A 115,343-nucleotide genomic window follows, 5' to 3' on the forward strand; every position below is an offset into this window, starting at 1 on the left:
TTGCCCGACCCGATTACAGGTACTGTTCACCATACCAATTTAGTATGCAAGGGCGATTCAGATGCATCGGTTTCCATAAGTTTGTCCCCCCGTAATTTAAGCGCCGCCTATCGCTATATATTGAACACGTACAATGATGCAGCGGGTAGTGTTCTGTTAGCGTCATCGACCTCACAAACAAGTGCCACATTCGATAATCTGGGCGCTGGTTTCTATACTATCGCTGCTCTTGATGATATGGGCTGTTCTTTTGAAACCCCAGTGGTCGAAATTGTAGAGCCGACAGAGGTTACCGCCCAACTTCTTACCCAACAGGTACTGAGCTGTCAACGGGGCGCAGAGTTGTTATTGCAAGCTTCTGGGGGTACCGCTCCCTACAGTTGGAGTGTGGATGGAACCACTTTCACCCCCATGAACGAGGTAAATGGAGCCAATACCCATCTCTTTACAAATGTAGCTGCGGATGCCTATCAATATTATGTGAGGGACAGTTTCAACTGTGTATCCATTCTTTCAAATGAAATTCAGGTCAATACGGTCCAAGATTTGACCCTTACGGTAGATCAATCTGCGGCATTTGTAAATTGTAGTGGCGATAGCACTGCCATAATCGAATCCTCGGCCACGGGAGGATTGGGAGATTATCAATACGCATTGTTTGGCGATCCGGCCCTGACTGATGAAATAGTGCCGAATCAGCCCAATGGCCTGTTCACAGATTTGCCACAGGGCAGTTATTATGTTCGGGTACAAAGTGATGATTGTGAAACCATTTCCGAAGAGATCATCATTCAAGAGCCTACACCTTTAGTGGTCGATACGAACATCTCAAATATCAGTTGCAATGGGGCTGAAGACGGTAGTATCGTACTGAACGTACAAGGTGGTGTCGGACCCTATCAGTTTGCCATTTCGCCCAACCTGAACCAATTTGTCGATGAAAACAGTTTCAATGGACTTGCACCGGGCGATTACACAGTTATTGCACAAGATGCCAATGGTTGCTTTGAGGTGGTAAGCTTCAGCTTGGCAGAACCCAACGAACTGTCTTTGACAACCACGGTTTTGGATGAAATCTGTTTTGAAAGTAGTGATGGTGCCATTACTTTACAAATCAATGGCGGTACCGCACCCTACTTCACAAGCTTGAACAGCAACAACGATGCAGATTTTGCTGAGGGCGTACTGGAATATAACAACCTGCCAAGCGGTACCCATGTAGTTTTTGTAAGGGATGCCAATGGCTGTGAACTGTCAGAGGTATTCGAAGTTGCCAGTGGGGCCAATCTTGCAGGTGAAGCGGTGGTCAGTTACCCCTGTGATTCGGGCGTGGCCACCAACTCGGTCAGTATAGCCTTCGAAGATGATACCGTAAGTGGTGAAGTTTTGTATGGATTGGATACCACAGACCCTGCTGAAATGGTCTTGGATGGCACTTTTGAAAATTTGGCCGGCGGTGACCATTTTATCACTGTGGTTCATAGCAACGGCTGCACCAATACTTTTGAATTCACCATTACAGAATTTGAGCCGTTGGAGTTACAATTGACAGAGGGTGACATTAATACCATCGAAGCATTGGCGTTTGGTGGGTCGGGCAACTACACCTTCAATTTCGATGGGGGTGATTTTTCTGAAGATCCTAGCCATTACATCACCGAGACCGCTACCTATTCGGTCACCGTAACCGATGAAAATGGGTGCAGTGTCACCGAAGAAATATTTATGGAGTTCATCGACATCGAGATTCCCAATTTCTTTACCCCCGACGGCGACGGCAACAATGATGTCTGGAGACCCAGAAACATTGAGCAATACCCCAACATCTTCATAAAAATATACGATCGGTATGGTCGAACGCTCTACCATTTTGAGGGCAACCATGATGGATGGAATGGCCAGTACCAGCTGACCGACCTACCATCTGGTGATTACTGGTACATCATTAAACTCAACGGTGTACAAGACACGAGAGAGTTCATAGGCCATTTTACCCTGTACAGGTAGATCAATCAAAAATTATTGGAATGCCTGCTGAGGTTACATCAACATTGGCAGGCATTATTTTTTAAGCACAAACAACAAAATACGTTCATTTTGCAACAAAGTGTTGCGAACTGCCATACAGTCTCAATAAATTGGCAATAGAACCATAGCCAACATAACCTACTTATTTCTAAATGAGACAATTTACTCTTTTTTGCTTATTGTTCACCGGTTTCTTAGGTCAAGCGCAATTAAGTGATCTACATTATTTGCCACCATTACGACAAGGACAGAACAATGCAGCGATTCAACAGCAGGCAGTATATTTGTCCACTCCCGAAACCACGCCCTTCACCGTAAATGTCTACCAAGGTACGAACCCGACACCGATTACCTCGTTCACCATTTCGAATACCAGTCCCGCGGTCTACACATTGGGCAACGGCAACAACAATGTAACATTGGTAGACGATGCCAATACTGGCGTGGTACTGACCAATAGTGGTCTTCGATTTGAATCTCCAAGTGGAGAAAACTTTTATGTAAACTACAGGGGGCGCTCTGGTTCACAAGCAGCATCATTGACTTCAAAGGGTCGTGTTGCCATGGGCACCCGGTTCAAATGGGGCGGGGTTCCCAACTTGGGCAGCCATGTTTCAAAATCGAATACCTTGGGTATTATGGCAACTGAAGACAATACCACCATTACGCTTTCGGGTTATGACCCGGACTGTGAATTTCGGGTGGGCAGCAATAGAGCCGGTATTACCGATGATTCGTACACCATTACATTGGATGCAAATGAGTCCTTTGTTTTTGAAACTTATATCGGCAACTCTCCGACCATGGCCCATGAAAGGGGTTGGATAGGCGCTTCCATCGTTTCTGATAGGGACATTGTTATCAGCAATGGATCATTGAACTATGGTCGCCAGGTCGGTGCAAGCAATAGGGATGCTGGAATTGACCAACCGGTACCCGAAAACAGGTTGGGAAAGGAATATGTTTTTGTGCGGGGAAATGGAAACGCCAATGGGTGGACAGAATTTCCATTGATAATCGCTACTGAAAACAATACACAAATTTTTGTGAATGGTTCTGCCACTCCAATAGCCACAATAAATGACGGCGAATTCTTTGAAATTCCAAGTACTTACTATTCTTCGAACTCGGTTGGGGCCAATATGTATGTAGAAACCTCAAAAGATGTGTATGCCTACCAATGTATGGGTGGGTCAACTGCTGCATATACACAAGGATTGAACTTTGTAGCCCCTGTCAATTGTTTGCTGCCAGATACCATGGACAATATTCCCAACATTACCGATGCCGCTGGGGTAAACATTACGGGAGGTGTAACCATAATTGCCGCCACCTCAACACCGGATAGCAGCATAACCGTAACGGATGGAAGTGGTACTGTTACCCTACCTCCTTCATCTCCGGTTATCGGCACTCCTGATTGGAAAACATTTTATCTTCCCAGCCTTACCGGAAACGTAAGCGTGCAGTCTACGGGACCCATTGCGGTTGGCTTTTTTGGTTTTAATGGGGCAAGAGGTATTGCAGGCTATTACTCTGGGTTTGATACGGTGCCGAACATCAATCTTCAAATAACCGGCAGTAATTGTTTGCCCGGAGCCGTCTTGGAAATTGCCAGCGGGGAAACCTTCGATGCCTATCAATGGTATGGTGACGGGGTACTGATTCCCGGGGCCACATCGGCCTCTTATACCGCCACAACTGCCGGCGATTACTTTTTAAGGGTGACTCGGGGGCCGTGCAGCTACGATTCCAATTCCATTGCTGTTTATTATTGTGACCCTGACATTGTATTGAACAAAACCGTAGATCAGAACAATGTTACCGATGGTACCGATGTAACTTTCACCATTACGGTGGAAAATTTTTGGAATGATCCCGTGACCAACTTAGTCTTGACCGACATACTTCCCAATGGTTTGGAGTTTGTTTCTGCTTCAACAACAACTGGTTCTTTCAATTATCCTGATTGGACCTTGGGCACGTTGAACCCTGGGCAATTGGAGACCCTGACACTGACTGCCAAAACTAAAATGACCAACATTTATCAAAGTTCCCAAACTTATACCAACACGGTAACAAATGCCCAAGACCAAACAGATTTGAATATTACCACTGACAATCCGAGGGTGAATGTTACTGTGAACATAATTCCGCCCACAACGGTAATCACAAACAGACGAATTACGATAAGGGTCAATAAAAACTAGGTCATGGGGTGTGGTTTTTTTTGGAATAACCCCAATTTAGAATGTAACAAAAACGGTTATCCATCGTCAATTAAGTATCAAGCAAAAAAAGATACTTCCTTTGGAAACCATCCTCACAGTAAAAAACCTGACCAAAAAGTTTGGGTACCTTACCGCAGTCAAAGACCTGTCTTTTACCATTGAAAAAGGCAATGTCTATGGCATTCTTGGGCCCAATGGCAGCGGCAAATCGACCACTTTAGGCATTATCTTGAACGTGGTCAACAAAACGGCCGGTGAATTCAGCTGGTTCGACGGCAACACCTCAACGCACGACGCACTAAAAAAGGTGGGCGCCATTATCGAGAGGCCCAATTTTTATCCCTATATGTCGGCCGTTAAAAACCTTAAGCTTGTCTGTAAGATCAAGGAAGTACCCGAGGACAAAATTCAAGAAAAACTGGAGCTGGTGGGGCTTTGGGAACGGCGTGACAGCAAATTCAAGACCTATTCGTTGGGCATGAAACAACGCTTGGCCATCGCCTCTGCCCTATTGAACGACCCTGAGATATTGATACTCGATGAGCCCACCAATGGGCTCGATCCAGCGGGCATCCACCAGATTCGTGAGATTATCAAGAAAATTGCGTCCCAGGGCACCACTATTTTGCTGGCTTCGCACTTACTTGACGAGGTTGAAAAAGTCTGTAGCCATGTCGTCATACTGCGAAAGGGCGAGAAACTTTATTCCGGTCCGGTTGACAGCATGCTGGCCAGTCACGGCTTCTTTGAGCTAAAGACGGCCGAAATGGAAAAGCTGCAACAGTTGCTTGAAAATCATGCCAGTTTTGGCAAGATTTCGGCAGAGAACGGCACACTGACCGCCTATTTGAAGGAGGAAATGAATGCCGATGAGCTCAACAAGTTGCTGTTTGAAAAGGGCATTGTGCTGTCGCATTTGGTGAAACGGAGGGAAAGTCTGGAAGAACAATTCTTGGCACTGACAAAAAACAACTAGACCATGGTACGACTTTTACAGATAGAATTCATAAAGCTTTGGAACAACAGGGCCAGCAAGATATTGATCGTTTCTTACTTTCTTATCCTGACCTCAATTGCCCTGATCGCAGCCATCAAGTTCGATATTGGCCCCGTTAAATTCCATTTGGCAGATATAGGCATCTTCAATTTTCCGTATATCTGGCACTTCAACACCTATGTGACCGCTTTTTTTAAGCTGTTTTTGGCAATTGTCATTGTTTCGATGATGGCCAATGAATACAGCAACAAGACCATCAAGCAAAACCTGATTGATGGACTTTCAAAAAAGGAATTCATTTTATCGAAGTTTCTCACCGTTATTTCGTTTGCGTTCATTTCAACGGTGTTCGTTTTTGTGGTTTCATTGATTTTGGGGTTGGTTTATTCCGATTACAATGAAATCTCGATCATATTCTCTGACTTGGAGTTTGTAGCGGCCTTCTTTTTTAAACTGGTAGGTTTTTTCTCATTTTGCCTATTCTTGGGGATTTTGGTAAAACGATCGGCCTTTGCCCTTGGTTTTTTGATTCTTTGGCAAATATTGGAGGGGATCATACGGGGTCTTTTGCGTTGGAAGGTCTTCGATGGCCCCACTACCGAGACCGTGATGGGTTTCTTTCCGTTACAGTCAATGTACAACCTTATAAAGGAGCCCGCAACCAGGCTCGAAGCCGTCCAGACCGTTGCGGATCAAGTCGGTGAGAGCATAGCGCTCAACTATCGTGTGCATTGGTACGAAATACTGATCGTGCTCGGCTGGACGGCCATTTTTATCTATTTATCCTATGCATTATTAAAAAAGCGTGATTTATAGTATCTTACGGTGTTGACAGATGCCGTATGATGAAAAAATTGCTGTACATCCTTTTTTTGGGAATTGGTTTTGCGTCTTATTCCCAAGAATGTCCAGATTTGCTGAGTCCGGTCGACGGCGCCACCAACGTTCCGGTCGATGCCACCATTACTTGGGAAGCGATACCTGGCATTCCTGGATACCAGATTAGATTGGGCACAACCCCGGGTGGCGGTGAGCTGGGCGTTACCTCAGTGGGGAGCGCCACTTCGTATACACCCCCACAGGGCCTTCCCGACAACACACAGATATATGTGACCATCATTCTTGATTTTCTTTTTCAAGGAGGCTCAGACATTGTATGTGAAAGCCAATCGTTTACCACGGAAGACGTGACCACGCCCCCAGCCTGTACCTCTATTCGCACTCCACAAGATGGTGCGGTAGATGTTAGCGTGTTTACCAATATCTCTTGGAACTATGCCCCAACCGCCACAGGGTACCGGGTAACGGTGGGCACCACCCCTGGTGGCAACGACGTTGTGAATGATTTTGATGTTGGCAACGTGCTGACATACAACCCGCCTGGTGAGTTTGACCCCAATACCACCTTTTATGTTCGCATTGTGCCCTATAACGAAAACGGGGCGGCCCCCAATTGCCAAGAATCAACCTTTATAACGGGTGATGTTGCCCCACTTCCAGGCTGTACAAGCCTTATAACTCCAGTAAACGGGGCCATCAACGTGCCGTTGACCCCCTTTCTGGAATGGGTGCCCGTGCCGGGCGCTACGGGGTATAGGGTCACTATTGGCACTACCCCTACCAATGCAAACATACTGGACAGTGCCGTATTTACGACCAATTCCACCTTTGTGATCGATTTTGAACCGAACCTGACCTTTTTTGTGCGCATCGTTCCGTTCAACGATTCGGGCGAGGCCATCGGTTGCGGACAGGAATCGTTCTCGACCCTCTTGGGCTGTGGACCCTTCTTGGATTTGACCACTGGCGAGTTCGTTAGTTTTAATCCAGAAGTTGTTTTCCCGCCCGTGTTCTCATTTTGTGAAAACGATGATCCACTGGTGCTTACCGCCCCCATTATTGCCGACGGATACCGATGGTATAGCGTGGACCCTTTTGATAATGTATCGTTGATCTCTGAAAACAGGGAGCTGACGGTAGACCAGGTTGGCGACTACCAATTGGAGGTCTATGACATTATATCACAGCCCGGCGGGGTCATAGAATGTGGTACAACCGTCGATTTTGAAGTGGTATCCTCTGAAATAGCGACCCTTGAACGATTGGATATTTCTGAAATGGCGCTGGGCCTTCGTATCGAGGTAGTGGCCAGCGGCAATGGCGATTATGAATATGCCATTGACGATGTCAATGGACCTTACCAAGACAGCAACGTTTTCAACGGTGTGCAGCCCGGCAACCATACGCTGTATGTAAGGGACAAGAACGGTTGCGGTGTTGTGGAGGAAAGCTTCGAGCAAGACCTTACAGTTGAAGGGTTTCCCAAGTTTTTTACCCCCAATGGAGACAACATCAACGATTTTTGGCAGTTCATTCAGCCCGAGGGCCAGAACATTGTGCTGACAAGTATTCGCATCTTTGACCGCTACGGAAAACTTTTGACGGAAATCAGACAAGACTCCCAAGGCTGGGACGGCACCTTCAATGGGAGGCAGCTACCGGCAGACGATTATTGGTATTTGGCCATTGATGACAGCAACCGGGAGGTTCGGGGGCACTTCTCTCTAAAACGCTGACCCCGCGCCAGGGATTGCAGCGGCACCCCGCACCGAGCAGGGCGAGTGCGGCGTAAAGCGGAAAGCCCGGTGCCGTTTTCAAAGGAAAGTCGCCGCTACATTGGACAGGGTCGGGATGTCTTTGGCAAGCAAATAAACATATCGTTCTCGACTGCGCTCGAACAGACAAATTAGTTTCCTTTGAAAACGGCAGGCGCCAAAATCATTTTTTGAACGCACCGAAGTAACGGCTATTCAGTATTTTTACATCATGAAATTCAAGGTAGTCGCAGAGTTCAGCCCAACCGGTGATCAGCCCCAGGCTATAAAACAATTGGTAGAGGGCATCGAATCGGGGGTCGAACACCAAACGTTGTTGGGGGTTACGGGATCGGGCAAGACCTTTACGGTTGCCAATGTGATTGAAAAGGTACAGCGGCCTACCCTTGTACTGGCCCACAACAAGACACTAGCCGCCCAGCTATATTCAGAGTTCAAACAGTTTTTTCCTGATAATGCCATCGAGTATTTTGTCTCGTATTACGATTATTACCAACCCGAGGCTTATATACCCACGAGCGGCACCTATATCGAGAAAGACCTTTCTATCAACGAGGATATAGAAAAAATGCGTTTGAGCACCACCTCGTCGCTACTTTCAGGAAGAAGGGACGTGTTGGTCGTGGCATCGGTCTCGTGCCTATATGGCATTGGAAACCCGGTGGAGTTTCAAAAGAACGTCATTTCCATCCACCGAGATCAGGTGATTCCGCGCACCAAGTTCTTAAAACTCTTGGTACAGAGCCTATATTCGCGTACCACGGCAGATTTTAAAAACGGGAACTTTAGGGTAAAGGGCGATGTGGTGGATGTGTTTCCGGGGTATGCCGATCATGCCTTCCGCATTCATTTTTTTGGGGATGAGATTGAGGAAATAGAAGCGTTGGACCCGTTCAACAACAATGTCATCGAGGTCTACGACCACCTCAACATTTACCCCGCCAATATGTTCGTGACCTCGCCAGATGTGCTACAAAATGCCATACACCAAATTCAGGATGATTTGGTAAAACAGGTCAACTATTTCAAGGAAATCGGTAGGCCTTTGGAAGCCAAACGGCTCGAAGAGCGTACCAACTTTGATTTGGAAATGATCCGTGAGCTCGGCTATTGTTCGGGCATCGAAAACTATTCGAGATATCTGGATGGCCGTGAACCGGGCACACGGCCTTTCTGCCTTCTGGATTACTTTCCGAAGGACTATCTCATGGTGATCGACGAGAGCCACGTGACCATTCCGCAGGTACATGCCATGTACGGGGGCGACCGTTCGAGAAAGGAGAATTTGGTCGATTACGGATTTCGACTGCCCGCTGCCCTCGACAACCGCCCGTTGAAGTTCGAGGAATTCGAGGCGCTACAGAACCAAGTCATCTATGTTAGTGCCACACCCGCTGATTATGAATTGCAGCTCAGCCAAGGCATCTACGTTGAGCAGGTAATACGCCCCACTGGGTTATTGGACCCCGAAATTGAGGTTCGGCCCAGCCAAAACCAAATCGATGACCTGGTCGAAGAGATACAAAAGCGGGTAGAGCTCGATGAACGTGTATTGGTAACCACTCTAACCAAGAGAATGGCCGAGGAACTGACCAAATACCTCACACGCATAGATGTTCGGTGCAGGTATATACACAGCGATGTCGATACCCTTGAACGGGTAGAGATCATGCAAGACCTGCGCAAAGGACTTTTTGATGTGCTCATCGGGGTCAACCTGTTGCGCGAGGGACTCGATTTGCCAGAAGTTTCACTGGTGGCCATTCTCGATGCCGACAAAGAGGGGTTTTTACGGAGCAACCGTTCGTTGATCCAGACGGTGGGGCGGGCCGCAAGGCACCTGAACGGGAAGGCCATCATGTACGCCGATACCATTACCGAGAGCATGCAAAAGACCATTGATGAGACCAACTACCGTCGTGAAAAGCAGATGGCCTACAATACCGAGCACGGCATTACGCCCACCGCACTCAACAAAAGCTTGGACAATGCCCTGGCAAAAAATTCGGTCTCTACCTACCACTTTGAAAAAGAGGAACTACGGGCCGCAGAACCCGATTTGGCGTATCTGACCCCGACACAGCGTGAAAAATTGATCCGCGATAAGCGCAGGGCCATGGAAAAAGCCGCGAAGGAACTCAACTTTATGGAAGCGGCAAAGCTGCGCGATGAAATCAAAATGCTGCAAGAACAGGAGTAGAAAACAAGAAAGCACCGCCCAAAAGGGCGGTGCTTTCATCAACTAACCAACTAAACAAACCAACCATCATGAAATGGACCGCGTGGGCCCAAACACAATACTGTTTCTTTTCTTAGGCAATATCAATCATTCGTTTTGGCTTTGGCAAGGCTTCTTCCTTCTTTGGAAGGGTCAACCTTAAAATACCATCAACGTAAGTGGCATTGATATTGTCTTCATTAACACTTTCTGGTAGAGTGAAAGAACGCCTAAACGAAGAATAAGAAAATTCCTTTCTGGTATAATTTTCTTCTTTTGTCTCATCTTCTCTGTTCACCTCTGACGAAATGGTCAACACACCATCTTCTACCTCAATGTTAAAGTCGTCTTTTTTCATACCTGGCATGGCCAGTTCAAGTTCAAAATCTTTTTCGTTCTCCTTAATGTTCACAGCAGGAAGATCTGTGTTTACGTTTTCCACGCCTCCCAACCAATCGGGTTTGAAAAATTCGTTCATAAAGGCAGGGAAAAGAACTCTATTGGTTTTTACTAGGCTCATGATGTTCTATTTTTTATGTTTTAGACTTCAGTTAAACATTCACCTCATCAATGGCAAAAGGTGTACCAACCCCAGCTCAATGCCTTTTTGTCATAAAAATTCAATAAGTAAATGCCAGAATGACATTAATTGTTTTGTGCGGTAAAAATGCGGAGCAATACGTTTGGAGGTACAATTTTATCGGGATATTCGTGCATGACCTCCAATACTTGGTCAATGGCAGCGGGTGGAAGCCCCATGGCCAAACCAATTTCATGAAGCTTTTGGATTTCTTGTTTGTGCTGTTCTTGGTCAATGTTCATAAGCAAAACCAACCGGTGAAACTGAACTATTCTATCGGCTTGGGACCCTAAGATTTTTTTCTTTGCTTTTTGCCTCAATAATTTTTCAAAAACCGATCTTTCGACTCCAAGGCTCAAAGCTACTTGTATGAGAAAAGCATATTCAGAAGATTTCATTTTGTCATCGACCCTGGCAAAAGCGATCAATTCAGATAATATGCTCAATTTTTCTTCGTACGTGCTCATTGGTGTTCGGTTGGCCTACTACAATAACTAAAAAATAAAGGGATTAGTGTATAAAAAAATCCTGGGTTGCCCCGGGATTTTTCTAACTAATTCAAATAATCACTGTTTTCTATGCGGTGATCCGCACTGCAACGGTGTACATTTTGCCCTCTTCTGTGTTTTGGGCATCTACCTTTTTGTAGTTCAAACGGCCTTTCACAAATCCTTCAAGGGCATTGTCTTCTGTCTCAACCGACAATACGACAATTTCCCCCTCGTTGTTGAACGTAAAACGCACTTGTGCATACAACTCTCCCTCTTCAATATCGAAAGAATTGTTCTGCAGCATTTTTTGAATTTGGGTAGAAATACTTTTACTTGGTTTGTTGGCGTCAAGGTCTGCTGCCAATACGTTTCCTGATAGTAGTAGCATTGCTGCCACTAAAACTAGACTGATTTTTTTCATGATGATTTCGTTTTAAGATTGATGATAAATTGATGAATATATTGAAAAGACGCCCCAAAAATTAAAATGTTACAACCAATTGTGGTTTTAACAGAATTTTAAACAACTTCATTCTAAAATACTTTGAAATTTCGGGTAACGGGATAACCCCGATATGATTTAACCGAAACATCGGGTTTCGCTAAGACCATGATAGATCATCCATCGCCAGTGTTAGGTATGGAACGGCAAAACAAATTCTTACCACCTTCATGACCTTTTGCTGAAAGCGGTCTAAATTTCTGGGGTTATCTTGATATCGATAACAAAGGCATCGCTCTTCTTTTCGGTAGCGGTAAGGATGACCTTTCTCCCGTTCAAATTCCTTTTTAAGAACCATTTTAAATCCGCTCTTTTCGAATCCACCTCCACAAGTTCTATACGGTTGTCCCCGTCTACTTTGAAAAGTACCCTTGCCGTAATGGCGCCTTTTTCAACATCAAAAGTGCTGCCCTGCAATAGTTGATGGATCTGCCCAGACAAATTTTGTGGGGGATGGTCTGCCGCTGTAACGTTCGCTATGGCCACCCCATAGAATACTAGTGCGATCGGCGCCGATAATAACTTCAATTTTTTTCATGACTCTGGTTTTATGATTAATAATTGATGACGCCCAAATAGACGACGAAAACACCATTTATTTACCAATTATTTTCCATTTAACCCCATTTTTTGAAAATATTATAATTATTTAACAATGTTGATGCAATTATTGTTAATATGGCCAAAAAAAAAAAAAAAAAGAGGCCTGGAACGGCCTCTTTTTTACACTGTATTTTAACGTGTCTACGACAGTAGTTCTTTGACTTTATCGGCAGCCTCTTGAAACTGCACAGCTGAGTGTACCGCCAGACCAGAATTGTCGATTATCTCCTTGGCCAATTCGGCATTGGTTCCTTGAAGTCTTACGATAATAGGCACCTGAATGGCGTCTCCCATATTTTTGTATGCATCTACAATACCTTGTGCAACACGGTCACAACGTACGATTCCACCAAAAATATTGATTAAAATCGCCTTGACATTGGGGTCCTTTAGAATGATCCGGAACGCTTCCTCTACCCTCTTTGCATCAGCCGTACCGCCGACATCCAAAAAGTTGGCGGGTTCGCCACCGGCCATTTTTATAAGGTCCATGGTGGCCATGGCAAGCCCCGCGCCATTGACCATACAGCCCACGTTTCCGTCTAGATCCACATAGTTAAGGCCTACGGCACGTGCCTCTACCTCAATGGGGTTTTCTTCACGAAGGTCGCGCATTTCGGCATATTGCTTTCTTCTGAACAGGGCATTGTCATCGATGGAAACCTTTGCATCGACCGCCATGATCTTATCGTCAGAGGTCTTCAGCACCGGGTTTATCTCGAAAAGACTCGCATCGCTCTGCTCGTATGCCTTGTAAAGGGCCGTGACAAACTTGACCATTTCTTTGAAGGCCGTACCTGAAAGTCCCAGGTTGAAGGCTATCTTTCTGGCCTGAAATGGCAAAAGGCCCGTCGCTGGGTCGATTTCCTCCGTAAAAATCAAATGGGGGGTCTTTTCAGCCACTTCTTCAATGTCCATTCCTCCTTCGGTCGAGTACATGATCATGTTGCGCCCCTTTGAACGGTTCAACAAGACCGACATATAAAACTCACTGGTCTCACTGGGGCCAGGATAGTATACATCTTCAGCAACCAAGACCTGGTGCACCTTTTTACCCTCTGGCGGGGTCTGTGGCGTCACCAAGTTCATACCAATGATGTTTCCTGCTATTTCTTCTACTTCCTTGAGATTTTTTGCCAATTTAACACCGCCGCCCTTGCCGCGCCCTCCGGCATGTACCTGTGCCTTGATAACGTGCCAGCCGGTACCGGTCTCTTGTGTCAACTGCTTTGCGGCGTCAACCGCCTCTTTGGCGTTGTGCGCAACAATGCCCCTTTGAACACGTACGCCAAAACTGGCCAAAATCTCTTTTCCTTGATATTCGTGAAGATTCATAAATATGCCTTGTTTGTTTGCGCCACAAAAATAGCAAACCACGAATAGAATTAATAATTTAAAGTGATGATTTGACGATGGGGTATTCGATGTTTGCGAAGACATCGTTGTTAAAAGCCCCCTTACGCCCCAAAATCTTTAAAATCCAACGGGTCAAAGTTTCTAAAATGGCCGTTCATGTCGATGATTTCCTTAGTGCGGTTTATTTGGTCAAGTACCTTGATGGTACCATCGAGATGACGTTGTATATACGACAAGCGCTCAGATTCTCGATTGAGCTTCAAAAGTTGATACTCTTGCTCAAATGAAAGGCCCATTTTATGGGCAAATGCATAGCTATTGAATTTTTCTAAGGGAATATTGGGAAACTCGACCCCCATCAGATCATACAACTCTTTCAACAACTGCAGCACCTCTGCACGCTGCGACTCGGGCGCATCGTATACCGACTCAAGCAGTTGCACTTCGCCCCCGGCATACAGTTTTCCGTTCATTTCATGTTGAAAAGACAATACCTTGAACACCTGTCGGGCAACGCAGACAACATCCATCTCGCCACCCTCATAGGTAGTAACCACTTCGACCAACTGTACCTCTGTACCGTAGGCTATGGTATCATCTATATACACCGGAATACCAAACGTAACGGCCTCTTGTCTGCAATCGTTTATCAACTGCTTGTACCGCTCTTCAAAGATGTGCAGGGGGACGGTCTCCCCAGGAAAAAAGACAGATTGTAAAGGGAAAAATGGCAGTTGCATCGTCAATTTTTTCTAAAAATACACAGCCCATGGAGAAATGACAACTTTAGTTCTGTTTATCATTTGTTATTTTTATAACATTTTGTTGCATTTATTTTTTGTTGTGAAAAATTTTTGTCTTACTACCCAACAAAAGGTAGTTTTGTGTAAAATCGACAACATATGAAGTCCACTGATCTGTTGAAAGTTGCCCGTGATTTTGGTGCACCCGTGTACGTATACGATTCTGAGAAAATTGCTTCACAGTTCAATCGTTTGTCGAATGCTTTCAAAGGTGTTGAAAACCTACGATTGAACTATGCGGCCAAGGCACTTTCGAACATCACGATCTTACGTTTGATGAACAGTTTGGGCAGTGGCCTTGATACCGTATCCATCCAAGAGGTGAAACTTGGCCTATTGGCAGGTTTTAAGCCTGAGGCCATTATTTATACCCCGAACGGCGTGTCGTTGGAAGAAATTGAGGAAGCCGCCGCTTTGGGGGTTCAGATCAATATCGACAACCTTTCGATATTGGAACAGTTTGGAAGCAAGCATCCCGACATACCTGTTTGCATACGAATAAATCCGCATGTCATGGCCGGGGGCAATTCGAACATATCGGTTGGGCATATCGACTCTAAGTTTGGTATCAGTATCCATCAGATACCACATCTTCTTCGTATCGTTGAGCTGACCAAAATGAACATCAACGGCATTCACATGCATACTGGCAGTGATATTCTTGACATCGATGTGTTTCTCTATGCCTCTGAAATACTTTTTGAGACAGCTAGAAATTTTAAGGACCTTGAGTTCATCGATTTCGGCAGTGGTTTTAAGGTGCCTTACAAAGAGGGGGATATTCAGACCAATGTAGAGGAATTGGGCAAAAAATTGACGACGCGCTTCAACGAATTCTGCGATGAGTATGGCAAACAACTTACACTCGCTTTTGAGCCCGGTAAGTTCTTGGTGAGCGAAGCTGGTTATTTCTTGGCCAAGGTAAACGTTGTAAAACAGACGACTTCGACCGTTTTTGCCAGTGTGGATTCTGGTTTCAACCACCTGATACGGCCAATGTTGTACGGGGCCTCCCACGAAATAGTCAATATTTCAAATCCCAAGGGGCGCGAGCGTTATTACTCGGTGGTAGGGTATATCTGCGAAACCGATACATTTGGCAGCAATCGCAGGATCAACGAAATCACCGAAGGTGACATTCTCTGTTTCAAAAATGCGGGTGCCTATTGTTTTACCATGGCCAGCAACTACAACTCACGTTACCGTCCGGCAGAGGTGCTTTGGCACCAGAACAAGGCATATTTGATTCGTGAACGTGAAGATTTCGACGACATCTTGAACAATCAAATAGATGTGAAAGAACTTTTCTCGACTCGAAAAGAACGGGTTTCGGCAAAATAGTATGGAAAATGCCTTCACCCTGATCATTGGCATCATCCTACTATCGCTGGGTTTTCTGCATATGTATTGGGGCTTTTTTGGCATCAAACACCCCGAAAAGGTGCTGCCACGGCCAAAAGACCAAGAACAGGTGGCCCTGCCGGGTAAAACTGCCACTTTTTTGGTGGGTTCCGTTTTGCTGTTGTTTGCCCTACTCTTTATTGCAAAACTGTTCAACCTTATTGTGGCCGATTGGTTGGTGTATGCACACATTTTCATTGGCCTGCTCTTTCTTGCAAGGGCCGTGGGCGATTTTAGACATATAGGCTTTTTTAAAACTATTAAAGACACCCCGTTTGCCAAGATGGACAATCGCTACTACAGCCCTCTATGTCTTCTGGTGGCCATCCTCATTGCAATTTCACTACAATGATGGTAAATACTTTTTTGGCACAATTTTCGTTAGTTTTGATATAGTCGATAGACTAAAACCTCAAATTTATGACGATGCGGACGATAACTTTTGTATTGACCTTACTTTTTGCGACCACTATAAGCGCCCAAGAGATCAACTGGTTGACATGGAAAGAGGCCGTGGCCCTAACCAAAAATGAAGGAAACACCAAAAAGGTGTTTGTTGATGTGTACACCGATTGGTGCGGTTGGTGCAAAAAAATGGACAAAGACACCTTTCAAAATCCAGAAGTGGCAGCCTATATGCAAGCCAACTTTCATATGGTAAAAATGGATGCCGAGGGCAAAGAACCCATAGAATACAACGGCAAAACCTTTAAATATGTGCCCTCGGGCAGGCGGGGCTACCATGAACTGGCAGCGGCTTTATTGCAGGGCCGTTTAAGCTACCCGACTGTGGTATTCTTAGATGAAAACCTGAACATGCTCTCCCCCGTTCCCGGTTACCAAAAGGTTGAGCCCTTTCTACAGATTGCCCGTTATTTTGGCGATGACATCTACAAGACCCAAGACTGGAAAAGTTATTCAGGGGTGGGGAAATAAGAATTGACACGCTAAACTTTATCTGACCAAATGGCAAGCTCATTTCCAGAAGGGTCAAGGAAGTGAAATCTCCTTCCACCCGGAAAAGAAAAAATGTCTTTTGATATTTGACCACCTGCCATAGCAATAACCTTTTTGATCTCTTCAAGGTTCTCGCTGTATAAAACCACAAGAACGCCATTGGTTATCATTTCTTGCGTCTTTTCAAATCCGCCTTCAAGACCGCTATTTGAAAAAGCAGTATAGGTAGGCCCATAGTCTGTAAAGCTCCAGCCAAAACATTCGGTGTAGAACCTTTTAATTTCTTCAAGGTCAATAGCCTTGAATTCCACATAATTTATTTGGTTGTTCACCATATCGCCTCTACAATCCTACCTGCTATAGTTCGGACTCTCTTTGGTGATGGTCACATCATGCGGGTGGCTTTCGTTGATACCACTGGAAGTTATCTTTACAAAACGGCCATTCTCTTTAAGGGCGGCAATATCTTTGGCGCCACAGTAGCCCATACCGGCCCTGAGTCCGCCGATAAACTGGTGCATGCTTTCGTACAGATCGCCCTTGTAGGGCACACGCCCCACAATGCCCTCGGGCACCAATTTTTTAATGTCGTCTTCCACATCTTGGAAATAGCGGTCTTTGCTACCCTCTTTCATGGCCTCGACCGAGCCCATGCCCCGGTAGCTTTTAAACTTACGGCCTTCATAGATAATGGTCTCGCCCGGTGACTCTTTGGTACCGGCCAACAATGAGCCGAGCATCACACTATCGGCGCCTGCCGCAATGGCCTTGGGTATATCACCGGTATACCGTATGCCTCCATCGGCAATCACGGGAACACCACTGCCCTTTATGGCCGCAGCCACTTCTAGCACGGCCGAAAACTGGGGAAAACCGACACCTGCCACCACACGGGTAGTGCAGATGGATCCCGGACCAATACCCACCTTAACAGCGTCTGCACCGGCCTTGACCAAATATTTGGCCGCCTCTCCGGTAGCAATGTTGCCCACCACCACTTCCAAATTAGGATAGGCTTTTTTGACTTCCTTTAAAATGGTGACCACCCCTTTGGTATGCCCATGGGCCGTATCGATTACCACGGCGTCAACACCTGCTTTGACCAAGGCCCCCGCCCTATCGACGGCATCGGATGTAACGCCAATGGCAGCAGCGACCCGCAACCGCCCATACTGGTCTTTGTTGGCTATGGGCTTTTGGGTAAGCTTCGTTATATCGCGAAACGTAATCAGGCCAACCAATTTATAATCGTCATCGACCACAGGTAGTTTTTCGATTTTATTCTCTTGAAGAATATCTTCGGCCTCGGTAAGCGTAGTGCCCTTTTTGGCAGTGACCAAATTCTCTGAGGTCATCACCTCTGTAATGGGCCGGTCGTTGTTTTTTTCAAAACGGAGGTCGCGATTGGTGACTATACCGAGCAATTTTTGATCTTTATCCACGATGGGGATTCCCCCGATACTGTGCTCTTTCATACTGGCCTTCGCATCGCGCACCACGGCATCTATCGGCAGGGTTACAGGATCCAAGATCATGCCGCTTTCAGCACGTTTTACCTTTCGAACCTTCATGGCCTGCTGCTCGATGGTCATATTTTTATGCAGCACCCCAATACCACCTTCACGTGCCATGGCAATAGCCATTTTTGACTCGGTAACGGTATCCATAGCGGCTGAAACTATGGGCACGTTGATGGTTATGTTACCGGTGAATTTTGTTTGAATATTTACCTCGCGGGGAAGTACTTGGGAATAAGCCGGCACTAAAAGAACATCATCGTAAGTGAGACCTTCGCCGACAATTTTTTGGAGGTGGGCTTCCATGGCAATTACAGATTAATTGCGTGCAAAGATACTACATATAATTCAACCCTAGAGCAGCGTATTCCGATAGACAGGTATTATCTTGGCGCCAATCCATATTTCAGAGCACCCATGCCCCAAATTGGAAAAAAGAGATAGGCTATTCTATTCCTTCCGGAAAAATTTTAACATCTGCTAATTTATTGGTTCTGAACCATTAATAATTCTTTGTTTTTATTTATTCTAAATAAGCATTGTTAACTCAATTTTATGATTTAGTTTTGCGGCAGTTTATTTTTAAATAGTCTAAATAAAATGAACAAGACGGTAACGCTCTTCGCATTATTTGCTTTCGTGGGTGTTTGGGCACAGCAAACTCCCCAAGCTATGGATTCAGTTAGGTTAAATGAAGTGGTGATCTCGGCCAAGAAAATTTTTGGCAGCAAGTTCGAGGCCCGAAACAGAACAGGGTCTTCCTACTATATTTCACCAGAGGAAATCAAAAAGTTCAATTATACCGATGTCAACCGCACCTTGAGAAGCGTACCAGGGGTCAACGTGTATGAGGAGGATGGTTTCGGACTTCGTCCCAATATCAGCCTCCGCGGTACTTCGCCAGAAAGGAGTGCAAAAATCACCTTGATGGAAGATGGCGTATTGATAGCCCCCGCCCCTTATAGTGCCCCTTCGGCCTATTACTTTCCTACGATAGCACGCATGCAGGCGGTTGAAATCTTAAAAGGGAGTAGCCAAATCCAGTATGGCCCCTACACCACTGGGGGTGCCATCAATATGCTTTCAACAGAAGTGCCCGACACCTTTAGCGCCGTGTTGAACTCGAGCTATGGCAGCTTTCAAAGTGGAAGGGTTCACGCCTTGCTGGGCGATAGCAAGAAAAACTTTGGTTATGCCATCGAATACCTAAACTATAATTCCAACGGCTTTAAAGAGCTTGACAATGGTGCCGATACCGGTTTTGACAAAAACGATTTGATGGCCAAATTCAGGGTCAACACCAATCCCGAGGCAAAGGTGGGACACGAATTCGAACTGAAGTTCCAGTATTCGGATGAAACCTCGAACGAAACGTATTTGGGATTGGCCCAACAAGATTTCGAAGACACTCCCTTTAGGCGATATGCCGGATCCCAAATTGATGAAATGAATACCGAGCATATGCAGTTTATGGGTACGCACACCTTAAAGTTCAGTGACTATTTTGTAATAACCACCACGGGGTACTACAACGATTTTAGTCGCAACTGGTATAAACTTGACTATGTGACCATTGATGGTGAACGCGAGGGCATCTCCAATATTTTGGAAGCCCCCAATACCCTTGTTGCCCATTACGACCTTGTGAGGGGCGCGATCAATAGCGATGCGGACGATCTGTTGGCGGTCAAGGCCAATAACCGCGATTATCTATCGACCGGTGTACAGACAAAACTCGATTATCATTGGACCGGCGAGAAAACCTTTCATGATATAGAAGTGGGGCTTCGCTACCACTATGACGAAGAAGACCGCTTTCAATGGGTTGATGACTATGCTATGAACAACGGTAATATGACTTTGGTCAACGCTGGGGTACCCGGCACCAATGCAAATCGCATCAGCGATGCCCGTGCCTTTGCCGCATATGCCCAGTATAAGCTCAAATACAACGACCTTACATTAACGCCCGGGCTTCGGTATGAAAACATTACGCTTTCACGGGCCAACTATGGAAGCAATGATGTGGCGCGTACGGGGGTCGATCTTTCCGAAAGGGAGAACAAAGTGGATGTCTTCATTCCCGGAATCGGTTTCAACTATAACTTTGACAACATCTCAGTTTTCGGTGGTGTCCACAAAGGATTCTCACCACCTAGCAACCAACCTGGCGAGAAACCCGAGGAAAGCATCAATTATGAATTGGGAAGCCGTTTCTCTTACGCCGGATTTACAGGTGAAGTGGTCGGTTTCTATAACGACTACAGCAACCTATTGGGCAGCGACCTTGCAGCCACGGGCGGCACAGGAAGTCTAGACCAGTTCAATGCAGGTGAGGTAAAAGTACAGGGTGTGGAAGTGCTGCTGAACTACAACCTATTGCCCAATGCCAAGAATTTTATTCTGCCCGTTACTTTTGGCTATACGTTTACGGATACAGAATTTTTGAACAGTTTTGGAAGTGAAAACGATATCTGGGGCGAGGTCAATGTGGGCGATGAGTTGCCCTATATTGCAAAGCACCAATTCAACACCACACTTTCACTGGAACATTCAAAATACGAGGTCAACCTAAGCGTCCGTTATAACGGTGAGTTTAGAACTCAGGCCGGTTCTGGGCCTATTCCGGCCAGTGAAAGGGTTGATTCCAACTTTATTTTTGACTTGGCAGGTAAATACCGATTGGGCAACCATTTGGCACTTACGGCCAACGTTATCAACCTATTTGACGAAACCTATGCCGTGGCCAGGGTACCGGCCGGACTGCGCCCTGGACATCCTTTTGGAATCTATGCCGGTTTTGAACTTCGGTATTAGCAATTTCCAGTTTAGTAAATCTAACGCCCGAAAAATTTCGGGCGTTTTTTTATTTGTAGGCAGAAAATAGTTCGGTAGCCTTATTGTAGGCAGCCTCGAAGACCATCCAGTTGACATTGGTTTCGGCCTTGGCTGCCGTAAAGTAAGAAAGCATCTTTTCGGTGGGCATATTGCCGGTAAGTTCGTCTTTTGCCATGGGGCAGCCCCCAAAACCCTGCACGGCCCCATCAAACCGGCGACAACCGGCCTTGTAGGCGGCATCGACCTTCTCGTGCCATTTACTGGGGGTCGTATGTAAATGGGCACCAAACTCAATGTGTGGATATTTGGGTATGAGGTTCGAGAACAGGTAATCTATAACTTCGGGCGTTGAGCTGCCAATAGTATCTGAAAGCGACAAGATCTTTACGCCCATACCCGCAAGCTTCTCTGTCCACTCCCCCACTATTTCCACATTCCAGGGGTCACCATACGGATTGCCAAACCCCATTGAAATATAGGTAACCACCTCTTTTTCTGCCCTGTTGGCAATCTCCAATATTTCTTTAAGGGTATCTACCGACTGGGCAATGGTCTTGTGCGTGTTCCGCATTTGAAAATTCTCGGAAATCGAGAAGGGGTACCCCAAATAATCAATGGGCTGGTGCTGGCAGGCATCGTTTGCACCACGTACATTGGCCACGATGGCCAGCAATTTGCTCCGCGTCTTGGAAAGATCAAGCTGCACTAATACCTCTGCGGTATCGGCCATTTGCGGTATGGCCTTGGGGGATACAAAACTGCCAAAATCAATGGTATCGAATCCACACCCTAAAAGCGACTGTATGTAGCGTACTTTTTCTTTGGTGGGAATAAAGGTCTTGATGCCTTGCATGGCATCTCGCGGGCATTCGATAATCTTTACCTGTTCGGGCATGTAGCCTTGTTGTTTATAGGTTTTTTGGTCAGTAAGCCACCGATATAAATCGTGGTCGCCTATTCCCATCAATAATAACCGATGTTCTCGGTCACCGTTCAAGAACCACCCAAAATTACCACTATTTATCAGATAGCAGCAGGTAGGCGGCTATGCCCACAAAGACCACTATCTGCAACCATTTTAGAAAAGTTCCGGTGTTGGGGTGTTTTTTAAGATATTCGGCTATGCTTCCCGCCAAAACGGCAATTCCCCCAAAAATAAAAAAGGTAACCGCCATAAACAACAAGCCCAAAATGTAAAATTGCCAAACGGTGCCCAAGGTCTCGCTGAAAAGGAATCCCGGAAAAAAAGCCAAAAAGAAAATCGTTACTTTCGGATTCAACACGTTCATGGTGAACCCGGTCACAAACAAATCTTTCAATCCTTTTGGGGAGACACTGCTTTCAGCCACATCAATGGAACCACCTGACTTGAACACCTTATAGGCCAAGTAAAGTAGATAGGCGGCCCCGAACAGTTTTATGATCCAAAAAAGCATATCGCTCTTGTTGATAATGGCCGACACCCCAAAGGCCAGCAGAGTGGTATGCACCAAACAACCGCTTACAAGCCCCACAACTGTGGCCAGACCGTATTTTCTACCATATGAAACGCTCTGGGCCAGTACAAATATATTATCGGGCCCCGGCGATATGGCCAAAGCGGCAGAAGCCATTACAAAAGCTACAAGTATTTCGAGGTTCAAACCCGTTCGATTTTGAGGGGTGAAAATACAAATTACAATGTTCGTGCCCCATAAAATCGTACCTTGAATTAAAAATGGAACGAGCTCTCGTAATTGTATTTATAATTGTCTTTCAAGGTTTGGCACTTGCCAATCCTAAAACAAACAACCATTTGCCCGTGAAACAACTTACCGATAGCGTGTTACGTCATGTAGTATTGTTCAAGTTCAAGGAGGGAACACCCGCAGAAACGGTCAAAAAAAATAGAAACGGCTTTTTCTGAACTGCCAACAAAGATTGCCGAAATAAAAGCCTATGAATGGGGACCCAACAATAGTCCTGAAGGATTGGACAAGGGTTTTACCCATTGTTTTTTCGTGACTTTCGAAAACGAGGCCGGCCGTGATGTATATCTACCACACCCTGACCACCAAAAGTTTGTCGCCCTGGCCTCACCACACATTGAGGATGTTTTGGTAGTGGACTATTGGACTCTTTCAGATTAGGCCCTTTCAAGAATGGACTTGTTTATTTTTTTTACCAAGGAAGGCCCCTCATAGATAAATCCGGTGTAGAGCTGCACCAAGTCTGCCCCGGCATCAAGCTTTTCAAGGGCATCTTCTGGCGAATGAATGCCCCCAACCCCGATGATCGGAAATGCCTTGTTGCTTTTTTCGGCCAAAAACCGAATGACCTCAGTACTTCTTTGGGCCAAGGGCTTGCCGCTAAGGCCGCCTTTTTCCTCGGCCAAGGTAAGGTGCGACTTTAGGCCTTTACGCTCAATAGTGGTATTGGTGGCTATGACACCGTCTAATTGGGTCGCCTTCACGATATATATGATATCCATCAACTGTTCTTCGGAGAGGTCTGGTGCAATTTTCAAGAGAATCGGCTTTTCGGCGGTCTTGAACTTGGCGGCATATTTCTTATTCTCGCGCTTCATGATTTTTAAAAGCTCCATCAAAGGCTCTTTCTCCTGTAATTCGCGCAGACCGGGTGTATTGGGAGAACTGACGTTGACCACAAAATAATCGACATGTTCAAAAAGGGCATCGAAACAAATGAGATAGTCTTTGGCCGCCTCTTCATTGGGCGTTACTTTGTTTTTGCCAATATTGCCCCCGATCAACACCCTATGCTCTTTTTTGAGCCTTTCTACCGCATCAAACACCCCAGAATTGTTGAAGCCCATACGGTTGATGATAGCCTTGTCTTCCTTTAGGCGGAACAGTCTTTTCTTCGGGTTGCCCGGTTGGGGCTTTGGCGTAAGGGTTCCTATTTCCACAAAACCAAAACCAAAATCCGAAAGTTCGTTGTAGAGCTTTGCATCCTTATCAAAACCGGCCGCCAAACCCACGGGATTCTTGAACCGTAGGCCAAATACCTCCCTTTCAAGACGAGGGTCTTCAACCACGCATATCTTCCGAAATAAGGATGTGATGCCCAACTTTGACAACAGCCTAATCGCAAAAAAGGTAACATGATGGGCGGTTTCAGCATCCAACAAAAACAACAATGGACGCAAGAAAAACTTGTACATTAAGAAGATTTTTGGCAAAAATATAAACTCTGCCAACCAATGGGTAACATTGACGCTATTTTTCGTTGACCTGCGGCTCGGCGAAAATGGGGGTACGTGAAACTTGGTTACAAAGTTTGATATACAGATTGTATTGGTCTTTACTAAACTGTGATAGCATTCGTTGATCGATCATGTGCATATTCTTCTGTATACTGTCAAGCAATACCTTGTACTTGTGCGACATTTTAAGGAGCTGTTCAGGTGGGCTTTCTGAATGCTGCTTCAGTAAGTTTTTTGCCTGTTCTTCCAAGAAACTGTTTCGGTATTTCAACTCCGCGCCCCAATTCTTCATCTTTTCGATCTGGGCATCGGTAAGCTTAAAGACCTCAATAATCTTTTCGTCGGAACCACTGCCCACGCCCAAATAACAAACTTCTTGGGCAAAGACCGAACCAGTGGCCAGTAGCATGTAAAGTAGCAGTCTATTTTTCATGATTTCCTTACAATAATAACGAATAGGTTCAAGTATTGTCCACTGATTTTCCAAATTTTCCGTCTGAATAAATCCTATTTTTGGGCAAAAACATTTTCCATGGACAAATTATTGCCGCGATTTCTTGAATACGTGGCCATTGATACCCAGAGCGATCCCCGCGCAGATACGGTTCCCAGCACCAAAAAACAATGGGACCTCGCCAAAAAATTGGTTATGGAACTTCAGCATATAGGCATGCAAGAGGTTTCCATAGATGAAAATGCATACATCATGGCAACCCTGCCGTCAAACACCGACAAGAAGGTTCCGACCATCGGATTTATTGCCCATTTCGATACCTCCCCTGATTTTTCGGGAAAGAACGTAAAACCACGGGTCATTGAAAATTATGATGGCGGCGATATTGTGCTGAACAAGAAAAAAAATATCGTGTTGTCTCCCGACTACTTCGCAGACCTCACACAATATGTTGGGCAAACTTTGATAACCACAGACGGTACTACTTTATTGGGAGCCGATGACAAGGCCGGGGTTGCAGAGATCATTACTGCAATGGAATACTTGATACAACACCCAGAAATCAAGCATGGCAAAATTAGGATCGGCTTTACCCCGGATGAAGAAATAGGTAAGGGGGCACATCATTTTGATGTGGAAAAATTTGGGGCCGCATGGGCCTATACCATAGACGGAAGCCAAGTGGGCGAGTTGGAATATGAAAACTTCAACGCTGCAAGGGCCACCGTGACCTTTTCAGGAAAAAGTGTGCACCCAGGCTACGCCAAGAACAAAATGGTCAATGCCATTGCACTAGCAAACGAATTTTTAAGCCTTTTGCCAAAAAAGGAAGTGCCTGAAATGACTACTGGTCGTGAAGGTTTTTTTCATGTGCACGAAATCAAGGGGACAATCGAGAAAGCCAGCGTAGACCTGATTATCCGAGACCATGACCCTGAACACTTTGAGGCCAGAAAAGAATTGTTATACGATATTCAGGACAAAATTAATTCACGGATAGAGAATGTCGTATCGGTGGTGATTGAAGATCAATACAAAAATATGCGCGAAAAGATAGAACCTGTCTTCCATATTGTGGAAATCGCCGAGGAAGCCATGCACCAACTTGGCATTGAGCCCATAATAAAGCCCATTAGGGGCGGCACCGATGGCTCTCAGCTAAGTTTTATGGGGTTGCCCTGCCCCAATATTTTTGCCGGCGGCCATAATTTTCATGGCAAGTATGAGTACATACCTCTTGAGAGCATGCAAAAAGCGGTCGAGGTTATAGTGAAAATTTGCGAACTTACAGCGGAAAGGTTTAGGGATTGATAGGTTTTGGGTTTGGGATTGTTTGAAATGGGAGTGGCAAAAATGTGATTCGGTGATAATCTGATAAGGACATTTCAAATTTCAAGCACCAAATTCCGAAAAAGGTACAATGAAAAAGTATTCGTGAACAATTTGTGAAATTCGCTTCCTGTTCAATCGTAAAAAAAAGTGGATGATGGAAAAATTGGAAAAAATTGAAGCCTATTACGAAAAGGAACACCCTTTTCGTGAGGGTATCAACCGGTTGCGTGAGCTGGCCCTCAAGACAGTGGCCGAAGAAACCTATAAATGGAGCATACCCGTGTACACCATAGACAACAAAAATGTTTTTGGCATCTGCCGTTTCAAAGACTTTTTTGGGGTCTGGTTCTTTAATGGAGCTTTGTTGAGCGACCCAAAAAAAGTCTTGCGAAATGCCCAAGAGGGCAAAACAAAAGCCATGCGCCATTGGAACTTTACCGCTTTGGAAGAAATTGATGAAAAAGGGGTTTTGGCCTACATGAAAGAGGCCATTGCAAATCAGAAACAGGGAAAAGTGCTGGCACCCAAAAAAAACAGTTCAAAGAAAGAAGTGGCAATCCCTGAACAACTGGCCGCGATTTTGAATGGCAATGAGGCACTCAAAAAAGCCTTCAATGGCCTTGCGCCCTACAAGCAGCGGGAATTCTGCGAGTACATTGGGGAAGCCAAACAAGAAGCTACCAAAAACAGGCGCCTTCAAAAAATCATCCCTATCATAGAAAAGGGAATGGGGCTAAACGATAAGTACCGATAACAAAAAAGCACCTTTCAACAAGGTGCTTCTTTTATCATTTTTATTTATAGCTACTTTTTTGCAGGGGGCGATGCGAGCTTTTTGCTCATTTCCATTGAAATGGCCGAACGGTCAAATTTTAAACGACCGGCCATCGTCTCGATGACACATGAATTGTCTTTGTCGTTCAAATCGACCACCTTTCCGTAAAGTCCGCTCTTGGTGATGATTCTATCCCCTTTCTTCAATGCCGCCGCAAATTTTTTCTCATCTTTTTGGCGTTTGATCTGTGGGCGTATCATAAAGAAGTACGCCACCGCAAAAATGAGAATAAGCGGTAAAAATTGTTCCAATCCTCCTCCCATTAGGCTATCCTTTTTTCATTGGAACAGCCAATTCTTGGCCATTCTTTGGGTTCACATATGCTTTGATACGAATTATTTCAGAGCCTTTGTCGGTATTGGCGACCACAGTTACGGTCTTGGTAACGGCACCGTTGCCCGAACCATTGAACTTAACCAACAACTCACCGCCCTCACCTGGCGCAATAGGAGTATTCTTGGGGTACTCAGGTACCGTGCAGCCACAGGTGCTTCTTGCATCGGTGATCACCAATGGGGCATCGCCCGTATTGGTAAACTTAAAAATGGTCTCTTGCGGGGTACCTTGAACAATGGTTCCGAAATCATGTTCCTTTTTGTCAAAGGTCATGACCGGAAGCTTTTTTTGCGCCTCATCCCTATTGGCGGCAACCTCAACATTGTCGGCATTGATCTTGCTGGTGGCCTTTTTATCCTTGCAGGAAAAAGAAACCAACAAAATGGCGGCCATTCCAAAGGTGCTCAATACTTTTTTCATAGTATATTATCGTTTTTGATTTCAGCAAAAATAACCAATTCTGTCGTTATAGAAGTCCGCGCCCCACTTTTTGTAATTTGCCGCTGGCCTTGTATTCTTTTACGAGCTTGTCTAACACCCCATTGATGAATATGCTGCTCTTGGGGGTCGAATACTCTTTGGCAATCTCGAGATATTCGTTGAGCGTCACCTTTTCTGGAATGGATGGAAAGTTCAACAGCTCACAGATGGCCATCTTGAGCAAGATACTGTCGATCTCTGCAATCCGGTCATTGTCCCAATTAGGGGTCTTTCCCTCAATTTCCTTTTCCCATTCGGCATCGTTCAATAGGGTTTTGGTCAACAATTCGTCGGCAAACACCATATCGTCATCATCTTTTAACAATCTGGGCAAAAAATATTTGTCGCCCACCCCAGGCTTTGCCTTGCCCATACGTTTGACCAAAAAAGTATTTACAATGGGGAAATCATCGACCCAAGTAAGTTTGTAATCCTCAAAAAACTCATAGATTTTTTCGTTGGGCGCAATAATGGTCTTGTAGAGTGAAATCAAGAATTCTTTGTCTTTTTCATAGCCATCGCCCTCATCGTTCATGTAATCGATGTACAACTGACTGCCCACAACCTCTTTGTAAATGATTTTCACATATTCATCATTAAGGTCCCATGCCTTCAACTTGCGTTTTGACAGCTCTTGTCTCAGCGCCTGGTTGTCCACTATCTGCCGAAGCAAATGATTATTGATGAATTTCTCTTTGTTGGGGTAGTTGTCCTCTTCGGTGGCCAAGTATTTTTTTGAAGCGTGCTGCACGTGCTTTTCCGCCATTTTGTGCACTTCAGACATAAGATCGAGTAGTAGCAGGTAAAGTACATACATGCTATCGATGCTATATTTCAGAAACTTCTTCTGCTTGTCCAAAGATTCATCTTGCGACTGGATAAGTGCATAAATGCACTGCATTACCTTTACCCTGATATGCCGTCTTGTGAGCATTTTTAAAGAACTTTTGAATCGATGTTGTGTGCTGACGGCGCAAAAGTACGCTATATTTTGTTTTGGCCTAGCGAATCATGGTTTGTTATCAGTTTTATAACATTTCTTTTCTGGTCGATCATATATCTTTGTCGAATTGCCAGCTAACATAGAACCGACCCTGTGGTCAAGAAACCTTCATGAAAGAACTTCGCTACTTAAATAAATATTTCAAAAAATACTGGTTCAAATTACTTGTCGGCATCATCATTACCATTATTGCCCGGGTATTTTCGTTGGTAATGCCGTCTTACGTCAACAAGTCGATACAGGCCGTGGAGGCCTTTATTGCCGGCACCGTTTCAAGAACCGAGACCAAAGAGGTACTGCTGCAATACATACTCATTATAGTGGGTGCTGCCCTGCTCTCGGGGCTCTTCACTTTTTTGATGCGGCAGACGATCATCAACGTATCGCGATACATCGAGTATGACCTCAAGAACGAAGTTTTTGACCATTATCTTTCATTGAACCTAAACTTCTACAAGCGCAACCGAATAGGCGATCTTATGAACCGCATCAGCGAAGATGTGGGGCAGGTACGCATGTATGCAGGCCCCGCCATTATGTACGGTATTCAAACATTGACCCTGTTTGCCTGCCTTATTCCGTTGATGTTCATCAAGGCGCCTACCATAGCCCTTTATACGTTGACACCGCTGCCGATACTCTCTATCTTGATTTATCAGATAAGCCGTATCATCCATAAAAGGAGCACCAAGGTGCAAGAGTTCTTGTCATCGCTCTCAACCTTTACCCAAGAATCTTTCTCTGGTATTTCGGTGATCAAGGCCTATAACCTAGAGCCCAAGGTGAATGCTGAATTAAAAGAGTTGGCCATTGAGGGAAAAAATACCAGTATGGATCTTGCAAAGGTGAACGCTTGGTTTTTTCCGTTGATGATACTGCTCATCGGCATCAGCAACATCTTCGTCATTTATATTGGGGGGAAACAGTATATCGATGGTGAAATTGAATCAATCGGAATTATCGCCGAATTCATACTCTACGTCAATATGCTCACCTGGCCCGTAGCAGTGGTAGGATGGTTGACTTCCATTGTGCAACGTGCCGAGGCATCACAAAAAAGGATCAATGAGTTCTTGAACGAGCAGCCGACCATTAAAAACGAGGTGGCCGAGCCCACACCGATCAGGGGCAAAATCGAATTCAAAGATGTCACCTTCACTTATGAAGACACCAACATCACGGCCTTAAAAAATGTATCCTTCACCGTTAAAGAGGGGCAGACGGTCGCCATTCTTGGCAAGACAGGGTCAGGCAAATCGACCATTTTAGACCTTATTGCGCGTTTGTACGATGTGCAATCGGGTGAGATCTTGATCGACGGACGGCCCATTAAGAGCTTGAACCTTAATTCGCTGCGGAACGCCATCGGGGCGGTGCCACAAGATGCCTTTTTGTTCTCCGACTCCATCGCCAACAATATTCGCTTCGGAAAAGAGGACGCCACACAAGAAGAAATTGAAGAGGTGGCCAAGAAGGCGGCCGTGCACAAAAATATAATGGGGTTTGCCAAAAAGTACGATACCGTGCTCGGCGAACGTGGCATTACCCTAAGCGGGGGGCAAAAGCAGCGGGTCTCCATTGCAAGGGCCCTGTTGAAAGACCCTGCCATATATCTTTTCGATGACTGCCTATCGGCCGTGGATACCGAAACAGAAGAAGAAATTTTGAACAATCTCAAAAAAGCTTCCCAAAACAAGACCACTTTGATTGTGAGCCACAGGGTCTCTTCTGCCAAGAGTGCCGATAAGATAATCATACTCGAAGACGGCAAAATAATTCAGGAAGGAACGCACGATGAACTCAACATGGTAGATGGCTATTATAAAGAGCTCTATCTTGAACAACTCACTGAGAAAGAATAATCAAAAGTTGCTCGGTTAGGTTTTTTTTTACATTTTTGGTAGAATAATTTAACAAACAGAACACTAAACCATTATTATGAGCGATAAAGATTTGATGGATCAAGAAGAGATCTATTCCAAAGTACTTAGAGCCGGCAGACGAACCTATTTTTTTGATGTGCGAAGCACCAAGGCAGGTGATTATTACCTGACCGTTACAGAGAGCAAAAAGTTCACCCATGATGATGGTTCTTTCCATTACAAAAAGCACAAGATCTACCTATACAAAGAAGACTTTGATGCCTTTAGGGAAAATATAATCGAGATGATGGATTACATTATCAAGGAAAAAGGGACAGAGGTCATTTCAGAACGCCATCAAAAAGACTTTAAAAAAGAGGAAGAGGAGAACAAGGCAAGTGAAAATGGTTCTCCCACCGAGAATTTCACCGATGTCGACTTCGATGATATTTGAGGCCCTCAAAAAAACTACAAAAACGGTCTGTTTTCGCAGACCGTTTTTTTATTTTTAATGCGGACTAATTCAACCCATGGTGCATTTTGATGAAAATTCGTCATTTCGAGTGTCCCGACTGTAAATGTTGGGGTATATCGAGAATAGAAATTTCAGTGCCAAAAACCTTGCCCGCCAGCGCCGTTCGAACGGGTTTTCAATACTTTTTCCTCCCGACAGCTGTCGGGAGGAAAAAACTCGAACTGACGTTGTTTGGATATGAAGCCATCAAAAAGCTCCACGGATTAATTCAATAAACACCTATGAAGAAAAAAGTACTGTTTTTACTGATTTTTGCAAGCCTTGTCGTCACCGCCCAGAACGATGTTACATTAAACTACTATCTACCCGATAATGTATCATATGATCCGAGCGTTCCAACCCCGAAAGAAATTATCGGGCACGAAGTGGGCGAATGGCACGTGACCCATGACAAACTGGCCATGTACATGCAGATATTGGCCGAAAAAAGCGACCGCATCACCATTGAAAACCGTGGTAGTACCTTTGAGGGCAGACCCATATTGTTGCTCACGGTAACTTCTCCTGAAAACCACCAGAACATCGAAAAAATCAGGCAAGACCATATTGCCCTGACCGAAAATGGGGGCACAGCGCTCGACATCTCACAAATGCCCATTGTGGTCTATCAAGGTTTCTCCATTCACGGCAACGAACCCAGTGGGTCGAACGCCGCCCTGGCCTATGCGTATCATTTGGCCGCGGCCCAAGGCCCTGAAATCGAAGAAACGTTGAACAATATGGTCATTCTATTAGACCCTAGCTTTAACCCTGACGGGCTGCAGCGTTTTGCCTATTGGGCCAATGTACACCGTAGCCAAAATTTGAATCCCGATCCCAACGAAAGGGAGTACCACGAAGTCTGGCCCGGTGGCCGTACCAACCACTATTGGTTTGATATGAACCGTGATTGGTTACCGGTACAGTTGCCCGAAAGCAGGGCCCGAATCGAAACCTTTCACAAGTGGCTGCCCAATATCTTGACCGACCACCACGAAATGGGCACGAATTCGACTTTTTTCTTTCAGCCGGGCGAACCCTCAAGGGTGCACCCGTTGACACCCAAGATCAACCAAGAACTGACCGCAGAAATTGGCACATACCATGCCAAGGCCTTAGATCGTATCGGGTCGCTTTACTATTCTGAAGAAAATTATGATGACTATTACTACGGAAAAGGTTCCACCTTTCCCGATGTGAACGGTAGCATCGGCATCCTCTTTGAGCAGGGAAGTTCTCGGGGCCATATTCAGGAAAGTGAAAACGGAATTCTCACCTTTCCATTTACGGTGCGAAACCAATTTACCACGGCCCTATCAACAATTGAAGCGGCTAAGAATATGCGCGCCAAAATACTTGATTACCAGCGAAAGTTCTATGCCGATGTCAAGAACGAAGGGGCCAGAAGCAAGGTCAAGGGATACATTTTTGGAGACACCAAAGATCGTGCAAGGGCATGGCACTTGGCAGAAATCTTGAACCGTCACAAATTAAGGTTTCATGAGTTGGCCGGCGATGTCACTGTAGCAGGTAAACGGTTCAAAAAAGGAGCCGCCTATGTGGTTCCCATGAACCAAAAGAACCCACGCCTCTTAAAGGCGATGTTCGAAAAGCGAACCGCCTTTACAGATAGTCTCTTTTACGATGTTTCGGCATGGACCTTCCCCTTGGCATTCAACCTAGATTACACCGAAGTTTCATCTTTGGCCAACGCCGGTGACGAAATCACCGATTTCAAACCGCTCTCAGGAAGCGTTTTTGGTAAGAGCAATTATGCCTATTTGTTTGAATGGCAAGGGTATTACACGCCTAAGGCGCTCAATATGATCTTACAAAAGGGGCTCAGGGCCAAGGTGGCCAAATCGCCCTTTACATTGGAAGGCACCAACTACGATTATGGCACCATCATGGTGCCCGTTCAAAATCAAAAAATGGACGTAGATGCCCTCCATGATTTTCTTCAAAAGGTAGCGAAGCAAGCCAAAATCGAGATAAATGCCGTTACTACCGGACTCACCCAAGGCATCGATCTGGGCAGTAATGACTTTGATCCGGTAAAGAAACAGAATGTGGCCATTTTGGTGGGCGATGGTGTTCGCTCGTACGATGCCGGTGAAATATGGCACCTGTTTGACACCCGCTACGACATGAAAATCACCAAAATAGACACCCGCTATTTCAATAGTGTCGATTTGAGCAAGTACACCGACCTTATCTTGCCAAGTGGTTGGGGCAGTCAAATTTTGGATAAGGAAGGTGCCGAAAAAATAAAGCAATGGGTAAGGTCGGGCGGTACGGTCATCGGATACCGAAACGTGGCCCAGTGGTTCAAGAAGAATGAATTCATGAAACTAGAGATGAAAGAGGACACCCTTGTGGCCAAAGACATCTCTTACGACCAAAAGCAAGATTATCTGGGGGCCCAGGTCACCGGTGGTGCCATTTTTGAGGCCAAATTGGACCGTTCGCATCCCATAGGGTATGGGTACACCAATGACAAAATTTCCCTGTTCAGAAATACCAACATCTATCTGAAGCCAGAGAAAAACAGCTATGACAATCCCATTCAATACACCAACGACCCGTTGCAAAGCGGGTATATCTCAGAAGAGAACGAGGAGCTGATCAAAAATAGTGTTCCGTTCAAGGTACGGAGATTGGGCAGGGGCCGCGTTATACTGTTTACCGACAACACCAATTTCAGGGCCTTTTGGTATGGAACCAACAAATTGCTGATGAACGCTATTTTCTTCGGACAGATGATGTGATTCCAATCACTTTTACCAAAAACAGATTTAGAACGGCATGCCCCAATACAAAAAGGCATGCCGTTTTCCATTCATAAACTCCTGTTAGGATTAATAATGCCAGCATATAAAAGATAGGATAGGCCAACATGGCAAAGCCAAAACGGAAAGTGGACATGAACTCGGGTTCGGGCACTTTAGGTTTGACCAATACCCTCCATAAAAAAACCAAGGGCAGATTGAGCATATAGAATAAAAATCTGCTTGCCGGTTTTAAGAAATGGGTGGTCCGTTTGTTCGATGGCAATTTGAAAGATGGTGCTTTGGCCAGCAGTGCATTGACTTTCTGGGGATTTGTAAAATCAGTACAGGCCATTTCAAGCCTTTCATCCCAAAGCCCGTATTCTTCTTCCGCTGCAATGTGGGTGGTCAATTGTTTCAACTGTTGAAAAACCGCTTCTTTCAAGGTATTGACACGGTCTTGCGAACTATGTTCTTGTACCCGAATGGGGGAGCCGTACCATACCGCTGTACTATCACCCATACTGGGGGCAGATTGATAGTTTTGGCCTACGGGTACCAAATGGATGTCCAACTTTCCATTATTGTCAAGTGCCGCATCGATCAATCGCGTGAACCCCTTGCTCAAAGGGCGTACACGCCTTCTGAGATTGTGGTTGGCTTCGGGAAAAAGAAGTATCGCCCCATTTTCTGCCAATATGTCCGCACATGCCTCGAAAATGGCTTGGTTCTTTGCCAGTGTATCTTTACCGTCGCGCATGCGATAAATGGGAAGCATCTGCAGAAATCGGAACAGCGGTCTGAAAATCGGGTTCTTGAACACATCTGAACGGGTCAAGAACCAAGGTTTCCTTTTGCAATGGGTGGCAATGAGCAGCACATCCATCAGGGCATTCTGGTGGTTCGAAAGAAAGAGCACCGGTTTGTCTTCGGGTACATTTTCAAGGCCAACGATATCTATCTTTCTGTAGTAGAAAAAAAGTCCTGCTGAAATCCAATACTTGAAGAAATAATAGCCGAACTTTTTCAAACCACTTCTTCTTTTTCAATGGCCCAGTGGCCCCAAAAACTGCCCAAGACCAATCCGGAGACGAGATGCCAAATACCCCAAAAAGCGGTTAAGAGGGCCATTCCGCCGAGCCCATCAAAAAAGGTAAAGATGAGCAAGAGGCCAAGGCCCGAATTCTGTATGCCCGTTTCAATCGTAATGCTTCGAACATTTTCCTTTGAAAAGCCCAAGAACTTTGCCAGTGAAAAACCGGTCAGGAATGCCACCAAATTATGCATGACCACCAACCAGAATACATAGATTACATACTCGACAAAAATGTCTACATTCTTAGCCAGTGCCAAAAAAATCAACAATACAAAAAAGGCCAACGATCCAAGTTTAAATCCTTTGGCCAAGCGTTTTGCCAATTGTGGCCGCAGATGGTTCACCCACATTCCCAAAACCAAGGGCACACCCAGTAATAGCGCCACCAATTTTACCATCTCGAGGGGCGATATGGCCACCTCGCGTAAAATATAGGCGGTCGGTTCGTACATTGAACCCCAAAATTGTAGGTTCAAAGGAGTCATGACAATGGCCAACAAGGTGGCAATGGCCGTAAGGGTGACCGATAGGGCCGAATTGCCTTTTGCCAAATGGGTTATAAAATTGGAGATGTTACCCCCTGGGCAAGCCGCAACCATAAACATGCCAAGGGCCATACTGGGCAGTGGTTGTGCCATCAACACCAATAAAAAGGTTATGGTGGGCAGCAGTACAAATTGACTGAACACACCAGCTATGACCAACTTTGGCCGGTTCAGCAATTGTTTAAAGTCTTCTAGGGAAATTTCCAAGGCCACGCCGAACATGACCAAGGCAAGGGCCATGTTCAGCACCCATAACGATTTACTGTCAAAATTGATATGGACATTGTCTATGAGCTGCTCCAATACATCACGAAATTTTGAGTCCGTTGGGAACCTTGACATCGGGTCGCAAGAGCACCACGTCATCTCCCTCAACAGCACCCAAGATAAGGCATTCGCTCATAAAATCGGCAATCTGTTTTTTTGGAAAGTTTATTACGGCCACAACCTGCTTGCCCAACAGGTCTTCTTTTTGGTACCGCTTGGTCAACTGGGCAGATGATTTTTTGACCCCTATTTCGGTGCCAAAGTCAATCTTAATTTTATAGGCCGGTTTCCGGGCCTTTTCAAAATCGCTCACCTCAACAACGGTCCCAACCCGCATATCGACCTTGGCAAAATCGGGCCACTCGATTGTTTTACCCATGTTTTATCTTCAATTTATCCAACATTTCCCTAGAGACATTGCCAGAATAGGTGCCGTAAGCATCGACCAACAAACCTTTTTCACCTGTTGAAGTCTCTATAACATACAGAATTGAATTGTCATCGGGGTTCGTCTCACCTTCAAAACGATAGTATTTGACCACGTTGAGGTTTGCGGCTTCATGTATTTTCTTCTTGGCCTTGTTTTCGACTCCAACCGTACAGAGGTTAAAATCTTCGGTATACCCTAGACGTTGTAGGTCTTGTATGGCTTCTGCCAACGAGTCATATGATTCTTTCATGGGTTTTATTTTACCTTTAAATTAGCAATCCTTAACTTCAATAGCAAGTGATAACAATTTAAAAAACACAACACAGATGGCACGAACACCCAGTAATATGTTGCCCTTGGGCACCTTGGCACCTGAATTCAGTCTGATGGACACCGTTACCGGAAAAACCCTTAATCTTCAGACGCTAAAGGGTGATCAGGGCACATTGGTCATGTTTATCTGCAACCACTGCCCGTTTGTAAAGCATGTGAACCCCGAATTGGCAAAATTGGGAAAGGAATACCAAGAGAAGGGAATCGGCTTCATCGCCATTTCGAGCAACGATGTGGAGAACTATCCTGAAGATGCCCCACATTTGATGAAAGAGGTGGCCAAGCAAGAGGGCTATACTTTTCCATATCTCTATGACGAGACCCAAGAAGTGGCCAAGGCGTACGATGCTGCCTGCACCCCTGATTTCTTTTTGTTCAACGAGGATTTGGAGCTGGTCTATCGCGGCCAGTTGGATGATTCCCGGCCCGGAAACGGTATTCCCGTAACCGGAAGAGATCTTCGCAATGCCATGGATGCCCTACTGGAAGGCAAACCCATTGGCGAAGACCAAAAACCCAGTATCGGGTGCAATATCAAATGGGCCGATAACCGGCACTAGTTTTTGTGAATCCTGATAACCAAGGTGAAAGAGGACCTACCAACCTTCCCTTTTGATCAGGTTTTTAATGTGGGCCAAATGATGACTGCCGTGCCAAGCGTAACGGCCTATGTTTTCTTCAAGTGTGGACTCTTGGTTGCCTTCAGGATGGGTAAATTTTCGCTGTAGATCTTCCTTGGACAATCCTTTTAACAAATAGACCAATTTGGCATGTACCGCAGTCAAGTGGTCGAGCGACAACTGAATGGGGGCCGTCTTGGCATCAAAGAGTTTTGACCATTCTTTTTCAAGATAGGGCTTGATGGTCGGGTTATCTTCCGTAAGGGCCCACTTAAACCTAATATAGCTGTGGTGGTGGCTATCGGCAATGTGGTGTACCAGTTGCCTGACCGTCCACCCGCCTGGGCGATAGGGTGTTTCCAACTGTTCTTCAGAAAGTAGAACGACCAGATTGCCCAAACGTTCGGGAAGGTTTTCCAAAACGGTTATCCATTCCTTAATGTGCGCATCGGTAATCGGATTGGGTATCCTATACGTACCGATGGGGTATCGCAATTGTTCCAAGACAGTTTCTTCCATTTACTAAAAGTACTAAACATAGTGCGACCGCTGACCGATATCATTGTATAAGACCAAACTTTAATACATTTTTAACCTCCGCCGGAACACTTGGCGACAATAATCTACTAATTTTATAGGATAAACTAAAAAACAGAACCCTATGGCAACAATACGATTGGGCGATAAAGCACCGGACTTCACAGCAAAAACGACACAAGGAACCCTTAATTTTTACGATTACCTCGGCGACAGTTGGGGCATTCTTTTCTCGCACCCAGCCGATTTTACCCCGGTTTGCACCACCGAGTTGGGCACCGCGGCAAAATTCAAGGAAGAATTTGACAAGCGAAACGTTAAAATGATAGCGCTGAGCGTAGACCCTTTGGATTCTCACCATGAGTGGATAAAGGACATCAACGAGACCCAGAACACGGTGGTTAATTTTCCTATAATCGCGGACGAAGACAAGAAAGTTTCGGAACTCTACGACATGATCCACCCAAATGCCGATGACAACCTAACAGTGCGATCGGTTTTTATCATCGCGCCCGACAAAACGGTGAAGCTGATCTTGACCTATCCGGCTTCCACGGGGCGTAATTTTTACGAATTACTAAGGGTAATCGATTCATTACAGCTAACGGCCTACCACAAAGTGGCCACGCCCGCCAATTGGGAGCATGGCCAAAAGGTAGTGGTAAGTCCTTCGATTCCCACAGATGAGGCGATGAAACTTTTTGATGAAGGTGTTGAGGAAATCAAACCGTACCTTCGGTTCACACCAGACCCATTGGCACAGTCGCAGGTATAAACCGAAAACACTTCAAGAGGCTGTCTGAAAAGTAACTTTAAGCTGTCAAACAGACATTTATGTTTTCCACGCTTTTCAGACAGTCTTTTTTCGGCAAAAATTTTCTTGAAAATCGTACGCAACCCCTTCCCAAATTTGTATCTAAAAGGCAAACAACCATGGTTCCCCAATAAATAACTTGACCATGACCACATTTTTTGGTATTCTGACCGTTTTGTTGGCCATCAACGGTGTGTTATTATGGGTAAGCGTTAACAACCGGTCAAAGAAATAGCGCCCTTTATAGCATAAGTCTTGCTGGGCCTTATTGTTAAAGTAACCATACTAAGTAGGGTTTTTGGCCGTTTATATGTTTTACATATGGAACGTTAGCTGATTCATTCGAAATATGGATACCTTTTTTAGCATTTTGGCCGTACTACTACTCTTGAACTTGGCATTGCTCATATTGAGTGTAAACCGTGCTAAATAATCTATTTATGTCTTGCCTATCTTGCCCAAAAAGCAGTTTTTTGGCAATTATAACGGGCCCGATTAGGCCCTTTGCCAAATAATAAATATTTCAAAAAAGGCTTCAATCGAAATAATTAGCCCTATATTTGTCCCATTATTTAATTTTTTAATTTTTATTATGAGTAAAGGAACAGTAAAATTCTTCAACGATTCAAAAGGCTACGGCTTTATTACTGAAGAAGGTTCAGAAACAGATCACTTTGTACACGTTTCAGGTTTAATCGATGAAATTCGCGAAGGTGATGCTGTAGAATTTGAACTACAGCAAGGTAAAAAAGGATTGAACGCAGTAAATGTACAAGTACTATAACAGCAACAATTTATCTTTTTTATAAGAGAAAGCCCCGACAGTGTCGGGGCTTTTTTATTGAATTACCGTTGCTTCCCGCGTTGGGGCCTAGCTAGCCCACCTTTACCAACTCTACATCAAAAAGCAATGTAGCGTTTGGCGGAATAACCCCACCGGCACCTCTGCTGCCGTAGGCCAAATGGGGTGGAATCACAAAACGTGCCTTGTCGCCCACCTTCAGCAGGGCGATGCCCTCATCCCAACCTGGCATCACCTGCCCGATGCCCAATTGAAAATCAATCGGCTGTTTTCGTTGGTAAGAAGAATCGAATACGCGACCATCGGTCAGCATGCCCTCATAATGTACCGATACCTTTTTGCCCTTTTCTGCATTGGCTCCGCTACCTTTTTGCATGATTTTATATCGAAGGCCGCTTTCGGTCTTTTCAAAACCTGCGGCCAGTTTTTCCAATTCTGCCTCGGCCTTGGCGCGCTCAGCGACCAAACGTTTCTGTTTTAAGGCCTCAAAGTTTTTGAACGCCTCTACAGCATCCCAGTTTTGGGCCTCTTCGCCCACCCGAACAATTTCCAAGTTATTGATGGTATCGCCCTGCTCAATGGCATCGACCACCTCTTGGCCGTGTTCAACATGCCCGAACACGGTATGTTTGTTATCGAGCCATGGTGTGGCCACATGAGTGATGAAAAACTGGCTGCCATTGGTGCCCGGTCCGGCATTCGCCATTGACAGCACACCGGGGGCATCGTGTTTCAAATCATGGTGGAACTCATCATCGAACTGGTACCCTGGGCTACCGGTGCCGGTACCCTGCGGGCACCCACCCTGTATCATAAAATCGTTGATGACCCGATGGAATTTTAAACCATCGTAATAGGGCTGCCCCTCCGGTTTGGCCGAATTCTTCATGTTTCCCTCGGCCAGGGCCACAAAATTGCCCACGGTTCCCGGGGTCTTGTCATGGGTAAGTTTCACCAAAATCTCACCTTTGCTCGTGTTGAATTTTGCGTAGATACCGTTTTGCATGCTTTGGATTGTTAAATTATTGGATTGTCGGATTTTTTTGGAGGTGCAAAGGTAGCAATTTGCCATGGGGCTAAAAAGTTACCTACAATTGATTTCAACTAAAAAAATGTCTGTCTAGAACATAAAAGCAAAGATCGAAGATCAAGAGCTTATAACAAAAACTGGCAAAAAAACATTCATCCATGCTTCAAGCTATTAAACGTCTAGGCTAAGTTTCACAATGGTTTATTAGCCCCAATCTATAAACAAATATGGGAGAGGTTTTTCACTAAAAATAAGCTCGAAAGAAACAGCAACTTCCATTGATTTTTGATTAACATTCATACATCATTTCATGTGAAGTCAAAGACCCTTATATTGATTAACCACAATTTTATGAACAATCTTACATATATTTATTTAGCATCATGACAACTTAAGAGGATTGTTTTTTAGGTTGTCATGACCCTTAAATTTTTAGGAATTTGATTTAAATCAAGGAAATTTTTGTGTTTAAAAATTAAATTTGAAACAAAGAACATAGAGGGATATGGAAAAAACAATGGTCAATAAATGGTGGATACCCGTGTTGCTCGGTGTAGTATTGTTTGCAGCTTCGATTTTCATAGTAACCAGACCTACAGAGGCCTTCTTGGGTCTAGCTTTGGTTTTTGGATGGTTCATTCTCTTTAGTGGTATCATGAACATCATCTTTTCGGTGCAAAACAGAAAGGTGTTTGACGATTGGATTTGGTATCTATTATTAGGGATTATTGAAGTGGCACTTGGCACTGCGCTATTGCTTCAGCCACACATGTCGGTCAACGCGTTGATTCTTTTTACTGGATTTTGGATGGTTTTTCTTGCGGTTTCGAGAATAAGTAGTGCCTTTTTACTTAAAAAAATGAAAATCTCGATGTGGTGGCTTCCGCTGGTGTCAGGTATTTTAATTTTCATTTTTAGCTTTCTCATTCTTGTCAACCCATTGATTGCCGTTTTTAGTATTATATATTTAACCGCCATTCCATTAATGATATATGGTGCCATGGCCATTTATTTTGGTTTTAATCTTAGAAATTACAACAAAAGTTGAAATTCCCTTAAAATTTAGAAGAATTTGAAGACAGAAAGACAAAAGTCTTAATCTAAAGTTCCATTTTGATCCTCCAGTAATGCTGTTGTTTGTTTGATTTCTTAACACATAAAAATCAGGACAATGTACTACTTGAAACTTTTTGAAGACTCTGGCGCTGTTTAAAATCTCATGAATTTTGCTTTTCCAATGAATTTCTGATTAATCGACCAGATTACTTTTCTTGAGCAATCCTTTTCTGTTCAGCAACTCAATATGGTCCTTGTTGTTTTCAATCAGTCCCTTATCATCCAACACCTTGAGATGTCGGCTAAGTGTCTCCGGGGTGATATTGACAATGGCAGCCAAATCTTTTTTGGGCAACCTAATGAGGCTATCGTTGAAAGTCGGGTCTGCATCTGACGACTGTTCAAGGCTCAAAAGTAGGTTTGCTATGCGCTCTTGTATATTTTTTGTTAAAAGGGTATCTAAATGGGTTTCGGTTTCCACCAGTTCATCGGCCAACATTTCTATCACCAATGAAGCAAAGGTGTTGTCTTTTTGTAAAAGTTCAAAAAACACCTGCTTGGCAATAAAAAAGACCTCACAATCAGTAACGGCCACTGCAGTACTTAGATAATCCCATTTTTTTATCAGTGAAAGATGCCCTATGAACTGGTTTTTTGTCACCAACCGAAGTACTTTCTCATTACCGTTACCGTCTACCCTTGATATTTTCACCCAACCAGACTTTATATAATGTGCTCCCTTGGGTATGCTCCCTTGCTGAAAAATTGTTTGTCCCTTTCTGTATTTTTTTGCGGTCAAGGGGCCATTGCCAGTTAACTCGGCATGGGAGGTCGTCAGCCTTTCAAACAATTCCTTTAAAGGTTTTTCATTCTTAAGTTGTGCCATTTTCAATGCAGAGGGTTGGTTAGGTGTTTTCTAGCCGTAACAAAAGTTCGGTCTGGAGTCTTCCGACATGAGGGTGTCTGGGGTTCATGTTCAATATGATCAAATTTCGGGCAAAAGAGGACAACAACCAGTCTTTGACCAACCCTTCTCTACTGCCTAGGTAAAGGCACTTGAAGTTTTGGTCGATATCGACACCATTGGCATTACAAGCCGAGACGGCCCGTTGCATCGCATCCTTTAGCTCCTCGATTTCCCATGTTTTTTCAAAAATCATTTCGCTCAAGCGATATTTGAGTTTCCGATACAACATGTGGTCCATCATTTTTTCAATGTTGGTATTGATAGGGTTGTTGGTTCGGTACAGTGTTATTTCCATCTTTGTTTTTTATGGGGAATTCAACCTTTGCCTCTTGATGGGGCCAAATTCTTCGGTTCTTATCCACAAAAAAGGTACCACCCAAAGGTTGGCTAATTCAAAAATAAATTTGAGCGATATCCTAGGTCAATCTTCGCAAAGCGTTGGATTCCAATGGTAAAAAGCATACGTCCAACTACCCCACCGATTCACCTAAAAGATACAAAAAATGCTTTTGTGCCCGTATGAATCTAGGACGGGGGTTCCAAAGGAAAAATCCGGTCGAACCCCCGTTTCCATATCCTTCTAAGGGTCAAGGAAAATTAATTGCTCCCACTGTTTGTGGACTTTTGGGAGGTACGGTTCTTAAAATTTCTTAACTTGTTTTTCAACTTGTCGAAAAGTCCTTGCGAATCACCGTCAGCTTCCACTGATTTCATGAGTTCTTTGATCGAGCTGTTCAACTCTTTGTACTCCTTGTCCCTTTTTCCGTAACCCAATTCCTCTGCCATGATCAATTGGTACTCTGCATTTTCAAGCAGGTTCAGCACCTCTTTTTTCTTGTCCTCGTCTTTGGCATCTTCACTTTGGGCAGCGGCGATCATGACCTCTGCCCTTAAGATGGGCAATGGTATGATTTCCTTTTCGATGACCAAGGTGTTCAAGGCAGTGTATAGGGCAATCTTGGCCTCTTCCATCTTGTCTTCATCAAGGAGCACGGCGGCCACCTTCATAGCATCGGGAAAGGTAGCGAGGGGAACCGATACGGTAGAAATCTCGACCTCACTGGCCATATCGGCTAAGGCCCGCCGCGCCACCTGTAGGTAGTCGTCTTCGATGGCCTTTTCTGCCATTTTCTTTTGTTTTTTGATAACCTTTAAGTCCGCGATGAAATCTCGGGTCTCGGTGGCGACTTCCACCGGAAGCAATGCCATACTGGGTTCCCTTGCCACTAAAAGCTCAAGTTTACCGGTCGCTTTTTCCAGGGCCTCCAAGGCTGCCTTTTTGTCTTTATCGTTAATGGCCTTTATGGCTTCGTAGGTATGCTGTACCGCCATTGCCGCCTCTTCAATAATCGCTGAAGAGGCCTCGTCCACTTCTTCCACTGCCTTGCCTTGAACCCCGCTGTCCAAATCTTCTTTTGACATATCAAGGGTTTCGGGCTTTTCTATACGCACTTCGTCATTATCAACACTGGCATTTGTTTCATTGCTACCTTTGTCATTTGATTTGTCTTGGGCACATGAGGTCAACGTAATCACTGCCATTAGCATATAGACGCTGTTTCTTAAGATTGTTTTCATTTTTCGTGTTTTTAGGGTTATTGTCTATTATTTATTGTTTATTGTCCAGATTATTATCAGCTTAGCTGAATTTTTCTTTTTGTTGGGTTGCCTTCTTTGAGTTTTCCAATAGATATTTTCAATATCCCGTTCTTCATTGTAGCATTAATGTCATCTGGGTTACTGTTTTCGGGCAACTGAAAGACCCTTTGAAACGAGGCATAACCAAATTCCTTGCGCATCCAATCGCCATCGCTTTCTTCTTTCTCGTACTGTTTTTGGGATGATATAACGAGGCGGTCATCGACGACCTCAACGTTGACATCTCCTTTGTCTACCCCTGGCAATGCCAAGGAGACTTCGAACGATTTTTTCTTGTCCTTGATGTTGACAGAAGGCACAGTGGCCACCAATTCGTCATGCCCCACCTCATCGTCGATTTTCTTTCCAAAAAAGTTCTCAACAATATTGGGAAATTTGGGCTTAAGGTTCTTTGTCCATTTAAATAGTTTCATAATGCTATGTTTTTTTTAATCGGTTCAATTTTTCTGTTTTAGATAAAATTTTTGTCAGATAGTGTATCTCTTTTTTTAGGCTTCTAAAATCCGTGATAAATTCATCCAATGTTGCCCTTATTGCGACCGCGTCATTTTTGACCTTTAGCTCATCACCTGTAAAGGAACCGTTCTGCAGTTCTTCCAAGGCAATCATCTGACCTGTTATTCTACGGGCAAGGGCCCTGTTCTGGTTACTCAAAGTATTGAGCCGTTCCACCAAACTCTGTGCTTGGTGTAGGTCTTCTTCGCTACTCAGCCAAACCAAAAAGCCGCCGATAAGATTATGGAGAAATTGGAATTCTTCGTCAAAGAAACTGGATTCATCTTTCCAGTGTTCTGTTTGGACATACATGACCTCCCAGTCAAAATCATTGGTATGCTTATGATTTTCCTTATAGGTTTTCATGGCCTTGATTTTAGTCTTTGTCCAACAATCTCAATTTAACAGCGCCCAAAATCCATTAACTTACACTGATCTGTTTTTTCTTGGGTTCTTCTTTTTCTTTTTTCTTTAGTGTGAGGAGCAGAATTCCATTTTGATATTTGGCAGCTATGCCCTCATCATCTATGTTTTCGGGCAACGTGAACAAGCGTGTAAATGATTTTGCCGCAAACTCTTTTCTGGTGAACTTCTTTTCTTTTTGTTCCTCTTCTTCGGTTACGTTGCCCGTAATGGTCAAAACACCATTTTCAACCGAAACATCGAATTGATCTTTTTGCATGCCCGGTGCCGCGACCTGAATTTCAAAATCTGTGTCGTTTTCGACAACGTTTACCGCGGGCACCCAATTTTGTCGTGCCACATTTGAACGGTAAACATCGCCGTCGAATAGGTCGTTAAAGACCGAAAAAGCCGGAAAATTTGATCGTAATAGTGACATGGCACTTCATTTTAAGGTTACTGCCTTAAAGGTAAAATCCATGCAGATTTTGTTACTTGATTTGAATCAAATGGAAGTGTTAAAATTTTAAAAAAAAAGCCTGCTTATAATTCCGATTGGGGGCAATAAAGAATTTCTTAAATCAACAATTATCGAGTCAGCGCCTTGGAGGTATTTTGCTGGTTTAATTTTGACCCAAAGGCCAAAACCGAAATTCTATTGCTAAGATTTACGCCTTCCCTTCGAGTGCGTTCAGGGTGACACTTGAGAATGATTTAAACATGGGAATCCCGACGCAGGGCATCGGGGATTTCTTTTCAATTAAAAATCGCTCAAGTTGCTAGGTCAAAATATGCATTTACATCGTGGAGTTGCAGGGGTAAACTACTCCTTTATGCTTAATCTTTCTTTCTTAAAAACATGAAATAAGTTCTGGAAAATCTGGATTAAAGAAATACCATCTCAAAACCGTTGCTGGTATTTAATTCTCGTATTGAGTAGTCTAATCTTATCCTGAAATTCAAACAGCCAGTCTTTAATACGTTCAGCTTCTTTTTTGCTAGATTCAGACGAAAAGAAAGTACCATCTGACTTTTGGACCCATACGGTCAGCAGAACGCCTGTAAGAGTCTTATTTGGTGCAAAACGGGTGTATAGGTTTACCTTATTATCGTTCAGCAATGGAAAAACCACCCCACTTGATTCCATTTCGACCACCCCCTTATTTACTGCGGTCACATAGGTTAAGCCTGAAAAATCAGTGATGTATTTCTGCCACTCGTTTATCACGAAGTCTTCGTTGTACCCAATGATGTTAATAGTAAAACTGCTCGCCTTTTTACTATAAGGTAGGGGCTCTTCTATAACTTCGAATGGGTTTTGCGCGTAACCCAATGTAAAGTTACAGGCTATTAATACCAGAATAAAATAAATTTGCCTTCTTTTCATGGTTTACTGTATTTTAATTATGAATTCGATTCTATTCTTAAACTTTCAGGTAGGTGCAAGGTACGTATGGGAAAAGGAATGACTATGCCTTCTTTGTTGAATCGTTTGTGCAACATTTTGACAAATTCGTGACGCATCTGAAACTGATTTTCATACAAATCAGTGGCCAGCCATACCTTCATATTGATACTGCTGTCACCGAATTCGAAAAACCGTACCCTGGGCTCAAAATTCTTTAGATTGGGGGCATATTTCGCCATAAGTTCTTTGGCGGTTTCCAGAGTCACTTTTTCAACATGTTCCAGATTGGAATCGTAATGTACCCCAACGGTGACCTGAAAGTACATGTTCTTTTGTAATGTGAAATAGTTAGTACTTATGGAGCTCGAGATTTTTGAGTTGGGAATGATTATTACATTTTCCAATAGGGTCTTGACTTCGGTATTACGCCAATTGATATCGACGACATAACCCTCTTCACCGGAATCCAATTTTATATAATCCCCAGGCTTTAATTGTCTTGCCGCTAAAATGTGCAGCCCGGCAAATAGGTTGCTCAAGGTATCCTGTAGGGCTAGGGCAACGGCAAGCCCCCCAACCCCCAACGCGGTGAGCACTGGTGCCAATTCAAAACCAATCAGATTCGTGAAAACCACCAAACCAGAAATGTAGGTCAGTATTCGTATAATAATATGGTAAAGTGATGTGGCCCTTCCAGATTTTGATTTTGTGTAGCTATCGTAGAAATAGACTAACAGCTCGGCAATGAGATAGGTTAATATGAATACATTAAGGCTTATCTTCAACTTTTTGAACCAGTTGTCAAAACTGATATCTGATGGGAGAATTTGAAGCAAGTTAACTGCCAAGAAAATGCCCAGCAGAAATGAAATTTTACTAAGGGACATAAAGAAAACACCAGAATAACTCAAACTTTTTCGGTCAGAAACCTGACTCATTTTTTTTAAAAGGGGCCGTAAAACCAATTGCCCGAACAGAAAGCCCACAAAAATTGCTAAGCTTATTAGGGCATATTGATTTTTTAGAAAGGTCAAATGTTCCATCTTCATGAATCCAATAAATCATTACTACTCAAAATTAACCGTCGCAACTCACTAACTTTCAACTCTTTTTTATCAGCTTGAAATAGGTCTCGCCGAATATACACGGTTAATTTTGACATTTCGTCCAATAATGAGTCTATAATCGTTTCATCCAAATTTTCTTTTGTTGTCTGGTGTGCAAAGAATTTGACAAAGTCATTGAAGGCTTGCAAAACCTCGGCACTTGCTACGAACGAAATGCGCTGATTCAAGAGTCTAAGCTCTATGATGTCCTCTTTATTTATCTTTTTTTTGGTGATGACATCTTGAAGCTGCTGTAACAATTCTTGGTAAACGCTCATTTTAAGATTAAGAAACAGTACACTTTCTTCCTTTTTTAATTCTGCTTCTGTTTGCTTGTTAAGCAATAAAAAGGTAACCAAAGCAGTCAGTGTAAAACCCAAAATTGCTGCGAACAGTTCAAAAGTGATGTTGGGCGAAGAACCATTGAATATAATCCTTAAGACTAGATAGCCAAGCGTTAAGACAATTGCCATCAGAATCAAGGCAGGTAGCCTACTGAATTTTATATCTATAATCATATAATTAATAAAAACTTAAGGTGGTTCTACAGAATTTGCCCAAAAATCACGCAATGGAAATTGAATGAATATCTACTATTGAGCACACAATTTAGTGAAACAATCGCATATAGGCATTTGAAAAAATACATTCAATGAATAAAGCACCCCCATATTTTATCTAGAAAAAACACCCTGAGCAACCAATCTTAGCTATTACTCAAGACCCATGACTTTTTAAGGCTTGTTTTAAAGTTTTTCTAAAGCATATCTGGATGAATCAACTATGCAATACACGCTAAAATTGCTGGATACTGTTATTAAAACCATGCTTGTACATCGCTTCTTACTAATTTTAAGCAAGTACTGTTTTGAGACCCTATAAATTTATTTGATACTCCATGATATGTCTTTTTTACAAAAGAGCCAGAGTGCCTCACCCTTTACAAAAATGACTGATGGGAGTATTTCTTGAATAGCATTTTGGCATTTTGCAAATAGATTGATCTTACCTAAATCCTTCATACAGTATTCCAAATCTTACAGAATATCATCTTGTATTTTTATGGATTCTTGGAATACTTGAACACTTATGGATGGTTCCATAATTCTAAATTTTTAAGATTGAAAAGGTAGGCCTGTGCAAGAAAATTTATAGGGAAAAGGAAATTGGAGCGCACAGGGTTAGATAGTCTCCCTTTCTTATAAATAAAGAAAGGGAGCTAGACGAAAAACACGCTTTGTACTTAAGTAATTCGAGAACTCGCTTTATAACCAAATCACCTCGTGATAAAACTGACAGAATGATTAAAACAAGGCTTCTTTTGAATCGAAAATCTTCTGATAGAAGGGCTGGAAATGCTCAAAAGTATAGGCATAGACCGCAATATCACTTACGTAAGCTACAAATCTAGATTTCTATCCTTTTATCTTTCGAGGTGGCACGGTGCCATATTTATCGACCAAATAGACCAAGCTAGCCATGGTGGCCGCACCGAGTTCCAATTCGCGTTTGTTCACATGTTCAAAAGTATCGTTTTCGGCATGGTGGTGATCAAAATAGCGCTGCGAATCGGGCCGTAGGCCCGCCAGTACAAGTTCTTCGTCTTTCAAAGGGCCAATATCGGCCCCACTTCCCCCACGAACAAACATATGTATCAAATACGGTTCAAATAGCTTTTTCCAGCCCTGTATCCGTTCAAAATTGGCATCATCGCAATCAAAAGAGAAGCCCCTTGGGGTAAACCCGCCCGCATCGCTTTCCAAGGCGAAGACGTGTTGCTCATTTTTGCTCTTGGCCACCTCGGCATATTTGTTGCCCCCTCGCAGACCATTTTCTTCATTCATAAAGAGTACCACACGAAGGGTACGCTTGGGCCTGTAACCTATTTTTTTGAAAAGGTGCAGCACCTCCATACTCTGCACGCAGCCTGCCCCATCGTCGTGGGAGCCATCGCCCAGATCCCAAGAATCGAGATGACCGCCGACCACCATGATTTCTTCGGGATGCTCGCTCCCGCGGATTTCGCCGATAACATTATACGATTGCACATCAGGAAATTGCCGACAATTCTGCCTAAAATAAAAATTGATATTTGGGTCCAACTTCAGGGTAGTGCTCAAAAGCTCGGCCCCCTTGGTGCTGATAGCCGCGGCTGGTATCCGTTTTTCGACAGGGGTATCACCATAGCTCATGGAGCCCGTATGCGGATAGTCATCTAGGCGAAGGGTCATCGAGCGCACGATAACGCCCACCGCCCCATACTTTGCGGCTTCTGCCGCCCCTGAATACCGCTGGTCAACGCAACCGGAATAGGATTGGAATGTATTGATCAAGGTAGGATCCATCGGGCGGTTGTAAAAGACTATTTTGCCCTCAATGTTTTCCCGTCCAAGTTTCGAAAGGTCTTCGATGCCCTGTACTTCAACCACTTGGGCCTTGAGTCCGCCCTCTGGGGTGGCCACCGATCCACCAAGCGCACAGATGGGCACGTTGGTGGTAAGCCCCGGTTTTGTCTCTACGTACGCAAACTCAGGTGCCCCCCGAACCCATTTGGGCACCATTACGGGCTGTAGCCACACCCGGTCAAGGCCCAAAGAATCCAATTGTTCTTTGGTGTATTCAACGGCCTGCTGCGCCTGTACCGAGCCCGAAAGCCTGCCACCGATTTGGTTGGAAAGATGGTTCAACCAGTAATAGGCCTTGCCCTCAGTCAATGCGGCATCATAAATGGCCCTGATCTGTTGTTCATCTTCTGTTTGTGCTTGAAGTCCGAAACCTAAAAAGAGCAATAACAACAGTGTTTTTTTCATTCCTTTTCTTTTTCCAACTGTTCGCGATACAATTCTAAATTAGCTTTTATTTCATCATCTAGCTCAGGGGCTTTGACATCTTTGTATTTTTTTAACGTCTGTAGCAAAATGGAGGCCACGATTACGCGGGCCGCTTTTTTATCGTCGGCGGGCACTACAAACCACGGGGCATGTACTTTCGAGGTTTTGTTGATGGCTTCCTCATAGCATTCCATGTACTTTTCCCATAGCTTTCGTTCTTTTAAATCTCCCGGAGAAAATTTCCAATGCTTTCGCTTCAGCCTCAGTCGCCTCAACAACCGCTGTCTTTGCTCTTCCTTTGACAGGTGAAGAAAAAACTTGAACACCACTGTGCCATTTTCGGCAATGTGCCTTTCAAAGTCGTTTATTTGCCGGTAGCGCTTTTCCCAAAACCCATCATTGATATCTTCCAATGCTTCGACACCAGGAATATTCTCAGAAAGTATGTACTGTGGGTGCACCTTGGTCACCAGTACATTTTCGTAATGGGTTCGGTTGAACACACTGAACTTGCCCCGTTCGGGCAAGGCGATATAGTGTCGCCAAAGGTAGTCGTGGCTCAGTTCCAGTTCTGTGGGCACCTTAAAGCTGTGGACCTCAACGCCCCGGGCATTCAGGTCTTTGAACACCTCGCGTATAAGGCTGTCCTTACCCGCCGTGTCCATCCCCTGAAGGCACACCAATATACCATATTTGCCATGGGCATATAACGTATCTTGAAAATCGGCCAGTTCTTTTCTAATGTCGTTCAGCTCTTTTTTCAGTTCGTCACCAGATTTATTAAAATCTTCGTGGGTATTGCGTTGTGAGAGTTTGACCGGCTCGGTCACTTGATATGCGGTAATGTCGACTTTATCCATTTTGGAAATATAAACATTTTCACTGTATCGCCTTTGGCTTCACTACCGGCATTTGGTCGAATTTTTTGACACTTTTTTGCAGCTTACAGCGTAATTGGGCTTTTTGGCGATATTTTTTTTGGGAAGCTTGCCATCGGCTTAATTTTAGGGTTCATTTATTGCGCATTGTCCCAAATCTTGCGTTATGAAACAGAAACGGATCATACTTATTGTGGTGTCCTTATTGGGCTTATGGCTCATGGTTTCCTTCCGTTCCTATAGTGCTTGTGAGTTTGCCAACTCGAACATCCAGTTCGTCAAGGAGCAAACCGAAGAGGCCCTACAGGCACCCGACCTAAAATTATCGAAATACTACGCCTACCGGGCGTTGAACAGCATCTATAAGTCAAAAAAGAGCTTTTCAGAATGTGGTTGTAAAGATGCCATTATCAATATCAATCTGGCTTCAGAAAATCTAAAGGAGGCCACAAAGGCCCATACTGTTGAAGATTTACAGGTCTTTCTACAGATTGCCATGCAGAACACCCTTAGTGGTATCAATGCCCTTAGAACCTATGGCGTGGACAAAAATAGTAAATATGGCGACGAATATCTTACCATGAACACGCATGAACTCGGGTTGCCGACCAGTGTATTGTCTGCCGAAGAGGGACAATTGGTTTCGATGCAGCGCATTGAAGAGCACCTGACCAAATTTGAAAACTCGGTGATACGTATTGTTGAAAATGTAGACTGCGAAAAGGCAAGACCCTTTATTGAACGAATGCAGAACCAAACCATTGGCAAATTGGCCAATCCAAGCCTTACGGAGAAAAAACAATACTACCACAACCGGGTGTTTGAAATAACCGATAGGGCCCTGAAGCAATTGGTTGATTGCCACTAAGTCTACTTGCTGGCAAACAGCTTCACATCTTCTTCACTTACTTCCTTGCCACCCAAGATGATCAAGCGTTCCACCACATTGCGCAGCTCTCTGATGTTACCGGTCCAATCATATCCCTTCAACATTTCGATGGCACCTTTTGAAAACTTCTTGGGCGCTATGCCCTGCTCTTCCGCTATTTTTTGCGCAAAATGTTCTATCAGCAAGGGTATATCGTCACGTCTTTCGTTCAACGAGGGCACCTGGATCAATATGACCGCCAAACGGTGGTAAAGGTCTTCCCTAAAGCGGCCTTCCTCGATTTCTTTCTTCAAATCCTTGTTGGTGGCAGCTACCACGCGCACATCTACTTTGATATCCTTGTCGGAGCCCACCCGTGAGATTTTGTTCTCTTGAAGGGCGCGTAAGACCTTCGCTTGGGCCGAAAGGCTCATATCACCGATTTCATCCAAAAAAATGGTTCCCTTATTGGCCGTCTCGAACTTGCCCGCCCTATCTTTGACAGCCGATGTAAAGGCACCTTTTACATGGCCGAACAGCTCGCTCTCTATCAGTTCAGAGGGAATGGCGGCACAGTTCACCTCGATAAACGGCGCCGAAGACCGTGCACTTTTTTGGTGAATCCAATGGGCCACCAATTCTTTACCCGTACCATTTGACCCAGTGATCAATACACGGGCATCTGTGGGGGCCACTTTTTCAATCATATCTTTGATGGCGGTAATGGGCTTGCTCTCTCCTACCATCTCATAGTTCTTACTGACCTTTTTCTTCAAAATCTTGTTCTCGACCACCAGTTCTTTGCGGTCAAGGGCATTGCGAACCGTGGTCAATAGGCGATTTAGATCTGGTGGTTTTGAGATGTAGTCAAAGGCACCCAAACGCATTGTATTGACAGCCGTATCAAGGTCGCCGTGGCCAGAAATCATGATAAAGGGAATCTCAGGCTTTACCTTACGGGCAGCCTCCAATACTTCGACCCCGTCCATCTTGGGCATTTTTATATCGCAGAGCACCAGGTCAAAGTCCTCTTTTTTGATGATTTCCATCCCTTTCAGGCCATCTTCGGCCTCTTGCACCTCGTACGAATCGCTTTCTTCGGTCAGTATCTTGACCAACACCCTTCTAATGGCAGACTCATCTTCGATTACCAGAATTTTAGACATAGTATCCTTTTAAAAAATTGATATTTTGAATCCTCCCCTAAGATAAAGATTCGCCTCTCTATTCAACAAAAAAACATCGACACGTTTGTTATCCCTCAATTTGCCCTCTTGTTCAATGGAGCCGCCCAGCAAAGTATAGAAGGACATCATCTTTGAGAGATTGAACTGGTAGCCCACCGCGCCCACCAGGGTCGATAACGAGATCCGGGTGCCTATACGGCCGTCGGGCAACAATATGTCATCTTGTAGGTTGATAAAGTATCCATCCAATAATAGTGCCAATTGCAATGTGTGGCGGTCTGTAATATGATATTTGAAGTTTGAACGGGGAATGCCCAGGGTGTAAGACCATTTTGGGTGGAACCGCCGGTAATAGCTGATCAGGGGCAATGGAAAAGGAAGGCCCGTGGTACTATTGTAAGAAAGCCCCAGCACCAACCTGAATGGTACTTCGGCATCCATACGCTCTTTCCATAGGGTGGCCGTGGCATTGATAAAGAAGTCTTTGGTGACCACGCCATCAAGAAGGTTCGAGGCCAATCTGGGCGTGGCAATGGTAATAAGGCGCCAATTGTCGTTCCATCTGGTGATATAGCCCAAGTTCATGTCCATCACATGAAGAACATCTATCTGCTCTGTATCAAAGGGTTGGGGCCGCGAGAAGTCAATTTCAAAACGATTGTACTCACCACCGATCACAAAATAATCGTCGTTGCCCAATTTGATGGGCACATTGAGCAATACCTTGTACCGCGACGTGCCGATGCCTGAATTGTTTTCGGGTATTCGCAAATAATCGATACGCAACAGGTCGGTGCTCTGGGCCCGCCCCAACACACCGAACAAAATGCAGCAAAACAACACTGGAACAAGGCGGTTTTGCATCATGGTTTTTTTGCTGCTGAGGCAATATCGATGGGCTCGTGCTGGTAAAAGTGAACATCCCGTTGTGGAAAGGGAATGGTAACATTGTGCTGTCTAAACTTTGCATCAATCGCATATCGAATCGAGCTTTTGACCTTGGGATCGCCAAAACTGTCGTTTGTGAAGAAATTGATGGAGAACAAAAGTGCCGAATCGCCAAAATCTTCAAAGAGCACAAAGGGCTTTGGGTTTTTGAATACCCCTTTCTGCTCGTGGGCCACTTCTTCCAATAACTTGGTCACCAGTTGCACATCACTTCCATAGGCCACACCCACTGCCACCCTTTCGCGGGTCATCTTATGGTTTTGTGTGTAGTTGTATATGATATCGCTGATGAACTTGTGGTTGGGTATAATGATTACCTTATCATCTCTGGTGATGGCTCTAGTGGTCCGCAATTTGATTTCGAAGACCTTGCCCACTTTACCGTTCACATCAACAATATCACCCATTTGAAGTGATTTATCGATAATTATAAAAATGCCTGCAATAACATCTTGAAACAATTCTTGTAAGGCCAGGCCAAGTCCCACAAAAAGTGCGGCCGAGGCGGTGATCAAAATGGTGATGTCGATACCCGCAGCACTCATGGTAAGCAGAATCACGGCCACATACACCACATATTTGATGAACTTGAAGACACTAATGAACTTCAATTTGTCATCTGCCTCCATTTTTCTGGTCAAAATCTGGCGAATGGTTTTCAGTAGAAAACTAGTCACAATAAAGGCCGTTATGAGCAAAAGCAAAAGCCCTACCGTAATATGAACCGATCTATCACCTTCGCCATAATGAAAACCCCATGAAAGAAATTCTTTAATGGAGCCCCAAATATCTTCTTTGATGACCTCTTTCAGGCCTTCGTTTTGATCTTGTACCATCCGCTAGTATTTAAGCCATTTGAGCAGTTCGCGATAGGTCGGTTTTTTACCATACATGAGAATGCCCACACGGTAAATCTTGGCCGCCAACCATACGATGCCTATAAAAGTAACGATTAACAACAGAATTGAGGTGATCAATTGCCATAAGGGCACCCCGCCCTCGCCTATTCCACTGGGCAACCGCATCAGCATGACAATGGGCGAGGTCAATGGAAATATGGAAAAGGCCACGGCTATGGGTCCATGCGGATTGCTAAAAACCGAAAAGAAACCGACATAAATGGCCAACATCATTGGCAATATTATCGGAAATATGAATTGTTGGGTATCGGTCTCGTTGTCAACGGCAGCCCCAATGGCCGCATAGATCGAGCTATATATCAGATAGCCCAGCACGAAATATACAATGAACGAGACCAACAAGGTTACCCACGGCAAATCAAAAAGCTCTTGGGCATAGCGCTGCATTTCACTTTCATTGCCCGTGGCAAGTGACTGCATCTCGGGCATACCGTTTAGGGCAAGGTTCTGAGAAGAATTCAAGGCCGTCAAATCAACATCCAAAAACAGGGCCGCTACCACCAACAATAGGGTTGCAGAAAATATCCAGATAGCGAATTGGGTAACCCCAGCCAACGAGGTGCCGATTATCTTGCCCAACATCAATTGAAAAGGTTTTACCGATGAGATGATAACCTCGATGATACGGCTCGTTTTTTCCTCTATCACACTACGCATCACAAATCCACCGTAAATAATGATGAACATCATGATCAAATAGCCGAAACCACCCCCTAAAAAGGCCTTGAACTCATTGATGCCCTTGAGGTTCTGCCGGCCATCAAAGGTCGAGGTTCCCAAATCAAAATTTCTTTCAACTTCTTCAAACTGCTCTGAGCTGATGCCCAACGAGGTCAAACGCTCTTTTCGAAGCTCATTTTGTATGATGTCCTCTATTTCATCCAACATATAGGTGGATGGATTGTCTTTTGTGAACAAGAACGCCCCTTTTGCGGCGGCTTCGACATTCGCCGCTTGGGGAATGTGCAACAAGCCATAGTAGCCTAACGACAGGGTAGAATCTTTGGCCGCCTGCAAATCGATATCACTTATTTGCAGATAGGATGTGTTATCGGAAGCGGTGAAGTGTTCCACAAAAAATCCGCTTTCATCCAACACGGAAATCACCCGCTTTTCACTGTCATTGATTTCGGTCAAATAGACTATGAGCAATACCATGGCCACCAACAGCAAGGGGCTCAAAAAGGTCATGACAATAAACGACCGGTTTCTGACCTTGGCCAGGTATTCACGCTTTATGATCAATCCTAATTTGCCCATGTACTTTTTGATTTGACCGTTTGGATGAAAATATCGTTTGCCGTGGGTATGGTCTCCTCGAAATGCACAACATTGCCGCAACGCGCCAATTGTTGCAACAATGCCGAGGTATCGTCTGTCGGAAGCTGCAAGACCATATCGAGCTGTTTTTCAGCACTGTCATAGTGCTGCTCTTTGAGTTCGAACAGGCCGTTGAGTTGGGCCAGTTTGCTTTGGTAATCATCAGTAGTCTTCAGCCCTACCTTAAAAATGTTTTTCTTGTAGGCCTTTTTGATATCGGCAAGCCGGCCGTCCAAAATCTTTTCTGATTGGTGCAGCAGGGCAATATGCTCGCACAGTTCTTCGACCGACTCCATACGATGGGTCGAAAAAATGATGGAAGCACCCTGTTCTTTAAGCCGCAAGATCTCGTCTTTGATGACATTGGCATTTATGGGGTCGAACCCGCTGAAAGGCTCATCAAAAATAAGCAGCTTGGGCTTGTGCAGTACGGTAACGATAAACTGTATCTTTTGGGCCATGCCCTTAGAGAGTTCCTGTATTTTTCGGTTCCACCAGTCGCCTATTTCCAAGCGTTCGAACCAATAATCCAACCGTTTTTTGGCCTCAGCCTTTGACAACCCCTTTAGTTGGGCCAGATATAGGGCCTGCTCGCCCACCTTCATGCTCTTGTAGAGCCCTCGTTCTTCGGGCAAATACCCAATCATTCCAATATGTTCGGGCGCCAAGGGCTCACCATTGAAAAAGATGTTGCCGCTATCGGGATGGGTAATCTGGTTGATGATCCGTATCAAGGAGGTCTTGCCGGCACCGTTCGGACCCAATAAACCGTAGATACAATTTTCTGGAATTTGCAAAGACACTTCGCTCAAGGCTTTGTGCCCGCCATAATTCTTGGTTACCGATTCAGCAACAAGTATGTGGTTCATCCAGTTAATTTTTTCAAAGATAATCCTCTTTGCGCATCACTTACCTTAAAGCAATGCCAAGGTGGTGTAAAAAACAAAAACCCACCCTTAAATGGATTCAAGGATGGGAAAAAAATTGCTATGAAAAAGAAAATTAAATATTGGTTGCCCAATATGAAATCAAATATACGTTTTTTATTTAAACCAGAACGTTAAACATTATGAGAACATATCTTTCACTTTTTCAAAGAAAGACTTGTCAGATTTCTCAGGATTGGGCGCAAAATTCTGGTCGTTTCTCATACGCTCGAAAAACTCCCTTTGCTCTTTGGTCAGCTCTTTCGGTGTCCATACATTGACATGTACGAGCAGATCACCGCTGCCGTAACCGTTCAGGTTGGCAATTCCCTTGCCCCGCAAGCGCAGTATCTTGCCCGATTGTATTCCTGGTTCCAATTTGATGCGCACCTTGCCCCCAACGGTATCGATTTCTTTTGAAGTACCCAATACCGCATCTGAAATACTGATGTAGAGATCATAGTGAAGGTTGTCTCCCTCACGTTTTAGGGTGTCATGTTCAACGGTCTCAATGGCCACCAATAAATCGCCGGGCACGCCATTGCCGAGTGCCTCGTTCCCTTTGCCAGAGACCTTTAGCTGCATACCGTCTTCGACACCGGCCGGTATTTTGATGGAAACCGTCTCTTCGGCCACTTTGAGCCCCTGTGCATCGGCATCATTGGGTTTTTTATCGATGGTCTGACCGGCACCTCCACAGGTATTGCAGGTGGCCGATGTCTGCATCCTGCCCAGAATGGTATTGGTAATTTTAGTTACCTGACCGCTTCCATTACAAGTCGGGCATGTTTTATATGTGACCCCGTCTGCCTGTACCTTTCGGCGCACTTTTACTTTCTTTTCAACTCCATTGGCCACTTCTTCCAAGGTCAGTTTTACCCTGATGCGCAGGTTACTGCCCTTTACCCTGCGTTGGCCACCAAAACCGCCGAAACCACCAAAGCCACCGCCAAAAGCACTGCCAAAGATATCACCGAACTGGCTGAAGATATCCTCCATGTTCATTCCACCACCGCCAAAACCACCGCCTTCAAAGGCGGCATGGCCAAATTGGTCGTACTTGGCACGCTTGTTTGGATCGCTCAACACCTCATAGGCCTCGGCAGATTTTTTGAACATCTCTTCCGCTTTGGCATCTCCCGGATTTTTGTCAGGGTGGTATTCCAAGGCTTTCTTTCGATAGGCCTTCTTTATCTCTGCTGCTGAGGCGTTCTTTGAGACCCCCAATATTTCGTAATAGTCTTGTTTCATCGGTACAGGTTAATTTCCAACCACTACTTTGGGATGCCTGATGATCTTATCACCCAACATAAAACCTTTTTCAACCACGTCGATAATTTTGCCCTTCATCTTCTTGTTGGGTGCGGCAATTTGGGTAATGGCATCATGAACTTCAGGATCAAAGGTATCTCCCTCTTTTACATCAATTTCTTTTAACCCCTTTGATTTAAGGGTTTCACGGAGTTTATTATTGATAAGCTCGACCCCCTTGAAAAGCTCTTGGTCATCTGATTTTGAAATTTCCTTCAAGGCCCTGTCAAAATCGTCCAACACGGGCAGCAAGGCGAGCATGACCTCTTGCCCAGCAGTCTTGAAAAGCTCCATGCGCTCTTTTGAGGTGCGTTTCTTAAAGTTTTCGAATTCCGCAAAAAGGCGCAAAAACTTATCCTTTTCTTTGGCAAGCTCATCATGCAGTTGTTGCTCAGCAGAGGCTTCGGCATCTTGTTGTTCATTTTCCCCAACCGTTTCCGGATTGTTTTCAACGGTGGTATCCTCCATATTTTGCCCTTGTTGGTTTTCTTCCATCTCTTGAACCTTACTTTTTTTGCTCATAGGTCTCTCTCTTAATAAGTCAATTTGAAGCGGCAAAAGTATTGCCAATTGTTTAAAAATGTCAAAATGTCACCGTTTTTTGTCGAAAAATCGGTCAAGACAGCGTTTGTCATCAACAATCACACTAGTTGGAAGTCAAGAAAAGTAATCAACGTGAAGAAGGTTTGTTCAAAAGGTTTTGAAGGGCCCCGCCGACATTGGCATATTCAAATACGAAGCCCCGTTCCTCAATTTTTTTTGAACTGACCCGTTGGCTGGCCAAAACCACATATGACATTTCACCCAGTACAAGTCGCAACACCCACTTGGGCACATTGGGCAACCACAAAGGTCTTTCGAGCACTTTGCCCGCCTCTTTGGTAAGTTTGGCATTTGTAACAGGGTTGGGCGCCACCCCGTTAAATACTCCGGCGAGTCCTTTTTTGATGACAAAAACAAACAATTGGGCCAAATCATCAATATGGATCCACGATTGCCATTGGTTACCCGAGCCCAATGGGGCCCCGACATAGTATTTTATGGGCCGAACAAGCGATGGCAGGGCCCCACCTTTGGTAGAAAGTACCAATCCTATCCTTATCTTGGCCACTTTAAGGTTCAGTTTCGTGAAGGTATCGGCCTTGCTTTCCCACGCTTTCACCACTTGCCCCAAAAAACTATCATCCACGCCCTTTTCATTTTCATCATAGAATTTTGATGCTGAGCTGGGATAGATACCGATGGCAGATGCCGTTACAAGCATTTTGATGTTTGTGTTCTGTGACCGCTCAAGGGCGTTGTACAATGTTTCGAGGCTTTGTAGCCGGCTATTGAGGATTTTCTTTTTGTTCTTTGCGGTCCATCGTTGACTGATACTGGCGCCTGCCAAATTGATAATGGCCGAAACGCCCTCCAATGCGGCCATATCAAGTTCTCCATTTGCCGGATCCCAGTAAAACCCTTTCCGTTTTTCTTTATTTTCAATCTTTTGTTTTCGGGTGGTCAGGTAATGTACGGTATGGCCTTCTGCCAATAGCAAATCGACCAGAGCAGTGCCTACCAAACCTGTTGCACCTGTCAAAAGAACCTTCATTTCCTTTTTTTTGCAAAGGTACTGCTTCACCTGCTAGAAATATTGGCTATTTACGAACCTTTAACAGGTGCCATAAGGTTTACGGCTTTGTCGCGCGAAGCATTTCTCTTTTTCCGGGCGGCCCAGGAAGCCGCTCGACTGAAAAACCTACGCTCTGCATGGCCCGGCGAACACTGCCCTTGGCGGCGTAGGTTACCAAAACCCCTTTTGAACGAAGGGCTTTGAACATTTTTTCAAACACCTCAACCGTCCAAAGTTCTGGCTGCACCCTAGCGCCAAAGGCATCAAAATACACTAGGTCAAAGGCGTTCTGGTCATCAATTTCCAGAAAATCTTGTTGTCTTTTTATTAAGAGGAAGTTTTCGTGAATGGCAACCTCTTTTTGCCAGTCACAGATATGCATTTTAGCAAAAATTTCTTGAAGCTTTTTGAAGCCCAATGCTTCGCAGTAATTGAGCTGTTTTATCTCCCCAATGGAAACAGGGTACTTCTCAACACCGCAATACCTGATTTTTTTATGTTCTTTTTGGGCCTCTGAAAACGTGATCAGCGCATTCAATCCAGTGCCAAAGCCTATTTCAAGAATATCAAGCTGGTTTTGTGGAAGATGCCTAAGGCCATGGTCTATAAAAACATGATAGGCCTCTTGTACCGCACCGTGCAACGAGTGGTACTGCTCATTCCATTCTTCTATCTGAATGGTTTTTGACCCATCGCCCGTGGTAATGATCCTTCGCTTCACCCCGTTAACTTTAAAAATTGTACGATTCCCACAGGCCCCATTGCCAGGCCCAAGGGATGAAATCTTGTTAAAACCGCAGACCGGTCTTGAAAGGGCCCTCAATCTTCTATCAAAACACCTTCGGCCTCAAAACGATAGGTTCTTTTCGGAGTGGTAATCTTGGCCAGCTTCTCTTTTGTGGCACCGGCATCGGCAGCATAGTGCTTTTGCTCATCCACAGACATCTCTTCGACAAACGCCTTGCCGCTCACCACCACCGTTTTGCCGGCCACGTCAGTGGGCACAAAAAACCCATAGTCTTTGAACTTGACGAACACCTGGCTGCCATCTTCCAAATCCACTTTCATCCAACAACCCTTTGCCTGGCAGACCTCGGTAATTTGACCGGTTAGCTGCGTAGTTAATGTGTCGTTGGCAGCAAGGCTTTTATAAATACTGCTGTTGAGCGCCATTTTATTTGATTTTTCAAATGTCTTTCCAAAAAATGAAACAGTTTCTTGGGCATTCAATCCAAACGCCATGAAGAAGCCTACAAAAACAACAATCAAAATGTTAAATAATTTCATATCGCTTAAAAATCTGTAATGTCTTAACAATTTCGGGATTTAAAATTAAGAAATCGTCAAACAAAAGCTAGAAATGGCTAATTTTATTTTTTAATTGATTATTAGGAATGGAAGTAAAATCTAACAACATTACGGTTGAGCGAACCAAGCGCTCAAAAATCGACCAAGTAGATTTTGACAATTTGTCATTTGGCAGCGTATTTGCCGACCACATGCTGGTCTGCGATTACAAAAATGGTGAATGGGGCGCCCCAAGTGTGGTACCCTACCAGCCCATTGAGTTGGAACCCTCGGCCAAAATTTTCCATTACGGACAGTCAATTTTCGAGGGAATGAAGGCCTATAAGGATGACCAAGGCGGTGTTTGGCTCTTTCGACCAGAAGAAAACCAAAAAAGGCTGAACATATCGGCCAAGCGTTTGGCGATGCCCGAACTGCCCAAAGAGATATTTATGGAAGGCTTGGCGACCCTTCTCCAAGTTGACCAAGAATGGATACCACAAACCAAGGGAAGCTCATTGTACATTCGTCCTTTTATGTTTGCTTCCGGAAATGGTTTTCATGCATCACCGGCAGATGCCTACAAGTTCATTATTGCCTGTGCCCCTTCGGGCCCCTATTTTTCAGGCAAGGTAAAGGTCTTGATAGAAGAACGTTATTCGCGGGCCGCCAACGGGGGTGTTGGTTTTGCCAAGGCGGGCGGCAACTATGCAGCCCAATTTTACCCCACCCAATTGGCTGTTCAAAAAGGGTATAACCAAGTTATCTGGACCGACGACAACACCCACGAGTACATAGAAGAGGCCGGTGCTATGAATATATTTGTCCGAATCAACGATACCCTGATAACAGCACCCACCAACGATCGTATTCTTGATGGCATTACCCGAAAAAGCATCTTGGATATCGCAGCAGATGAAGGAATTGAGACCGAGGTACGCAAAATTACGGTGGCCGAGGTCATCAATGCCGCCAAAGACGGGTCTTTAAAGGAAATGTTCGGTGCGGGTACCGCAGCCGTGGTGTCGCCCATCTCGGCCTTTGGATATAAAGAGGTGGACTACAATCTACCGGAATTGGACCAAAGCTATGCTGCTTTGCTCAAAAAACGAATTACCGATATACAATATAACCGCGGTGACGATAAGTTCGGTTGGCGATACCGGGTTCTTTAAACAAAAAATAAAAAAGCGGCGAAAACGCCGCTTTTTTATTTGTCCAGTATGGCCTTGATATTCGGTTTAAAGTAGTTGGGGCCTTTCAGAACCTTACCGTCCTCTCTGTAAATGGGCTTGCCATCGTGTCCCAATTTGCTCATGTTGCTTTTCTGGATTTCCTCAAAAACCTCTTCGATCTTGTGTTGCATGCCATGTTCTAAGATTGTTCCGCACAAAATGTATAACATATCACCCAGGGCATCGGCCACTTCTACCAAGTCACCATTATTGGCTGCCTCCAGATATTCCTCATTTTCTTCGCGCATTAGTTTGTAGCGAAGTAGGTTCTTGTCTTTGCCCAAATCGGCCCTTGGCTTTTGGGAAACCCCCAATCCGAATGAATGATGAAAGAGTTCGACCGCCTTGATTTTACTTTTCATTAATAGCCTTATTACGTTAGATTTGCATAAAAATATAAAATATGTTCAGTACTGGACAGTTGATTTTTGCCGGTCTATTTCTTGTCTGTTTCGTGTTTATCATCATCAAAGCCTATGGAAAAGACAGGCCCCTACACAAAAAAAATTACAAGGGAATTCAGTGGATCATAGCTTATTTTATGATTTTCATACTTTTTTTGTTCTTGGTTAAATATTTTATGAAGAACTAACGAAAAGTGTTGCGTACACCACAAAAATTAACCTTTACACAACAATATTACCGTTTCGTTCGTATAATAAAGGAAAAGACGTACTTTTGTATCGAACAATCAAACCATGATTACTTTTTTTAGCATTCTTTTTATTTTATTGGCAATCAATGCTTTGCTGTTGATTTTCAGTGTGAATGGCGCTAAAGACATGTTCAAAAAGCCTTTGCGAAAAATTTCGGATACTTCGATTGCAAAAGTTCTTCCCCGCGAATATTCCGAATCAGAGTACAAAAAAGCAGTTTAGTTTATACCTTTAAGGTGTGAAGCAATTGTTACTCGTTTTTCTGGGCGGAGGCGTTGGAAGTGCCTTGCGATATCTTATCTCAAAATTGCTGAACCCCGTGCACCCTTCCTTTTATTGGGGCACCTTTACGGTAAACATTTTGGGTTGTCTGTTGATTGGGGCCATATTGGGCTACACATCCAAAGTAAACCTTCTCTCAGAAAATCAACTGCTCTTATTGGCCACCGGATTTTGCGGGGGCTTCACCACTTTCTCTGCATTTGCCTTTGAAAAACACTCCTTATTAAAGAATGGCGACTTCATGCCTTTTTTCATCTATTTGGCCTCTAGCATCATTTTAGGCATTTTGGCCGTGGCCCTAGGGCTTTGGCTTTCGACCAAAAACCCTTTCTAAACCCTCCTTTCCAAATCAAAATCCCGAGGTCTGATTGCGGTTGCCTCAATTTTTATCCTTGAAGTGTGCCATATCTCCGGTAAAAGATTGTCTTATCAAAATAATTCATTCCATAATTCATAATTTTAATTGTTTTATATATATACCCCCTAATTTTTAGGGGTTAATTTTTTATATAATTAAAAAATTGAAATTACTACCCAATTTTTTTAGGGGTATTGTTTTTTAAAAATATATTTGAAGTAGAAAAAACCATCTTAATTATGAAAAAAATCGAGGCAATCATTCGAAAATCAAAATTTGATGAAGTGAAAAAAGCACTTCACCAAATCGAGGTCAACTTTTTTAGTTACTGGGATGTTACCGGTGTGGGCAATGAAAAACAGGGGCATGTATACAGGGGTATTTCCTATAGCACATCAGATATACAGAGAAGGTACCTGGAAATCGTGGTTTCTGACGAATTTTTAGACCGCACCATCGAAACCCTGTTCGAGTCTGCCGCTACTGGCAATGTGGGCGATGGAAAAATCTTTGTGTCAGAGGTTTCAGAAGTGTATCGAATCAGAACAAAAGAAAGCGGCAACGCTGCCATTAACTAATTAAAAACCAACTAACAATATTTACTATGGACGCAGGAGTATTTACAGCTAACAATGTTTGGATGATGATTTGCACGGGGCTCGTGTTTTTCATGCACCTAGGATTTTCTTTCTTGGAAATCGGGCTTACCAGACAAAAAAATACGGTCAATATTTTGTTCAAGAACGTCTTTATCATCTGTGTGGGGCTATTGCTTTACTACATAGGTGGCTTTAATTTGATGTATCCCGGATTTGAAAACGGCGATAGCGGCTTTTTGAAGTTTGCAGGTTTCGGGCTTTCCATTGCAGAAAATGGACTAACACCAGACTACGCAAATGGCGGATATACCTACTGGACTGATTTTCTTTTCCAGGCAATGTTCGCGGCCACTGCGGCGACAATCGTATCGGGAGCTGTGGCCGAAAGGATAAAATTGGGCAGTTTTATGGTGTTCACACTTATCTATATAGGCCTGGTATACCCTATAGTAGGTGCATGGAAATGGGGTGGCGGCTGGCTCGACAACATTGGATTCTATGATTTTGCCGGATCTACCCTGGTGCACTCGGTAGGAGGTTGGGGTGCCCTAATTTCAATTTACCTACTAGGCCCGAGAGTCGGAAAATTCGACGAAAATGGAAAATCAAACGCCATCCCCGGACACAATCTGCCGTTCGCGGCGGCCGGTGTACTCATTCTATGGCTGGGTTGGTTCGGCTTTAACGGTGGATCGGTACTTTCAGCGGACCCCGCTGCCACTTCACTGGTCTTGGTGACCACTTCTTTGGCAGCAGCAGCAGGAGGTGTTTCAGCCTTTATCACTTCATCGGTGATGTACAAAAACTATGATCTTACCATGTTCTTGAACGGAATATTGGGCGGACTTGTGGGCATTACGGCCGGGGCAGATCAAATGTCTCCCAACGAAGCGGTCATCATCGGTATCATAGCGGGTGTTGTCATCGTTCTAGGGGTGGCCCTTATCGAAAAAATAAAGCTTGACGATCCCGTTGGGGCCGTTGCGGTTCACCTTATTTGCGGCATCTGGGGAACTTTGGCAGTGGGCATTTTTGGAGCTATGGCAAGCCTTGATCAGTTCTTGATACAGTTGGCCGGTGTCGCTGCAGCCGCTGCCTTCTGCTCAGTTACGGCATTTGTGACCCTCTACGCGGTCAAAAAGCTGTCGGGCATCAGGGTATCAGAACTGGAAGAGATCGAAGGCCTTGATCTACACGAACACGGTATGGACGCCTATGCAGATTTTAGAATGAACCAACATTAATTAATACAAAAGGAGACGGGGCGTTTGGCAGAACACCCCGTCGGTAACCTTTTCAAATTCCACAAACAAATCAACTCCCTAAAGGGAATCAAAAATTGAATTATGAAAACGATTACAAATACAAAGTACATAAAAAAATCACTATGGTTGTTAGTGGCCCTTGTCACGTTCCCAATTTTTGCACAAGATGGTGCGGACGATAAAAAGAAGTTCACCTTCAGCGGAACGGTTGACGCATATTACCGTGCCAATTTAACAGCACCGAATGACGAAGACGCCATCGCCCCAGGTTCGTCGTTTGCAAATTTACCCGGGTTCTCTTTGGGTATGGCCAATCTGATTGCGAACTACGAAGGCGAGAAAGTGGGTTTTGTGGCCGACCTTGTCTTCGGCCCTAGGGGTACCGATGCTATTTTTCTCTCGCCCCTTTATTCGGCTACCGGAAACATCGTAAACCAACTCTATGTATACTGGAATGTGAGCGATGACGTGACCTTGACATTTGGTAACTTCAATACCTTTTTGGGCTACGAGGTCATTTCACCAGCGGCAAATTTCAACTACAGCACCTCCTATCTGTTTTCGTATGGCCCGTTCTCGCATACCGGCCTGAAGGCGGACTTCGATTTGGGAAATGATTGGAGTGCCATGGTAGCCGTTATGAACCCGACCGATGTAACCGAGTTCAACCCTACCGGTGATTATGCCGTGGGGGCACAGTTGGGCTATTCAAGCCAATTTTTGAACTTCTTGTACAGTCAGGGGGGATTTGAGGTTGACTACACAGGTGGGTTCGACCTCTCAGAGGAATTCTTTTTGGGCATCAACGCTGCTTATTTTGACAACAGTGACGATGCTGTTGACTTTGCCGGTATTGCCCTATATCCCCAATACCAAACATCAGATAATTTTGCCATTGGGCTTAGGGGCGAATACTTCACAGAGACCAATCTTGGGGCCATAGGTGGTGCCGCAGAAAGTGTTTTCGCGGTAACCCTGACAGGAAGCGCCACTATTGGCGACCTGTTGATAAAACCCGAACTTAGATTGGACTGTGCCGACGAGGATGCCTTTATCGACAACGATTTGGCCCCCACATCAAGCCTGGCCTCTTTTTTAGTGGCCGCGGTCTATTCATTTTAACACCCATTCAATAGCTGTAGTTGTCAACAAGCCCTGTATTATATCTAAGTGCAGGGCTTATTCTTTGTCTTTTTTAAAATCTTTCACTCCTGCCCTCACACTAGTTCTCAAATAGTTTTGCCTCGGCACTAAGGGGCAGGAGTACTTTTTGCTGTAGACACAATAGGGGTTGTAGGCCTTGTTGAAGTCAATTACAAGTGTATCGCCAATGGGGATTTTCAAATCTATATATCGGCCGCCGCCATACGTCTCGTCCCCGTTGGTCTCATCTAAAAAGGGCAAGAACAGATAATCTTCAAACCCTTCTTCATCGATCAAGTCCAGGGTCTGGTACACCTCTAACCGGTGCTTTTTACCGTTGAGCTCGAAGTGGGCAATGCCATATACCACCTCTTCCGTCTTTCTATCGGTGGTGGTGGGCATCATAAAGGGCTTGGCGTCGGGTGTACGCTCAAACCTTGCCTTTACAATGTAATTGGTATCTGGGTCGAAGAAATCCAATCCTTCAAAATCTTTGCGATACCTATCTGGCAAAGGGGATGTTTCTGGGTTTTTGAACTCCTTGTTCAGTTTTTCTTGAAAGGCGATAATATCCGCAATGGCTTCTGACGCAACCTGCACGCCTGTATCTTTTTGGTCATGGTACCTTTTTTCTTGCCTACAACCCATAAAAACCAAGACGATTGCCCAAAAGAGATAACGCATATTTCCGTACTTTTCCACAAAAGTACAACCTTACTATTTTTTTCGGATGAGTGTAAAGAAGATAAGATTCCTGAAGTTTTTGATATTCGTTTTTATGTCTGCCCTGGCCAACAATGGCTGCAAACAAAGTCCTGAGGAGATAACAGGGAATGAAAAAGGCGCACCGTCTTTGAATCCGGAGTATTACAATGTGGCCTTTTTAATTATGGATGGCACCTACAATACCGAGTTGACGGCCCCTTTTGATATTTTTCAGCATACCCAATACCGAAAGAATATCAAGGCGATGAACACTTTTACCGTGGCCAATACCACTGACCCCATCATTACTTTTGAGGGCATCCGTCTGATTCCTGATTTTGATTATACCAAAGATTCCATTCCTAAAATAGATATCTTGGTGGTGCCCAGTGCGGAGCACCACTTGGATACCGATCTGAACGATACCGTCATGTTGAATTTTGTGAAAAGGGTCGACAAAGAAGCACTATTTGTGACCTCACATTGCGACGGGGCCTTTGTTCTGGCAAAGGCAGGCCTACTCGATAAGGTATTCTCAACCACCTTCCCCAGTGATATTGGTCGATACCGTGTCATGTTTCCACATCTAAAGATAAAAGACAGCGTGTTGTTTGTACACGATGGCAAGTACATCACTTCGGCAGGGGGCGCCAAAAGTTTTGAGGCCGCCCTTTATCTGGCTGAATTGCTTTATGGGAAAGAAATAGCCGAGTCACTTGCCCGTGGCCTTGTCATAGACTGGGATGTTGATACGGTTCCGAAGTTTATTCGTCAATGATCTCGTAGCGGGCATCATCCAAATATTTTTCGATCACCTTGTTATATTCGGGGGTAATGCGCAATAGGGCGGTATGATCTAGCGAGTACAGTCGTTCTTTGTCTTTGTAGCCCCTTTTCAAAACCTCCTCCAGATAAAAAATGGCAGTACCGAAATCTTCCTTTTTTGCACTGAGGGAGATTACCTTTAGATAATAGTCGTAATCGGTAGGGTCTGTAATGGTTTTCAGCATATACAGGAACAACAACGCCTCCTCGTCGGGTTGATTTTCGGCATTGATAATGAAAATATTGTCTTCTACCAGGGCATTTATAAAACCCTGTAAGCGATGCCCCATTCGTTTCTCGGCGGCATTGCCCTGATAGATGAATTTATTGATCTCGGTCATCTGGTAGTTCCACCAGCCCAGATTGTTGTAATTGTAGGTAAGGATGTCTTCCTCGATATAGTACACATAGTCTTCTTTCAGCAACGATTCTTTGAAGCGGGCCGCATTTTCTTGCCGTTTGAGCGCACGGTACAGCTTGTCTTTTCTAAGCTCTTTTTTCAATTTTTTCAAAGAATCCACCTCCCTATGGGGGCGGTATACCGCCAGCATACGGTCAAGTACCTGTTCGGCCAACAGAAGCTTTGACCCACTGCGCAGTTCTTGAAACCGTTCTAGGTCTTGCCTATACGATTCATTGACAATCAGGGAGTCTTGGGGTATATTGCCCTTGGCCATTTCGGCCAAGTCAAACAAGGTGAGGGCCTTTTCAAAGTGTTGACTGTCAGGCCATTTGTGGCCCCCTTCAAAAACCAACAATTGGTTCGGATGCTTTAGACCGTTCAAGACCTTTTTCAACTTTAGCAACTCAATATAATTGAAGTCTTTGTTGCCCACAATACCGATAAAATGAAAGCGCCTTTTGCTGTTGAGCAATTCTAAGTTCATAAAGCTGGCACCACACGATATGACACCCCTGATCTTATTTAAAAATAATGGAGTGATGTTGGCAAAGCGGGCCCCATAGGCGAAACCGGCGACATATAGGCGTTCGTTCTGTATGGGCAAAAGCCGTGAGACCCCATCGATTGCCCTACCCACCCTCAGCATATTCTCTGATAGCGATAGTGTGTCGTTGATGTTATCGGGTGATGCAAGAATATAACCCTTGGCCTCGGCCGCCTGTTTGAACATCGACATGGCCTGAAGGCCCTTACCGTCCATATCAAAAACATATAACACAGGCCATTTTTTGGATGTGACAAAATTGGTGGGCAGGTATAGCGAAAATGTTTCATTGTTTTCGTCATCTACCTGTACAGAATCGATGATGACCCCCTTTCGCAAGGCCACTTCCTGCGAGATGCCAATTTGAAAAACCAAAAGAAAAATAAGGTACGGTAAGCGTTTCTTTATCACAAGTGGGTAGTTCTTTCTCATAGTAAGGTGCGCACAAAAATCTGGCCAAAAATGTTTGCACTACCTAAATATAGGCCAAAAAAGTCTTTGCCCCTACATCTTGTTCAAAGGTTCGTTAGAGACCACGTTCGAAAGCACAATGTGCGTACGGCACTCGCCATATGCAATAAGCTCATCTATAAATTTTTCAAGATGCCTTTGGTCTTTGAGCACAACTTCCATTACAATATTTTCGTTTCCGGTTATGCGATAACAATTCACTACTTCGTCGTATGACTTCACCATATCGAGAAAGGGCTTCAATTTGCCCATAAAGGCCCTGAGCATAATAATCGCCCTCAACTGGTACCCTAAAAAATGATATGCCAAGTGTGTCTGGTACCCCTCGATGATGCCGAGGTCTTCCATCTTCTTTATGCGTTCGGCCACCGCTGGGGGTGTCAACCCCACTTTTCGTCCGATTTCGGCATACGATTCACGGGCATTTTTCCGAAGTTCTTTAAGAATGCGCAAACTGAGCTTATCTACCTTCATTTAAAAAGAAATAATATACAAAAAACTTAAAATCAAAGGTAAAAATTTATTTCGTATTAACTTTCAAAAGTATGGTTTTGCCAATCTGATGTAATTTTAATGTACTAAAAAATTGCTGTAAGACTATGAAAAGCAACTCGTTACACTCGTTGCCCGTTTATAGAAAATCACTTGTGCTACGTGATTTGAGCGATGCCTTGGCTTCTTACCTCTCATACAACAAAGACCTTTTTTCACTTAGACAATCCAGTAGCTTTAGAGACAATCTTTCAGACTCGTTGCTAACCGATGCCACGCTCATTACCAAAGAGATCGAGCAGGCCGCTACCAGCTCTTCATATTCGGTTCGCATGAAAAGCCTTTCTTTTATCAACATCATGACCCGGAATATTCTGGCCTACTGCAATGGTTTGGAACGAGATGGGGTAAAAGAAAAGGAATATCTAAACCTGTTGCGAAAGGAAATCAAGAGTTTCAGGAAAGCATTTAAAAAGTGGCGGCTTTCGCTAAGGAACGACGAATATTAAGCAACTCCTTCATAAACAATTTTAGCCAGCCGATCAACTTGACGGTTTGAAAGATAACGATCGGCGTAAGCCACCCGCAATCAGAAACTTCGACTTTGTCTTGTTTCTGATGCCATTGTCCTCGGTCGGCAATTTGTGGGGACCGCTCGGCTTCGATAGGGGTAAGCGACTCGCAATCAGAAACTTCGACTTTGTCTTGTTTCTGATTCTCGCTGCTTACATATTTCGTCGGTACTGCCCCCCTACCTCAAACAGTGCTTCGGTAATTTGCCCTAATGAGCAGTACTTGGTAACCTCCATCAACTTCTCGAAAAGATTTTCATTGGCCACGGCAGTTTTTTGCAGCTCTTTGAGGAGTTGTTTTGATTTCTCCACATAGGTCTTATGGAGGTTTTTGAGCGTTTGGATCTGCAGTTGTTTTTCGTCTTCGGTGGCCCTGATGACCTCAGCGGGCAAAACCGTTGGCGAGCCTTTCGAACTCAAAAACGTGTTGACACCGATGATCGGGTACTTTCCTGAATGTTTCAAGGTTTCGTAATAAAGACTTTCTTCTTGAATTTTTGAACGCTGGTACATGGTCTCCATGGCACCGAGAACGCCTCCCCTTTCAGTAATTCGGTCAAACTCCATCAAAACAGCCTCTTCGACCAAATCGGTCAACTCTTCGATAATGAAAGATCCTTGAAGCGGATTTTCGTTCTTGGCCAAGCCCAATTCTTTGTTGATTATAAGTTGAATGGCCATCGCACGGCGTACCGATTCTTCTGTAGGCGTGGTAATGGCCTCATCGTAGGCATTGGTGTGCAACGAGTTACAGTTATCGTAAATCGCGTAGAGGGCCTGCAGGGTAGTTCGAATATCATTGAAATCGATTTCTTGGGCATGCAGGCTTCGCCCAGAAGTCTGAATATGGTATTTCAACATTTGTGCCCGTGATCCCGCACCATATTTTTCTTTCATGGCCTTGGCCCAAATTCTGCGGGCCACCCGACCGATTACGGCATATTCTGGGTCAATGCCGTTGGAAAAGAAAAAGGACAGGTTCGGACCAAAATCATTGATATCCATCCCCCGGCTTAGGTAGTACTCGACATAGGTAAAGCCATTCGAAAGGGTAAAGGCCAATTGCGAAATGGGGTTGGCCCCTGCCTCAGCAATATGATAGCCCGAAATGGATACTGAATAAAAATTTCTGACCTTATGGTCGATAAAATATTCTTGCACATCGCCCATTAGGCGTAGGGCAAACTCCGTTGAGAATATACAGGTATTCTGGGCTTGATCCTCTTTAAGTATGTCTGCCTGCACCGTACCCCTTACCTGCGAGAGGGTCTCTGCCTTTATCTTATCGTACACTTCTCTTGGCAGCACCTGGTCACCGGTGACGCCCAAAAGCATGAGCCCCAGCCCATTGTTGCCCTTTGGCAGTTCGCCATTGTATCTGGGGCGCTTTACACCCTTTTTGGCATAAATGGCCTCTATCTTTTTGTTGACCTCATCTTCAAGGCCATTCTGCTTGATGTATTTTTCACAGTTTTGGTCAATGGCGGCATTCATAAAAAACCCCAACAACATCGGGGCAGGGCCATTGATTGTCATGCTCACTGAGGTCATGGGGTCGCTCAGGTCAAAGCCAGAATATAGTTTCTTGGCATCGTCGAGGCAGCAGATAGAAACCCCCGCATTGCCGATTTTTCCATAAATATCTGGCCGCTTGTCTGGATCATGTCCATACAGCGTCACCGAGTCAAAAGCCGTGGACAGTCGTTTGGCCGGCATATCAAGGCTCACATAATGAAAACGTCGATTGGTGCGCTCTGGTCCACCCTCGCCCGCGAACATTCTGGTGGGATCTTCATTGGTTCTCTTAAAGGGATAGATTCCTGCGGTATACGGAAACTCGCCCGGCACATTTTCTTGCAACATCCATAACAGCAAATCGCCCCAGGCTTCATATTTGGGGAGGGCAACTTTTGGAATCTGAAGGTGTGCCAACGATTCGGTATGTGTATCCACCTTAATTTCTTTTCCGCGTACCTTGAACGAATATATTGGAGCCTGATAGGCCTTCTTCTTTTCATGCCATTGCAACAACCGCATCCAATTGTTGGGATCAAGGTTCATCTTTACCCTATCAAATTCGTCAAGAAGTTTTGAAACCAGTTGCTTAACATCTTCTTTTTTAGTTTTTGATAGGATGGCCGGCCCATCCAAACCTGACTTGGTCAAAAGGGAATGTTCAATGGCCCTATCATCTAAATCGATAAGCGATACCATGGTTTTAAAAAGTCCGTATAGCTTTTGTGCCACCTTGGCCTGCTTGAATACATTTTTGTCGTACCCTCTATTGTTCTCTGTTATTTCGGAAAGATACCGTGTTCTGGCAGGTGGAATGACAAACATCTTTTCAGGTTCGTTCTCGACCTTGAAATCAGAATCAAAGGTAGCGCCCGTTTTCTCACTTAGGGTCTGCATGGTCGCCACATACAGCCGGTTCATGCCCGGATCGTTGAATTGCGAGGCGATTGTTCCAAAAATGGGAAGGTCATCCAAATTGGCATCCCAGAGATTTTGGTTGCGCTGGTATTGTTTTTTCACATCGCGAAGGGCATCTTGGGCGCCCCTTTTGTCGAATTTGTTGATGGCCACCAAATCGGCAAAGTCGAGCATATCTATTTTTTCGAGTTGGGTAGCTGCCCCAAATTCAGGGGTCATTACGTACAGCGAAACATCACTATGTTCCAAAATCTCGGTGTCTGACTGGCCAATGCCCGAGGTCTCTAAAATAATCAAGTCAAAGGCCGCGGCCTTCAGTACCTGAATAGCTTCGGCCACATGTTTTGAAAGTGCTAAATTTGACTGTCGTGTGGCCAAAGAACGCATGTACACACGGGGGTTGTTGATTGCATTCATTCGAATTCGATCACCCAGCAAAGCCCCACCGGTCTTGCGTTTTGAGGGATCTACGGAGACAATGCCCAAATGTTTATCGGGAAAATCAATCAAAAAACGCCTTACAAGCTCATCTACCAAGCTTGACTTGCCCGCCCCACCGGTGCCCGTGATACCCAGAACGGGAACGTCTTCATTATTTATTTTTAAGGATGGAGAATATTCTTCAAATTCATCATGCCTGTTTTCGGCCAACGAGATCAACCTCGCTATGGTCTTGACATCTTTCTGCCTTAACAATGTACCAAGATCCTGCTTCTTTGGAATTCCCAGATCCGCAATCGAGAAATCTGACTTTTTCACCAGGTCATCGATCATACCCTGCAGCCCCATCTCACGCCCATCGTCGGGTGAATAAATGCGTGTTATGCCATAATCCATCAGTTCGTTTATTTCCTCGGGCAAGATGACACCACCGCCGCCACCAAAGATCTTGATATGCCCAGCGCCCCTTTCCTGAAGCAGGTCGTACATATATTTGAAGTACTCATTATGCCCCCCTTGGTAAGAGGTCATGGCAATGGCATTGGCATCTTCCTGTATGGCACATTCGACCACCTCGGCCACACTTCGGTCATGGCCCAAATGAATTACCTCAACACCAGCTGCTTGGATTATTCGGCGCATGATATTGATGGCCGCATCATGACCATCAAAGAGCGAGGCTGCCGTGACCACTCTGATCTTGTTCTTGGGCTTGTAAGGCTTGTTTTGCTCCATCTTCAAAAAAGTGCAGATTCGACCCCCGCAATTTACGGAAAATGCAACAAAAAAAGGGTTATAATCGGAATTGTACAAAAATATATTCGCGATAGGGCCTCTGATTCAGAATACGTTAATTTTAACCCCAAACCCAAAACCTGTGAAACTAACTTTTCTAATACATTGTCCCGATCAAGCCGGAATCATTAGCTCGGTAACCAGTTTCTTGCACCAGAACGGAGGAAATGTCATATACCTCGACCAGCATGTGGATAAGGAAGCTGGGGTCTTTTTCATGCGATTGGAGAGTGATTTTCAGCAAAATACAGACAAACAGGTCCTAAGAGCATCTTTTCAGGGCGAACTGGCCAATCGGTATGAAATGGAGTGGAGTATCCACCAAGAGCGCATAAAACCGCGAATGGCCATATTTGTGTCAAAATACAAGCATTGCCTGTACGATTTGCTCAGCCGGTACCAGTCTGGCGAGTTGCTGGTGGAGATTCCTTTTATTTTAAGCAACCACCAAGACCTTTCATTTATTGCAGATCAGTTTCAGATACCTTTCCATCATGTGCCTGTCAGCAAAGAATTGCGAGAAAAAGCAGCCCAACAACAACTCGATCTCATCGAAGAACACCACGTAGATTTTGTGGTTTTGGCGCGTTACATGCAGATTATTTCACCAAGAGTCATTGAAGCGTTACCCAATAGAATCATTAATATTCACCACTCGTTCTTGCCTGCATTTGCCGGCGCCAAACCCTACCATGCAGCGTTCAAAAGAGGGGTAAAGATTATTGGGGCAACCAGTCATTATGTGACCGAAGAACTTGACGCTGGACCCATTATTGCCCAAGATGTAGCGACGGTAAGCCACTCTCATTTCATTGAAGACTTGGTGGCTGTGGGTCGTGATCTTGAGAAAATCGTTCTCTCAAAAGCGGTACAATTGCACGTCAAAAGAAAGACCATGGTCTACAACAACAGAACGGTGGTTTTTACCTGATGACAAAAAGCGGTTGACCATATCAATTCACTTCACAATTGCATTCAATATTTCATCACCCAAAAACCAAATACAAAGGTTCTTTCGCATATATGTGAAAGATTTGGTAATTTTTTGATATAGAGACAATAAAGAAAATAATTGCCCGTTCTTTTTTAAGAAAACAAGCGTTATCTTAACGTATTTATAAGGTAAGATTAACCTTGAAGTTCTCATTTAAACTGAATTTTGTACCAAGTTATCTGAGTTAGCATTTTTTGAGTTAGTTAGTTTTAAAAACCGGCACCCTCGCCGGTTTTTTTTTACAACATTGCTGACTACATCTTTAATTTTTCAAAAAGATTTTATAGGTCTTTTTTTAGGGTGAGGAAGAATTTTGAAAAGGTAAATTCTTATCGGGGTTTACTTTATTGGGTTTTTTTTAACAATTCTCTCCTAACAATTTGTTAATTTCAAATGGTGCTAATTCATCAATCAAATCATGAGACCAAGGGTATTTCTTATTATCCTATTTTTCCTATTGTTCAAATGGAGTTATTCGACAATCCGTAGTGGGGCACCCGTTTACGAGGAGGAAATTATCTCAAAGTCCATGCAAGACTCATTGGATTGGGCTGATTACTACTACAACATCCACCAATATAATCGCGCCATTCCGTTGTACGAGAAGAATTTGGAGGGCGCTGTTCAAGAGAAACCGCATATTCTCAAAAAACTGGCATTGAGCGAGGCTGCTTTGGAGCATCCTGAAAAAGCAAGGGCCCATCTGAACGATTATCTTCTACTGGAGTTTGACCCGACCTTTCTTTCCCATGAGGGGTTTGACCCGGTCAGAAGCTCCCAAGAGTTCAAAACCATCTCAGAGGCAATCGTGCCAGACATCGATATCTGGTCGATTATCTATTTTGTGGTGGCGATGATCGGTTTTTACGTAATTGTCCTCATCCTTCTGAACAAAAAAATCAATGGGATTGCCGGGGTTCTTATCGCCAGTTTTGTATTCATACATTCTCTATTTATACTGAACATTTCTGTCAATGAAGCCCATTATTTGTTTGAGTTTCCGCATACATACCTGATGTCTACCTGGGCCTCATTCTTATACGGCCCCCTTCTTTATTTTTACTTCAAACGGATAGCTTTCAGATATCAGTTTAAACCGGTTGACTTACTGCATCTACTGCCAACATTGATTCTTTTGGCGTTTATGGGTATAACTGTTTACTCCATGTCGGCAGATGAAAAGGTTGCTTTGATGCTGACCCGCCTAAAAAACGGACTCAGTGCGCAAGACTCGAACAAGTTGCTGCTCATAGTAGTGCTCAAGATTATTTCGTTGGTGGTCTACGGATACTTTATTCGAAAGGTCTACCTAAAAAGCAAAGCAAAGAATGCGCTCGACCCCGCGGGCCAAACATGGCAAAAAAATATTTACTACATACACTTTCTCTACATTTTCACCTATTCTGCATATGGCATTTTGATTATTAATGGATTTAATTCTGGCCTGCTCTATAACCTTTCCATAGCGGCCATGGCCTTGATGGTTCTGTATGTTGGTTACTCGGCCAACATTCAGCCCCAAGTGTTCGGTGGCCGATACACGTATCTGAACCGTATGTTTCCGAAATATGAAAAATCTGGGCTTACCCCAAGTCTTTCCCTAGAGTTGAAAGAGAACCTGATAAGGCTTTTCGATAAAGAAAAAATTTACCGTGAGAACGATATTAACCTTGAAATGGTGGCCAGAAAATTGAATACCACACGGCACAATGCCTCGCAGGTGATAAACGAGCACTTTAAAGTCAGTTTTCATGCGCTGATCAACACTTACCGCATCGATGAGGCAAAGAAAATATTAAAGGAACATAACGACCACGGACTGAATATTATCGATGTGGCCTATGAAGTGGGCTACAACAACAAGGTAACCTTCAACAAGGCCTTCAAGAAGAAGACCCAACTTACCCCATCAGAATTTCAAAGGAGTGTTTCAAACCATTGACAGATTTTAAAAGAGTAAAGGTTTACGGGTTCTTACCCTTTTCATAGGATAATTTCGGACATTTATTTTAGAAAACGACCTCGAGGTTTGTTGACCACTTTCTTATCGTTTCATTCTTGATGGTGTTTAATTAGCATCACAGACCGGAGGTCGTTTATATTCTACCTTTTTTTAAGGCAAGCCTTAAAATATAATCCTAACACCTTGACCTTGGTTTCGAAACTTATTTACATATAATGGTTTCACCAAAGAGCATGTTAAAACCTGTTTGGATAGCCAACAATTCTACCAAAATTTAGTTAAAATTGGACAAATTGCCTGATTTTTAGATGTATACCGCACCACCTTGAAATCCAAACGCGGCTTTTCACCGTATCTTTGTTAGAACAAATCTCATGAATAATGAATAGTCAATATTGCAAAGTAGGTGCGGTGACCCCCATTACAAGTGGGGCACAAGCCGTGGCCATTCTCGAGCACAGATATCAAAACTTTCTTAGAAAAGCCGCGGATGCCACTTATATGGATACCCGACTGGGGGAATTTTTCGAAAGAAAGGCAAAAGACCTAAAAAAAGTATTGGAAAGCCTTGTCTAGGTATTTTGGCCGAATTTGGTCAATTCTTGGGCCATCTGCGACTGTAGTTCCCTAGCTTTTTCTGCGGCGACCTGTGCAAAATCTTCTCCTTGTGATGCATAGATTATGCCCCTTGATGAGTTTATCAACAGGCCAACATCAGCGTTAAGGCCGTAATGGCACACTTCCTCTAAACTACCGCCTTGTGCACCCACGCCGGGCACCAATAGAAAACTGTTGGGCACGATTTCCCTTACATCCCTCAAATAAGAAGCCTTGGTCGCTCCGACCACATACATCAGGTTTTGTGCATTCTTGTAGCTTTTTGAGGTCTTCAATACCTCTTTGTAGAGTTCCTTGTTCTCTACCATCTTGGTCTGAAAATCAAAAGCCCCCTCATTGGAGGTCAAAGCCAATAAAATGGTATGCCTATCCGCAAAGTCCAAAAAGGGCTCTACACTGTCCTTTCCCATATAAGGGGCCACGGTAATGGCATCAAAATCCATCTCCTCAAAAAAGGCCTTGGCATAACGGGTCGAGGTATTGCCTATATCGCCCCTCTTGGCATCGGCAATGGTGAACATTTCAGGATAGTGCTCGTTGATATAGCGTAACGTTTTTGACAACGATTCCCATCCTGCCGCACCATAGGCCTCATAAAACGCCGTATTGGGCTTGTATGCCACGCACAATGATTGTGTGGCATCTATGATGGCCTTATTGAAGGAGAAAATGGGGTCTTCGTGGTCAAGTAAATGGGTTGGTATCTTTTCCAAATCGGTATCCAACCCCACACAAAGAAAGGACTGCTTTTTTCGAATCTGGGTTACGAGTTGTTCTATTTTCATTATTAAGCGTCTCGACTTCGGCTACCTTCGAACAGGCAGATTCTATTGGTTCGCAATTGGATCCTTACAAAATTTCGGAGGCCTCTTTTAACTTTTCGGTATTCTCCACCAGCATCAACTCATCGATTATCTTCTGTAGGTCTCCATTCATAATGTTCTGCAAATCATACAGGGTCAGGCCTATTCTATGATCGGTGACACGACCCTGCGGATAGTTGTATGTCCTGATCTTGGCAGAACGGTCTCCACTACTTACCTGTGAATTTCTCTTGGCTGCGTCTTCTTCCTGTCTTTTTGCCAATTCAAGGTCATAGAGTCGTGAGCGCAATACCTTGAATGCCTTGTCTTTGTTCTTGTGCTGTGACTTTTCATCTTGGCACTGTGCCACTAGACCTGTGGGTATGTGTGTCAGGCGAACGGCGGAATAGGTCGTATTGACCGATTGCCCACCGGGACCTGAAGAACAGAAATAATCGATCCGAACATCCTTGGGGTCGATTTCTACCTCGAAATCTTCGGCCTCTGGCAGCACCATTACCGTTGCCGCACTGGTATGTACCCGACCTTGGGTCTCGGTCTGGGGCACGCGCTGTACGCGATGTACGCCAGCCTCAAACTTCAAGGTCCCATACACATCTTCACCTGTAACTTCAAACTGGATTTCTTTGTAGCCGCCACTGGTACCCTCACTAAGGTCGATAATATTGGTTTTCCAACCTTTTGATTCGCAATATTTGGAATACATTCGATACAGATCGCCCGCAAAAATACTGGCCTCATCACCGCCAGTGCCTGCACGAATCTCCATGACCACGTCTTTTTCGTCTTCGGGATCCTTGGGTATCAGCATGAACTTTATCTCTTCTTCCAGCTTTGGCAAGGCCTCTTTTGCTTCCTCTAACTGCATTTTGGCCATTTCCACCATTTCAGCATCACTGCCATCTGCAATAATCTCCTCGGCCTCATTTAGATTGTTGGTCAATTCAATGTACCGGTCACGCTTATCCATCAAAGCCCTTAGGTCTTTGTACTCTTTGTTCAGCCTTACATAGCGCTTTTGGTCAGAAATAATATCAGGCTGTATGATCAGGTCAGAAACCTCATCGAACCGTTGTTTTATGATGTTGAGTTTATCAAGCATTGTACTCGGTACTTTGGCTTGCGAAGTTACAATTTTTTGTTCGGAAGACCTTTGCCCAAAAGCTGTTCAGTTACCCACGAAAGTTGTTCCCAGTGTGATGATGAAAGCGCCCAACCCATCGCTACGGTCATATTGGTTCAACCTTACATCAATGGTCTTTAAGCCAAAGGCAAACACCTTGGCCTTGGTAAAAATGTCGGTATATCTGGCACCGATACCATATTGATGTGCATTGTACCCCGAAAGGTCGTAGTCAGAGGTATAGAACTCAAATGTGGAGAGTGCCGCTTCTTTGGGATAAAAATAGTCAGCTGCAGTCTGGGTGTAGTAGCGATAGGTCGGGTACAAGGTGAATTTATCACTTAATTTCAATGGCACCTCAACATTGGCGGTATGCGAGACAATGCCCCAATCATCCCAATAAAAGCGGTAATAGGTTCTCAGCACAATGGCGTCGCTCACAAACACGTTCAGCCGCCCCCCAAACGGAACCTTAAAGCGACTATCGGGAAGCCGTTCCACATCATCTGCCAACTGAAATTCGTCTATAAAGAAATCTTCAGTATCTGCAAAATAGACCCGTTGAAAAGGGGTGCTCAGCAACCCTTCTTGCAATACGAGGTCCATGAACAGGGCCCCTTGCCACCTCTTGCCCAAAATCTGCGAAAAAGACAGTGAGAGCGCATAAGAATTTCTACCAGTACTCCCAAACTCTTGAAAGTTTGGATCGTAGGTGCCATTACCCGTGATCCGGCTATCAAAAAATCCGCTCCGCAACTCAATGGGATACTGCGGATTCCAGCTATCGAGGTAGACTTGACCCCCAATGGAAATCTCTGTATTCTTTTCGTTGAATAGACGCGCATAACTACCCCCAAACCCGATGGAATTGTAATCGTACTCATTCGAAAAATAGCCGTTGACGCTCCATATGGTATTGCGGTCGTCAGCACTATGCTGGTACCTGGGGTTGATATGAACCAATTGATCTTTTCGCGACTCGCCCGAAGAGGCATCGAACGGACTCACATTCGGATTGCTACCGTCCAATGGATTGACATTGCTCGACGAAGCAGAAGTATAGGCCGAAAGCCCTGCATCAACGGTAAGCACATCATCTTCGTTCAGGGGCAACCGCAGCACGATCGCCGAAGTGGCATCGGTAAGGGCCTCAGTGCCTTCGCCCCCCGTCACGGCAGCATTTTTACCATCTTGATCGTAATAGCTGAAGAGCAAATCGATTTCGCTTGTCTCAAGCACCCTTTTTTTATAGGAGGAATCGGTTTGTTGCGATTTTCCCGTCAGGAAAACAAAAAAGACTACTATGGAAAAAACTGTTCTCAACGGCTAATTTGTATTATTTCAATAAAATGCAACCTTCATCCCCAACCATCATTTCCCTCCGTGCTGCGCTTGAAAGAATTGGGAAAGGGCCTTCCAACTCTTTTGAACAGACCCTTCGACTGCGCTCAGGGTAACTTCGACCAGCATTTTCTGCCGCGCTCCGCTTCCAGAAAATGGGCATGGGCCCTCCGACCTCCACAAACAGACCCTTCGACTGCGCTCAGGGTAACTTCGACCAGCATTTTCTGCCGCACTCCGCTTCCAGAAAATGGGTCTCAGTTAATTACAACCGCAGCCGCCCCCTGTTTTTCCGCCATTGGCCCCGGCGGCAGCTTCGCGATATATCTGGAAATTGGTCTCGAAACGTTCAGAAAACTTGGCACCCAACTGCATCTCGGTATCGTTGATATACACTTTGTCATATTCCCTTACCGCCACACATGAGCTGAAGAAAAGCAATACGACCACGATCAAAAGAAATGTGCGCATGTTTAAAATTACTGATTATTGTTGAACAAGATTCCTGAACTCCTATGAATCTTATTGGCATCGTCGACCACAACCACTTCTACCCCGTCAATTTGGTTGATCATATGAATACCACTGTCTTTTCCCATTACAAAAACCGCAGTGGCCAGGGCATCGCAGAGTTCTGCATATTTGGCAAAAACGGTAACACTTTGCACACCACTTGTCGGATAACCCGTTCTAGGGTCAATGATATGGGAGTATTTTTTTCCGTTGATGACGATATATTTTTCGTAGTTGCCAGAGGTTGCCACCGACGATTCTATAACGGGCAGCCAGCTGAACACCTTGTCTTTGCTCAACGGGTTGGCGATGCCGATCATCCATTTCTCACCTGTGGCCTTGGTGCCCCATGTGGTCAAGTCACCAGAAGCATTGATGAGTCCGCCCGGCACGCCCTTCGACATTAAAAACGCTTTGGCCTTATCGGCAGCATACCCTTTTCCGATAGCCCCAAAACCAATTTTCATCCCTTTTTGTGTTAAAAAAACAGATTGCACCTCTGCATCCAGCACAATTTTTTTATACCCCACTTTACTTACGGATTGCGCTATTGCCCCACGGGATGGCATATTTTTCATGGTACCATCAAATTTCCAAATATTGTCGACCGAGGCATACGATATATCGAAAGCCCCGTCGGTAATTTCTGAGATCTTTATGGCTCGCTCAATCAACCCAAAAAGCTCACGGCTCACCTTCACGGGCCTGATCCCGGCATTTTTATTGATGAGCGATGTTTCAGAGTCTGGATCCCAAGAGGAAATCATTTTTTCAATCCGCGTGATCTCTGAGGCCGCTTCATCAATGTTTATATATCCGATTTCTTCAGAGGGTGCCACAACCGTGATCTCAAAGGCCGTACCCATGAGATTGAGTGCCTTTTTTACGGTTACGTATTTTTTCTCTTGGCCCACTGCCAAAAAACATGACAACACCAGAAAAAATACCACCGCCCTTCTCATTTTAGAAAACCGTTTAGCAACGCTATGTAGTCTGCGGGAGCAATATTTTTATACCCCGTGACACCCAAAACATTCTGGCTGTTATCGAGCACCACGACCAAGGGGAAAAATCCGTTTGGGTTATATTTTTCGGTCAGTTTTTGGTTTTCGGCTGTTAATGCAGCTTCCAATTTGTTCGATTTCTTTCTGGGAAAGTCAGCTTTGTAAAGTACATAATGTTCGGCGGAATAGTTTCTGAACGCTTCTGACTTCCAAATTTTTTTGTCGAGCTTGATACAAGGGGCACACCAATCAGAGCCAGTAAAGACCAAAATTAGGGGTTTGTTCTCTTCTTTGGCCGTTTTCAGGGCATCTGAAAATGAAGGTTTCCAGTCTTGGCCCAAAAGGGGAACGGAAGCTATAAAAAACAATATGGCCAACAGCTTTTTCATGGCAAAACACCTACCTTATTCATTCAAAAATACGCAGTATGTCGCCGTTGAGCTCGGTATTGAATATTTTCAGCGGATTGCTGGTAGTGTTCAGGTTCAAAGAGGTACCATCTTGTGCAAATCGGGATTGATGCGTAGTGCAATGAAAAACACCACCATCCTCGGTTATGAAACGAATTTCCTCAGTGCCTTGATGACTGCATATCTTACTTGCGGCAATTAGGTTTCCTTCAAGGTTTCTTGCCACAACAATATCGAAATAATTCAATTCTGGATTGGACTTGACGGCGATCCAACCGCCATTATTTGCCAAGGGAGCAGCTTCGGGCGAGGTTAAATCAACCGTAAAGTCAACACCTGTGGGTTCAGGAAATGTTTCAAGCTCACCATCTTTTGAACAACCGTTTACACATGGGAACATTAGTGCAAATGCAGCACCTGCCCCCAGACTCTGCAAAAACTGTTTTCTTTCCATAGCATTCGGGGTTTATAATGTAAACGTTTGATTTGGGGTATTCGTATGGTCAGTAGTCGAAAGTACCGTATTCGCTTTTGATGGTCAGCCTTTTGCCTTTAGATTCTTCAACACGGCCTATGATTCTTGCATCGATGTCAAAGCTTTTTGATATGGAAATAAGGTCTTCTGCAATAGCTGCGTCCACGTATAGTTCCAAACGGTGTCCGCAGTTGAACACTTGGTACATTTCTTTCCAATCGGTGCCCGATTGCTCTTGAATCAACCTAAACAGTGGGGGAACAGGAAACAGATTGTCTTTGATCACATGAGCGTCCTCCACAAAATGTAGAATTTTGGTCTGTGCCCCACCACTACAATGCACCATACCGTGTATTACTTCTGATGTATATCTTTTCAGGATTTCCTTCACCACAGGCGCATAGGTGCGCGTAGGCGAAAGAACGAGTTTACCGGCATCCAGCGGTGAACCGGAAACGGAATCTGTAAGTCGTACTTTTCCAGAATATACTAAATCGTCTGGTACGGCTGGGTCAAAACTTTCAGGATACTTTTCCGCCAAATATTTTCCAAAAACATCATGCCGCGCCGAGGTAAGACCATTGCTGCCCATACCGCCATTGTACTCCTGCTCGTAGGTCGCTTTGCCAAAAGAGGCCAGCCCAACTATCACATCCCCTGCCCTAATATTGGCATTGTCAATAACCTCGCTGCGTTTCATTCGTGCGATGACCGTGCTGTCGACGATGATGGTACGAACCAAATCGCCCACATCAGCCGTTTCACCACCGGTGGAATGAATGGTAATACCATGCTTGACCAAGTCGGTAATCAATTCTTCAGTGCCGTTGATGATGGCCGAGATGACCTCTCCGGGAATCAGGTTCTTGTTTCGCCCAATGGTCGAAGAGAGCATAATGTTGTCAACGGCTCCCACACATATCAGGTCATCGATGTTCATGACCAAGGCATCTTGGGCGATGCCTTTCCAAACGCTCAAATCGCCCGTTTCTTTCCAATACATATAGGCCAATGATGACTTGGTACCAGCCCCATCGGCATGCATGACCAGGCAATGTGTTTCGCTACCGGTCAAATAATCGGGTACTATCTTACAAAAAGCCTTGGGAAACAACCCCTTATCAATGTTTTTGATGGCGTTGTGCACGTCTTCCTTTGAGGCCGAAACCCCACGTTGGGCATATCGCTTACTGGTATTTGAGGACATTCGAACGGTGTTTGCGCAAAAATAGGGAAAGTGTATAGACTATAGCCCATTATAACAAACATTCAAATTTTAACATTAAACCTTGGCAATAGTTTAGATTTTACATTCAATTATTAATAAAATATCATAATTTTAAAGGAATAACTAAAATCATGGCAAATTTTACACTTAACATCAACGGAAAAACACAAGAGGTGGACGTTGACCCATCAACACCCATGCTCTGGGTACTGCGCGATCACCTAAAACTGGTTGGCACCAAATACGGCTGTGGCATTGCACAGTGCGGGGCGTGCACCGTGCATCTTGGAGATGTCGCCGTACGTTCTTGCATGATAACGGTATCGTCGGTTGGAAACCAAGAAGTAACCACGATCGAGGGACTTTCAGAAAACGGTGACCACCCAGTACAAAAGGCATGGCTCGAGGTCGATGTTCCCCAATGTGGCTACTGTCAAGCGGGACAGATCATGACCGCTTCGGCATTGTTGAAAAAAAATCCGAATCCCACAGATGCGGAAATCGATATGGCCATGAACGGCAACATTTGTCGTTGCGGCACCTATCTCAGAATAAAAAAGGCTGTCAAAATAGCCGCTGGCAGCGAATCATAATCCATCCTCTTTAACAAACTATCATGACACTCATCAAAACACATATCGGACGTAGGGCCTTTATCAAAAACACCAGTTTGGCCGGGGGTGGACTCGTATTGGGTTTCAGCTTTTTGAACTCTTGCAAACCCAAGCAAGCAGAGACCATAGCGGCCCTTGAGATGCCCAACGAATGGTTTGAGATCAATGGTTATCTCAAAATTGGCGATAACGGTGTGGTGACCATTATGTCACCCAATCCAGAAATCGGTCAGAACGTAAAGACCTCCATGCCCATGATCGTTGCAGACGAACTGGAGATAGACTGGAAAAACGTCATTGTCGAACAGGCACCCCTTAACACCAATCTTTATAACTGGCAAGTTGCTGGTGGCAGCCGTTCGATCAGTAGCTCGTGGCAAAGCCTTCGTATGGCCGGGGCAACAGCCCGCCACATGTTGAAAGAGGCTGCCGCCAGGGCCTGGCAGGTACCCGTGGGTGAAATTACGGCGGTAGCGGGTGTACTTGCCCATGAAGCCAGTGGCAACTCGGCCGGCTACGGTGAAATGGCATCGGCCGCAGCTCAAATGGAAGTTCCCGAAGAGGTTGAGTTAAAAGAACGCTCCGATTTTTCCATAATAGGTACTTCCCGTAAAAATGTCGATGGGTTAAAGATTGTTACAGGCCAACCCTTGTTCGGCATCGATGTGCAACGCGAAGGCATGTTGATCGCCACTTTGGCCCATCCTCCTGCTTTTGGCATGCGCTTAAAATCTTTCGACGCAGAAGAGGCAAAGCAAATGCCCGGTATTCGCGATGTTTTTTCAATAAAGCTATATGACGATGACTTTAAGAAATCGGCCTTCCACCAGACGGCCTTCAACGAATTGGTCGCCGTAGTGGGTGAAACGACTTGGCAGGTAATGCAGGCAAAAAAAACACTGAATATTGAGTGGGAACAGTCGCCGGATACCATTGAGGCGATGAGCCTTTTTGGAAACGAAATGAAGGTAAACTACCCTGCCGGCATGGAAAATTCGGACACCCATACTGCAAAACTGAAAGAACTGAATTCCCGAAAAGGAAATGTAGTGCGACGAGATGGCAATCCGGAGGCTGCCTTCGCAAACGCTGCCAAAGTCATTGAACGCAGTTACAGTTGTCCGTTTTTGGCGCACAACACCATGGAACCTATGAATTTCTTTGCCCATGTCACAGAAGACCATGCAGAGTTGTTGGGCCCTACCCAGACCCCTGAATTTATGGAACCGGCCATAGCCGAACACCTAGGCCTTCCCTTAGAGAAAGTCGATATTCAAATGACCCGTCAAGGGGGCGGCTTTGGCCGCAGGCTGTATGGACATTTTATGGTAGAGGCAGCCGCAATATCAAAGAAGATGGTGACCCCTATAAAGCTGGTCTATAGCCGAGAAGACGATATGTCGCAAGGCACATACCGCCCATCATACTATGCCACCTATCGTGCCGCATTTGACGCCGATAACAATCTTATGGCCTTTCATGTAAAAGCCGGTGGGATACCTGAGAGCCCACTCTTTGCAAACCGCTTTCCCGCTGGGGCCATCGACAATTATTTGGCTGAGAATTTTACGGTTGACTCCAATATCACAACAGGTGCTTTCAGAGCACCACGGTCCAATTTTATTGCCGGTGCCGAACAATCATTTTTGGATGAAGTGGCAGAAGAAATGGGCAAAGACCCCATCGACTTCAGATTGGAGTTACTAAAACGTGCGCAAGAAAATCCTGTAGGCGATGCAGAGCTAAACGATTATGATGCTTCGCGTTATGCCGGCGTTTTGGAATTAGTTCGGGAAAAATCAAATTGGGGGCAGAGCCAATCTGGGGTTCACCGCGGGGTGTCGGCCTATTTCTGCCATAACAGTTATGTAGCCCAAGTGTTGGATATCGCCATGGAAAACAATACCCCGGTGGTACAAAAAGTTACTTCTGCCATCGACTGCGGTATTGTGGTCAACCCCGACGCAGCCACCAATATGGCCGAGGGCGGGGTTGTAGACGGCATCGGTCATGCCATGTACAGTCAGCTGACCTTTAAAGATGGTACGCCCGAACAGCAAAATTTTGACAAGTACCGTTTGATTCGGCACAGTGAGGCCCCCAAAGAAATTGAAACACATTTTGTGGACAATGGTATTGATCCCACAGGTATGGGAGAACCGCCCTTTCCGCCGATTATGGGCGCTCTGGCCAATGCTTTATATAAGGCCACGGGAAGGCGTTATTATCACCAGCCGTTCATTACCGACAAACCGCCTTTGGTCGGTTAGGTCAAAAAGCCCGGAAAAACGACCGGGCTTTTTGATTTTTTATTTTCCTATTGAATGCCATAGGCTGTTCGAAAGGTATACTAATTAGCTATCCAAACATCCTCCACCACATTTTTGGTCTTATATAGCCTCAATTGTGGTTTCGGATTGCTGCCATCGAACACCAGCTTTGAAGAAAACAGCAGCTTACCCTCCCCGTAGTGTGCCACCCAGTGGGGCACCAACGGATTTGCTTGTTTTAGCAGCTCTTCACTGCCCCCTGTATCTGCCATGACAACATATGACCTGTTGCCCCAATAGGCCAAAAGGAGTTCTCCATCTTTATAATCGGCATCAAAAACTTGGTTTCTGCCCAATGGGGCCTGAGCTACTTCATTCAGCAAGAGATCATTCCATTGCTTGATGATATTTCCGTCGGAATCAACCAGCCAACAATCGTCTTCGCCCAACAACAAAAGATTGTTTCCCTGCACAGCCCTTATCCTGTTTATCGGGGAGCCAAACTCAAAATATGGCGCAGGCTTCGCTTGTCGCTTGAGACTGTATATACCAGGATACTTGCCGAAAACAATTTCATCATCACTGGGCATCATAAAACCACCCTCCCCTATTCTCCAGCGGTCCTCGAACCAATCCCAAATAATGTTGGGGCTTTCACCGATTCTGAATTTTAGGATCCGTACCTCAAATTTTTGGGTTTGTCCGATATGGCGGCGCTCTATGGCATAAACAGTTTCGCCCCGGTTATAGAGCATAAAGTCGCTTGCCGCATGTTCAGATTTGAGCAGCACTTTGGGCGATCTGTCTGGGTGCCAAACCATTACGCACGCATGGTGGGCCAAATCATCGACAGGGTCAACATAAGGCCAAAGCACGAACTCACCCACGGTAATCATGTTACCTGTCGGATGTGCCCAAATGGCCATTTTTGATAGAAGTACAAATAGAAACAAGAAGGTATTTCTTCCAAAAGATGTTTTCATACCCAGAAGTTGCCATAAAATACCTTGCAAAGCAACTTCTTTAACCAATATTTAAGGGATGCTGCCATGGTTCGCGATAGGGTCTTTTCAAAAGGGCGGTAGCTTCCCCATCGTTGACCACAATTCGTTTTTCTGGATCGTATATCAAGGGGCGCTGCAGTGCCATGGCCATGTTTGCCAAAATACAACTGGCCGTTGATATGTGCCCTTCCGCTACATCTGCCACAGGATGTGTTTTGTTCTCAATGGCAGCCAAAAAGTCGAGCATGTGCAGTCGGGTGGCCGGTGCGGTATGCAACTCAATACGATCTTCAGTTAAATCCTCAGGATATTGATCCCTTTCGTAAACGACATCTTTCTTAATGGTTTCACCACCATTATGGGGCATATACTCATACTTGAATACACTGCCCTTAAAGGTTCCCTTATCGCCATAGATAAAAAATGCCCAGGGATACTCGGGATCCGGAGGATTGCCCCACGTTCGATGTTGCCAGACACAGTTGAGCCCTTCAAATTCGAAAATCGCGGTCTGGGTATCTGGTATGTTCGCCTTGGAATCTTTTTGCACGTAAATGCCTCCTGTAGAGCTGATGCGCTTGGGCCACCCCAGACCAAGCATCCAACGCACAGTATCGAGCATGTGCACACACATATCGCCGACTATGCCATTGCCATATTCCATAAACGAGCGCCACCTACCATGTGGAAGCCCATCAAAGGGGCGCATCGGGGCAGGGCCCGTCCACAAATCATAATCAAAGAATTCAGGAACCATTTTAAGAGGTGGGTTGCCATTGAAACGCATATGGTAGTAACAGCACATTTCAACATGTGAAACAGTACCTAAGAGGCCTTTGTCGATGATGTTTTTCTTCCCCTCCATCAAATGGGGCGTACTTCTTCTTTGAGTGCCAATCTGTACGGTTTTGCCATGTTTTCGAGCCGTGGACAAGATAGCTTCGCCCTCCAAAACATCGACACTTATAGGCTTTTGCAGATATACGTGGGCACCCGACTTTATCGCCTCAATGGCCTGTAGGGCGTGCCAATGATCGGGTGTGCCTATCACAACAATATCCAAATCCCCTTCGGCCAACATCTTTCTGTAGTCTTCGTACAAACGTGGCTGTTTGCCAGACTTTTGCCGCTGGGCGACCATCGCAGCTGCTTCCCTCAAGTGTTTTTCATCCACATCACACAACGAAACCACCTCTACGTTTGCCACCTGAATCAGCCGAAACAGGTCGCTTTTACCATACCAGCCGGCACCGATGAGGCCCACCCGCCATTTTCTGTCAGTATGCATCAACTCCAGCCCATAGGCCCCAAATGAAGAAAGTGCCAAAGCAGCAGTGGTTCCCTTTAAAAAATTTCGTCTATTGATATACAAATTCGCCATTGCCCATCTTCAGTAGTTACGGATGCTTGAAGATACTAAAAGCTATCGGTTGATGGGGCGCTACCCCGGCGCATACCAGCTTGGTGGGCATTACAACCCAGGAAGCAACTGCAAAAAATCCTCGGCCCAAATCCTTTGGGTAGTGGCTTGGTCAACATTGCCCCCTGAAATGACCACGAGCACCTTTTGTTTTGATTGCTGGGTCTTTAGCCATCTTCTGACGGCTTCCATCGTCATGGCACAGGTAGGCTCGATACGGCACTTCAATAAATGGGTAAGCCATTGCGTCCAATATGCCAAAAACATTTCTTCAATTTCATAGAAACCGTCAAGTTTTTTCAAATATTCGAAGGTGATGTCGCCCACGGCCATCGTCATGGCCCCATCAGCCAGCGTATCGGGCACTCCCGACAACCGTTGTATGCTGCCCTTTCGCAACGATTCGGCAGCATCATTGGCATTGAGCGGTTCAACCCCAATGACCATTGTTTTGGGCGATAGGCCCCGTGATGCGATGAGGGAACCCGATAGCAAGCCACCGCCGCCACAGGGGGCAAACACGGCATTGACCTCCCCAAGTTCGGTCAGTGCTTCGTAAACGGCAGTGCCCTGCCCACAGATAACCTGCTCGTGGTTATAGGGGGGTATCCAATAGGTTCCCTCTTTGGTAGCCGCTTCCTGTACCTTGACATCGGTAATATCGCGGGTCTCGCTCAACACCACCTCGGCCCCGTAGCCCTTTGTGGCCTGCACCTTCACCTTTGAGGAATAGTTGGGCATGTAGATAGTTGCAGGGATATTAAACTGTTTTGCAGCGTAGGCCACGGCCTGGGCATGGTTGCCCGAACTGTTGGCCACTATATGCTTAGGACGGTTGTTGTTTTCAATCAACCATGACACCGTGTTCACTCCACCACGAACCTTGAAAGCCCCTATTTTCTGGAAGTTTTCGCACTTGAAGTAAATATCATGGCCAAGCCATTTGTTCAACAGCGAAGAATACAAAATGGGAGTTTGTTTGATGTAGGGGTCAATGCGTCTTTTGGCAGCTTGGATGTCTTCTAGGATTAAGTCCATAGATTTGTTTTTTCCAAATTTAGGAGGTTTTTATCCCTTTCAACCCGACCCTCTTCCCAAGAGAGGGGGCTCACTTCACAAACAGCAACTCCCTGTACTTGGTAAAGGGCCAGTGCTCGTCAGCTACTAAACGTTCAAGCCGGTCGACATGATATCGAATCGATTCAAAAAATGGCCGTACCTCATTGCAGTATGCCTCGGCCTTTTTGGTGATGTCGGTAAGGGCATTTGCCTTTTTTCGCGCCTCGATCATGGCATCGGTCTGCTTTTTCACTTCATCGAGGTGCCTTGTCATTTTCTGCAAAATGTCGAGTTGGGGCCCTACAAGTTTTTTATGGCCGGCACCATAGACCTCTTTGAACCCCTGAACATTCTGCAGTAATTGATTTTGGTATTTCACCACTGCAGGAACCACATAATTGTTGACCATTTCACCCAACACCCTACCTTCTATCTGTATATGGAAAACATAGGCTCCCAATTCAACCTCGCGATGCGCGTTCAGTTCAACCTCGCTCATAACCCCCATATCGCCAAAAAGCTTCACCACCTCTTTGGTGGCAAGAACTCTCAAGGCATCGGGAGTATTTTTATTGTTGCTGAGCTTACGCTTTTTTGCTTCCTTCTCCCAGTCAACACTGTACCCATCGCCATCAAAACGAATGCGCTTTGAGGTCTTGATGTACTCTCGAAGCACATTGAAGACCGCTTCATCCTTTTTTAGGTTCTTTTTGTCAATGAGCGCATCTACCTCTTTCTTAAAGTCGGTCAACTGCTTGGCCACAATGGTATTCAAAACCGTCATGGGCTTTGCACAGTTCATCTGGGAACCCACCCCTCTCATTTCAAATTTGTTGCCGGTAAAGGCAAAGGGCGAAGTTCTGTTGCGGTCTGTGTTATCGAGCAATATTTCAGGTATTTTGCCGACCACATTGAGCTTTAGCTCGGTCTTTTCCTCTGGGGACAATTTGCCCTGCGACACCCCTTCAAGCTCATCTAGCACACTGGCCAACTGCTTGCCCACAAAAATGGACAAGATCGCCGGAGGTGCCTCATTGGCTCCCAATCGATGGTCGTTGCCCGCCGAAGCAATGGACGAACGCAACAGCTCTTCATAGGTATCGACCGCCTTGATGGTATTTACAAAAAAGGTCAGAAACTGTAGGTTCTTCATTGGTGTGCTGCCCGGGCTCAACAGGTTTACTCCCGTATCTGTGGCCAATGACCAATTATTGTGTTTGCCCGAACCATTGAGCCCGGCAAAGGGTTTTTCATGAAAAAGCACCACAAAACCATGCTTATCGCCTATCTCTTCCATTAAATCCATTAGCAATAGGTTGTGGTCTACCGATAGATTGGCCTCTTCATAGACAGGGGCCAACTCGAACTGGTTTGGTGCCACCTCGTTGTGACGTGTCTTAACTGGTATGCCCAGTTGTGTGCACTGTTTTTCTAGGTCGCTCATAAAACTCAAGACCCGGCTGTGGATGACCCCAAAATAGTGGTCGTCAAGTTGTTGGTCTTTTGCCGCTGCATTGCCGACCAAGGTACGCCCGGTCATCAAAAGGTCAGGGCGCGATTTGGCCAAGGCCTTGTCCAACAAAAAATATTCTTGCTCCCATCCCAAAGTGGCGTAGACCTTGCGCACATTCTTGTCAAAGTATTGGGCAACCGCTGTGGCCGCCTCGTCAACAGCGTGCAACGCCCTTAAGAGGGGTGCTTTGTTATCTAAAGCCTCTCCTGTATACGCAACAAAAATTGTAGGGATGCACAATGTGGTTTTATAGATGAAGGCCGGTGAGGTTGGGTCCCAAGCGGTATAGCCACGGGCCTCAAAGGTATTTCGGATGCCGCCACTCGGAAAACTTGAGGCATCCGGCTCTTGTTGCACCAATTGGCTGCCCCCAAATTTTTCCATGGCGCGGCCATCGGGCAACAGGTCAAAAAAAGCATCGTGCTTCTCTGCTGTGGCCCCTGTCAAAGGCTGGAACCAATGCGTGTAATGGGTAGCGCCCATCGAAAGGGCCCACGCTTTCATGCCCTCGGCCACTTGGTCTGCTATTTTACGGTCGATTTTCTTACCTGAAAAAATCGCGTCCTTAACCTTTTTATAGGCCTCACGACTCAAGTACTGAAGCATTTTTTCATCGTTGAAAACGTTCTTGGCAAAAAGTTCAGAGCGTTTTCCTTTTTCCTCAATGGTAATCGGTGTGCGTTTATGGCTTTCGGTTAGCGCATCAAATCTAATCTTCGACATGTCATTGGTATTACAGGGCAAAACTAATCATTAGCAAATTAATAATATAACGTACAAAAATTATTTTTTGTTCATTTTACCCCCTAAAATTTAGGGGGTGTATCAATTATATCGAAAAAATGATGTTTTTAACCCTTAAAAATCAGGTTTGTTTGTTCAAAAAATATATTTTTGTCCAAGTTAAATTTGAGAACGAAAATTATCCGAATTATGAGTAAATCAAAACTAGAGTACATTTGGCTTGACGGTTATACCCCCACCGCCAATATGCGAAGTAAGACCAAAATAGAGGAAAATTTCAGCGGAAAGCTGGAAGATTGTCCCATTTGGTCTTTTGACGGAAGTTCTACAAAGCAGGCCGAAGGCGGTTCTTCAGACTGTTTACTTAAGCCCGTTGCTATTTATCCCGATCCCGCAAGAGAAAATGGTTATTTGGTGATGTCAGAAGTACTGACCGCTGATGGTGAGCCGCATCCTTCCAACTCAAGGGCCACTATTGATGGTGATGAAAACGATGATTTCTGGTTCGGATTTGAGCAAGAATACTTTATAATGGATACCCATACTCAGCTTCCCTTGGGCTTTCCTGTTGGCGGATACCCCGGCCCACAAGGCTTGTACTATTGCTCTGTTGGCGGAAGAAACACCCACGGGCGGGAAATTGTGGAGCGCCATGCCGATTATTGTATCGAGGCCGGACTGAACTTTGAGGGTATCAACCAGGAAGTTGCCTGTGGCCAGTGGGAATTCCAGATTTTCGCCAAAGGCGCCAAAAACGCCGGTGACCAAGTCTGGATAGCACGATATCTGCTCGACAGACTTACAGAAGAATATGGCTACTATATCGAATACCACCCAAAACCTGTTAAAGGCGATTGGAACGGTAGCGGTATGCACGCCAACTTCTCGAACAGCGTGTTGAGAACCTGTGGTTCTAAAGAGGTCTACGAAAAAATCTGTGAGGCCTTTAAGCCTGTGACCAAAGAGCATATCGAGGTATATGGTGAATTCAATGACCAACGTTTGACCGGTCTTCACGAAACCCAATCGATTCACGAATTCAGTTATGGCGTCTCCGATAGGGGTGCCTCCATACGAATTCCGATCATGACGGTCGAAAAGGGTTGGAAAGGCTGGTTGGAAGACCGTAGGCCCGCCTCGAACGCTGATCCATACAAAGTAGCGGCCCGAATCATTAAAACGGTCAAGTCGGTCGATGTAGGGGCTTTGGTATAAATTTGTAGTTATTGTTTATAATGGAACCGCTTGTTTTGCTCGAAACAGGCGGTTTTTTCATTTTAACCGCTTTAATGGCGTATTCATCCAATAGCCTTTGCCCCTATCTGGCATGCGAATGGGCCATATGAAATTATGAAGGGGATGTTGTTATGACATAATGCGCTTTTCCAATCGAAGATTTTCTGGAAAAGACATCTTTTACTCTATTTCACCGTCAGGTAAATGAAGATAGCATAAAATGCCAATAGCACCAAGCCATCTCGCCACCCCAAACGGAGACCCTTTGGAAAGAACACCAGCGGAAGTATCAGAAACGAGATGCCAAACAGCCAGAAGATATCACCGGTCAACAATCCCTGGTCTACACCCCGTATCGGGGCAATGATAGAGGTTATGCCCAAGACCGCCAAAAGGTTGAAAATGTTGGACCCTATCAAATTTCCGACGGAAATCGCTTTTTCTTTTTTCACTATAGCGATTACCGATGCGGAAAGTTCAGGAATACTAGTGCCAACAGAAACAACGGTTATGGCAATAACACGCTCGCTGACACCAAAGGCTTTTGCCAGCCCAACGGCACCATCTACCATAAGCTCAGAGCCGCCCCAAAGGGCCGTGCCCCCCAGCCCCAAGTACAAAACGGTTTTATGCAAGGGCAACAGCACATCATCTTCGGGCAATTCATCGACCACGGCAGGTTTTTGAAAGCGGAGCAGGTACACCAAGAACAAAAAGAGCGTCACCACCATAATGACCCCTTCGTAGCGCTGGAGCACTCCGTCAAAATATATAAACCCCACAAAAAGCAAGGTGGCCAACATCATAACGGGCCAGTCGGTGGTGTAAAAGCTTTTACGAACGTTGATACTGCCCAATAACACCGTGACCCCCAAAACCAACCCAAGATTGGCTATATTGGAACCCACCATATTGCCCAATGAAAGATCTGGGAAACCGTCAAGCGCGGCATTTACACTGACAATCAATTCTGGGGCAGAAGTAGCGAACGACACAACGGTCATGCCGATCACAATCTTGGGAATCTCTAGCCGTAGTGAGAGGGCGACCGCAGCTTTAAGCAACCACTTGCCACCCAAAATAAGCAATACGAGCCCCAATAAGATAAAAAGTGCGTTTATCAAGTCAGATGAAATTTGGGCAAATATATGGGAAGATTTCAAGTCATGATGCACAATACCATTGAAAGGAAATACTAAAAATTTAGTTAAATAACTATAAAAATAGTTGTGAAACTAAAATTATCGTAGTACGTTTATTCCAAAATAGCACACTATGCAGAAGTTGACCAATAAGGAAGAGGAGGTCATGATTATTCTTTGGAGACTCAAAAAAGCCTTCGTAAAAGACATTTTGGCCGAATTCAAGGGGAACAAGCCCCATTACAATACACTTTCTACCATTGTTCGCAATCTAGAGGATAAAGGTTATGTTTCCCATGAAGCCTTTGGCAATACCCATCGCTATTACCCGGTGATAAGCAAAGAGGAATATCGAAAAAGATATGTTAACTCGACCATTGCCAACTTCTACGACAACTCCTACAAGAGCTTGGTTTCTTTCTTTGCCAAGGAAGAAAAGATTTCGGTTGAAGAACTGAAAGAGATTATTGCACTAATCGAAAGCAAAAAATAGCACACCATGGAAATCTTTTTCGAGCATTTATTGAAAACCTCGGTGGTACTAGTGCTGTTTATTTTAGCCTATCACTTTTTTCTAAAAAGGGAAACACTCTTTACCGAAAACCGCCTTTTTCTGATCAGTGGCCTGCTGATCGCGGTTCTCTTTCCTTTTGTAACGCTGACCAAGACCGTTACGATCGAACCGACCTCAGCTGTCAATAGTGCGGTTTCCGTTAACGCGACAGCTTTGCAAAGTGTCGCGGCAGACAATACGGACGCTTTTAATTGGGGACTGTTTTTTCTGACCATCTACATTGTGGGGGTTCTTTACTTCGGTATTAGATTGCTACTACAGTTGCAGACCATCCAAAGAGTAAAACTGAACAGCGTAATAGTTCCTGAAGATAATTTTTATCATGTCAGAACCCCAGAAAAAATTGCCCCTTTTTCTTTTTTCAGGCATATATTCTATCATCCGAGACAGTTTGAAAAAAGTGAGCTGCAGGCCATTTTGGCTCATGAAAAAGTTCATGCCAAAGAGCTGCACTCTCTGGACATACTCTTGACAGAGATCATCTTGGTGCTCCAATGGTTCAACCCTGCCATTTGGTTATATCGTTTGGCAGTAAAACAAAACCTGGAATATTTGGCCGATGCCAAGACCTGTAAATCGTTTTCCAACAAAAAGTTTTACCAGTACGTGATGTTGAAGCAGGCCGTGGGCAGCCATAAAATAGCGATCGTAAATCCCTTTTTTAATTCATTAACCAAAAAACGAATAGTCATGATGAACAAAAATCAATCAAAAAAACGAAGTCTACTGAAGATGTTGCCTGTTGTGCCGGTGCTTGCGGGTCTATTGGTGGCATTTAATACCAAAGAGGTATATATTGCCTCCAGCAATGGCATCAAGGCCGTTGAACAAAACGAAGACGCGAGAATTGAGGTAATCATCAATAGTGGCACCACCGATGAAGAACTCAAAAAAGTCAAGGAGGACCTAAAGAAAGAAGGAGTGGATCTGAGCTATCGCACAGTTCGCAATGATGACAAGAAAATAATAGCCCTCAAAATTCACTTACAAGGACGTTCTGAAAGTGGCAAGACCTTCAACGCCAATTTCGATGTAGAATCAGAAGAGCCGATAGACCCTGTCATGTTACGCGTTGATACTGAAAACGGCACCGCATCGGTAGGTAACCACATGGGGCACAATTTTACCATGAAAACAGGTGGAAATGCAATGTTCTGGAGTGGCTCGGATAAATCAGGGAAACTAAAAGATATCGTAATTACCAAAGAAAATGACCGAGAGATCATCAAGGTCAATGGCAAGGTAGTGTCAAGAGAAGAGCTAGGCGAAGAAAGCAAGGCCGAGAAAATCTTTGTCCAAATGCTCGACGCCACCGATAGTATCAATGGCAATGTGATCATTCATGAAATAAAAGTAGATGAAGAGGACAATCGTGAAAAAATCATAAAAGTTAAAAAGATTGGCTCCAGCGATGAAGACAAATACATCTACTGGAAATCTGACGACGGTGATAATGAAAAAAAAGGGAGCGGCTACAGCGTAAAAATTATTGCCGACTCTGATGAGGAAGTTGATATTACCAAAAAGAAAGGTGCCTTTGTCCTAGACACCAAAAACAGTGAGAATACCCTTTACTTTATAGATGGCAAAAAAGCAACTGCCAAAGATGCTCAAAAGCTTTCTCAAAATGATATTGAGTCGATAAATGTTTGGAAGGGAGACAAAGCAATCAAGAAGTATGGCAAAAAAGCAAAGGATGGGGTGGTAGAAATCACGACCAAAAAAGAAAACTGACCAAAAAAACAAATAATTTTATAGACCGCCCCCTTTCACATTCGGGGCGGTTTTTTCGTTCATCACAAATAACGAAATTGCCAAAAAGCGGCATTTTTTAAACGAAAAGGGCCTTGCAATTTCAAATTTGACCAAAAAAGGCCCTACAATTCTACCTGTTTCTAGTCAAAACCTCCGTTTCGCCTTCTAGCCTATAACTTCACTCAAGGAGGTCACATAAAATTCGTAATCAATAGTATTTTTTTAATTACATATTCGTATTCAATTTCATTTATTTCTTTCAATTTGTTTGGAAACATGACAAATGTCATTATATATTGAAAAAACGAACCGGTTCAAAGTCAATTGTTCAACCCTTTAATCAAACAACAATGATCACCCTGATAAAAATTTTGGTCATGCTTTTCGTGCAGATCATCACATTAATTATTTGATAACCTTAAAACCAACCGTCATGTTAACTTTCTTAGGAATTTTCGTCATTATAGTGGGTATTGCAACCCTGATCATAAAACCCCTTTTCAAAGGCAATGGACTATTGTCTTGGTTCAACACCAAACGAAGCTTGCAAATAATTCTCGTGGGCATTTATTGAGCATCGTAACCGGTACACTCTTTTACGCCGAGCCCGGTACGGCCTATGCGGTGCAATACCCATGGGGCGGTCAAAAAGCAGTGTTTAGGCAAGGCATACACACGAAAATGTGGGGCCTGTTGATTCCCATTCAATTCGAGCTGCCCATAAAATATGTTATCCCCGACAGCAATGGCGAATTGGGTGAGCAGAGTGAATATGCCAACGTCGACAAGGCAAAGTATCGGGCATTCAGTGATGCAGTGAAAGCAAGAATAGCCACTTCTGTGGTCATCAGTATCAATACTGAAGATGAAGGGCAGTTCTTGTCGGTCGCAGATCGTAATAAAACGGAGCAGAATCTTATTCGCTCAAGAATCATTCCCAATATCGATCAGTCTATCAAGAACACCTGTAAACTGATGGATGCCCAAGACTACATTTCGGGCCAAGCTTCTGATTTTGATCGCTATTTCAAAGATCAGCTAGAGAATGGCATGTATGTACTGGAAGAGTACTCTGCAGACAAGCCCAAAGAGATTATTGGCGATTCATCGACCGTGCGGACGGTTATCAACAAAGAGACCAAACAAAAACGCTTTCGTATAAAGTATAAGGATGGCATTCCAGTACGCGAGCACGGCAACTCGCTCAAGGCATATGGGCTTACCGTTGTGCAAGCCGTGGTCACCGAGATCGACTGGGAAGAAACCTTCGACAAACGACTTCAGTTGCAAAAAGAAGAGGTGGCACAGACCCAATTGGAAAAGCAACAGGCCGAGCGTGAGTTTTACCGCGCCCAAAAAGAAAAGGCCCGTGGCGAGGCCGAAAAAGCCGCTGAACGTGCACGGCTCGAAAAAGAGCAGATCCAGAAGACCATCGCTGCCGAAACTGAGGCCAAAGTGGCCGAATTCAATCTCATAAAAGAGAAAAAACAGTTTGAGGTAGAGAAGTTCAAGGCCCAAAGCAAAAAAGTGGCTGCCGATGCAGAGGTCTATCAGAATGCCAAATTGGTCAGCGCAGGGCTAACCCCCCAAGAGCGCGCCGAATGGCAGTACAAAACTGCTGTGGGCGTTGCCGGGCAACTTAAAAGTCTGAACCTGCCCGACATCTACATCAAGGGTGGTACAGACAGTAACGGCACCGGCAATCTATTAGAATCGCTTATCGGTACAGAGCTGGCCAAGAACATGATGGGCAACGATCAGAAATAAGCAGCCCAAAGAACCAACCATAACAAAAAGCGGTCAACCCCATTGACCGCTTTTAATTTTAAATAGTAATATCGATTTTACATTTTTGTTTTAAAGTACCTTTGACAAAATCAGCAAATGAAAACGGGATTTTTTAGGTTTTTGGCCAAAATGAACAAAATCTTGCTGCCCTCGTTGACAAAAAAAGGGTTAGACCCCGCCAAGGCCTCTAAGTGGCAATTGGCCCTTTTGGGCTGGCGTTACTATGTCACCATTAGGGCCCTTGATCAATAGGTCAGTAGCGATGTGAGCGGGTAGCCGTTTAATTTTTGCGGCCCGTTCAGATACTCGAGCACAATCAAAAAATTACATTGTACCACTTCGCCGCCCAACTTCTCGACCAGATTACAGACTGCCTTGGCAGTACCTCCCGTGGCAAGAACATCGTCATGCACCAACACCTTTTCGCCCCTCTTGATTGCATCGGTATGGACCTCTAACCGATCAACTCCGTATTCGAGATCAAAAGACTCTGAGATGGTAGTAAACGGTAGCTTCCCCTTTTTACGCACCGGAACAAACCCGGCATCCAATTTTTTGGCCAATATGGGAGCGAAGATAAACCCCCTGCTATCAATGCCCACCACCTTGTCTATCTTTCCGACGCTCACCATTTCGAACAGGGTTTCGGCTGCTGCAGAAAAAGCCTTTGGATTATTTAGAAGCGGGGTAATGTCTTTAAAGGAAATGCCAGGTTTTGGAAAATCGCTAATATGGCGAATAAAAGGTTCAAAATCCATTGAATTGTATCTATCGGTTTTGTAGTAAATTTAAAAAGAAATATATTTGCAGCCCTTATTGTAAAGGCCTCCTAGCTCAACTGAATAGAGCACTTGATTACGGCTCAAGAGGTTGCAGGTTTGAATCCTGCGGAGGTCACTAAACGGGATTTTTCACAAATCGAGTGGAAATTCCCGTTTTTTATTTCCTTCAAATTGCCTGAAAACGAGCGGATTGCAGCGAAAATCCCATTGACCCGAAAAGTTTGAACTAGCTTGTTTTTGAAGTCATACCGAATCCCGTCGGGGAACACCATATATTGGATGGCACGTTTAGTTTCCAAATCTCCTAACTTCCACAATGACGGTAAGTTACATGCGTAATCAAGTGCCATTTTCACAGACTTTTTAAGGTTTGAACTATTTATTCCCTCATTGCCCAATCTTGTTTCCAATTCCCTTTGTTTCGTCTTCAATTCAGGCATAAAAAGGTCGTACTGTGACCTTGTAATCTCGTTCAGCACCACATACCTTCTTTCCAAAGTGTTTATCTGTTCTTTGACCTGATTAAGTTCTTTGGTCAATCGTCTTTGGTCCTGAAGTGCCTCTTGGTTTTGATCGATCAATGTGTCGTGGATGATATCAGTCAGGGGCTAGATATACTTTTTGTCAGCTATGGTGTAATTGCCCAACAAGTCCAAAAACTCTTCGTGGAGCTTTTTGGCACTTCTGTTTTCCTTGCTTCCTTTACGTCTGTTCTTGTAATAGTACAGCCCTTTTTTCCTTACAATAAATCCGGTATATGGCGTTCCGCATACCGAAGACTTCACGAACATTTTCAACGGTAGGTTCTCATCATCAAACGAATACTTCCTAGGCGATTCACCCACATGAAGCAGATTATGGATTTTAAGAAAGACCTCTTTTGATATGAGGGCTTCATGCTTCCCTTGTATCACTTCTCCGGGAATAAGACTGTTGACGATAAGTCCACAATAGAAAGGGTTTCTGAAAAGGTCGGTCAGTTTTTTTGCTCTGATATCCAAGCCTTTTTCTTTCAGCTTTTCCGCAATCTCGACATGGGACATATTGGCGTTCGCTTTCCATAAAAAAGCCTTTTTCAATAATCTGCCCTCATCGGTAATCACGAAATTGGGAATCTTTCCTTTACCAGGATTGGTGTTGGTATATCCAAATGGATAGGCTCCCGTCCAGTATCCTCTTCGCAGCTTTTCTTGCATGCCCGTAATGGACTTGTCCCTACGAACTTGGTTGTCAAAGTGGGAGAACATATGGTAAAGGTTTTCCTGGAACGTACCCGCACTTGTCGTCACGTCAATTTCTTGGGTGGCCGAAATAACGGCCACTCCCTGTTTCTTCAGTTGCTCACTGATATAGGCCCCGTTAGCACCCGTTCTTGAAAATCTGTCATAGGAATAGACAATGATATAGCCGATGTTCTTTCTCCTCTTTACATAGTTCAGCATCCTTTGGAACTCCCTGCGCTCATCGCTCTTTGCCGATTCATAGGTTCCCCCAAAATATTCAATTACATCCAATTCTTTACGAAGTGCATACTCCTGACAGTATTTGAGCTGTGTGGTCAGACTGGCATTATTATCAAATTGCTCTTTGCTGGAAACACGGGTGTAGATTACGGCCGTATTGTTTTTTCCTATGACCCTTCCCTTTTCCTTTTTGGCAAATTGATTGAATACCTCTAGGCTCATTTTTTTATTTTTTGGACATGGTTGCAAACGATATCGGCCAGTTTTTGAAGTTGCTCTATGATGTTTTCAGCTTCTTCTTCAGAATACCCTTCAAAACCTTTGTACGTTTTGAGCCATGTACTGTTAAATGTTCTTTTTTTCTGCTTTAGCTCAATGATTGGGTTTGACATTTCCCATAGATATCAGCAGTTCCTGTGTCTTTAGGTCACTACCGTATGTGTAAAAGCAGGCTTTAATTTACCTTTTTTAATCGATTTAATCCTTTGTGGGATTACCATTTTATCCCATACTTATGAGTTGTTGGTTAACAACTTTCAGTTTTGGAAGTATGATTGATTTTTTTCCTGAATGTCCTGTTCACACAGACAATTTTCCCATGGCTTTGCTTGATTTCCAGATTTTGAAAATCATGCTGCTTCAAAACATCAATGATACGCTCTCCCGTATCCAATCGTTCCAGACCCTCAATGATATCTACCTCCCCATTCTTGATGGTCAGTTTGATGGACAGAAACCTCTTGTTCCGTATCATCTCCAGTACCTGGATTTCAGAGTGAGACAATCCTGAAGGATATAACTTATCGGTCTTTTCAATACGTTCCGTTTTCATAACAGCTCCTAAAGATTGAATCCTTTTCCTTTCTTTTTTCTTCGCTTTTTGCGCTTTAAACTATCCCAATCCACCACTTCCAGCTTAAAAGCGTTCCAAGGATTGTCCTCGACCAATGGGGCTACCCATCCAATTCCTTTATCCTTTGCCACATGGTGTTCTGGTTCTTCATGAGCATTTTGAGTCCGTTCAGCATCTCCTGCTGGCACCTCGATAACTCTTTGTGTTCCATTTGCGATTGCTCCAGCAGACTTTGCAGTTGCTCCAATTGCATTGTTATTTTCGAGAACAATTGCACGGTCTCTTGTTTGCTCATAATCGATATGTTTTAGGATACTGTTCCATGAAAATTTCTTGCCCAAAGAGCTTCCCTTATAAATAACACCCTCATACTTGAAAGATATTCCAGATACTCGGCCCGTGGTCTTGCTGACATTGAATTTTGGGGAGATATTGTTTACTTTGAGCAGCTTGATAAATTCTGCCGTGTCCTTTGCTTTTGAGATGATTGACCCGATTTTCTCCTGAAGGATAAGCTTGGTCGGTGCTGTACGCGTTCGCAATGTTTTTTCAATTTCCCTTTGGGTAAGTGATTTTTTGGTATTGGATTTTCCCAGAACTTGGGTCAGTCCATATTTCTTTTCCAAAGTATTGAGCACTTCTCGGCTTCTTCTTTTAATGTTGCTGTCACTTGTTATCCAGCCCGAATACCTGACCCTGTTCGCAATGATATGGATATGCTCATGTTCGGTGTCGGTATGGCGGTACATGATGAACTGGTTGTTGTCGAAACCCATCTTCATCAGATAATCACAACCGAACGATGTAAACTCTTTATCGTTCAAAGTGTCCGAATGGGGAAGGTTCAATGAAACATGGAAAACGGCCTTGCCCAATCCGGGACGCAACTGCCTTATCAGATTGAACTCATTGGTCATGTTGACTGAGGTGGAATGCTCGATATTGGAATCGATTACATATCCGACCCCTTCTTCCACCTTTTTTTCATTGTAGGCAAGAACCCCATAAAAGTCTTTTCCTATGACTATTTTACCTATCATTATTGGAGATGTTAGATTTTAGGAATGTCAACAGGTCTTTCACCGCTATCAATTGTTCCTTCATGTTGAAAGGGTCACGGATTCCCGAATTGTAGACCTTGGTAAGTTGATTGAGATTGTTTCCAATTCTACTCAACTCTACAAAGAGTTCCCTGTCCAAAGGATTAATCTTTTTGGTTGGTAAGGATTTTCCCGTACACGTTTTTCGGATATAATCCGCAATGGATATTCCAAGTGTCTCCGCATTGGTTGAAACCTTTAAGTATTCATTAGTGGTCATCCTTATATTGACTTGAATTATTTTTAGATTGCCCAGTTCTTTTTTTGGCCTTCCCATTTCTATGGATTTGTGAGGATCACAAGGCAACTACAAACGAAGTGCGTAGGGTTTTTGTTAGCAAAAACACAACTTGCTTCGTGACCTCTGATTAACTTTTGGCTAACCTAACGATGATTGGAAAATAAAAATGGGAGTAGCGTACATGGATTGATGTACGCCAAAGCTCATTTGTTAAGGAAAAAATTCGTATATGACATATTCGAGTAAAGAACTGCTCTTTCAGTTTGAAACTGGTTTCCGGAATAATCTACGAAGTGGAATAGTTTTGAAGATAATGTTCCTTCTTGATACCCGAGTCGGTATCTTCCTTTCTGTACTTCAAAGATTACTAGAGCGATACTATGCCAAAATATTGCGGTAAATCTTGGCCTTTGGGTCTTTTACAATAGCTTCCGATTCATTTAAGGCATTGTAGGTCAGCTGTATTTCATGATTGGCCAGTTCGAGGGCAGAGTTACCACTATATCCTGATTCAATAAAATCCCGCTGCCAATTGGAGTGGATGATATAAGCGTTTATCGTAAAACCGAACAAATAATCAATAGAACGTAAATAGGCATTGAGATAAGGAAAATCATCAACTAAGGTTAGACAAAAATGAAGATCTGGATGGCAGTTTCCATGGCCTATTTGCATTTCCCATTGGGCAATTAGCTCTGGATAAGAATTCCGGAATTCGACAGTCTTCTTGGTCAACAAAAGAGCTTCGTTCACTTTTTGATTTAAAGTTAAGGGGATTTGGTTTTATCGGACGTAATAAGTCATTCATAGTTATCAACGGCTTCTTTCTTCCCCTGACCACAAAAGTCCAAAGCAACGCTTTGGACTTTCTCTGAAACAGGTGTTGCCTAGAGTTGTGCTTAGGGGAAAAATCAATAGATTTCAAATGGTGAAATTGAACAATCAAATCTATCAGAAAGTCGACTCTCCCGATTGTAATGAGCTATATTGGCATAAGTAATACATGACATATATAGCAATAATTAATGCATTGAATATTGATAGCATTATTCCTATATATAGTACTATATAGCAATGAACGTTTCGTCATATCATCGTATGGCCATAGCATCATATGACAATATGATGACTAGAAGTGAGGCGAATGCTGATTATAAGTCCTTTCAACTCTCTTAATAAGACCATTAGTTTCTAATTAGATACGGAGGAATACTTAGGGAATATTTAATTAAATTGACAGCCTAATGATTATTATCAATTTACCAAAATTGGCACTTCATTAGTATTAAAGTCGGTATTATGTTTCATATTTTGCCAAGTATGACGACACCTGCTGTAATTTTTCATGATTTTAAGAATCAAATCTAAAAACAAACGATAATATCGTAATACGGATGACCTTGGATGCTTTTCAAGACAAGCATGACGGCTAAATACCCCGCATTCATTTAGAGTGCTAGTACCTTTTCAGTTTTTATAAGTAATGAGCGGATCGAAGGCACTGATGAGGTCAAGCAATTTTAATTTGGCTTAACAATGCTCGTTTATCAATCCGGGAAAAATAGCGAGCCAATAGGTAAAGACAGGGTTTTTTTCCTGCCAATTTGATGCCGCACTGCCAATACTGAAAGGCAAGAAAACGTGCGATTTAAATGGGCAACTTCCTTGAACAACTTATCAGTCGATGACAAGTATGTTTGTGACTTGCTTCTGAACCTCACATATCTTTTGCCAAAGGGGTTGTACTGATTGAAATCATTTTATAGGACATCTCTGTGGAGTATATTTTTCCATTATCAAAAAATCATTTCAAAAACGATTGAAAAATGGCATTGATAACCAAAAAAGATATTGAAGGACTTGATAGCGTACATAGTGCCTTTTGCATCTCAATTTTCATCCCCACACACAGGTCTGGCAAAGAAGTGCTGCAAGAAAAGGATAAACTTGTTTTGAAAAATGAACTCAAGCAAGTGAAGGATAAATTATCGGCACAAGAGCTGAGTCAAAAAGAAGTTGACGATTTGGTGGCTCCAGTCGAAAGATTGATTGATGACGGTGAATTTTGGCGGCACCAATCAGACGGTCTGGCCCTTTTTCTTACCCATGGTTTTTTCAAAAAATACACACTGCCCGTTTATTTTGAGGCTTTCAACCATGTGGCCAATGGTTTTTATTTGAAACCACTGTTGCCCATGTTCACGGGCGATGGTGCTTTCTATGTCTTGGCCTTGCAATTGGAACAGGTGCGTCTGTACGAAAACACCAGACATACCATTGCCGATGTGGTGATCGATGATTTGATTCCCGTTCGGATGGAGGAACGTGTCGGGTACGATTACGAGCAGAAAAGTCTGCAGTTCAGAAGCCAACATGAGGGGCACGGGGCGGCGACTTTTCATGGCCATGCAGGGGCCGACCGTGATCGGGAAAACGAAATAGTGCGTTATTTCCGGGCCATCGACAAAGGGTTGAACACAATATTGCACGATGAGCAAAAACCCATGGTGGTCGCCAGCCAAGATTTTCTTTTTTCACTGTACAAAAAGGCGAACACTTACAAGCATTTATTGGATGAACACATCTCATGCAACCTTTCAGAAACCGATAAATTTCTGTTGCACGAACTGGCGTGGGAAAAAATGGAGCCCATTTTTGATCGTGTACGAAAAGAAAAAATCACTTTGTTCAAGCAGCACGACGGCACGGGAAAAACCAGTTCAGACATTCGTCAAGTTGTGCCTGCGGCACTGCAGGGCAAGATAGATACGTTGTTCATTGAAAATAGGGAAGATATATGGGGGGTCTATGATCCGAAAGACCAAAAGGTGAAAGTCGATGAGGCATTCGGCCCCACCAACGTATCATTGCTGAACATGGCCGCGATAAAGACATTTTTGAACGGCGGCATGGTATATCTTCTCGAAAAAGAAGAAATGCCCAATCCGCATTCAAAGGTGAACGCCCTCTATCGTTATTGAAGCCGTGCATTGCCATTTTGGTGTGGTGGTTGTTTTAAAAACGTGACAAAGATGAAACCGACATGATTAAAATAATCTTTAAACACACATTGTAATGATTATTTTAATCATCAAAGGTTATATGTGACCAATAAAGAAAATAAAAATAAACACATGAAACATATAGCGTTTTTTTCGATGTTTCTTTTATTGGTGTTGCTCGGGTCTTGCCAGCCCCCTGTGGTCTTTGGCGAACCGCAACCGGCCGATACAGAATCGTTGGCACAGATTCCCGAGGCCTATTGGGGGGTTTATTGGTGCAATGCTGACAGTGCCTCATTGTTCGTTGACAGGCACGCATTTGTCAAAAGAAAGGAAATCTTCGTCAAGCTTACCGAAACTGAGATAGCCGAATCGCCCGAATTGCAATTGCTCAACGGCGAATTGCACGTGAACGGTTGGGGGCAATCCTTTCCAATGGAACAAAAAGGAGATACCATAATTTCTACGGTTGTACTCAGAGATACGCTTTTCGCCATCGGTGGGCACCAAGTGCTCAAGCAGCTGAAAGGTCATTTGATACTGAACAAGAAATTGGACGAAAATACTTGGGCCGTGCTAGTAGCCTCACAAAAAGATGATATCTTGTCATTGGCCCAGGCTGATCTACCCGAAGACCTGTCGCGGTTGAAAGGCATTACTCCCGTTAAGGCACTTGCCAATGACAATGATGAAAAAACGCAGATTTTCATCACACCCACTAAAGAAGAATTCGAGCAAATATTGAATGAAAGACTCTTGTTCGAAAGCTCTTGCAGTGTATTTGAACGAGTAATTCCCTCTAGTATACCACTGCAATGAAACAATCCCAAAAAAGGCGTAAAAAAATGATCGTACTGACCCAGATCATTTCGAAAACATCGCCCAAATTATATTTTCGGGATGGAAGAAAAATGATTGTTTAACTAAAAAAATAGCATTATGTCACTTGTAAAATTTAGAAGAAGACCATGGGGTAACCTGATTACCCAAGATTTTTTTGACATGGATGATTTTTTTGACAATCGAGGATGGGTGCGTGATATGCTGCCCGGTCGATTCTGGAATGGCAAAACCATGGAGCCTGCCTTGAACATCAAAGAAACCGATGATGATTTTGAGATTGAACTCGCCGCTCCCGGTTTTTCAAAAAAAGACTTTAACGTCACGATAGATGATGGTTGTCTTAACATTTCAGCTGAAAAAAAACATTCAGAAGAAGAAAAAGAAGACAATTACACTCGAAGGGAATTCAGTTATAACTCTTTCGAGCGATCACTGCAACTGCCCGAGAGCGTGAAAGAAGAAGAAATCAAGGCCAAGTACGATGACGGCATACTCAGCTTCAAATTGGCCAAAAAAGAGGAAGCCAAAAAACGTCCACCCAAGGTAATTGAAGTTGCCTAGAGAAGACTTTTAAAACGGTGGTTTTCCAAAAATGCCCCCTTGCCAAGGCCTGAATGCGTCCATGTGATAGGTTTGGCAGGGAGGGCATTTGTCATGAAGATTCTTCTGAAGTCGAATTCAAGATATCAGTCAGCCGAATATGATCCAAGATCCATGTGCGCTTTCAGCCCAAGAAATTGCAGATCGCCTCAACAGCCACCTGTCACAAGGGCTGGCCGATCAGGTATTGCGCGAACATATTCAAAAATACGGCCCGAACGAAATTCCGCAAGATAGGCCAAAGGGCAAATGGCGAATACTTGTCGATCAATTGTTGAACCCCATTATTTACATTCTGAGTGCTGCTGCATTGCTGGCCTTTCTCTTTAGTGATTGGCTTGAAGGTGTCGCCATACTTGTCGTCATCATCATTTCAGCGGCAATCGGTTTTGTCATGGAGTTACAGGCCGTGCGATCGCTTGAGGCCCTCAGAAAAATGGGGCAGGTGATGGCCCGTGTGGTACGATCAGGAAAAACCGAATACATCGGGGCCCCAGAATTGGTGCCGGGTGATATCATATTACTGCAACCGGGCGATGTAATTGCCGCTGATGCCCGGTTGGTATCTGAAGAAAACCTATCGTTGAAAGAATCTGCATTGACGGGAGAAAGCATTCCCGTGTCCAAAAAAATCGAAACACTGCCTGCCGATACGCCCATCACTGACCAACACAATATGGTCTTCAAGGGCACCACGGCCATAACAGGTTCGGGCAGGGCGATCGTAACTGCCACGGGTGCCGATACCCAATTGGGAAAGATCCAACAGATGGGCATGGAAGCCGAAAAGGAAATCACGCCCCTTGAAAAAAAACTGAACCAGCTCAGCAAATGGCTGATATGGCTGACGCTGATCTTTGCTGTGCTGATCGTGATCACCGGATATATTCGGGGAAAAGACCTTTTGTTGATGATAGAAACGGGTGTGGCATTGGCGGTGGCCGCCATTCCCGAAGGGTTGCCGATCGTTGCCACCGTTGCCTTGGCACAGGGCATGTTGCGGTTGGCAAAAAAGAAGGTCATCATCAAAAAACTGGAAGCCGTACAGACCTTGGGTGCGACCAACATCATCTGCACCGATAAGACTGGAACACTGACCGAAGATAAAATGAATGTACACACAGTTGTTCTTGCAGAGGCTTCCCTGGTCAATGTGTACCATAAAGACAGTGTTGATCTTGTTACTGTAAAAAATAGCGAAGCTTTCGAAAGAATGATATTGGCGGGCATTCTTTGCAACAATGCATATCCGTCTGCAAATGGGGCACAGGGCGACTCTATTGAAGTGGCCTTGCTCGATTTTGCCGAGCATTTCGAATATGAAGTGTCATCCATCCGAGAGAAAAATCCAGAAAAAATAGAGCTTCCATTTGATTCTGACCGAAAATTCATGGCCACTGCGCACCAAAATGAACATGGGTCTTTCGTTTACGTAAAAGGTGCTTTTGAACAATTGGTCACGGTTTGCGATCGCATTCTGATTGATGGCGAAATTAAAATATTCGACCATAAAAAAGAATGGCATGAAAAAGTGGACCAGCTCGCTTCGCAAGGGTTGCGCACATTGGCTTTTGCCTATAGAAAAGTTGAAGAAATACCTGAAAAGGAAAGCCTTGCAAAACAACTTGTTTTTCTTGGCATCATCGGATTCATCGACCCGGCCCGCGAAGATGTCAAAGCCACCATCGATATTTATAAAACGGCGGGCATCAAGGTCATCATGGCCACAGGCGACCACCCGAAGACCGCACAAAAAATAGCGGAAGAAGTCGGTTTGTTGCCAGTTGATGCCCCAACCAACAAAGTGTTGGAGGGCACGGCGCTAAAAAAGCTCAAAGAAACCGATGAAACGGATAAAAAGCAATTGCTCGAGGCCTCTGTTTTTGCAAGGGTGACCCCCGAACAGAAACTTGACCTTATAACATTCCACCAGAAAAACAACGATATTGTGGGCATGATCGGTGATGGCATCAACGATGTGCCCGCTCTCAAAAAGGCCGATATCGGGATTGCCATGGGCATTCGCGGAACAGAGGCGGCCCGTGAGGTGGCCGATGTAATTCTGAAGAACGACAAGTTTACGGCTATAGAGTTGGCGATTCGCCAAGGCAGGGTAGTTTTTCAGAATATCCGTCAGTTTGTGGTCTATCTTTTATCGTGCAATTTGGCCGAAATTCTTGCGGTCGGGGTGGCGGCCCTTGCCAACCTGCCCACACCACTACTGCCCCTGCAGATTTTGTTTATTAACCTTGTCACCGATGTTTTTCCTGCTTTGGCACTGGGTTTGGGCAAAGGTGAAGATGACATCATGCAACAACCCCCTAGAAATCCCAACGAGCCGATTATGGGCAAGGGAGACTGGTATGCCACCATGCTGTATGGTCTTTGCATCAGTTTAGCGGTGCTCGGTGTGGTGGTCTATGCCGAGTTTGTTCTCGATGTCCCTGCAAACATCATCAATAACATGGCGTTCTTAACCTTGGTATTGGCACAGTTGTTCAATGTGTTCAACATACCCAAACGTGAAGAACCGTTTTTCAACAACGAGGTTACCCGAAACCCATGGGTGTGGGGCGCATTGGTCTTATCGTTGGCAATTACCTATGTGGCCTATGCCATACCTGCTGTGGCTGAGGCCCTTGCTTTTATTGCCCTGTCATTCGAGCAATTGGTCATAACGGTTTTGTTCGCCACGGCAGCCGTTTTATTGGCGCAGCTCATCAAACGCTTGTCAAACCTTTTGGAACACTGGGTAAAATTGTAGGTAGTTCCTTCTTTTTGGATGAGGATATGGCATTTAAGGGCATAACCCCAAGGCCCTAGCTTATAAAACGTTTGCCCAGTGCATATGCCAAATACAGAATGACCAAGGCAAGGCCTTCCTTTTTTTGAAGTCCCTTTTTTCGGCTTAAAAACCAGATGAAGATAATGCTCATAATCAGCAGTACTGGCAAATCGAACCAAAGAATGTAAAGGCTCACTTTTATTTCTGAAATGAGTGAGCCCACGCCCAACGGAATTAGAAGATCAAAAATGTTGCTCCCAACAATATTGCCTACTGACAGGCTTGATTGCCCTTTAGATACAGCGTTTAGCGAAATGGCAAGTTCGGGCAAACTGGTTCCCAATCCTATAATGATTGAACCGATAAAAGATTGGCCAAGGTGCCAATGTTCCGCAATTTTAAGGGCATTTTCCAAGGTAATTTGTGAACTGGCCAATACAATGATCAAACCTCCTGTCAAAAATATCGCATGCAACCATACCATTGAGGGTGTGCGTGATGCTTCCAATTTTTCCTTTTTTCTGGTCTTTCGTTCTCGTAACAATAGGGTGTAGATATATATGAGGAATGCAATGACCAACAATGCGCCGTCGTTCCATGTAATGATGCCGTCGAACGCCACCAAGGCCAACAGAACAATTGAACCGATGAGCTCTGTTGCTATTTGCTTGATTTGTATCTCACCTGCCGACACATAATAGAATAGTGCAATGGTACCGACAATGATGCTAATCTGCGATATGGAGCTGCCAACGGCGTTACCGGTTACCACGCCTGAAGTATTGGTGCCTCTCAAATTGTAAAATGCACCTTCTATGGCAACAACGAGTTCTGGAAGATCGGTTCCAAAGGCTAAAATGGTTAGTCCGATGAACAGTTCCGATAGCTTAAAATAACGTGCAATCTTGACAGCGTACTTTACGGTGAGTTCCGTGCCCAACCATAGGCCAAAAACACCAACGATAAGATAGGCAAAACTGTTCATGATAGGTGGTTCAGCTTAAGATACTACTCTTCTTTTCTGAGCAAGCCCCTTTTTTCAGGATTCCGGGCATAAGACTAAATTTACATCCACAGCAAGTAAATCGACCCCAATTAGAATATCGGCAGGAAGTAACAAATAGCGTAGTGCGTCAATCTTGAAGTACCGCCTCCAGCACTTCATTCTTATCAAGCTTTTGGGTGCAGAAGAACCAGTCGGTACATTCCATTTCATTATCTTTTATTTTCATACGTTCCTCGGCGATTCCGCAAGAGCCAGCAGGGGGTACTATGACATCATCACCTGGTTCCCAATCGGCTGGTGTGGCCACTGCAAATTCATCAGCTATTTGCATGGCAATCAAGGCTCTGTAAATTTCTTCAAAGTTGCGACCCAGACTAAGAGGATAGTATATGATTGCTCTGACTGTTGCCTTTGGGTCAATGTAGAAGACCGCCCTAACGGCTTGGGTTTCACTTTCGCCAGGTTGGATCATGCCATATTTTTTGGCCACATTCATGGTAATATCCTCAATAAGAGGAAATTTTACCTCGATGTTCTTCATATCCCTGAACTGAATTTTGTCCTTGATGGTGCGCAACCAGGCGATATGGCTGTATAGCCCATCAACGGATAGTCCGACTAATTTACAATTGACCTTGGCAAATTTTTCTTCGAGTTTGGCAAAGGTCATGAATTCTGAAGTACACACTGGGGTGAAATCTGCCGGGTGACTAAAGAGAATCACCCACTTTCCTTTATAGTCGTTGGGAAAATGAATATCGCCTTGCGTGGTTTTGGCCCAAAATTCTGGGGCTTTGTCTCCAATTCGGGGCATAGGTGTTATCTGTTCGCGATTATCTAATGGAGTTTCCATAATACTATTTTTTAAAAATTTTGCAGTATGTCTTTGTTTTAATGATAAAATTAGATATGCCTGCGGACCGCCGAAATGATTTGAATCAGGAGGATTATTTTTGGTGCAAATCCTTCGGGTCTTTTTACTCAAATCATGAGGTTTGTAGTGTATCTGCCGTTTCCAGTGCCTTTTTGGCGGCTTCATAGCCCAGATTGAAGATGGCATCTACATCTTTGGTAGTAAAAGTACCATACTTACCCAGGCCTTTTGGGCAGATTATCAAATCACAGTCATCGAACTTTGATAGCGATTCTTTGGCAGCCTTTATTTTGAAAGTTCGCTCCAGTACCGAGTAGAAATGTTTCAAGTCTTCAATCTGCACTTTTTCAAAGGGGTTCACATATACCCCGACAATCTGGTCACAGTGCTTTTTTAAGACATCAACGGGAAAGTTGTTCAAAACACCCCCGTCAACATAATAATCTTCTTTGATTTTTACGGGCGCAAAAACTCCAGGAAAGGCAGCCGATGCCAATACGGGGCGTATCAGTTCGCCGCTGTGAAAAATTTGTAAGTTGCCATTCAAGATATTGGTGGCGGTTACAAAGAGAGGTTTCTTCAATTGCCCAAAATCGTCATGGGGCAGATAGTGCAAAAACCGATCATAAAATTTTTCAGTATCGACAAAGCCTGGCTTTTTAAGGGCATAGTTGTTGATCCTGAATAACTGTACGGTCTTGAAAAAGTCAAGTATTTCCTCCCAATGGCAGCCACCTGCATACAAAGCGCCCACAATGGCACCCGCACTGGTGCCCGCAATATAAGTGGGGTGAATATTGTGTTCTTCCAATGCCTTGATGGCTCCGATATGGGCTATGCCCCGAAACCCGCCGCCCGAAAGTGCCAAACCTGTGTTCATGTGCTATCCATGTCTTTTGAATCATTAAGAAGCGTATCAAAAATATCCCATCTTAAAAAGGTACGATATGACCGTGGTCATTTATTGGCACAATTCGCAGCCCTACATTTATATAAAAATTACATGGACGATATTGGTGTATATCTGTTCGGTAAAGAATCGTTGCTGGCGTTTTTAATCGTACCGACTTTGGCCGTTTTGGCAGGTATCCTTATAAGTTGGATACTGCTTGCGCTGTTACGGTTTTATCAGAAAAAAAGTCCCTCGGTGCTCAAGCAACAATTGCTGCAACGCCTGAAAAGGCCATTGTTCCTTTTGATTCCGTTGTTGTTTCTGCGCCCCGTAATATCCTATTTTGAATTGGGCGTGTTCTGGCAAAAGCTGCTCGAAGCGTTCATCATTTTTGGTTTTGCGTGGATTTTGATCGGATTGGTACTGGCCATCGAGGAGGTGGTAAAACAGAAGTTTGAAATCGACAGGGCCCATGTGGCGAGCGAGC

General features: G+C 44.5%; 115 protein-coding genes and 1 tRNA gene (2 of these 116 cut by a window edge). 45 read left to right on the top strand and 71 right to left on the bottom strand.

Features of this window, described 5'->3' with window-relative positions; genetic code table 11:
• The 6 genes from VC82_RS02135 to uvrB all read left to right on the top strand — a co-directional run.
• Positions 1-2,007: the final stretch of a T9SS type B sorting domain-containing protein gene (locus VC82_RS02135; protein WP_045800915.1), read on the top strand. Its footprint begins 10,314 nt before the window's first position; 2,007 of the gene's 12,321 nt are visible here — the last part of the coding sequence; its start codon lies off the left edge, out of view; it ends in the stop codon at positions 2,005-2,007.
• A 248-nt stretch (positions 2,008-2,255) separates the two neighbouring features.
• Positions 2,256-4,238: a DUF11 domain-containing protein gene (locus VC82_RS02140; RefSeq protein ID WP_245615949.1), complete on the top strand. Its 1,983-nt coding sequence runs from the start codon at positions 2,256-2,258 to the stop codon at positions 4,236-4,238.
• Positions 4,239-4,338: 100 nt separating this feature from the next.
• The gene (locus VC82_RS02145; RefSeq protein ID WP_045800917.1) at positions 4,339-5,235 is read left to right on the top strand and encodes an ABC transporter ATP-binding protein; all 897 of its coding nucleotides are present in this window, start codon (positions 4,339-4,341) and stop codon (positions 5,233-5,235) included.
• Between the two features lie 3 nt (positions 5,236-5,238).
• Complete coding sequence (locus tag VC82_RS02150; protein ID WP_045800918.1) at positions 5,239-6,072, top strand: ABC transporter permease; 834 nt, start codon at positions 5,239-5,241, stop codon at positions 6,070-6,072.
• Between the two features lie 26 nt (positions 6,073-6,098).
• Positions 6,099-7,832, top strand: a complete 1,734-nt coding sequence (locus tag VC82_RS02155) for a T9SS type B sorting domain-containing protein (RefSeq protein ID WP_084598141.1) — start codon at positions 6,099-6,101, stop codon at positions 7,830-7,832.
• 250 nt (positions 7,833-8,082) lie between these two features.
• Positions 8,083-10,071, top strand: a complete 1,989-nt coding sequence (uvrB, locus tag VC82_RS02160; protein ID WP_045800920.1) for an excinuclease ABC subunit UvrB — start codon at positions 8,083-8,085, stop codon at positions 10,069-10,071.
• 112 nt (positions 10,072-10,183) lie between these two features.
• Here uvrB and VC82_RS02165 read toward each other — a convergent pair whose 3' ends face one another.
• From VC82_RS02165 to VC82_RS02190, 6 genes are all read right to left on the bottom strand, one after another.
• Positions 10,184-10,609 (bottom strand): Hsp20/alpha crystallin family protein, encoded by a 426-nt coding sequence (locus tag VC82_RS02165; protein ID WP_045800921.1) that lies wholly within the window; start codon positions 10,607-10,609, stop codon positions 10,184-10,186.
• 125 nt (positions 10,610-10,734) lie between these two features.
• Positions 10,735-11,136 (bottom strand): hypothetical protein, encoded by a 402-nt coding sequence (locus VC82_RS02170; RefSeq protein WP_045800922.1) that lies wholly within the window; start codon positions 11,134-11,136, stop codon positions 10,735-10,737.
• 109 nt (positions 11,137-11,245) lie between these two features.
• Entirely contained in the window at positions 11,246-11,581 is a 336-nt protein-coding gene (locus VC82_RS02175; protein WP_045800923.1) for a hypothetical protein, read from the bottom strand.
• Positions 11,582-11,854: 273 nt separating this feature from the next.
• Positions 11,855-12,190: a hypothetical protein gene (locus VC82_RS02180; RefSeq protein ID WP_157517941.1), complete on the bottom strand. Its 336-nt coding sequence runs from the start codon at positions 12,188-12,190 to the stop codon at positions 11,855-11,857.
• 216 nt (positions 12,191-12,406) lie between these two features.
• Positions 12,407-13,600 (bottom strand): ADP-forming succinate--CoA ligase subunit beta, encoded by a 1,194-nt coding sequence (gene sucC / locus VC82_RS02185; RefSeq protein WP_045800925.1) that lies wholly within the window; start codon positions 13,598-13,600, stop codon positions 12,407-12,409.
• A gap of 122 nt (positions 13,601-13,722) precedes the next feature.
• The gene (locus VC82_RS02190; RefSeq protein ID WP_045800926.1) at positions 13,723-14,361 is read right to left on the bottom strand and encodes an LON peptidase substrate-binding domain-containing protein; all 639 of its coding nucleotides are present in this window, start codon (positions 14,359-14,361) and stop codon (positions 13,723-13,725) included.
• 162 nt (positions 14,362-14,523) lie between these two features.
• On the opposite strand from VC82_RS02190, the gene lysA reads away from it, so the two are divergent.
• The 3 genes from lysA (at position 14,524) to VC82_RS02205 (ending at position 16,761) form a co-directional block, all read left to right on the top strand.
• Positions 14,524-15,765: a diaminopimelate decarboxylase gene (lysA, locus tag VC82_RS02195; RefSeq protein ID WP_045800927.1), complete on the top strand. Its 1,242-nt coding sequence runs from the start codon at positions 14,524-14,526 to the stop codon at positions 15,763-15,765.
• Position 15,766: 1 nt separating this feature from the next.
• Positions 15,767-16,177: a DUF3995 domain-containing protein gene (locus VC82_RS02200; protein ID WP_045800928.1), complete on the top strand. Its 411-nt coding sequence runs from the start codon at positions 15,767-15,769 to the stop codon at positions 16,175-16,177.
• Between the two features lie 74 nt (positions 16,178-16,251).
• Positions 16,252-16,761, top strand: coding sequence for a thioredoxin family protein (locus VC82_RS02205; RefSeq protein WP_045803186.1), 510 nt, complete (start codon positions 16,252-16,254; stop codon positions 16,759-16,761).
• A gap of 11 nt (positions 16,762-16,772) precedes the next feature.
• Here the strand turns inward: VC82_RS02205 and VC82_RS02210 are convergent, their stop codons facing one another.
• Entirely contained in the window at positions 16,773-17,093 is a 321-nt protein-coding gene (locus VC82_RS02210) for a VOC family protein (protein ID WP_245615951.1), read from the bottom strand.
• A gap of 39 nt (positions 17,094-17,132) precedes the next feature.
• Positions 17,133-18,605 carry an IMP dehydrogenase gene (guaB, locus tag VC82_RS02215; protein ID WP_045800930.1) on the bottom strand — a complete coding sequence of 491 codons (1,473 nt, stop codon included), beginning with the start codon at positions 18,603-18,605 and terminating at the stop codon, positions 17,133-17,135.
• Between the two features lie 294 nt (positions 18,606-18,899).
• Here guaB and VC82_RS02220 point away from each other — a divergent pair, with 294 nt between their 5' ends.
• Complete coding sequence (locus VC82_RS02220; RefSeq protein ID WP_045800931.1) at positions 18,900-21,116, top strand: TonB-dependent receptor family protein; 2,217 nt, start codon at positions 18,900-18,902, stop codon at positions 21,114-21,116.
• A 49-nt stretch (positions 21,117-21,165) separates the two neighbouring features.
• Here the strand turns inward: VC82_RS02220 and VC82_RS02225 are convergent, their stop codons facing one another.
• Both VC82_RS02225 and VC82_RS02230 read right to left on the bottom strand, forming a co-directional pair.
• On the bottom strand, positions 21,166-22,032 hold the full coding sequence (locus VC82_RS02225; protein ID WP_045803187.1) for a hydroxymethylglutaryl-CoA lyase: 867 nt from the start codon (positions 22,030-22,032) through the stop codon (positions 21,166-21,168).
• Positions 22,033-22,153: 121 nt separating this feature from the next.
• Complete coding sequence (locus VC82_RS02230; protein ID WP_218917638.1) at positions 22,154-22,780, bottom strand: LysE family translocator; 627 nt, start codon at positions 22,778-22,780, stop codon at positions 22,154-22,156.
• A 276-nt stretch (positions 22,781-23,056) separates the two neighbouring features.
• Here VC82_RS02230 and VC82_RS15885 point away from each other — a divergent pair, with 276 nt between their 5' ends.
• Positions 23,057-23,266 carry a Dabb family protein gene (locus tag VC82_RS15885; protein WP_313777716.1) on the top strand — a complete coding sequence of 70 codons (210 nt, stop codon included), beginning with the start codon at positions 23,057-23,059 and terminating at the stop codon, positions 23,264-23,266.
• On the opposite strand, the gene VC82_RS02240 is transcribed toward VC82_RS15885, so the two are convergent.
• Together VC82_RS02240 and VC82_RS02245 are read right to left on the bottom strand one after the other, a co-directional pair.
• Positions 23,263-24,300 (bottom strand): quinone-dependent dihydroorotate dehydrogenase, encoded by a 1,038-nt coding sequence (locus VC82_RS02240; RefSeq protein ID WP_045800933.1) that lies wholly within the window; start codon positions 24,298-24,300, stop codon positions 23,263-23,265. The two genes, VC82_RS15885 and VC82_RS02240, sit on opposite strands and share 4 nt — an antisense overlap.
• A 55-nt stretch (positions 24,301-24,355) precedes the next feature.
• Positions 24,356-24,775 carry a hypothetical protein gene (locus tag VC82_RS02245; RefSeq protein ID WP_157517943.1) on the bottom strand — a complete coding sequence of 140 codons (420 nt, stop codon included), beginning with the start codon at positions 24,773-24,775 and terminating at the stop codon, positions 24,356-24,358.
• A 99-nt stretch (positions 24,776-24,874) separates the two neighbouring features.
• Here VC82_RS02245 and pepT point away from each other — a divergent pair, with 99 nt between their 5' ends.
• Positions 24,875-26,107 carry a peptidase T gene (gene pepT, locus VC82_RS02250; protein ID WP_045800935.1) on the top strand — a complete coding sequence of 411 codons (1,233 nt, stop codon included), beginning with the start codon at positions 24,875-24,877 and terminating at the stop codon, positions 26,105-26,107.
• Between the two features lie 172 nt (positions 26,108-26,279).
• Positions 26,280-26,882 carry a YdeI/OmpD-associated family protein gene (locus VC82_RS02255; RefSeq protein ID WP_313777710.1) on the top strand — a complete coding sequence of 201 codons (603 nt, stop codon included), beginning with the start codon at positions 26,280-26,282 and terminating at the stop codon, positions 26,880-26,882.
• 50 nt (positions 26,883-26,932) lie between these two features.
• On the opposite strand, the gene yajC is transcribed toward VC82_RS02255, so the two are convergent.
• The 3 genes from yajC to nusB are packed head-to-tail and all read right to left on the bottom strand — an operon-like array spanning position 26,933 to position 28,713.
• Positions 26,933-27,226, bottom strand: coding sequence for a preprotein translocase subunit YajC (yajC, locus tag VC82_RS02260; protein WP_045800937.1), 294 nt, complete (start codon positions 27,224-27,226; stop codon positions 26,933-26,935).
• Between the two features lie 4 nt (positions 27,227-27,230).
• Positions 27,231-27,719: a DUF1573 domain-containing protein gene (locus tag VC82_RS02265; RefSeq protein WP_045800938.1), complete on the bottom strand. Its 489-nt coding sequence runs from the start codon at positions 27,717-27,719 to the stop codon at positions 27,231-27,233.
• Positions 27,720-27,765: 46 nt separating this feature from the next.
• Positions 27,766-28,713, bottom strand: coding sequence for a transcription antitermination factor NusB (gene nusB / locus VC82_RS02270; protein ID WP_045800939.1), 948 nt, complete (start codon positions 28,711-28,713; stop codon positions 27,766-27,768).
• Positions 28,714-28,892: 179 nt separating this feature from the next.
• Here nusB and VC82_RS02275 point away from each other — a divergent pair, with 179 nt between their 5' ends.
• The 3 genes from VC82_RS02275 to VC82_RS02290 all read left to right on the top strand — a co-directional run bounded on the left by VC82_RS02275 (position 28,893) and on the right by VC82_RS02290 (position 33,926).
• Positions 28,893-30,644 carry an ABC transporter ATP-binding protein gene (locus VC82_RS02275; RefSeq protein WP_045800940.1) on the top strand — a complete coding sequence of 584 codons (1,752 nt, stop codon included), beginning with the start codon at positions 28,893-28,895 and terminating at the stop codon, positions 30,642-30,644.
• A 76-nt stretch (positions 30,645-30,720) separates the two neighbouring features.
• Entirely contained in the window at positions 30,721-31,098 is a 378-nt protein-coding gene (locus tag VC82_RS02280) for a PUR family DNA/RNA-binding protein (RefSeq protein ID WP_045800941.1), read from the top strand.
• Positions 31,099-31,400: 302 nt separating this feature from the next.
• A complete protein-coding gene (locus VC82_RS02290) occupies positions 31,401-33,926 on the top strand; it encodes a M14 family metallopeptidase (protein WP_045800943.1) in 2,526 nt (841 codons plus the stop codon).
• Here VC82_RS02290 and VC82_RS02295 read toward each other — a convergent pair.
• Genes VC82_RS02295 through VC82_RS02310 form a run of 4 tightly spaced genes read right to left on the bottom strand, consistent with a single transcriptional unit; the run spans position 33,901 to position 36,514 of the window.
• Positions 33,901-34,956 carry a lysophospholipid acyltransferase family protein gene (locus tag VC82_RS02295; protein WP_052698859.1) on the bottom strand — a complete coding sequence of 352 codons (1,056 nt, stop codon included), beginning with the start codon at positions 34,954-34,956 and terminating at the stop codon, positions 33,901-33,903. The two genes, VC82_RS02290 and VC82_RS02295, sit on opposite strands and share 26 nt — an antisense overlap.
• Positions 34,953-35,909 (bottom strand): bile acid:sodium symporter family protein, encoded by a 957-nt coding sequence (locus tag VC82_RS02300; RefSeq protein WP_045800944.1) that lies wholly within the window; start codon positions 35,907-35,909, stop codon positions 34,953-34,955. Before VC82_RS02300 ends, VC82_RS02295 begins: the two co-directional genes overlap by 4 nt.
• Positions 35,875-36,213, bottom strand: coding sequence for a tRNA-binding protein (locus VC82_RS02305; protein ID WP_045800945.1), 339 nt, complete (start codon positions 36,211-36,213; stop codon positions 35,875-35,877). Before VC82_RS02305 ends, VC82_RS02300 begins: the two co-directional genes overlap by 35 nt.
• On the bottom strand, positions 36,206-36,514 hold the full coding sequence (locus VC82_RS02310) for a hypothetical protein (RefSeq protein WP_045800946.1): 309 nt from the start codon (positions 36,512-36,514) through the stop codon (positions 36,206-36,208). The genes VC82_RS02305 and VC82_RS02310 overlap by 8 nt, the downstream gene beginning before the upstream one ends.
• Positions 36,515-36,590: 76 nt before the next feature.
• Here VC82_RS02310 and VC82_RS02315 point away from each other — a divergent pair, with 76 nt between their 5' ends.
• On the top strand, positions 36,591-37,157 hold the full coding sequence (locus tag VC82_RS02315; RefSeq protein WP_045800947.1) for a thioredoxin family protein: 567 nt from the start codon (positions 36,591-36,593) through the stop codon (positions 37,155-37,157).
• A 36-nt stretch (positions 37,158-37,193) separates the two neighbouring features.
• On the opposite strand, the gene VC82_RS02320 is transcribed toward VC82_RS02315, so the two are convergent.
• A complete protein-coding gene (locus VC82_RS02320; RefSeq protein ID WP_045800948.1) occupies positions 37,194-37,736 on the bottom strand; it encodes a YfiT family bacillithiol transferase in 543 nt (180 codons plus the stop codon).
• 142 nt (positions 37,737-37,878) lie between these two features.
• Between VC82_RS02320 and VC82_RS02325 the strand changes: the two genes are divergently transcribed.
• Positions 37,879-38,529: a peroxiredoxin gene (locus tag VC82_RS02325; protein WP_045800949.1), complete on the top strand. Its 651-nt coding sequence runs from the start codon at positions 37,879-37,881 to the stop codon at positions 38,527-38,529.
• A gap of 631 nt (positions 38,530-39,160) precedes the next feature.
• The gene (locus VC82_RS02330) at positions 39,161-39,352 is read left to right on the top strand and encodes a cold-shock protein (protein WP_045800950.1); all 192 of its coding nucleotides are present in this window, start codon (positions 39,161-39,163) and stop codon (positions 39,350-39,352) included.
• Between the two features lie 91 nt (positions 39,353-39,443).
• Here the strand turns inward: VC82_RS02330 and VC82_RS02335 are convergent, their stop codons facing one another.
• A complete protein-coding gene (locus VC82_RS02335; protein WP_045800951.1) occupies positions 39,444-40,376 on the bottom strand; it encodes a peptidylprolyl isomerase in 933 nt (310 codons plus the stop codon).
• Between the two features lie 529 nt (positions 40,377-40,905).
• Between VC82_RS02335 and VC82_RS02340 the strand changes: the two genes are divergently transcribed.
• Positions 40,906-41,448 carry an HdeD family acid-resistance protein gene (locus VC82_RS02340; RefSeq protein WP_045800952.1) on the top strand — a complete coding sequence of 181 codons (543 nt, stop codon included), beginning with the start codon at positions 40,906-40,908 and terminating at the stop codon, positions 41,446-41,448.
• Positions 41,449-41,649: 201 nt separating this feature from the next.
• On the opposite strand, the gene VC82_RS02345 is transcribed toward VC82_RS02340, so the two are convergent.
• The 11 genes from VC82_RS02345 to VC82_RS02400 all read right to left on the bottom strand — a co-directional run bounded on the left by VC82_RS02345 (position 41,650) and on the right by VC82_RS02400 (position 51,184).
• On the bottom strand, positions 41,650-42,342 hold the full coding sequence (locus VC82_RS02345; protein ID WP_157517945.1) for a Crp/Fnr family transcriptional regulator: 693 nt from the start codon (positions 42,340-42,342) through the stop codon (positions 41,650-41,652).
• Positions 42,343-42,361: 19 nt separating this feature from the next.
• Positions 42,362-42,718 (bottom strand): hypothetical protein, encoded by a 357-nt coding sequence (locus tag VC82_RS02350; protein WP_157517947.1) that lies wholly within the window; start codon positions 42,716-42,718, stop codon positions 42,362-42,364.
• A gap of 302 nt (positions 42,719-43,020) precedes the next feature.
• Positions 43,021-44,001, bottom strand: coding sequence for a YfdX family protein (locus VC82_RS02360; RefSeq protein WP_084598142.1), 981 nt, complete (start codon positions 43,999-44,001; stop codon positions 43,021-43,023).
• A 56-nt stretch (positions 44,002-44,057) separates the two neighbouring features.
• Entirely contained in the window at positions 44,058-44,495 is a 438-nt protein-coding gene (locus VC82_RS02365) for an Hsp20/alpha crystallin family protein (protein ID WP_045800956.1), read from the bottom strand.
• A gap of 4 nt (positions 44,496-44,499) precedes the next feature.
• Positions 44,500-44,943 (bottom strand): hypothetical protein, encoded by a 444-nt coding sequence (locus VC82_RS02370; protein ID WP_045800957.1) that lies wholly within the window; start codon positions 44,941-44,943, stop codon positions 44,500-44,502.
• Between the two features lie 55 nt (positions 44,944-44,998).
• Complete coding sequence (locus VC82_RS02375) at positions 44,999-45,418, bottom strand: Hsp20/alpha crystallin family protein (RefSeq protein WP_045800958.1); 420 nt, start codon at positions 45,416-45,418, stop codon at positions 44,999-45,001.
• Between the two features lie 462 nt (positions 45,419-45,880).
• Positions 45,881-46,366, bottom strand: coding sequence for a hypothetical protein (locus tag VC82_RS02380; protein WP_045800959.1), 486 nt, complete (start codon positions 46,364-46,366; stop codon positions 45,881-45,883).
• Positions 46,367-46,383: 17 nt separating this feature from the next.
• Positions 46,384-47,325 (bottom strand): mechanosensitive ion channel family protein, encoded by a 942-nt coding sequence (locus tag VC82_RS02385; protein WP_170218305.1) that lies wholly within the window; start codon positions 47,323-47,325, stop codon positions 46,384-46,386.
• Positions 47,326-47,432: 107 nt separating this feature from the next.
• Positions 47,433-48,011: a hypothetical protein gene (locus tag VC82_RS02390; protein WP_045800960.1), complete on the bottom strand. Its 579-nt coding sequence runs from the start codon at positions 48,009-48,011 to the stop codon at positions 47,433-47,435.
• An 897-nt stretch (positions 48,012-48,908) separates the two neighbouring features.
• Positions 48,909-50,303 (bottom strand): M28 family peptidase, encoded by a 1,395-nt coding sequence (locus tag VC82_RS02395; protein WP_045800961.1) that lies wholly within the window; start codon positions 50,301-50,303, stop codon positions 48,909-48,911.
• Positions 50,300-51,184: a PPK2 family polyphosphate kinase gene (locus VC82_RS02400; RefSeq protein ID WP_045800962.1), complete on the bottom strand. Its 885-nt coding sequence runs from the start codon at positions 51,182-51,184 to the stop codon at positions 50,300-50,302. Before VC82_RS02400 ends, VC82_RS02395 begins: the two co-directional genes overlap by 4 nt.
• Positions 51,185-51,368: 184 nt before the next feature.
• Between VC82_RS02400 and VC82_RS02405 the strand changes: the two genes are divergently transcribed.
• The gene (locus VC82_RS02405; RefSeq protein WP_045800963.1) at positions 51,369-52,070 is read left to right on the top strand and encodes a hypothetical protein; all 702 of its coding nucleotides are present in this window, start codon (positions 51,369-51,371) and stop codon (positions 52,068-52,070) included.
• A gap of 2 nt (positions 52,071-52,072) precedes the next feature.
• Here VC82_RS02405 and VC82_RS02410 read toward each other — a convergent pair whose 3' ends face one another.
• The 10 genes from VC82_RS02410 to VC82_RS02455 all read right to left on the bottom strand — a co-directional run bounded on the left by VC82_RS02410 (position 52,073) and on the right by VC82_RS02455 (position 61,584).
• Complete coding sequence (locus tag VC82_RS02410) at positions 52,073-53,236, bottom strand: sigma-54-dependent transcriptional regulator (RefSeq protein WP_045800964.1); 1,164 nt, start codon at positions 53,234-53,236, stop codon at positions 52,073-52,075.
• Positions 53,237-53,245: 9 nt separating this feature from the next.
• Entirely contained in the window at positions 53,246-54,124 is an 879-nt protein-coding gene (locus VC82_RS02415) for a DUF6268 family outer membrane beta-barrel protein (protein WP_245615956.1), read from the bottom strand.
• Positions 54,121-55,041, bottom strand: a complete 921-nt coding sequence (locus VC82_RS02420; protein ID WP_045800965.1) for a mechanosensitive ion channel family protein — start codon at positions 55,039-55,041, stop codon at positions 54,121-54,123. Before VC82_RS02420 ends, VC82_RS02415 begins: the two co-directional genes overlap by 4 nt.
• Positions 55,042-55,044: 3 nt before the next feature.
• Positions 55,045-56,385 carry an ABC transporter permease gene (locus VC82_RS02425; protein ID WP_045800966.1) on the bottom strand — a complete coding sequence of 447 codons (1,341 nt, stop codon included), beginning with the start codon at positions 56,383-56,385 and terminating at the stop codon, positions 55,045-55,047.
• Positions 56,373-57,314 (bottom strand): ABC transporter ATP-binding protein, encoded by a 942-nt coding sequence (locus VC82_RS02430; RefSeq protein ID WP_179944603.1) that lies wholly within the window; start codon positions 57,312-57,314, stop codon positions 56,373-56,375. The genes VC82_RS02425 and VC82_RS02430 overlap by 13 nt, the downstream gene beginning before the upstream one ends.
• Before the next feature lie 198 nt (positions 57,315-57,512).
• On the bottom strand, positions 57,513-58,622 hold the full coding sequence (gene dnaJ, locus VC82_RS02435; protein WP_045800967.1) for a molecular chaperone DnaJ: 1,110 nt from the start codon (positions 58,620-58,622) through the stop codon (positions 57,513-57,515).
• Positions 58,623-58,631: 9 nt separating this feature from the next.
• Entirely contained in the window at positions 58,632-59,204 is a 573-nt protein-coding gene (locus VC82_RS02440; protein WP_045800968.1) for a nucleotide exchange factor GrpE, read from the bottom strand.
• Positions 59,205-59,352: 148 nt separating this feature from the next.
• Positions 59,353-60,276: a TIGR01777 family oxidoreductase gene (locus VC82_RS02445; protein WP_045800969.1), complete on the bottom strand. Its 924-nt coding sequence runs from the start codon at positions 60,274-60,276 to the stop codon at positions 59,353-59,355.
• 79 nt (positions 60,277-60,355) lie between these two features.
• Complete coding sequence (gene mnmC2 / locus VC82_RS02450; protein WP_045803193.1) at positions 60,356-61,018, bottom strand: tRNA (5-methylaminomethyl-2-thiouridine)(34)-methyltransferase MnmC2; 663 nt, start codon at positions 61,016-61,018, stop codon at positions 60,356-60,358.
• Between the two features lie 98 nt (positions 61,019-61,116).
• Entirely contained in the window at positions 61,117-61,584 is a 468-nt protein-coding gene (locus tag VC82_RS02455) for a DUF4920 domain-containing protein (RefSeq protein WP_045800970.1), read from the bottom strand.
• Positions 61,585-61,691: 107 nt separating this feature from the next.
• Between VC82_RS02455 and VC82_RS02460 the strand changes: the two genes are divergently transcribed.
• Positions 61,692-62,759, top strand: a complete 1,068-nt coding sequence (locus VC82_RS02460; RefSeq protein ID WP_045800971.1) for a branched-chain amino acid aminotransferase — start codon at positions 61,692-61,694, stop codon at positions 62,757-62,759.
• Positions 62,760-62,794: 35 nt separating this feature from the next.
• On the opposite strand, the gene VC82_RS02465 is transcribed toward VC82_RS02460, so the two are convergent.
• Positions 62,795-63,181, bottom strand: a complete 387-nt coding sequence (locus VC82_RS02465) for a pyrophosphohydrolase domain-containing protein (protein ID WP_045800972.1) — start codon at positions 63,179-63,181, stop codon at positions 62,795-62,797.
• Between the two features lie 532 nt (positions 63,182-63,713).
• Here VC82_RS02465 and crcB point away from each other — a divergent pair.
• From crcB to VC82_RS02495, 4 genes are all read left to right on the top strand, one after another.
• Complete coding sequence (gene crcB / locus VC82_RS02480; protein ID WP_045800975.1) at positions 63,714-64,091, top strand: fluoride efflux transporter CrcB; 378 nt, start codon at positions 63,714-63,716, stop codon at positions 64,089-64,091.
• Between the two features lie 263 nt (positions 64,092-64,354).
• Positions 64,355-64,693 (top strand): P-II family nitrogen regulator, encoded by a 339-nt coding sequence (locus VC82_RS02485; protein ID WP_045803194.1) that lies wholly within the window; start codon positions 64,355-64,357, stop codon positions 64,691-64,693.
• Between the two features lie 26 nt (positions 64,694-64,719).
• Positions 64,720-65,958, top strand: a complete 1,239-nt coding sequence (locus VC82_RS02490) for an ammonium transporter (RefSeq protein WP_045800976.1) — start codon at positions 64,720-64,722, stop codon at positions 65,956-65,958.
• Positions 65,959-66,060: 102 nt separating this feature from the next.
• A complete protein-coding gene (locus tag VC82_RS02495; RefSeq protein ID WP_045800977.1) occupies positions 66,061-67,101 on the top strand; it encodes a porin in 1,041 nt (346 codons plus the stop codon).
• Positions 67,102-67,158: 57 nt separating this feature from the next.
• On the opposite strand, the gene VC82_RS02500 is transcribed toward VC82_RS02495, so the two are convergent.
• Entirely contained in the window at positions 67,159-67,806 is a 648-nt protein-coding gene (locus VC82_RS02500) for a DUF1684 domain-containing protein (RefSeq protein ID WP_045800978.1), read from the bottom strand.
• A 94-nt stretch (positions 67,807-67,900) separates the two neighbouring features.
• Between VC82_RS02500 and VC82_RS02505 the strand changes: the two genes are divergently transcribed.
• Complete coding sequence (locus tag VC82_RS02505; protein ID WP_045803195.1) at positions 67,901-68,605, top strand: DJ-1/PfpI family protein; 705 nt, start codon at positions 67,901-67,903, stop codon at positions 68,603-68,605.
• Here VC82_RS02505 and VC82_RS02510 read toward each other — a convergent pair.
• Both VC82_RS02510 and VC82_RS02515 read right to left on the bottom strand, forming a co-directional pair.
• Positions 68,592-70,031, bottom strand: coding sequence for an alpha/beta hydrolase (locus VC82_RS02510; RefSeq protein WP_045800979.1), 1,440 nt, complete (start codon positions 70,029-70,031; stop codon positions 68,592-68,594). The two genes, VC82_RS02505 and VC82_RS02510, sit on opposite strands and share 14 nt — an antisense overlap.
• Positions 70,032-70,103: 72 nt before the next feature.
• A complete protein-coding gene (locus VC82_RS02515) occupies positions 70,104-70,544 on the bottom strand; it encodes an Lrp/AsnC family transcriptional regulator (RefSeq protein WP_045800980.1) in 441 nt (146 codons plus the stop codon).
• A gap of 125 nt (positions 70,545-70,669) precedes the next feature.
• Between VC82_RS02515 and VC82_RS02520 the strand changes: the two genes are divergently transcribed.
• A complete protein-coding gene (locus tag VC82_RS02520) occupies positions 70,670-71,071 on the top strand; it encodes a hypothetical protein (RefSeq protein ID WP_045800981.1) in 402 nt (133 codons plus the stop codon).
• Between the two features lie 216 nt (positions 71,072-71,287).
• On the opposite strand, the gene VC82_RS02525 is transcribed toward VC82_RS02520, so the two are convergent.
• The gene (locus VC82_RS02525) at positions 71,288-74,743 is read right to left on the bottom strand and encodes a methylmalonyl-CoA mutase family protein (RefSeq protein WP_045800982.1); all 3,456 of its coding nucleotides are present in this window, start codon (positions 74,741-74,743) and stop codon (positions 71,288-71,290) included.
• 142 nt (positions 74,744-74,885) lie between these two features.
• On the opposite strand from VC82_RS02525, the gene purU reads away from it, so the two are divergent.
• The 3 genes from purU to VC82_RS02540 all read left to right on the top strand — a co-directional run bounded on the left by purU (position 74,886) and on the right by VC82_RS02540 (position 78,336).
• On the top strand, positions 74,886-75,734 hold the full coding sequence (gene purU, locus VC82_RS02530) for a formyltetrahydrofolate deformylase (protein ID WP_045800983.1): 849 nt from the start codon (positions 74,886-74,888) through the stop codon (positions 75,732-75,734).
• Between the two features lie 481 nt (positions 75,735-76,215).
• Entirely contained in the window at positions 76,216-77,739 is a 1,524-nt protein-coding gene (locus VC82_RS02535; RefSeq protein WP_084598144.1) for a helix-turn-helix domain-containing protein, read from the top strand.
• A 402-nt stretch (positions 77,740-78,141) separates the two neighbouring features.
• On the top strand, positions 78,142-78,336 hold the full coding sequence (locus tag VC82_RS02540; RefSeq protein ID WP_045800984.1) for a hypothetical protein: 195 nt from the start codon (positions 78,142-78,144) through the stop codon (positions 78,334-78,336).
• Here VC82_RS02540 and pyrF read toward each other — a convergent pair.
• From pyrF to VC82_RS02580, 8 genes are all read right to left on the bottom strand, one after another.
• Positions 78,333-79,163 carry an orotidine-5'-phosphate decarboxylase gene (pyrF, locus tag VC82_RS02545; RefSeq protein WP_045800985.1) on the bottom strand — a complete coding sequence of 277 codons (831 nt, stop codon included), beginning with the start codon at positions 79,161-79,163 and terminating at the stop codon, positions 78,333-78,335. The genes VC82_RS02540 and pyrF overlap by 4 nt on opposite strands.
• A 64-nt stretch (positions 79,164-79,227) precedes the next feature.
• Positions 79,228-80,304, bottom strand: a complete 1,077-nt coding sequence (gene prfA, locus VC82_RS02550) for a peptide chain release factor 1 (RefSeq protein ID WP_045800986.1) — start codon at positions 80,302-80,304, stop codon at positions 79,228-79,230.
• A 66-nt stretch (positions 80,305-80,370) separates the two neighbouring features.
• On the bottom strand, positions 80,371-81,648 hold the full coding sequence (locus VC82_RS02555; protein ID WP_045800987.1) for a DUF3570 domain-containing protein: 1,278 nt from the start codon (positions 81,646-81,648) through the stop codon (positions 80,371-80,373).
• Between the two features lie 279 nt (positions 81,649-81,927).
• Positions 81,928-82,137 carry a DUF4266 domain-containing protein gene (locus VC82_RS02560; RefSeq protein ID WP_045800988.1) on the bottom strand — a complete coding sequence of 70 codons (210 nt, stop codon included), beginning with the start codon at positions 82,135-82,137 and terminating at the stop codon, positions 81,928-81,930.
• 8 nt (positions 82,138-82,145) lie between these two features.
• Positions 82,146-83,141: an FAD:protein FMN transferase gene (locus VC82_RS02565; protein WP_045800989.1), complete on the bottom strand. Its 996-nt coding sequence runs from the start codon at positions 83,139-83,141 to the stop codon at positions 82,146-82,148.
• Positions 83,138-83,572 carry a thioredoxin family protein gene (locus tag VC82_RS02570; protein WP_045800990.1) on the bottom strand — a complete coding sequence of 145 codons (435 nt, stop codon included), beginning with the start codon at positions 83,570-83,572 and terminating at the stop codon, positions 83,138-83,140. The genes VC82_RS02565 and VC82_RS02570 overlap by 4 nt, the downstream gene beginning before the upstream one ends.
• Positions 83,573-83,591: 19 nt before the next feature.
• Entirely contained in the window at positions 83,592-84,047 is a 456-nt protein-coding gene (locus VC82_RS02575) for a QcrA and Rieske domain-containing protein (protein WP_045800991.1), read from the bottom strand.
• Between the two features lie 49 nt (positions 84,048-84,096).
• Positions 84,097-85,275: an AIR synthase related protein gene (locus tag VC82_RS02580; protein WP_045800992.1), complete on the bottom strand. Its 1,179-nt coding sequence runs from the start codon at positions 85,273-85,275 to the stop codon at positions 84,097-84,099.
• Between the two features lie 152 nt (positions 85,276-85,427).
• Between VC82_RS02580 and VC82_RS02585 the strand changes: the two genes are divergently transcribed.
• Together VC82_RS02585 and VC82_RS02590 are read left to right on the top strand one after the other, a co-directional pair.
• Positions 85,428-85,889 carry a (2Fe-2S)-binding protein gene (locus tag VC82_RS02585; protein ID WP_045800993.1) on the top strand — a complete coding sequence of 154 codons (462 nt, stop codon included), beginning with the start codon at positions 85,428-85,430 and terminating at the stop codon, positions 85,887-85,889.
• 23 nt (positions 85,890-85,912) lie between these two features.
• Positions 85,913-88,180, top strand: coding sequence for a xanthine dehydrogenase family protein molybdopterin-binding subunit (locus VC82_RS02590; protein ID WP_045800994.1), 2,268 nt, complete (start codon positions 85,913-85,915; stop codon positions 88,178-88,180).
• A gap of 80 nt (positions 88,181-88,260) precedes the next feature.
• On the opposite strand, the gene VC82_RS02595 is transcribed toward VC82_RS02590, so the two are convergent.
• The 4 genes from VC82_RS02595 to VC82_RS02610 form a co-directional block, all read right to left on the bottom strand.
• Positions 88,261-89,163 (bottom strand): hypothetical protein, encoded by a 903-nt coding sequence (locus VC82_RS02595; protein ID WP_045800995.1) that lies wholly within the window; start codon positions 89,161-89,163, stop codon positions 88,261-88,263.
• A 40-nt stretch (positions 89,164-89,203) separates the two neighbouring features.
• Complete coding sequence (locus VC82_RS02600) at positions 89,204-90,565, bottom strand: Gfo/Idh/MocA family oxidoreductase (RefSeq protein ID WP_045800996.1); 1,362 nt, start codon at positions 90,563-90,565, stop codon at positions 89,204-89,206.
• A 90-nt stretch (positions 90,566-90,655) separates the two neighbouring features.
• The gene (locus VC82_RS02605; RefSeq protein ID WP_045800997.1) at positions 90,656-91,642 is read right to left on the bottom strand and encodes a serine/threonine dehydratase; all 987 of its coding nucleotides are present in this window, start codon (positions 91,640-91,642) and stop codon (positions 90,656-90,658) included.
• Positions 91,643-91,712: 70 nt separating this feature from the next.
• Positions 91,713-93,899 carry a glutamine synthetase III family protein gene (locus VC82_RS02610; protein ID WP_045800998.1) on the bottom strand — a complete coding sequence of 729 codons (2,187 nt, stop codon included), beginning with the start codon at positions 93,897-93,899 and terminating at the stop codon, positions 91,713-91,715.
• 210 nt (positions 93,900-94,109) lie between these two features.
• Here VC82_RS02610 and VC82_RS02615 point away from each other — a divergent pair, with 210 nt between their 5' ends.
• The gene (locus tag VC82_RS02615) at positions 94,110-95,135 is read left to right on the top strand and encodes a glutamine synthetase beta-grasp domain-containing protein (protein ID WP_045800999.1); all 1,026 of its coding nucleotides are present in this window, start codon (positions 94,110-94,112) and stop codon (positions 95,133-95,135) included.
• Positions 95,136-95,341: 206 nt separating this feature from the next.
• Here the strand turns inward: VC82_RS02615 and VC82_RS02620 are convergent, their stop codons facing one another.
• On the bottom strand, positions 95,342-96,280 hold the full coding sequence (locus VC82_RS02620; protein ID WP_045803197.1) for a calcium/sodium antiporter: 939 nt from the start codon (positions 96,278-96,280) through the stop codon (positions 95,342-95,344).
• A gap of 151 nt (positions 96,281-96,431) precedes the next feature.
• Between VC82_RS02620 and VC82_RS02625 the strand changes: the two genes are divergently transcribed.
• From VC82_RS02625 to VC82_RS02640, 5 genes are all read left to right on the top strand, one after another.
• Positions 96,432-96,791: a BlaI/MecI/CopY family transcriptional regulator gene (locus VC82_RS02625; protein ID WP_045801000.1), complete on the top strand. Its 360-nt coding sequence runs from the start codon at positions 96,432-96,434 to the stop codon at positions 96,789-96,791.
• A 6-nt stretch (positions 96,792-96,797) separates the two neighbouring features.
• Positions 96,798-98,606, top strand: a complete 1,809-nt coding sequence (locus tag VC82_RS02630) for a M56 family metallopeptidase (RefSeq protein ID WP_045801001.1) — start codon at positions 96,798-96,800, stop codon at positions 98,604-98,606.
• Positions 98,607-99,060: 454 nt separating this feature from the next.
• Complete coding sequence (locus VC82_RS15770; RefSeq protein ID WP_245615957.1) at positions 99,061-99,201, top strand: hypothetical protein; 141 nt, start codon at positions 99,061-99,063, stop codon at positions 99,199-99,201.
• Positions 99,198-100,394, top strand: coding sequence for a cell envelope integrity TolA family protein (locus VC82_RS02635; RefSeq protein ID WP_245615958.1), 1,197 nt, complete (start codon positions 99,198-99,200; stop codon positions 100,392-100,394). Before VC82_RS15770 ends, VC82_RS02635 begins: the two co-directional genes overlap by 4 nt.
• A 117-nt stretch (positions 100,395-100,511) precedes the next feature.
• Entirely contained in the window at positions 100,512-100,667 is a 156-nt protein-coding gene (locus tag VC82_RS02640; protein WP_045801002.1) for a hypothetical protein, read from the top strand.
• Here the strand turns inward: VC82_RS02640 and VC82_RS02645 are convergent.
• Positions 100,661-101,173 carry an adenine phosphoribosyltransferase gene (locus VC82_RS02645; RefSeq protein ID WP_045801003.1) on the bottom strand — a complete coding sequence of 171 codons (513 nt, stop codon included), beginning with the start codon at positions 101,171-101,173 and terminating at the stop codon, positions 100,661-100,663. The genes VC82_RS02640 and VC82_RS02645 overlap by 7 nt on opposite strands.
• Positions 101,174-101,238: 65 nt before the next feature.
• On the opposite strand from VC82_RS02645, the gene VC82_RS02650 reads away from it, so the two are divergent.
• Positions 101,239-101,312 (top strand) — tRNA-Arg (locus tag VC82_RS02650).
• Here the strand turns inward: VC82_RS02650 and VC82_RS15775 are convergent.
• From VC82_RS15775 to VC82_RS02675, 7 genes are all read right to left on the bottom strand, one after another.
• Positions 101,278-101,778, bottom strand: a complete 501-nt coding sequence (locus VC82_RS15775; protein WP_245615959.1) for a hypothetical protein — start codon at positions 101,776-101,778, stop codon at positions 101,278-101,280. The two genes, VC82_RS02650 and VC82_RS15775, sit on opposite strands and share 35 nt — an antisense overlap.
• A 27-nt stretch (positions 101,779-101,805) precedes the next feature.
• Complete coding sequence (locus tag VC82_RS02655) at positions 101,806-102,882, bottom strand: recombinase family protein (RefSeq protein ID WP_045801004.1); 1,077 nt, start codon at positions 102,880-102,882, stop codon at positions 101,806-101,808.
• Positions 102,879-103,052, bottom strand: a complete 174-nt coding sequence (locus tag VC82_RS15505) for a hypothetical protein (RefSeq protein ID WP_157517949.1) — start codon at positions 103,050-103,052, stop codon at positions 102,879-102,881. The genes VC82_RS02655 and VC82_RS15505 overlap by 4 nt, the downstream gene beginning before the upstream one ends.
• 134 nt (positions 103,053-103,186) lie before the next feature.
• Positions 103,187-103,492, bottom strand: coding sequence for a hypothetical protein (locus VC82_RS02660; RefSeq protein ID WP_045801005.1), 306 nt, complete (start codon positions 103,490-103,492; stop codon positions 103,187-103,189).
• A gap of 8 nt (positions 103,493-103,500) precedes the next feature.
• Positions 103,501-104,553, bottom strand: a complete 1,053-nt coding sequence (locus VC82_RS02665) for a relaxase/mobilization nuclease domain-containing protein (RefSeq protein ID WP_045801006.1) — start codon at positions 104,551-104,553, stop codon at positions 103,501-103,503.
• Positions 104,543-104,890, bottom strand: a complete 348-nt coding sequence (locus tag VC82_RS02670; protein ID WP_045801007.1) for a plasmid mobilization protein — start codon at positions 104,888-104,890, stop codon at positions 104,543-104,545. Before VC82_RS02670 ends, VC82_RS02665 begins: the two co-directional genes overlap by 11 nt.
• A gap of 342 nt (positions 104,891-105,232) precedes the next feature.
• Positions 105,233-105,607: a hypothetical protein gene (locus tag VC82_RS02675; protein WP_157517951.1), complete on the bottom strand. Its 375-nt coding sequence runs from the start codon at positions 105,605-105,607 to the stop codon at positions 105,233-105,235.
• Positions 105,608-106,680: 1,073 nt separating this feature from the next.
• Between VC82_RS02675 and VC82_RS02680 the strand changes: the two genes are divergently transcribed.
• From VC82_RS02680 to VC82_RS02695, 4 genes are all read left to right on the top strand, one after another.
• A complete protein-coding gene (locus VC82_RS02680; protein ID WP_045801009.1) occupies positions 106,681-107,835 on the top strand; it encodes a baeRF7 domain-containing protein in 1,155 nt (384 codons plus the stop codon).
• Positions 107,836-107,988: 153 nt separating this feature from the next.
• Positions 107,989-108,675, top strand: coding sequence for a hypothetical protein (locus tag VC82_RS02685; RefSeq protein ID WP_157517953.1), 687 nt, complete (start codon positions 107,989-107,991; stop codon positions 108,673-108,675).
• 120 nt (positions 108,676-108,795) lie between these two features.
• Positions 108,796-109,260 carry an Hsp20/alpha crystallin family protein gene (locus tag VC82_RS02690; protein WP_045801011.1) on the top strand — a complete coding sequence of 155 codons (465 nt, stop codon included), beginning with the start codon at positions 108,796-108,798 and terminating at the stop codon, positions 109,258-109,260.
• A 139-nt stretch (positions 109,261-109,399) separates the two neighbouring features.
• On the top strand, positions 109,400-112,063 hold the full coding sequence (locus VC82_RS02695) for a cation-translocating P-type ATPase (RefSeq protein WP_045801012.1): 2,664 nt from the start codon (positions 109,400-109,402) through the stop codon (positions 112,061-112,063).
• Between the two features lie 55 nt (positions 112,064-112,118).
• On the opposite strand, the gene VC82_RS02700 is transcribed toward VC82_RS02695, so the two are convergent.
• From VC82_RS02700 to VC82_RS02710, 3 genes are all read right to left on the bottom strand, one after another.
• Entirely contained in the window at positions 112,119-113,069 is a 951-nt protein-coding gene (locus VC82_RS02700) for a calcium/sodium antiporter (protein WP_045801013.1), read from the bottom strand.
• 148 nt (positions 113,070-113,217) lie between these two features.
• Positions 113,218-113,943, bottom strand: a complete 726-nt coding sequence (locus VC82_RS02705) for a peroxiredoxin (RefSeq protein ID WP_179944604.1) — start codon at positions 113,941-113,943, stop codon at positions 113,218-113,220.
• Positions 113,944-114,076: 133 nt separating this feature from the next.
• Positions 114,077-114,844, bottom strand: coding sequence for a patatin-like phospholipase family protein (locus tag VC82_RS02710; RefSeq protein ID WP_045801015.1), 768 nt, complete (start codon positions 114,842-114,844; stop codon positions 114,077-114,079).
• A gap of 123 nt (positions 114,845-114,967) precedes the next feature.
• Between VC82_RS02710 and VC82_RS02715 the strand changes: the two genes are divergently transcribed.
• Positions 114,968-115,343, top strand: the start of a protein-coding gene (locus tag VC82_RS02715) for a mechanosensitive ion channel family protein (protein ID WP_045801016.1). 671 nt of this gene lie beyond the right edge of the window; the window shows 376 of its 1,047 coding nt (coding positions 1-376); it begins with the start codon at positions 114,968-114,970; its stop codon lies off the right edge, out of view.

It is taken from the genome of Flagellimonas lutaonensis (genome assembly GCF_000963865.1).
GTDB classification, from domain to species: domain Bacteria; phylum Bacteroidota; class Bacteroidia; order Flavobacteriales; family Flavobacteriaceae; genus Flagellimonas_A; species Flagellimonas_A lutaonensis.

Coding starts and splice junctions, on each gene's coding strand:
- lysA (WP_045800927.1), top strand. CDS start 14,524: ATGAAGTCCACTGATCTGTTGAAAGTTGCCCGTGATTTTGGTGCACCC.
- VC82_RS02680 (WP_045801009.1), top strand. CDS start 106,681: ATGGCATTGATAACCAAAAAAGATATTGAAGGACTTGATAGCGTACAT.
- VC82_RS02245 (WP_157517943.1), bottom strand. CDS start 24,775: ATGAAAAATAGACTGCTACTTTACATGCTACTGGCCACTGGTTCGGTC.
- VC82_RS02495 (WP_045800977.1), top strand. CDS start 66,061: ATGAAAACGATTACAAATACAAAGTACATAAAAAAATCACTATGGTTG.
- VC82_RS02565 (WP_045800989.1), bottom strand. CDS start 83,141: ATGAGAAGGGCGGTGGTATTTTTTCTGGTGTTGTCATGTTTTTTGGCA.
- VC82_RS02370 (WP_045800957.1), bottom strand. CDS start 44,943: ATGAAAACCTATAAGGAAAATCATAAGCATACCAATGATTTTGACTGG.
- VC82_RS02600 (WP_045800996.1), bottom strand. CDS start 90,565: ATGGCGAATTTGTATATCAATAGACGAAATTTTTTAAAGGGAACCACT.
- VC82_RS02615 (WP_045800999.1), top strand. CDS start 94,110: ATGAGTAAATCAAAACTAGAGTACATTTGGCTTGACGGTTATACCCCC.
- VC82_RS02170 (WP_045800922.1), bottom strand. CDS start 11,136: ATGAGCACGTACGAAGAAAAATTGAGCATATTATCTGAATTGATCGCT.
- VC82_RS02265 (WP_045800938.1), bottom strand. CDS start 27,719: ATGAAAAAAGTATTGAGCACCTTTGGAATGGCCGCCATTTTGTTGGTT.
- VC82_RS02595 (WP_045800995.1), bottom strand. CDS start 89,163: ATGAAAACATCTTTTGGAAGAAATACCTTCTTGTTTCTATTTGTACTT.
- VC82_RS02150 (WP_045800918.1), top strand. CDS start 5,239: ATGGTACGACTTTTACAGATAGAATTCATAAAGCTTTGGAACAACAGG.
- VC82_RS02430 (WP_179944603.1), bottom strand. CDS start 57,314: ATGAACCACATACTTGTTGCTGAATCGGTAACCAAGAATTATGGCGGG.
- VC82_RS02380 (WP_045800959.1), bottom strand. CDS start 46,366: ATGAAAAGAAGGCAAATTTATTTTATTCTGGTATTAATAGCCTGTAAC.
- VC82_RS02205 (WP_045803186.1), top strand. CDS start 16,252: ATGCGGACGATAACTTTTGTATTGACCTTACTTTTTGCGACCACTATA.
- VC82_RS02410 (WP_045800964.1), bottom strand. CDS start 53,236: ATGTCTAAAATTCTGGTAATCGAAGATGAGTCTGCCATTAGAAGGGTG.
- VC82_RS02710 (WP_045801015.1), bottom strand. CDS start 114,844: ATGAACACAGGTTTGGCACTTTCGGGCGGCGGGTTTCGGGGCATAGCC.
- VC82_RS02240 (WP_045800933.1), bottom strand. CDS start 24,300: ATGTACAAGTTTTTCTTGCGTCCATTGTTGTTTTTGTTGGATGCTGAA.
- VC82_RS02315 (WP_045800947.1), top strand. CDS start 36,591: ATGGCACGAACACCCAGTAATATGTTGCCCTTGGGCACCTTGGCACCT.
- VC82_RS02660 (WP_045801005.1), bottom strand. CDS start 103,492: ATGAAAACGGAACGTATTGAAAAGACCGATAAGTTATATCCTTCAGGA.
- VC82_RS02320 (WP_045800948.1), bottom strand. CDS start 37,736: ATGGAAGAAACTGTCTTGGAACAATTGCGATACCCCATCGGTACGTAT.
- VC82_RS02390 (WP_045800960.1), bottom strand. CDS start 48,011: ATGATTATAGATATAAAATTCAGTAGGCTACCTGCCTTGATTCTGATG.
- VC82_RS02255 (WP_313777710.1), top strand. CDS start 26,280: ATGATGGAAAAATTGGAAAAAATTGAAGCCTATTACGAAAAGGAACAC.
- VC82_RS02580 (WP_045800992.1), bottom strand. CDS start 85,275: ATGTCCTCAAATACCAGTAAGCGATATGCCCAACGTGGGGTTTCGGCC.
- sucC (WP_045800925.1), bottom strand. CDS start 13,600: ATGAATCTTCACGAATATCAAGGAAAAGAGATTTTGGCCAGTTTTGGC.
- VC82_RS15770 (WP_245615957.1), top strand. CDS start 99,061: ATGTTAACTTTCTTAGGAATTTTCGTCATTATAGTGGGTATTGCAACC.
- VC82_RS02175 (WP_045800923.1), bottom strand. CDS start 11,581: ATGAAAAAAATCAGTCTAGTTTTAGTGGCAGCAATGCTACTACTATCA.
- VC82_RS02395 (WP_045800961.1), bottom strand. CDS start 50,303: ATGAAAAAAACACTGTTGTTATTGCTCTTTTTAGGTTTCGGACTTCAA.
- VC82_RS02400 (WP_045800962.1), bottom strand. CDS start 51,184: ATGGATAAAGTCGACATTACCGCATATCAAGTGACCGAGCCGGTCAAA.
- VC82_RS02670 (WP_045801007.1), bottom strand. CDS start 104,890: ATGGGAAGGCCAAAAAAAGAACTGGGCAATCTAAAAATAATTCAAGTC.
- VC82_RS02540 (WP_045800984.1), top strand. CDS start 78,142: ATGAATAGTCAATATTGCAAAGTAGGTGCGGTGACCCCCATTACAAGT.
- VC82_RS02280 (WP_045800941.1), top strand. CDS start 30,721: ATGAGCGATAAAGATTTGATGGATCAAGAAGAGATCTATTCCAAAGTA.
- VC82_RS02340 (WP_045800952.1), top strand. CDS start 40,906: ATGGAAAAAACAATGGTCAATAAATGGTGGATACCCGTGTTGCTCGGT.
- VC82_RS02445 (WP_045800969.1), bottom strand. CDS start 60,276: ATGAAGGTTCTTTTGACAGGTGCAACAGGTTTGGTAGGCACTGCTCTG.
- VC82_RS02290 (WP_045800943.1), top strand. CDS start 31,401: ATGAAGAAAAAAGTACTGTTTTTACTGATTTTTGCAAGCCTTGTCGTC.
- guaB (WP_045800930.1), bottom strand. CDS start 18,605: ATGGAAGCCCACCTCCAAAAAATTGTCGGCGAAGGTCTCACTTACGAT.
- VC82_RS02690 (WP_045801011.1), top strand. CDS start 108,796: ATGTCACTTGTAAAATTTAGAAGAAGACCATGGGGTAACCTGATTACC.
- VC82_RS02335 (WP_045800951.1), bottom strand. CDS start 40,376: ATGCAAAACGGTATCTACGCAAAATTCAACACGAGCAAAGGTGAGATT.
- VC82_RS02630 (WP_045801001.1), top strand. CDS start 96,798: ATGGAAATCTTTTTCGAGCATTTATTGAAAACCTCGGTGGTACTAGTG.
- VC82_RS02705 (WP_179944604.1), bottom strand. CDS start 113,943: ATGGAAACTCCATTAGATAATCGCGAACAGATAACACCTATGCCCCGA.
- VC82_RS02485 (WP_045803194.1), top strand. CDS start 64,355: ATGAAAAAAATCGAGGCAATCATTCGAAAATCAAAATTTGATGAAGTG.
- VC82_RS02640 (WP_045801002.1), top strand. CDS start 100,512: ATGAAAACGGGATTTTTTAGGTTTTTGGCCAAAATGAACAAAATCTTG.
- VC82_RS02465 (WP_045800972.1), bottom strand. CDS start 63,181: ATGAAAAGTAAAATCAAGGCGGTCGAACTCTTTCATCATTCATTCGGA.
- VC82_RS02365 (WP_045800956.1), bottom strand. CDS start 44,495: ATGAAACTATTTAAATGGACAAAGAACCTTAAGCCCAAATTTCCCAAT.
- VC82_RS02590 (WP_045800994.1), top strand. CDS start 85,913: ATGACACTCATCAAAACACATATCGGACGTAGGGCCTTTATCAAAAAC.
- VC82_RS02525 (WP_045800982.1), bottom strand. CDS start 74,743: ATGGAGCAAAACAAGCCTTACAAGCCCAAGAACAAGATCAGAGTGGTC.
- VC82_RS02345 (WP_157517945.1), bottom strand. CDS start 42,342: ATGGCACAACTTAAGAATGAAAAACCTTTAAAGGAATTGTTTGAAAGG.
- VC82_RS02155 (WP_084598141.1), top strand. CDS start 6,099: ATGATGAAAAAATTGCTGTACATCCTTTTTTTGGGAATTGGTTTTGCG.
- VC82_RS02405 (WP_045800963.1), top strand. CDS start 51,369: ATGAAACAGAAACGGATCATACTTATTGTGGTGTCCTTATTGGGCTTA.
- VC82_RS02325 (WP_045800949.1), top strand. CDS start 37,879: ATGGCAACAATACGATTGGGCGATAAAGCACCGGACTTCACAGCAAAA.
- VC82_RS02165 (WP_045800921.1), bottom strand. CDS start 10,609: ATGAGCCTAGTAAAAACCAATAGAGTTCTTTTCCCTGCCTTTATGAAC.
- VC82_RS02585 (WP_045800993.1), top strand. CDS start 85,428: ATGGCAAATTTTACACTTAACATCAACGGAAAAACACAAGAGGTGGAC.
- VC82_RS02560 (WP_045800988.1), bottom strand. CDS start 82,137: ATGCGCACATTTCTTTTGATCGTGGTCGTATTGCTTTTCTTCAGCTCA.
- VC82_RS02415 (WP_245615956.1), bottom strand. CDS start 54,124: ATGATGCAAAACCGCCTTGTTCCAGTGTTGTTTTGCTGCATTTTGTTC.
- VC82_RS02700 (WP_045801013.1), bottom strand. CDS start 113,069: ATGAACAGTTTTGCCTATCTTATCGTTGGTGTTTTTGGCCTATGGTTG.
- VC82_RS02490 (WP_045800976.1), top strand. CDS start 64,720: ATGGACGCAGGAGTATTTACAGCTAACAATGTTTGGATGATGATTTGC.
- VC82_RS02300 (WP_045800944.1), bottom strand. CDS start 35,909: ATGTCAAGGTTCCCAACGGACTCAAAATTTCGTGATGTATTGGAGCAG.
- VC82_RS02220 (WP_045800931.1), top strand. CDS start 18,900: ATGAACAAGACGGTAACGCTCTTCGCATTATTTGCTTTCGTGGGTGTT.
- VC82_RS02360 (WP_084598142.1), bottom strand. CDS start 44,001: ATGAAAACAATCTTAAGAAACAGCGTCTATATGCTAATGGCAGTGATT.
- VC82_RS02375 (WP_045800958.1), bottom strand. CDS start 45,418: ATGTCACTATTACGATCAAATTTTCCGGCTTTTTCGGTCTTTAACGAC.
- VC82_RS02570 (WP_045800990.1), bottom strand. CDS start 83,572: ATGAAAAAGCTGTTGGCCATATTGTTTTTTATAGCTTCCGTTCCCCTT.
- VC82_RS02575 (WP_045800991.1), bottom strand. CDS start 84,047: ATGGAAAGAAAACAGTTTTTGCAGAGTCTGGGGGCAGGTGCTGCATTT.
- VC82_RS02510 (WP_045800979.1), bottom strand. CDS start 70,031: ATGAGAAAGAACTACCCACTTGTGATAAAGAAACGCTTACCGTACCTT.
- VC82_RS02425 (WP_045800966.1), bottom strand. CDS start 56,385: ATGGGCAAATTAGGATTGATCATAAAGCGTGAATACCTGGCCAAGGTC.
- VC82_RS02305 (WP_045800945.1), bottom strand. CDS start 36,213: ATGGGTAAAACAATCGAGTGGCCCGATTTTGCCAAGGTCGATATGCGG.
- VC82_RS02515 (WP_045800980.1), bottom strand. CDS start 70,544: ATGAAGGTAGATAAGCTCAGTTTGCGCATTCTTAAAGAACTTCGGAAA.
- VC82_RS02520 (WP_045800981.1), top strand. CDS start 70,670: ATGAAAAGCAACTCGTTACACTCGTTGCCCGTTTATAGAAAATCACTT.
- VC82_RS02500 (WP_045800978.1), bottom strand. CDS start 67,806: ATGCGTTATCTCTTTTGGGCAATCGTCTTGGTTTTTATGGGTTGTAGG.
- yajC (WP_045800937.1), bottom strand. CDS start 27,226: ATGGGAGGAGGATTGGAACAATTTTTACCGCTTATTCTCATTTTTGCG.
- VC82_RS02350 (WP_157517947.1), bottom strand. CDS start 42,718: ATGGAAATAACACTGTACCGAACCAACAACCCTATCAATACCAACATT.
- VC82_RS02385 (WP_170218305.1), bottom strand. CDS start 47,325: ATGAGTCAGGTTTCTGACCGAAAAAGTTTGAGTTATTCTGGTGTTTTC.
- VC82_RS02665 (WP_045801006.1), bottom strand. CDS start 104,553: ATGATAGGTAAAATAGTCATAGGAAAAGACTTTTATGGGGTTCTTGCC.
- VC82_RS02190 (WP_045800926.1), bottom strand. CDS start 14,361: ATGCAACTGCCATTTTTCCCTTTACAATCTGTCTTTTTTCCTGGGGAG.
- prfA (WP_045800986.1), bottom strand. CDS start 80,304: ATGCTTGATAAACTCAACATCATAAAACAACGGTTCGATGAGGTTTCT.
- VC82_RS02330 (WP_045800950.1), top strand. CDS start 39,161: ATGAGTAAAGGAACAGTAAAATTCTTCAACGATTCAAAAGGCTACGGC.
- VC82_RS02655 (WP_045801004.1), bottom strand. CDS start 102,882: ATGAGCCTAGAGGTATTCAATCAATTTGCCAAAAAGGAAAAGGGAAGG.
- dnaJ (WP_045800967.1), bottom strand. CDS start 58,622: ATGAAACAAGACTATTACGAAATATTGGGGGTCTCAAAGAACGCCTCA.
- VC82_RS02440 (WP_045800968.1), bottom strand. CDS start 59,204: ATGAGCAAAAAAAGTAAGGTTCAAGAGATGGAAGAAAACCAACAAGGG.
- VC82_RS02310 (WP_045800946.1), bottom strand. CDS start 36,514: ATGAAAGAATCATATGACTCGTTGGCAGAAGCCATACAAGACCTACAA.
- VC82_RS02505 (WP_045803195.1), top strand. CDS start 67,901: ATGTCTGCCCTGGCCAACAATGGCTGCAAACAAAGTCCTGAGGAGATA.
- VC82_RS02605 (WP_045800997.1), bottom strand. CDS start 91,642: ATGGACTTAATCCTAGAAGACATCCAAGCTGCCAAAAGACGCATTGAC.
- nusB (WP_045800939.1), bottom strand. CDS start 28,713: ATGCTCACAAGACGGCATATCAGGGTAAAGGTAATGCAGTGCATTTAT.
- VC82_RS02685 (WP_157517953.1), top strand. CDS start 107,989: ATGAAACATATAGCGTTTTTTTCGATGTTTCTTTTATTGGTGTTGCTC.
- VC82_RS02645 (WP_045801003.1), bottom strand. CDS start 101,173: ATGGATTTTGAACCTTTTATTCGCCATATTAGCGATTTTCCAAAACCT.
- VC82_RS02420 (WP_045800965.1), bottom strand. CDS start 55,041: ATGGTACAAGATCAAAACGAAGGCCTGAAAGAGGTCATCAAAGAAGAT.
- VC82_RS02625 (WP_045801000.1), top strand. CDS start 96,432: ATGCAGAAGTTGACCAATAAGGAAGAGGAGGTCATGATTATTCTTTGG.
- VC82_RS02455 (WP_045800970.1), bottom strand. CDS start 61,584: ATGAAATTATTTAACATTTTGATTGTTGTTTTTGTAGGCTTCTTCATG.
- pyrF (WP_045800985.1), bottom strand. CDS start 79,163: ATGAAAATAGAACAACTCGTAACCCAGATTCGAAAAAAGCAGTCCTTT.
- VC82_RS02200 (WP_045800928.1), top strand. CDS start 15,767: ATGGAAAATGCCTTCACCCTGATCATTGGCATCATCCTACTATCGCTG.
- pepT (WP_045800935.1), top strand. CDS start 24,875: ATGGACAAATTATTGCCGCGATTTCTTGAATACGTGGCCATTGATACC.
- uvrB (WP_045800920.1), top strand. CDS start 8,083: ATGAAATTCAAGGTAGTCGCAGAGTTCAGCCCAACCGGTGATCAGCCC.
- VC82_RS02695 (WP_045801012.1), top strand. CDS start 109,400: ATGATCCAAGATCCATGTGCGCTTTCAGCCCAAGAAATTGCAGATCGC.
- VC82_RS02535 (WP_084598144.1), top strand. CDS start 76,216: ATGAGACCAAGGGTATTTCTTATTATCCTATTTTTCCTATTGTTCAAA.
- VC82_RS02460 (WP_045800971.1), top strand. CDS start 61,692: ATGGAAGTAAAATCTAACAACATTACGGTTGAGCGAACCAAGCGCTCA.
- VC82_RS02610 (WP_045800998.1), bottom strand. CDS start 93,899: ATGTCGAAGATTAGATTTGATGCGCTAACCGAAAGCCATAAACGCACA.
- VC82_RS15505 (WP_157517949.1), bottom strand. CDS start 103,052: ATGTCAAACCCAATCATTGAGCTAAAGCAGAAAAAAAGAACATTTAAC.
- VC82_RS02225 (WP_045803187.1), bottom strand. CDS start 22,032: ATGCCCGAACAGGTAAAGATTATCGAATGCCCGCGAGATGCCATGCAA.
- VC82_RS02275 (WP_045800940.1), top strand. CDS start 28,893: ATGAAAGAACTTCGCTACTTAAATAAATATTTCAAAAAATACTGGTTC.